This window comes from Streptomyces wedmorensis, from assembly GCF_000716445.1.
Taxonomy (GTDB): Bacteria; Actinomycetota; Actinomycetes; order Streptomycetales; family Streptomycetaceae; genus Streptomyces; species Streptomyces wedmorensis.
This window is the reverse complement of record NZ_JNWK01000017.1, coordinates 1-114,740: the sequence shown is the minus strand read 5'-3', so window position 1 is coordinate 114,740 and position 114,740 is coordinate 1. Positions and strand designations below refer to the sequence as shown.

93 protein-coding genes, 1 tRNA gene, 3 pseudogenes and 1 riboswitch (1 of these 98 running past the window's edge) are annotated in these 114,740 nt (G+C 71.8%); of the genes and pseudogenes, 50 read left to right on the top strand and 47 right to left on the bottom strand.

Features of this window, described 5'->3' with window-relative positions:
• From OO54_RS16040 to OO54_RS16020, 5 genes are all read left to right on the top strand, one after another.
• Nucleotides 1-363: the 3' portion of a YdcF family protein gene (locus OO54_RS16040; protein ID WP_033203707.1), read on the top strand. Its footprint begins 318 nt before the window's first position; the window shows 363 of its 681 coding nt (coding positions 319-681); the start codon falls outside the window, past its left edge; its stop codon occupies nt 361-363.
• A 140-nt stretch (nt 364-503) separates the two neighbouring features.
• Nucleotides 504-842, top strand: coding sequence for a hypothetical protein (locus OO54_RS16035; protein ID WP_051786986.1), 339 nt, complete (start codon nt 504-506; stop codon nt 840-842).
• Between the two features lie 2,170 nt (nt 843-3,012).
• On the top strand, nt 3,013-3,237 hold the full coding sequence (locus OO54_RS16025) for a cold-shock protein (RefSeq protein WP_033203862.1): 225 nt from the start codon (nt 3,013-3,015) through the stop codon (nt 3,235-3,237).
• Nucleotides 3,238-3,316: 79 nt separating this feature from the next.
• A tRNA-OTHER gene (locus OO54_RS45875) sits at nt 3,317-3,386 on the top strand.
• A 360-nt stretch (nt 3,387-3,746) separates the two neighbouring features.
• Nucleotides 3,747-5,846: a restriction endonuclease gene (locus OO54_RS16020; protein ID WP_200146797.1), complete on the top strand. Its 2,100-nt coding sequence runs from the start codon at nt 3,747-3,749 to the stop codon at nt 5,844-5,846.
• A 58-nt stretch (nt 5,847-5,904) separates the two neighbouring features.
• On the opposite strand, the gene OO54_RS16015 is transcribed toward OO54_RS16020, so the two are convergent.
• Nucleotides 5,905-7,293 carry an NAD(P)/FAD-dependent oxidoreductase gene (locus tag OO54_RS16015; RefSeq protein ID WP_033203704.1) on the bottom strand — a complete coding sequence of 463 codons (1,389 nt, stop codon included), beginning with the start codon at nt 7,291-7,293 and terminating at the stop codon, nt 5,905-5,907.
• Nucleotides 7,294-7,446: 153 nt separating this feature from the next.
• Between OO54_RS16015 and OO54_RS16010 the strand changes: the two genes are divergently transcribed.
• The 4 genes from OO54_RS16010 to OO54_RS15995 all read left to right on the top strand — a co-directional run bounded on the left by OO54_RS16010 (nt 7,447) and on the right by OO54_RS15995 (nt 10,147).
• Nucleotides 7,447-8,172: a DsbA family protein gene (locus tag OO54_RS16010; protein ID WP_033203703.1), complete on the top strand. Its 726-nt coding sequence runs from the start codon at nt 7,447-7,449 to the stop codon at nt 8,170-8,172.
• A 210-nt stretch (nt 8,173-8,382) separates the two neighbouring features.
• Nucleotides 8,383-9,303, top strand: a complete 921-nt coding sequence (locus tag OO54_RS16005; RefSeq protein WP_063738291.1) for an aminoglycoside phosphotransferase family protein — start codon at nt 8,383-8,385, stop codon at nt 9,301-9,303.
• Between the two features lie 19 nt (nt 9,304-9,322).
• Complete coding sequence (locus OO54_RS16000; protein ID WP_017242450.1) at nt 9,323-9,802, top strand: GNAT family N-acetyltransferase; 480 nt, start codon at nt 9,323-9,325, stop codon at nt 9,800-9,802.
• A 9-nt stretch (nt 9,803-9,811) separates the two neighbouring features.
• Nucleotides 9,812-10,147 carry a hypothetical protein gene (locus OO54_RS15995; protein WP_017242451.1) on the top strand — a complete coding sequence of 112 codons (336 nt, stop codon included), beginning with the start codon at nt 9,812-9,814 and terminating at the stop codon, nt 10,145-10,147.
• Nucleotides 10,148-10,251: 104 nt separating this feature from the next.
• Here the strand turns inward: OO54_RS15995 and OO54_RS15990 are convergent, their stop codons facing one another.
• Nucleotides 10,252-11,256, bottom strand: coding sequence for a zinc-binding dehydrogenase (locus OO54_RS15990; protein WP_033203702.1), 1,005 nt, complete (start codon nt 11,254-11,256; stop codon nt 10,252-10,254).
• 61 nt (nt 11,257-11,317) lie between these two features.
• On the bottom strand, nt 11,318-12,535 hold the full coding sequence (locus OO54_RS15985) for a phytoene desaturase family protein (RefSeq protein WP_033203701.1): 1,218 nt from the start codon (nt 12,533-12,535) through the stop codon (nt 11,318-11,320).
• A gap of 98 nt (nt 12,536-12,633) precedes the next feature.
• Here OO54_RS15985 and OO54_RS15980 point away from each other — a divergent pair, with 98 nt between their 5' ends.
• On the top strand, nt 12,634-13,302 hold the full coding sequence (locus OO54_RS15980) for a pentapeptide repeat-containing protein (RefSeq protein ID WP_033203699.1): 669 nt from the start codon (nt 12,634-12,636) through the stop codon (nt 13,300-13,302).
• Between the two features lie 454 nt (nt 13,303-13,756).
• Here OO54_RS15980 and OO54_RS15975 read toward each other — a convergent pair whose 3' ends face one another.
• From OO54_RS15975 to OO54_RS15960, 4 genes and pseudogenes are all read right to left on the bottom strand, one after another.
• Entirely contained in the window at nt 13,757-14,257 is a 501-nt protein-coding gene (locus OO54_RS15975) for a hypothetical protein (RefSeq protein WP_033203697.1), read from the bottom strand.
• Nucleotides 14,258-14,733: 476 nt separating this feature from the next.
• Nucleotides 14,734-15,966: an FAD-dependent monooxygenase gene (locus OO54_RS15970; protein ID WP_033203688.1), complete on the bottom strand. Its 1,233-nt coding sequence runs from the start codon at nt 15,964-15,966 to the stop codon at nt 14,734-14,736.
• A 93-nt stretch (nt 15,967-16,059) separates the two neighbouring features.
• Nucleotides 16,060-16,590: pseudogene (locus OO54_RS15965) on the bottom strand (LuxR C-terminal-related transcriptional regulator); the annotation flags it as partial.
• Nucleotides 16,539-17,633 (bottom strand): sensor histidine kinase, encoded by a 1,095-nt coding sequence (locus tag OO54_RS15960; protein ID WP_425348020.1) that lies wholly within the window; start codon nt 17,631-17,633, stop codon nt 16,539-16,541. The gene OO54_RS15960 and the pseudogene OO54_RS15965, both read right to left, overlap by 52 nt.
• A gap of 100 nt (nt 17,634-17,733) precedes the next feature.
• Between OO54_RS15960 and OO54_RS15955 the strand changes: the two genes are divergently transcribed.
• The gene (locus OO54_RS15955) at nt 17,734-17,967 is read left to right on the top strand and encodes a heme-binding protein (protein ID WP_033203687.1); all 234 of its coding nucleotides are present in this window, start codon (nt 17,734-17,736) and stop codon (nt 17,965-17,967) included.
• A gap of 307 nt (nt 17,968-18,274) precedes the next feature.
• Nucleotides 18,275-19,705: a M1 family metallopeptidase gene (locus OO54_RS15950; protein ID WP_033203685.1), complete on the top strand. Its 1,431-nt coding sequence runs from the start codon at nt 18,275-18,277 to the stop codon at nt 19,703-19,705.
• 147 nt (nt 19,706-19,852) lie between these two features.
• Here OO54_RS15950 and OO54_RS15945 read toward each other — a convergent pair whose 3' ends face one another.
• The gene (locus OO54_RS15945; protein WP_033203684.1) at nt 19,853-20,383 is read right to left on the bottom strand and encodes a GNAT family N-acetyltransferase; all 531 of its coding nucleotides are present in this window, start codon (nt 20,381-20,383) and stop codon (nt 19,853-19,855) included.
• A gap of 60 nt (nt 20,384-20,443) precedes the next feature.
• Entirely contained in the window at nt 20,444-21,019 is a 576-nt protein-coding gene (locus tag OO54_RS15940) for a TerD family protein (protein WP_017238251.1), read from the bottom strand.
• 139 nt (nt 21,020-21,158) lie between these two features.
• On the opposite strand from OO54_RS15940, the gene arfB reads away from it, so the two are divergent.
• Nucleotides 21,159-21,596, top strand: coding sequence for an alternative ribosome rescue aminoacyl-tRNA hydrolase ArfB (arfB, locus tag OO54_RS15935; protein ID WP_017238250.1), 438 nt, complete (start codon nt 21,159-21,161; stop codon nt 21,594-21,596).
• A 49-nt stretch (nt 21,597-21,645) separates the two neighbouring features.
• Here arfB and OO54_RS15930 read toward each other — a convergent pair whose 3' ends face one another.
• Nucleotides 21,646-22,212, bottom strand: a complete 567-nt coding sequence (locus tag OO54_RS15930; RefSeq protein ID WP_033203683.1) for a flavin reductase family protein — start codon at nt 22,210-22,212, stop codon at nt 21,646-21,648.
• Nucleotides 22,213-22,529: 317 nt separating this feature from the next.
• Between OO54_RS15930 and cdgB the strand changes: the two genes are divergently transcribed.
• Nucleotides 22,530-24,242 (top strand): diguanylate cyclase CdgB, encoded by a 1,713-nt coding sequence (gene cdgB, locus OO54_RS15925; RefSeq protein WP_033203681.1) that lies wholly within the window; start codon nt 22,530-22,532, stop codon nt 24,240-24,242.
• 73 nt (nt 24,243-24,315) lie between these two features.
• Nucleotides 24,316-25,293 (top strand): CBM35 domain-containing protein, encoded by a 978-nt coding sequence (locus tag OO54_RS15920; protein ID WP_033203853.1) that lies wholly within the window; start codon nt 24,316-24,318, stop codon nt 25,291-25,293.
• Between the two features lie 22 nt (nt 25,294-25,315).
• Here OO54_RS15920 and OO54_RS15915 read toward each other — a convergent pair whose 3' ends face one another.
• The 3 genes from OO54_RS15915 to OO54_RS15905 all read right to left on the bottom strand — a co-directional run bounded on the left by OO54_RS15915 (nt 25,316) and on the right by OO54_RS15905 (nt 28,485).
• The gene (locus OO54_RS15915) at nt 25,316-26,236 is read right to left on the bottom strand and encodes a 1-phosphofructokinase family hexose kinase (protein ID WP_033203851.1); all 921 of its coding nucleotides are present in this window, start codon (nt 26,234-26,236) and stop codon (nt 25,316-25,318) included.
• A 144-nt stretch (nt 26,237-26,380) separates the two neighbouring features.
• Nucleotides 26,381-27,535 carry an N-acetylglucosamine-6-phosphate deacetylase gene (nagA, locus tag OO54_RS15910; RefSeq protein ID WP_033203680.1) on the bottom strand — a complete coding sequence of 385 codons (1,155 nt, stop codon included), beginning with the start codon at nt 27,533-27,535 and terminating at the stop codon, nt 26,381-26,383.
• Entirely contained in the window at nt 27,535-28,485 is a 951-nt protein-coding gene (locus tag OO54_RS15905; RefSeq protein WP_033203679.1) for an ROK family protein, read from the bottom strand. Before OO54_RS15905 ends, nagA begins: the two co-directional genes overlap by 1 nt.
• A 200-nt stretch (nt 28,486-28,685) precedes the next feature.
• Here OO54_RS15905 and OO54_RS15900 point away from each other — a divergent pair, with 200 nt between their 5' ends.
• Nucleotides 28,686-29,969: an extracellular solute-binding protein gene (locus tag OO54_RS15900; protein WP_033203678.1), complete on the top strand. Its 1,284-nt coding sequence runs from the start codon at nt 28,686-28,688 to the stop codon at nt 29,967-29,969.
• Nucleotides 29,970-30,042: 73 nt separating this feature from the next.
• On the opposite strand, the pseudogene OO54_RS41560 reads toward OO54_RS15900, so the two are convergent.
• Nucleotides 30,043-31,258 (bottom strand): annotated as a pseudogene (locus tag OO54_RS41560) (RNA-guided endonuclease InsQ/TnpB family protein); the annotation flags it as partial.
• Nucleotides 31,259-31,275: 17 nt separating this feature from the next.
• On the opposite strand from OO54_RS41560, the gene OO54_RS15890 reads away from it, so the two are divergent.
• The 4 genes from OO54_RS15890 to otsB all read left to right on the top strand — a co-directional run bounded on the left by OO54_RS15890 (nt 31,276) and on the right by otsB (nt 33,715).
• Nucleotides 31,276-31,431 carry a FitA-like ribbon-helix-helix domain-containing protein gene (locus OO54_RS15890; RefSeq protein WP_051786977.1) on the top strand — a complete coding sequence of 52 codons (156 nt, stop codon included), beginning with the start codon at nt 31,276-31,278 and terminating at the stop codon, nt 31,429-31,431.
• Entirely contained in the window at nt 31,428-31,715 is a 288-nt protein-coding gene (locus tag OO54_RS15885) for a DUF3263 domain-containing protein (RefSeq protein WP_033203677.1), read from the top strand. Before OO54_RS15890 ends, OO54_RS15885 begins: the two co-directional genes overlap by 4 nt.
• Nucleotides 31,716-31,901: 186 nt before the next feature.
• Nucleotides 31,902-32,807 carry a Vgb family protein gene (locus OO54_RS15880; protein WP_033203676.1) on the top strand — a complete coding sequence of 302 codons (906 nt, stop codon included), beginning with the start codon at nt 31,902-31,904 and terminating at the stop codon, nt 32,805-32,807.
• 65 nt (nt 32,808-32,872) lie between these two features.
• Nucleotides 32,873-33,715: a trehalose-phosphatase gene (otsB, locus tag OO54_RS15875; protein ID WP_033203668.1), complete on the top strand. Its 843-nt coding sequence runs from the start codon at nt 32,873-32,875 to the stop codon at nt 33,713-33,715.
• 77 nt (nt 33,716-33,792) lie between these two features.
• Here otsB and OO54_RS15870 read toward each other — a convergent pair whose 3' ends face one another.
• The 4 genes from OO54_RS15870 to OO54_RS15855 form a co-directional block, all read right to left on the bottom strand.
• Nucleotides 33,793-36,099 (bottom strand): immune inhibitor A domain-containing protein, encoded by a 2,307-nt coding sequence (locus OO54_RS15870; protein ID WP_033203664.1) that lies wholly within the window; start codon nt 36,097-36,099, stop codon nt 33,793-33,795.
• Nucleotides 36,100-36,302: 203 nt separating this feature from the next.
• Nucleotides 36,303-37,661 carry an alpha,alpha-trehalose-phosphate synthase (UDP-forming) gene (locus OO54_RS15865; protein ID WP_078905214.1) on the bottom strand — a complete coding sequence of 453 codons (1,359 nt, stop codon included), beginning with the start codon at nt 37,659-37,661 and terminating at the stop codon, nt 36,303-36,305.
• 191 nt (nt 37,662-37,852) lie between these two features.
• Nucleotides 37,853-39,685 carry a DUF7927 domain-containing protein gene (locus OO54_RS15860; protein WP_033203661.1) on the bottom strand — a complete coding sequence of 611 codons (1,833 nt, stop codon included), beginning with the start codon at nt 39,683-39,685 and terminating at the stop codon, nt 37,853-37,855.
• Nucleotides 39,686-39,794: 109 nt separating this feature from the next.
• Entirely contained in the window at nt 39,795-40,763 is a 969-nt protein-coding gene (locus tag OO54_RS15855) for a glucosyl-3-phosphoglycerate synthase (protein WP_033203659.1), read from the bottom strand.
• A 148-nt stretch (nt 40,764-40,911) separates the two neighbouring features.
• A riboswitch (SAM riboswitch) is annotated at nt 40,912-41,056 on the top strand.
• Here OO54_RS15855 and thrC point away from each other — a divergent pair.
• The 5 genes from thrC (at nt 41,050) to OO54_RS15830 (ending at nt 45,842) form a co-directional block, all read left to right on the top strand.
• Nucleotides 41,050-42,357, top strand: coding sequence for a threonine synthase (thrC, locus tag OO54_RS15850; protein WP_078905213.1), 1,308 nt, complete (start codon nt 41,050-41,052; stop codon nt 42,355-42,357). It overlaps the preceding riboswitch by 7 nt.
• Before the next feature lie 41 nt (nt 42,358-42,398).
• Nucleotides 42,399-42,677 (top strand): MoaD/ThiS family protein, encoded by a 279-nt coding sequence (locus tag OO54_RS15845; protein WP_015035244.1) that lies wholly within the window; start codon nt 42,399-42,401, stop codon nt 42,675-42,677.
• A 395-nt stretch (nt 42,678-43,072) separates the two neighbouring features.
• Nucleotides 43,073-43,276 (top strand): cold-shock protein, encoded by a 204-nt coding sequence (locus OO54_RS15840; protein ID WP_015035246.1) that lies wholly within the window; start codon nt 43,073-43,075, stop codon nt 43,274-43,276.
• 319 nt (nt 43,277-43,595) lie between these two features.
• Nucleotides 43,596-45,224, top strand: a complete 1,629-nt coding sequence (groL, locus tag OO54_RS15835; RefSeq protein WP_017238234.1) for a chaperonin GroEL — start codon at nt 43,596-43,598, stop codon at nt 45,222-45,224.
• 147 nt (nt 45,225-45,371) lie between these two features.
• Nucleotides 45,372-45,842: an SRPBCC domain-containing protein gene (locus OO54_RS15830; RefSeq protein ID WP_017238233.1), complete on the top strand. Its 471-nt coding sequence runs from the start codon at nt 45,372-45,374 to the stop codon at nt 45,840-45,842.
• A gap of 16 nt (nt 45,843-45,858) precedes the next feature.
• On the opposite strand, the gene OO54_RS15825 is transcribed toward OO54_RS15830, so the two are convergent.
• Both OO54_RS15825 and OO54_RS15820 read right to left on the bottom strand, forming a co-directional pair.
• Entirely contained in the window at nt 45,859-46,815 is a 957-nt protein-coding gene (locus OO54_RS15825) for a helix-turn-helix domain-containing protein (RefSeq protein WP_033203657.1), read from the bottom strand.
• A 10-nt stretch (nt 46,816-46,825) separates the two neighbouring features.
• Nucleotides 46,826-47,563, bottom strand: a complete 738-nt coding sequence (locus OO54_RS15820) for an SAM-dependent methyltransferase (protein WP_033203651.1) — start codon at nt 47,561-47,563, stop codon at nt 46,826-46,828.
• A 254-nt stretch (nt 47,564-47,817) separates the two neighbouring features.
• On the opposite strand from OO54_RS15820, the gene OO54_RS15815 reads away from it, so the two are divergent.
• Both OO54_RS15815 and OO54_RS15810 read left to right on the top strand, forming a co-directional pair.
• Nucleotides 47,818-49,269: an FG-GAP-like repeat-containing protein gene (locus OO54_RS15815; protein WP_063738289.1), complete on the top strand. Its 1,452-nt coding sequence runs from the start codon at nt 47,818-47,820 to the stop codon at nt 49,267-49,269.
• A 386-nt stretch (nt 49,270-49,655) separates the two neighbouring features.
• Nucleotides 49,656-50,939 (top strand): KamA family radical SAM protein, encoded by a 1,284-nt coding sequence (locus OO54_RS15810; protein ID WP_033203650.1) that lies wholly within the window; start codon nt 49,656-49,658, stop codon nt 50,937-50,939.
• Nucleotides 50,940-50,962: 23 nt separating this feature from the next.
• Here the strand turns inward: OO54_RS15810 and OO54_RS41555 are convergent.
• A pseudogene (locus OO54_RS41555) lies at nt 50,963-51,905 on the bottom strand (aldo/keto reductase).
• Nucleotides 51,906-52,071: 166 nt separating this feature from the next.
• On the opposite strand from OO54_RS41555, the gene OO54_RS15800 reads away from it, so the two are divergent.
• Nucleotides 52,072-53,568 carry an alpha/beta hydrolase gene (locus OO54_RS15800; protein WP_033203846.1) on the top strand — a complete coding sequence of 499 codons (1,497 nt, stop codon included), beginning with the start codon at nt 52,072-52,074 and terminating at the stop codon, nt 53,566-53,568.
• 74 nt (nt 53,569-53,642) lie between these two features.
• Here the strand turns inward: OO54_RS15800 and OO54_RS15795 are convergent, their stop codons facing one another.
• Nucleotides 53,643-56,846 carry an FG-GAP-like repeat-containing protein gene (locus OO54_RS15795; protein ID WP_033203649.1) on the bottom strand — a complete coding sequence of 1,068 codons (3,204 nt, stop codon included), beginning with the start codon at nt 56,844-56,846 and terminating at the stop codon, nt 53,643-53,645.
• A 494-nt stretch (nt 56,847-57,340) separates the two neighbouring features.
• Between OO54_RS15795 and OO54_RS15790 the strand changes: the two genes are divergently transcribed.
• Both OO54_RS15790 and OO54_RS45870 read left to right on the top strand, forming a co-directional pair.
• Complete coding sequence (locus OO54_RS15790; RefSeq protein ID WP_234439459.1) at nt 57,341-65,254, top strand: ricin-type beta-trefoil lectin domain protein; 7,914 nt, start codon at nt 57,341-57,343, stop codon at nt 65,252-65,254.
• 126 nt (nt 65,255-65,380) lie between these two features.
• A complete protein-coding gene (locus OO54_RS45870; RefSeq protein ID WP_157856486.1) occupies nt 65,381-66,160 on the top strand; it encodes a hypothetical protein in 780 nt (259 codons plus the stop codon).
• Nucleotides 66,161-66,228: 68 nt separating this feature from the next.
• On the opposite strand, the gene OO54_RS15785 is transcribed toward OO54_RS45870, so the two are convergent.
• The 3 genes from OO54_RS15785 to OO54_RS15775 form a co-directional block, all read right to left on the bottom strand.
• A complete protein-coding gene (locus OO54_RS15785) occupies nt 66,229-67,725 on the bottom strand; it encodes a PTS transporter subunit EIIC (RefSeq protein WP_033203648.1) in 1,497 nt (498 codons plus the stop codon).
• 53 nt (nt 67,726-67,778) lie between these two features.
• Nucleotides 67,779-68,717: an N-acetylmuramic acid 6-phosphate etherase gene (gene murQ, locus OO54_RS15780; RefSeq protein WP_033203647.1), complete on the bottom strand. Its 939-nt coding sequence runs from the start codon at nt 68,715-68,717 to the stop codon at nt 67,779-67,781.
• A gap of 73 nt (nt 68,718-68,790) precedes the next feature.
• Entirely contained in the window at nt 68,791-69,717 is a 927-nt protein-coding gene (locus OO54_RS15775) for a MurR/RpiR family transcriptional regulator (RefSeq protein ID WP_033203645.1), read from the bottom strand.
• Nucleotides 69,718-69,830: 113 nt separating this feature from the next.
• Here OO54_RS15775 and OO54_RS15770 point away from each other — a divergent pair, with 113 nt between their 5' ends.
• Nucleotides 69,831-70,187 carry a hypothetical protein gene (locus tag OO54_RS15770; RefSeq protein WP_033203644.1) on the top strand — a complete coding sequence of 119 codons (357 nt, stop codon included), beginning with the start codon at nt 69,831-69,833 and terminating at the stop codon, nt 70,185-70,187.
• Between the two features lie 22 nt (nt 70,188-70,209).
• The gene (locus tag OO54_RS15765; RefSeq protein WP_033203642.1) at nt 70,210-70,482 is read left to right on the top strand and encodes a DUF4031 domain-containing protein; all 273 of its coding nucleotides are present in this window, start codon (nt 70,210-70,212) and stop codon (nt 70,480-70,482) included.
• Between the two features lie 10 nt (nt 70,483-70,492).
• Here the strand turns inward: OO54_RS15765 and OO54_RS45865 are convergent, their stop codons facing one another.
• Complete coding sequence (locus tag OO54_RS45865; RefSeq protein WP_033203637.1) at nt 70,493-70,708, bottom strand: hypothetical protein; 216 nt, start codon at nt 70,706-70,708, stop codon at nt 70,493-70,495.
• A complete protein-coding gene (locus OO54_RS15755) occupies nt 70,708-71,094 on the bottom strand; it encodes a hypothetical protein (protein WP_033203636.1) in 387 nt (128 codons plus the stop codon). Before OO54_RS15755 ends, OO54_RS45865 begins: the two co-directional genes overlap by 1 nt.
• 149 nt (nt 71,095-71,243) lie before the next feature.
• Between OO54_RS15755 and OO54_RS15750 the strand changes: the two genes are divergently transcribed.
• The gene (locus OO54_RS15750) at nt 71,244-71,513 is read left to right on the top strand and encodes a GntR family transcriptional regulator (RefSeq protein ID WP_209440896.1); all 270 of its coding nucleotides are present in this window, start codon (nt 71,244-71,246) and stop codon (nt 71,511-71,513) included.
• A gap of 71 nt (nt 71,514-71,584) precedes the next feature.
• On the opposite strand, the gene cpt is transcribed toward OO54_RS15750, so the two are convergent.
• The 3 genes from cpt to OO54_RS15735 are packed head-to-tail and all read right to left on the bottom strand — an operon-like array spanning nt 71,585 to nt 73,699.
• Nucleotides 71,585-72,106 (bottom strand): chloramphenicol phosphotransferase CPT, encoded by a 522-nt coding sequence (gene cpt / locus OO54_RS15745; RefSeq protein WP_033203632.1) that lies wholly within the window; start codon nt 72,104-72,106, stop codon nt 71,585-71,587.
• A 55-nt stretch (nt 72,107-72,161) separates the two neighbouring features.
• On the bottom strand, nt 72,162-72,467 hold the full coding sequence (locus OO54_RS15740; protein ID WP_033203630.1) for a putative quinol monooxygenase: 306 nt from the start codon (nt 72,465-72,467) through the stop codon (nt 72,162-72,164).
• Between the two features lie 29 nt (nt 72,468-72,496).
• Nucleotides 72,497-73,699, bottom strand: coding sequence for a Cmx/CmrA family chloramphenicol efflux MFS transporter (locus OO54_RS15735; RefSeq protein WP_033203842.1), 1,203 nt, complete (start codon nt 73,697-73,699; stop codon nt 72,497-72,499).
• A 411-nt stretch (nt 73,700-74,110) separates the two neighbouring features.
• On the opposite strand from OO54_RS15735, the gene OO54_RS15730 reads away from it, so the two are divergent.
• Complete coding sequence (locus OO54_RS15730) at nt 74,111-81,484, top strand: hypothetical protein (protein ID WP_234439457.1); 7,374 nt, start codon at nt 74,111-74,113, stop codon at nt 81,482-81,484.
• A gap of 82 nt (nt 81,485-81,566) precedes the next feature.
• Nucleotides 81,567-81,956 carry a hypothetical protein gene (locus OO54_RS15725; protein ID WP_033203628.1) on the top strand — a complete coding sequence of 130 codons (390 nt, stop codon included), beginning with the start codon at nt 81,567-81,569 and terminating at the stop codon, nt 81,954-81,956.
• 79 nt (nt 81,957-82,035) lie between these two features.
• Here OO54_RS15725 and OO54_RS15720 read toward each other — a convergent pair whose 3' ends face one another.
• Both OO54_RS15720 and OO54_RS15715 read right to left on the bottom strand, forming a co-directional pair.
• Nucleotides 82,036-82,764: a hypothetical protein gene (locus tag OO54_RS15720; RefSeq protein ID WP_033203627.1), complete on the bottom strand. Its 729-nt coding sequence runs from the start codon at nt 82,762-82,764 to the stop codon at nt 82,036-82,038.
• A 92-nt stretch (nt 82,765-82,856) separates the two neighbouring features.
• The gene (locus OO54_RS15715; protein ID WP_033203626.1) at nt 82,857-83,534 is read right to left on the bottom strand and encodes an HD domain-containing protein; all 678 of its coding nucleotides are present in this window, start codon (nt 83,532-83,534) and stop codon (nt 82,857-82,859) included.
• 176 nt (nt 83,535-83,710) lie between these two features.
• On the opposite strand from OO54_RS15715, the gene OO54_RS15710 reads away from it, so the two are divergent.
• Both OO54_RS15710 and OO54_RS45060 read left to right on the top strand, forming a co-directional pair.
• Nucleotides 83,711-85,144, top strand: a complete 1,434-nt coding sequence (locus tag OO54_RS15710; RefSeq protein ID WP_033203624.1) for an MFS transporter — start codon at nt 83,711-83,713, stop codon at nt 85,142-85,144.
• A gap of 366 nt (nt 85,145-85,510) precedes the next feature.
• A complete protein-coding gene (locus OO54_RS45060) occupies nt 85,511-86,020 on the top strand; it encodes a hypothetical protein (protein WP_033203622.1) in 510 nt (169 codons plus the stop codon).
• A gap of 98 nt (nt 86,021-86,118) precedes the next feature.
• On the opposite strand, the gene fxsT is transcribed toward OO54_RS45060, so the two are convergent.
• From fxsT to OO54_RS45055, 3 genes are all read right to left on the bottom strand, one after another.
• Entirely contained in the window at nt 86,119-89,049 is a 2,931-nt protein-coding gene (fxsT, locus tag OO54_RS15700; RefSeq protein WP_078905211.1) for an FxSxx-COOH system tetratricopeptide repeat protein, read from the bottom strand.
• Between the two features lies 1 nt (nt 89,050).
• The gene (locus OO54_RS47400) at nt 89,051-89,626 is read right to left on the bottom strand and encodes a trypco2 family protein (protein ID WP_234439456.1); all 576 of its coding nucleotides are present in this window, start codon (nt 89,624-89,626) and stop codon (nt 89,051-89,053) included.
• A gap of 112 nt (nt 89,627-89,738) precedes the next feature.
• Nucleotides 89,739-90,488, bottom strand: a complete 750-nt coding sequence (locus OO54_RS45055; RefSeq protein WP_051786976.1) for a DUF4232 domain-containing protein — start codon at nt 90,486-90,488, stop codon at nt 89,739-89,741.
• 1,762 nt (nt 90,489-92,250) lie between these two features.
• Between OO54_RS45055 and OO54_RS15685 the strand changes: the two genes are divergently transcribed.
• Nucleotides 92,251-93,150, top strand: coding sequence for a GNAT family N-acetyltransferase (locus OO54_RS15685; protein ID WP_033203621.1), 900 nt, complete (start codon nt 92,251-92,253; stop codon nt 93,148-93,150).
• Nucleotides 93,151-93,227: 77 nt separating this feature from the next.
• Here the strand turns inward: OO54_RS15685 and OO54_RS15680 are convergent, their stop codons facing one another.
• Nucleotides 93,228-93,851, bottom strand: a complete 624-nt coding sequence (locus OO54_RS15680) for a LysE/ArgO family amino acid transporter (RefSeq protein ID WP_033203619.1) — start codon at nt 93,849-93,851, stop codon at nt 93,228-93,230.
• Between the two features lie 69 nt (nt 93,852-93,920).
• Here OO54_RS15680 and OO54_RS15675 point away from each other — a divergent pair, with 69 nt between their 5' ends.
• Nucleotides 93,921-94,856: a LysR family transcriptional regulator ArgP gene (locus OO54_RS15675; RefSeq protein ID WP_033203617.1), complete on the top strand. Its 936-nt coding sequence runs from the start codon at nt 93,921-93,923 to the stop codon at nt 94,854-94,856.
• A 241-nt stretch (nt 94,857-95,097) separates the two neighbouring features.
• Here OO54_RS15675 and OO54_RS15670 read toward each other — a convergent pair whose 3' ends face one another.
• The 3 genes from OO54_RS15670 to OO54_RS15660 are packed head-to-tail and all read right to left on the bottom strand — an operon-like array spanning nt 95,098 to nt 97,809.
• Complete coding sequence (locus tag OO54_RS15670; RefSeq protein WP_033203615.1) at nt 95,098-95,763, bottom strand: response regulator transcription factor; 666 nt, start codon at nt 95,761-95,763, stop codon at nt 95,098-95,100.
• A complete protein-coding gene (locus tag OO54_RS15665; protein ID WP_051786975.1) occupies nt 95,760-97,034 on the bottom strand; it encodes a sensor histidine kinase in 1,275 nt (424 codons plus the stop codon). The genes OO54_RS15670 and OO54_RS15665 overlap by 4 nt, the downstream gene beginning before the upstream one ends.
• Nucleotides 97,035-97,041: 7 nt before the next feature.
• A complete protein-coding gene (locus OO54_RS15660) occupies nt 97,042-97,809 on the bottom strand; it encodes a DUF998 domain-containing protein (RefSeq protein WP_033203612.1) in 768 nt (255 codons plus the stop codon).
• A gap of 247 nt (nt 97,810-98,056) precedes the next feature.
• Between OO54_RS15660 and OO54_RS15655 the strand changes: the two genes are divergently transcribed.
• Genes OO54_RS15655 through OO54_RS15645 form a run of 3 tightly spaced genes read left to right on the top strand, consistent with a single transcriptional unit; the run spans nt 98,057 to nt 99,323 of the window.
• Entirely contained in the window at nt 98,057-98,359 is a 303-nt protein-coding gene (locus OO54_RS15655) for a hypothetical protein (protein WP_033203611.1), read from the top strand.
• Between the two features lie 44 nt (nt 98,360-98,403).
• Nucleotides 98,404-98,712 carry a DUF2087 domain-containing protein gene (locus OO54_RS15650; protein WP_033203609.1) on the top strand — a complete coding sequence of 103 codons (309 nt, stop codon included), beginning with the start codon at nt 98,404-98,406 and terminating at the stop codon, nt 98,710-98,712.
• A complete protein-coding gene (locus tag OO54_RS15645; RefSeq protein WP_033203607.1) occupies nt 98,712-99,323 on the top strand; it encodes a LysE family transporter in 612 nt (203 codons plus the stop codon). The genes OO54_RS15650 and OO54_RS15645 overlap by 1 nt, the downstream gene beginning before the upstream one ends.
• Nucleotides 99,324-99,358: 35 nt before the next feature.
• On the opposite strand, the gene OO54_RS15640 is transcribed toward OO54_RS15645, so the two are convergent.
• Nucleotides 99,359-99,730: a peptidoglycan-binding domain-containing protein gene (locus OO54_RS15640; protein WP_033203606.1), complete on the bottom strand. Its 372-nt coding sequence runs from the start codon at nt 99,728-99,730 to the stop codon at nt 99,359-99,361.
• Nucleotides 99,731-99,919: 189 nt separating this feature from the next.
• On the opposite strand from OO54_RS15640, the gene OO54_RS15635 reads away from it, so the two are divergent.
• A complete protein-coding gene (locus OO54_RS15635) occupies nt 99,920-101,284 on the top strand; it encodes an amino acid permease (RefSeq protein WP_033203605.1) in 1,365 nt (454 codons plus the stop codon).
• Here the strand turns inward: OO54_RS15635 and OO54_RS15630 are convergent.
• A complete protein-coding gene (locus OO54_RS15630; protein WP_033203602.1) occupies nt 101,238-101,915 on the bottom strand; it encodes a TetR/AcrR family transcriptional regulator in 678 nt (225 codons plus the stop codon). The genes OO54_RS15635 and OO54_RS15630 overlap by 47 nt on opposite strands.
• A 149-nt stretch (nt 101,916-102,064) precedes the next feature.
• Entirely contained in the window at nt 102,065-103,291 is a 1,227-nt protein-coding gene (locus OO54_RS15625) for an MFS transporter (RefSeq protein ID WP_033203600.1), read from the bottom strand.
• Nucleotides 103,292-103,524: 233 nt separating this feature from the next.
• Here OO54_RS15625 and OO54_RS15620 point away from each other — a divergent pair, with 233 nt between their 5' ends.
• A complete protein-coding gene (locus tag OO54_RS15620; RefSeq protein ID WP_033203833.1) occupies nt 103,525-104,103 on the top strand; it encodes an NADPH-dependent FMN reductase in 579 nt (192 codons plus the stop codon).
• On the top strand, nt 104,100-104,888 hold the full coding sequence (locus tag OO54_RS15615; RefSeq protein ID WP_033203598.1) for an MBL fold metallo-hydrolase: 789 nt from the start codon (nt 104,100-104,102) through the stop codon (nt 104,886-104,888). The genes OO54_RS15620 and OO54_RS15615 overlap by 4 nt, the downstream gene beginning before the upstream one ends.
• Nucleotides 104,889-104,924: 36 nt before the next feature.
• Here OO54_RS15615 and OO54_RS15610 read toward each other — a convergent pair whose 3' ends face one another.
• Nucleotides 104,925-105,227: a hypothetical protein gene (locus OO54_RS15610; protein WP_033203597.1), complete on the bottom strand. Its 303-nt coding sequence runs from the start codon at nt 105,225-105,227 to the stop codon at nt 104,925-104,927.
• Nucleotides 105,228-105,406: 179 nt separating this feature from the next.
• Here OO54_RS15610 and OO54_RS15605 point away from each other — a divergent pair, with 179 nt between their 5' ends.
• Nucleotides 105,407-106,051 carry a dihydrofolate reductase family protein gene (locus tag OO54_RS15605; protein ID WP_033203592.1) on the top strand — a complete coding sequence of 215 codons (645 nt, stop codon included), beginning with the start codon at nt 105,407-105,409 and terminating at the stop codon, nt 106,049-106,051.
• 83 nt (nt 106,052-106,134) lie between these two features.
• On the opposite strand, the gene OO54_RS15600 is transcribed toward OO54_RS15605, so the two are convergent.
• From OO54_RS15600 to OO54_RS15585, 4 genes are all read right to left on the bottom strand, one after another.
• The gene (locus tag OO54_RS15600; protein ID WP_033203590.1) at nt 106,135-107,214 is read right to left on the bottom strand and encodes a hypothetical protein; all 1,080 of its coding nucleotides are present in this window, start codon (nt 107,212-107,214) and stop codon (nt 106,135-106,137) included.
• A 275-nt stretch (nt 107,215-107,489) separates the two neighbouring features.
• Complete coding sequence (locus tag OO54_RS15595) at nt 107,490-107,771, bottom strand: metal-sensitive transcriptional regulator (RefSeq protein WP_051786974.1); 282 nt, start codon at nt 107,769-107,771, stop codon at nt 107,490-107,492.
• 82 nt (nt 107,772-107,853) lie between these two features.
• The gene (locus OO54_RS15590) at nt 107,854-110,121 is read right to left on the bottom strand and encodes a heavy metal translocating P-type ATPase (RefSeq protein ID WP_033203586.1); all 2,268 of its coding nucleotides are present in this window, start codon (nt 110,119-110,121) and stop codon (nt 107,854-107,856) included.
• A gap of 273 nt (nt 110,122-110,394) precedes the next feature.
• Nucleotides 110,395-110,679 carry a heavy-metal-associated domain-containing protein gene (locus tag OO54_RS15585; RefSeq protein WP_033203584.1) on the bottom strand — a complete coding sequence of 95 codons (285 nt, stop codon included), beginning with the start codon at nt 110,677-110,679 and terminating at the stop codon, nt 110,395-110,397.
• Nucleotides 110,680-110,871: 192 nt separating this feature from the next.
• Between OO54_RS15585 and OO54_RS15580 the strand changes: the two genes are divergently transcribed.
• The 4 genes from OO54_RS15580 to OO54_RS15565 all read left to right on the top strand — a co-directional run bounded on the left by OO54_RS15580 (nt 110,872) and on the right by OO54_RS15565 (nt 114,659).
• Nucleotides 110,872-111,846, top strand: coding sequence for a hypothetical protein (locus OO54_RS15580; RefSeq protein WP_033203582.1), 975 nt, complete (start codon nt 110,872-110,874; stop codon nt 111,844-111,846).
• 88 nt (nt 111,847-111,934) lie between these two features.
• Nucleotides 111,935-112,546: an IS607 family transposase gene (locus tag OO54_RS15575; RefSeq protein WP_033203831.1), complete on the top strand. Its 612-nt coding sequence runs from the start codon at nt 111,935-111,937 to the stop codon at nt 112,544-112,546.
• Nucleotides 112,543-113,973, top strand: a complete 1,431-nt coding sequence (locus OO54_RS15570) for a zinc ribbon domain-containing protein (protein WP_033203580.1) — start codon at nt 112,543-112,545, stop codon at nt 113,971-113,973. Before OO54_RS15575 ends, OO54_RS15570 begins: the two co-directional genes overlap by 4 nt.
• A complete protein-coding gene (locus OO54_RS15565; protein ID WP_033203829.1) occupies nt 113,970-114,659 on the top strand; it encodes a copper homeostasis protein CutC in 690 nt (229 codons plus the stop codon). The genes OO54_RS15570 and OO54_RS15565 overlap by 4 nt, the downstream gene beginning before the upstream one ends.
• Nucleotides 114,660-114,740: the final 81 nt, after the last annotated feature.

Genomic DNA, 114,740 nt, shown 5'->3' with positions numbered 1-114,740 from the left:
TCCCGGGACCTCCTGGACGAGGCTGGCATCACCGTGTCCTCCATCCTGCTGATCAGCAAGCCATACGAGGAACGACGGTCGTACGCCACGGCACGGAAGCTGTGGCCGGACGTCGAGATCGTCAGCGCCTCAAGCCCGATGACCCTCCAGGACTACGTCGACTCCATCGGAGACGCTCGCTTGGTCATCGACATGCTCGTAGGAGCCCTGCAGCGGCTGCTGGTATACCCGGAGCAGGGATTCATGATCAGCCAGCAGGTGCCCGCCGATGTGCTCGACGCGTACGACCGTCTGGCCCAGGGCGGATACATAAGCCGCTTGCTGCGAGATGACGAGGGCGAGGTCCTCAAGCCCACCATCTAGGAGCTGTGCGGTCCATCATGGCTGTCTGGCGGCCCGGACAGGCCCGTGCCGTGTGCAACTCTGTCTCGTGACCTGACCTGCGACAGTCGGCAGCCGCACGAACTTGCCCGCCCGGCCGGAGCACCATGCATAGTGTGCGCATGGATCGATTCGTGGGTCAGGCGAGCCTGGAATGGTGGGCCAATCACGCGACGTGCCTTGAGAAGTACGCCATCGACGTCACCAACACCTTCCACACGGCCAGCATGTGGCAGGCAACCGGTCGGCATGCTCATGTCCTCGACACGGCCCAGCGGGAGGGCTGGGACTTCTTGATGGAGATGGACCCCTACTTCTCCGTTGTGTTTCCCGGCGAGGACAACAGCGGGATCTTCGTGAGAGTCCTCGAGGCAGAGGATGGAGCTCTCACGCTCATGGAGGTGCCGAAGGGCGGATGGTCCGATGAACAACACCCTGACCTCCCTGAGCTCAACCCTTAGCTGAAGCAGTTGTTACAAGTTTCTCTACCTCATCAAGGGCGCTTCCGCCGCCCAAGGCGGCGTCGCGCGCCCGTCGCCCCGGGCCTGCGCTCCTGTCTACGCCCCGCTCCAGCCCGGGCCGCCGGCCGCGCGCCTGTGGCTAAAGGCTTGATGGGGTGAACTCGGGCTGATCTGTCGGCTGACTGCCAGAACGGATGCCTCCGGCGGGGGCGCTCAGGCTCCGGGATGACCGGGGCCAGTCGTGCGGCTGCGGGCCGGTTGTGGTTCGGGTGGGGTGCTGTCATCCCGTCTGCCGTCGACCCAGGCAAGCCGAGCAGACACGGGTCCTGGCGCCCAGGTCGTTCGTACAGTGGCGCGCTCCACCTGGACGCCAGGACCCGCGCCCGCTCCACGGTGTGTGGGTCGACGGCAGACGGGATGACAGCAGGGCACGCTGTGGCTGACGCCGGTCAGCCCACTAGTGTTCGTTCGCCGTACATGCATGGGGGACGGGGAGCGCAGATGGGCAGTAGGCGACGGGTGGATGATCAGGTAGCAGCCGCCTACCTGACCTATTGGGCTGTCCTCGAAATCCGGAGCATGGCCAGGCGCCGCAAAGCGCTGAATACGTGGCCTGACGATGACTACGTCGCCTGCATCGCCTGGCTTTCCGATCTCGTACACAACATCTCAGGTGGCGTGAGCCCCACCCGACGATGGCCTCCGTGGCGCAAACACAAGCGCCCCATGTACTGGACTTGGAACGTGGCAGGACCGGCCGGACGGGAATGGATCTTGACCACTCTGGAGAAGGCGGGCATGGACTGGACTCCCCCAGCTCTCAAAATGCTTCCCGACCACGGCTCCGACGCGTGATCCGAGTCGCCACTGAGCGAAGGCGTACGACCTGAGACCTCCGTGCCACAACCGTGCCAGATCACGCGGGGAACCGCAGGGAATCACGGCGGCCGGCGGGAACGCCGAGCACACCGCAACGAGGTCACGTTCTCGCAGGTCAGCGAGGGGATCGGGCCGGCGCTCTCCTAAAGCGGTGGTTTCCTAGCAACTAGCGGCAGGGGCCAGCTGGCGCCGGCGACCAGTGCGCTGCCGTCCTCGGTGAGGAAGAGCAGGGTGAATCGCGTGCGATCCTCAGGATCGATCAGCACTGACCGCACAGGCCGGTCGTACTCGCTGATGAGCTGCACTGCTCGTTCCAGCCCAAGAGGTTCGAACCCACGCATCCGCATACGCTGAAGTCGGCGACTGAAGACTCCGGCATGCGCACCAGTGGGCTGTACCCGCTCTTCCACCGAGTAAGGGGCGCCGCGGCGGAGGGCTGCCAGAGCTATTACGGACGCCTCGTCATCGCCGATCAACAGCGATTCCAACACATGCCGTTCCATGATCCCCCCCCGTTTGGATCGTGCGGTACAGCAGCCGGGTACCGCAACCCTAGTGACCATCCCCGCACGGTAGCGTCCTTATGAGCCCGTCCAGGGGCCGGTATGACCTCCGCTGACCGATCCCGCTAGAGCTACGGATCAGAAGGCGCGCCCAACCGACCCCGACCATGCGAGAGGCGGTGCGCGGCCGGCGCTGGCAGGTGATCCCCTGGCCATCGACGAAGCCCGACCGTCGGTTAGGTCCCGGACGAGTCTCCGGGCCGCCCCCAGACAGGCCGGGGATGCAACCATTCTCTTCAGAGCTGGAACCCCCGGAAGCCGACCGCGCGCTTGAGACCATAGAGGCCGGCACTGACAACGGCCCCGCCAGTGATGAGCCGTTGAGCGGTGAGTGTCTAACTGCGTGACAACGCCGACGAACAGCGGCGGACGAGCGCGAACGTCTCCGGACCATCAGCGCAGGTGAGCGGCGCACCAGCCCAAGGCAGGGCCCGACCCCAAGTTGCTTCGGGACGAAGAGGTCCTCACTCAATGTCTCAACGTCACGCTTCCGCCGGCACGGCTTGCTCTGGTCGACGACATGGCGGCGTGGCTGAGGCCGGTGGGGGCGCGGCGAGGCATACGCGTGCGTGATCGGTCGGCGCACCCGCCGTCGTGGCTGACTGCCGCCGGCTGAGGATCAGACACTCCCGGCACAGGTCAGCACAGCAACCGCTACCAAGGAACCTAAGCTTCCAAGCTGAGGTACCAAGTGCGTCGGCGCATACGAAACCCGTAGCATGCCGCCCATGGTGACTGCGACTGTCCGCGAGTGGAACGACGAGGAAGGGTGGGGTGTGCTCGACTCCCCCGAGACCCCCGGGGGTTGCTTCGGCCACTACTCCGACATCCAGGCGCCCGGCTTCCGCACTCTGTCGCCCGGACAACAGGTGGACCTCAAGTGGGAGGCTCCGGGCTTCAAACAGGACGGATACGACTACCGCGCGGTCAGCATTGCGCCTCGGCGTGCCTGACATCCACAGCTGACATCAACAACGCTGGACGGGCGCATACGCCAGTGCCCCTGTCCAGCCGTCGCGTCCGTCGACATCAGCCGTCGGAGCAGGCTCCGATCGAACTTGTAAAGCGGGGGTCGTCGGTTCGAACCCGACAGGGGGCTCCAGGACGAAGGGCCGGTGCGGGGGTGTATCCCCGGCGCCGGCCCTTTCGCTCAGTCGCTGTCCAGGGCGGGGCGTGTGCCGCTGTCCAGTGCGGGGACGGGGGCGACTTACGGACGGGGCGTGAGTCTTCGTGCTCGGTTTCCGTACGGGGTGTAGGGGTCACCTACGACGAGGCCGGGAACCACTCGCCGTCGAGCGAGAGCCGTGCTGTGACGCTGCCGCGCGGCTGACGCGGGTCCCCGGCCGGGGCACGGGGGCGGAGGCAGTCCGGCGTTCCCGTGCCTGGGCCCGCCGCGGTCCATGACACTTGGGTGTCACGGGGGTGTACCGGTGGCGTGGGTCGTGTGTGGGAGGGGTGTCTGATGAGTCGGCGTTCCGGTGGGCTGATCGGGGTATGGGCCGAGCAGCAGCGGGTGGCGCAGAGGCAGCGGGAGGGGCAGCACCAGGCGGTGCTACGGCAGCAGCGGGACGCCGAGCGGACGCAGCGGTCGTACGAGCGGGACGTCGCCCGCATGCAGCGGGAGCAGCGGGCCGCCTATCGACAGCAGCGGGACGCCGACGCGCTACGGCGGACGCAGGAGCTCGATCAGAGGGTGGCTCTGCTCGAGTCGCTGCTCGCGGCGGGCTGTCGGGAGCCCGCCTTCAGCGTGGAGTCGCTGCGGCGTGAGGAGGACGTCGAGCCGTTCGCGCCCGGGCCGTTGGGGGAGCCCGTCGCCATGCCGGACCAGCGGTTCTACCAGCCGCAGGGGGCCTGGACGGCGTCAGGCCGTGCCCAGGCCGAGCGGGACGCGCGGGCCAGGTTCGAGCAGGACTGGTACGCGGCGCAGGCCGCCGAGGCGCGGCGGGTGGAGCAGCTGGCGGCGTACCGGAGCGCGTACGACGACTGGGCGGCCGCCCGCCGTGCCGAGATACGTGCGCACAACGGTGGGGTCGACGGGACCGTCGAGGCCTTGCGGGGCGGGGAGGCCGACACCGTCGTCGAGTACTTCACCGCCGTGCTCTTCGCGTCGACTGCTTGGCCCGAGGGGTTCCCCCGGGAGGTGTCGGCCGCTTACGACCGGTCCGGGCGCGGGCTCGTCCTCGACTGGGACCTGCCCGGGTACGAGGTCGTTCCCGAGGCCAAGGGCGTCAAGTACCTGCCGAGCACCGACCAGGAGAAGGAGGTCCCGCGGCCGGTGACGCAGCGGCGGGCGTTGTACCGGGGCGTGCTGGCGCAGAGCGTGCTGCTCGCGGTGCGGGAGCTGTTCGCGTCGGACCGGTTCGGTGCGCTCGACCAGGTGGCGCTGAACGGGTACGTCGGCGGGGTCGATCCCGCCACCGGGCTCGCCTCGCGCGTGTGCGTGGCGTCGGTCGTGGTGGAGCGGTCGGTGTTCGACCGGCTGAACCTGGAGCTGGTGGGGGCCGTCGAGTGCCTGACCGGTGCTCTGGCCGGGCGGCTTTCGGCCAAGCCGGAGGAACGGGTGCCGGTGGCACCGCTGTTGGCACCCGACCAGGTGGGTTCCGATGTCGTGGTGCAGGGGGACGGGGAGGAGCCCGATCTGCTCGCCATGGATCCGATCGCCTTCGAGGGGCTGGTGGCCGAGCTGTTCCGGGCGCGGGGGCTCCAGGCCGTGACCACGCAGCGGTCGGGTGACGGCGGGGTCGACGTCAGGGCACTCGATCCCGATCCGATCAGCGGCGGGTCGATCGTGGTGCAGGTCAAGCGCTACCGGAACACGGTGCCGCCGAGCGCGGTGCGGGATCTCTTCGGGACCGTGCAGGACGCCGGGGCCAACAAGGGGGTCCTCGTGACCACTTCGAAGTTCGGGCCCGGGTCGTACACCTTCGCCAACGGCAAGCCGCTGACGCTGATATCCGGGACCGAGCTGGTGGATCTGCTGCACCAGCATGGTCTTCGGGGGCGGCTGGGAGGGCCGGGCGGACCGGGCGGGTCCGCCCCGGAGGCGGTGCACGCGTCCGCTCCCGCCGAAGCCGCCGAGGACTTCAACCTGCTCGGGATGGTGTGGTCGGGGTCCGCCGCCCTGGACGTCTGCGCGTTGGTCTGTGCCGGGAACCGGGTCCTCGGCGACGAGTGGTTCGTCTTCTTCAACAACCCGGCGACGCCGGACGGTTCGGTGGCCATGGTGGCGGCTGCGCCCGGTGACCGCGCGGCCGTTCGGGTCGGCTTCGACGCGCTTCCCGCGCGGGCGGACCGCCTGGTCCTGGTGGCGGCCGTGGACCCGGAGGTGAACCCCGACGCCGACCTGGGCGGGTTCACGGAGGCCGGGATCCGGCTGCGGGACGACTCGGGTGTCGAGCTCGACAGGCTGGAGGTCTCGGACGGGCGGCCGGGGGAGACGGCGCTCGTCCTCGGCTCGTTCCGGCGGAGGGTCGGCGGCGACTGGGACTTCGTTCTCGGCGGGAAGGGGTACCGGGGCGGCCTGGAGGAGCTTGTGGGGGACTTCGGTATCGAGGTGGAGTAGGACCCAGGTGGGGGCCGGTGCGTCCGGGTGGGGGCGCGCGCCCCCACCCGGACGCCGCTCAGCGGCCGCTCAGGCGGTTGGCCAGGGTGGCGATGCGGTCCGTGGTGGCGGTGTGGGTGGTGGACTCGCGGTGGTCGGCGGCGCGGAAGGCGGCGTACATGGTGTGGACGCCGAGCCAGCGGAGGGGTTCGGGTTCCCACTTGCGGACCTTGTGGTCGACCCAGGGGAGGGTGGTGAGGTCGGTGGGGCCGGATTGGCCGGAGTCCTGCTGGACGAGGTCGCGGAGGGTGCGGGCGGCGAGGTTGGCGGTGGCGACGCCGGAGCCGACGTAGCCGCCGGCCCAGCCGAGGCCGGTGGAGCGGTCGAGGGTGACGGTGGCGCACCAGTCGCGGGGGACGCCGAGGACGCCGGACCAGGCGTGGTCGATCCGTAGACCCGCGAGTTGCGGGAAGAAGCGGACGAGGATGTCGCGGAGGGCGTCGATGGTCTGCGGCTGGGTGCGGCCGTCGTTGTCGGTCTTGGAGCCGTAGCGGTACGGGACGCCCCTGCCGCCGAGGGCGATGCGGCCGTCGGCGGTGCGCTGGGCGTACATGTAGGCGTGGGCCATGTCGCCGAGGGCCTCGGCGCCCGCCCAGCCGATGGAGTCCCACTGGGCGTCGGTGAGGGGCTCGGTGGCGATCATCGAGGAGTTCATCGGGAGCCAGGTGCGGCGCTGGCCGGCGAGGGAGGCGGTGAAGCCCTCGGTGCAGCGCAGGACGTAGGGCGCGCGGACGGTGCCGTACGGGGTGACGGCGTGCTTCGGCTTGATCTCGGTGACGGGGGTCGACTCGTGGATCGTGACGCCGAGCGCCTCGACGGCGGCCGCGAGTCCGGTGACCAGCTTCACCGGGTGGAGGCGGGCGCCGTGCGGGGTCCAGGAGGAGCCGACGGCGCCGGTGACGCGGATGCGGTCGGCGGTCTCGCGGGCGCCGTAGAGCTCGCGGTCGGTCTCGCCGAAGGCGGTCTCGGCGGCGTGGAAGGCCTTGAGGCGGCCGAGCTGGGCGGGGGAGAGGGCGACTTCGAGGACGCCGCCGCGGTGCTGGTCGGCGTCGATCTTCTCGGTCTCGCAGACGTCGAGGACCTCGGTGACGGTGGCGTTCATGGCCTGCTGGAGGCGGACGGCCGCCTCGTGTCCGTGCAGCCGGGCGTAGCGGTCGCGGCCGGCGATGCCGTTGTAGAGCCAGCCGCCGTTGCGGCCGGAGGCCCCGTAGCCGCAGAACTTGGCCTCCAGGACGGTGATGTTGAGGAAGGGGATGGCCTTCTTGAGGTAGTAGGCGGTCCACAGGCCCGTGTACCCGCCGCCGACGACGCAGACGTCGGCGGTGGTGTCGCCGGGGAGCGGTTCGCGGGGCGCGGGGGCGCCCTCCTGCGCGTACCAGAACGAAATGCCGCCGTTGGTGGTGCTCATGTCTATCCCTCTTCCGGGTGCGTGGGCGGGACGTTACCCGGGGCCTTGGTCCTCTGGATACGGGTCCTTCGGCGGCGGTTCCGGGGTGGTGCCCGGCCTGGGTTCGAGGGTGCCGACTCGGTGCGGATTTCGTTGTTCCGGAAGGACTCCACCATGCCCGTACGCAGGTCCCGGCGCGCTGTCGCCGCCCTGGTCGTCGCCGGTTCCATCGGCCTTGCCGCGGTGGGGTGTTCGGGCGGCGGCGAGCCGTCCGCGTCCGCCGCGGCGGCGGTGACCGTGGCGCCCGCCGAGCACACGGACGTCCTCTCGGCGCTTCCGGCGACCGTCGAGGGTACGAAGATCGTCGTCGGCGAGCCGAAGGCCCCGCACACCGTCACCGTGTACGTGGACCTCCGGTGTGGTTACTGCGCGAAGTTCGAGGCGAGCGCCGGGACCGTCCTCGCCGACGAGGCCGCGGCGGGCAGGGTGCGCGTCGAGTACGTCGTCGCCTCCTTCCTCGACGCCCGCACCGGCGGCACGGCCTCGGCCCGGGCGGCGAACGCCCTACGGGCCGCGGCCGACGCGGGAACCGGCGGATTCGCCGCGTACCAGGCGGCGCTGTTCGCCTCGCAGCCGGCCGGCGAGACGAACGACGGCTACTCCGTCGACCACCTGCTGCGGATCGCGGACCAGGTGGACGGGCTGCGGGGGACGGCCTTCGACCGGGCCGTTCGGGACGACACCCACCGGGCCTGGGTCGCCGCCTCGGAGAAGGCGTTCGAGGAGTCGGGGGTCGGCGGCACGCCCACCGTCCTCGTGGACGGCGCGCCCCTGCCGGGAGGCGACGCGCTCTACGACGCGGCGGAATTCTCGAGGGCGCTGCGCGACGCCGGTGTCTAGGGTCGGGATGTGACCGATCGCGTGGAGGACATGGCGGACGTGGCGGATGTGGCGGGCATGGCGGACGTGGCGGATGTGGCGGATGTGGCGGACGTGGAGGCCAGGCGGGGGCCCGAGGTCGTGCCGGGGGCCGGGGGTGTTCGTGGACCCGAGGCAGCGCCGGGGTCTGGAGACAGGCCAGGGACCGGGGGTGTTCGTGTACCTGATGCCGTGCCGGGGGCTGATGGTGTTCGCGTACGCCGGGCCATTCGTGTGCCCGATGAGCTCGTGCGGTCGCAGACGAAGTACAACGGTGAGGCGGGGCGGGCGTTCGTCGCCGGGCTGCCGGAGAGGGCCGAGGAGTTCCTGGACCGGTGGGGGCTGCGGGTGACGGGGCCTTCGATGTACGGGATGGCGTCGCTGGTGCTGCCGGTCCTGCGGGACGCGGACGGGGCGCGGGCGGCGCTGAAGATGCAGCTCCTGGACGAGGAGACGGAGGGGGAGCCCGTCGGCCTGAGGGCGTGGGACGGGGCCGGGGCGGTGCGGCTGCTCGACCATGACGGCGCGACCGGGACGATGCTCCTGGAGAGGCTCGACGAGGCGCGGCCGCTGTCCGCGGTCGAGGACGCCGACGAGGCGCTGGGGATCGTCGCGGGCCTGCTGGCCCGGCTGGTTGCCGTGCCCGCCCCTGAGGGGTTGCGGAGGCTCGGGGACATCGCGGCCGGGATGGCGGCCGAGGTGCCGGAGGCCGTGGCGAGGCTCGGCGCCGACGACGCGGCGGTGCTGCGGGACTGCGCGGCGGCCGTACGGGAGGTGGTCGGCGAACCGGGGGACCGGCTGCTCCACTGGGACCTGCACTTCGGGAACGTCCTGGCGGGCGAGCGGGAACCCTGGCTGGCGATCGACCCCAAGCCGCTCGCCGGGGACCCCGGCTTCGAGCTGCTCCCGGCGCTGATGGACCGCTTCGATCCGGAGCGGCTCCTGTGGCGGTTCGACCTGCTCGCGGAGGTCGTCGGCGACCGGCGGCGCGCGGCGGCCTGGACGCTGGGGCGGGTCCTGCAGAACGGGCTGTGGGACGTCGAGGACGGCGAACCGGGGCTCGACGAGGAGCAGGTGGAGCTGGCCCGGATGCTGCTGGCCAGGAGGACGTGATCGGGGGCAGGCTGGCCCCATGATCCGTACAGCCACGCCTGCAGACGTCCCTGTCATCTACGCCATGGTCCGCGACCTCGCGGAGTACGAGAAGGCACTCCACGAGGTCCACGCGACCGTGGACCAGCTTCACGAGGCCCTTTTCGGCGAGCACCCGGCGGCCTTCGCGCACATCGCGGAGACCGACTCGGGCGAGGTCGCCGGCTTCGCGCTCTGGTTCCTCAACTTCTCGACGTGGCGCGGTGTCCACGGCATCTACCTGGAGGACCTGTACGTCCGTCCGGAGGCCCGGGGCGGCGGCCACGGGAAGGCGCTGCTGCGCGAACTGGCCCGCATCTGCGTCGACCGCGGCTACGGACGCCTGGAGTGGTCGGTGCTCGACTGGAACAAGCCGTCGATCGACTTCTACGAGTCCCTCGGCGCCCGCCCGCAGGACGAGTGGACGATCTACCGCCTGACGGACGGGGCGCTGGCGGAGCTCGGTGGGGCGGGGGTGTAGGAAGAGGGCATGGATACGGACATCGAGCAGCGCTTCCAGCGGATCACGGCCTTCATCGAGGCGCGGTTGACTCCGCTCTTCGACCCGGCGAACGGCAGTGACCACGGTTTCGGCATGGACGACACCTCCCGGGCCCTGCGCGCCACCCGCTACACCGTGCAGGCCGCGGCGGCCGTCAACGGCCTCGTGGAGAAGCGGGCGACGGCGCCTGAGCTCCGGCAGGTCGTCGACCAGGCCCTGGAGCAGAACTGGGACGTGCTGCGGTCGGTCGCCCGGATGTGGGAGGACCACCCGGACTTCCTGAAGGAGTTCAAGGCGCACTCCTGGGACGTCGTCGGGGTCTGACCGACCGCTCCCCGGTGGTCCTCGTGTCCTTTAGGGGATCGGGACCTCCCGGTGGTCCTCGTGTCCCTTACGGGATCGGGACCTCCCGGTGGTCCTCGTGTCCCCTACGGGACCAGGACCACCTTGCCCGTCGTGCCCCGGTTCTCCAGGGCGCGGTGGGCGCCCGCCGCGTCCGCGAGGGGGAAGCGGTGGACGGCGGGGCGGAGGGTGCCGGTGGACGCGGCGTCGAGGGCGGCGAGTTCGAGGCCGCGGACGTCGCCGCCGGCCTTCTGGATCATGACGGGGCCGAGGACGGACTCCGAGGTGATGCCCCGGGAGGCGAGCTCCTCGGCGGTGTAGGTGAGCGGTTCGCCGTCGTGGAGGCCGGCGCCGGACCAGCCGAAGACGATGTGCTGCCCGCCCTTGCCGAGCAGGTCGACGGCGGTGCGGCCGGTCTCGCCGCCGACCGAGTCGAAGACGACGGTGGCGGACTTGCCCAGGGGTTCGAGGTACGCCCGGACCTCGTCCGGCCATTCGGGCCGCGTGTAGTCGACGGCCAGGTCGGCGCCGTTCTCCCGGACGAGCGCGACCTTCGCGGGGCCGCCGGCGAGGCCGATGACGGTGGCGCCGGCGTTCTTGGCGTACTGGACGAGCAGGGTGCCGATGCCGCCGGCGGCGGCGGGCACGACCGCGACCGAGTCCGGGCCGAGCTCCGTGAACTGCAGGATGCCGAGCGTCGTGCGGCCGGTGCCGATCATGGCGACGGCCTCCGCCTCGCCGAGGTGGTCGGGCAGGGCGTGGAGGCGGGCGGCGTCGGTGACGGCGAGTTCGGCGTAGCCGCCGGGGTTCATGCCGAGGTGGGCGACGACCCGGTTGCCCAACCAGGACGGGTCGGTGCCCTCGCCGACGGCGTCGACGGTGCCGGCGACCTCGCGGCCGGGGATCGTGGGGAGCGCGGTGGGAGTCGGGAACGGCCCCTGCGCGCCCTCGCGGAGCGCGGTGTCCAGGAGGTGCACACCGGCCGCCGCCACCCGGATGCGGACCTGGCCGGCGCCCGGCACGGGGTCGGGCGTCTGCTCGTAGGTGAGGTTCTCCGCGGGGCCGAAAGCGTGGAGGCGGATGGCGTGCATGGCGAGTCCCCTGTGTCGTCGTACGGGCGCGTGAGCGGCTTGACGGGTACAGCCTCCGACCTCAAGCGTGCTTGAGGTCAAGACGGTCGCGGGAGGTGGGGGAGCCAGGGCGGCCCGAGTGGTCCGAGTGGCCGCGGTGGTCGGCGCGGAGGGCGAGGGACACGGCCTCGACCGCGCTCGTGAACGACACCTCGGAGAGCACGCCGGGCGCGGCCACCTGGTCGCCGACCAGGTACACGCCGTCGCCGCGGTCGACGGCCGGACGGTCGCGCCAGGTGGTGCCGGGGAGGTCGACGGCACCGGTGCGGCCCTGGGATACGGACTCGCGTCGCCACACCGTCCGTTCGCGCCAGCCGGGGAAGCCGAGGTCGAGGAGGCGCTCGGCGTGGGCGACGCCGTCGGCCTTGGAGGAGCCGGGGCCGATGGGCAGTTGGGCCTGGATCAGCTGCTGACCGGCCGGGGCGAGCGAAGGGTCCTGCGCCGTGAACCGTTCGACCCAGCCCGGCGCGTCCAGGTCGGAGACGACGAACGGGTCGCCCTTCCGGGTCCGCAGCGCCAGGTCGAGCAGGACCGTACGGCCGCTCTCCCAAGTCAGGGACGGGTCGCCGAGCAGACGGGCGGCGGCGGGCAGAGCGGTCGCGACGATCACGGGCCCGTCGTCGGCGGGCAGGGCGTCGACCCGGGACGAGGTCTCGATCCGTACGCCCATCTCCCACGCGCGCGCGGCCATCCGGTCGACCAGCTCGCCCCAGCCGCCCCGGACGTAGTGCGCCTCGGGCGGCAGGGACGCGGCGCGGTGCAGGCGTTCCTGCACGAAGCGGGCGGACAACGCGCCCGGGTCGTGGTGGAACAGCGCCACCGCGCTGTACGCGGCGGCGACGCCGGCGGTCCTGGCCCCCGCGAGGCCGGTCACCCAGGTGCGGAAGTCGACGTCGACGGGCGCCTGTTCGGCGGTACGCAGCGCCTGGCGCAGCAGACCCGGCGGGGGTACGCGCCGCAGCACGCCGCCGCGGTGGAAGCGGAACCGGAGGCCCTCGACCGCCGGCAGCTTCGCGAGCGGGCCGAGAAGCCCGCGCTGCTTCAACCAGGTCCAGTGCGGACCGCCGGCGTACAGCGCGTGCGGACCCTCGTTCGTGCGGTACGGGCCCTCGGCGGTACGGGCCCGGCCGCCGAGAGTCCGGTGAGCCTCGTGCACGGTCACCTTCGTGCCCGCCTCGGCGGCGGTGATGGCCGCGGTCAGTCCGGCGAAACCGCCGCCGACGATCGTGAGCTTCCGCATGTCCGTCTCCCTCGTCTGGATCTCGTACGGGGGACGAGCGGCCGGTCCCCGTTCGTGACATCCGGGGCGCTGTCAGTGGCGTACCTCACCATGAGGGCATGGCGACGACACGCAAGAAGCAGGTGGCGGCGGCGCGACGGCCGGAGGTACGCCTCCCCCCGCTCGATGCGTACGCCGGCACCCTCGAGCCCGACGGCGACTACGACGGCCTCGACCTCACCGGGCTCGACCTCACCGGCCAGTCCGGCGAAGGCGCCCGCTTCCTCGACTGCGCGCTCCGCGACTGCCGGCTCGACGAAGCGCGCCTCGCGAACGCGCGGTTCCTCGACTCCCGGCTCACCGGCGTGCGCGGCGTCGGCACCGACCTCTCCCACACACAGTTCCGCGACGTCGAACTCGTGGACGCGCGGCTCGGCGGCGCGCAGCTGCACGGCGCCGTGCTGGAAAGAGTCGTCATCCGGGGCGGCAAGAGCGACTACCTCAACCTCCGGGCCGCCCGACTCAAAGACGTCGTCTTCGAGAGCGTCGTGCTCAGCGAGCCGGACTTCGGCGGGGCGTCACTCGAACGCGTCGAATTCGTCGACTGCGTGCTGACGGGGGTCGACTTCACGTCGGTACGGCTCAAGGACGTCGACCTGCGCGGGGTCTCCCGCCTCGACATCGCGCGGGGCGTGGCCTCGCTGGGCGGGGCGGTCGTCTCCTCGGCGCAGCTCATCGACCTCGCGCCCCTCCTCGCCACCCACCTCGGCCTCCACGTCACCCCCTGACCCTCCCGCCCGGGGCTGCGCCCCGCCCCGTATGGGGCGGAACGGGTGGGCACAACGGACGGCGCCCCTTGCCGGGCCCAGGCTTCCGCGCCTGAACCCGCACGGACAGTGCGGTGCGCAACGGGTGCGGGTCCAGGCACAAGGGGCGGAGGCGCCGCCGAGGGCGCCGTCCCGTGTGCCCACCCGTCCCGCCCCAGCGGGACGATTGCCCACACGGCAGCGGGCGTAGGCCCACACGGGGCGGAGGGCGGAGGCCCGCACAGCAGTGGGCGCGGAGGCCCGCACGGGGGTGCGGTGGGCGCAGGCCACGCAGCGTGGCAGCCCGCGCGGCGGCGGCGCGCAGGCCCACACAGCAGTGGGCGAAGGCCGCACGGGGGTGCGGCGGAGGTCCGCACGGGGGTGGGCGGAGGTCCGGCACGGGGTGGGGCCGGGGCCCACGGGGTGCAGGGGCGGGTCAGGGGAGGCGGGGGAAGCGGGATTGGAGGGACCAGATGGCGGGGTTGTCGCCGAGGCCTTCGTGCATGTCGGTGAGGTCGGCGATCAGGTCGTGCAGGAAGTCGCGCGCCTCGCGCCGCAGCTCCGCGTGGTTGAAGGTGACCGGCGGCTCGTCGCCGGGCATCCAGTCGGCTTCGACGTCCACCCAGCCGAAGCGGCGTTCGAAGAGCATCCGGTCCGAGGATTCGGTGAAGTCGAGCTCGGCGTACTGCGGCTGCGAGGCGCGGCTGCCGCGGGGGTCCTGGTCGAGTTGTTCGACGATGTCGCACAGTGCCCAGGCGAAGTCGAGGACCGGCACCCATCCCCAGGCTGTGGACACCTCGCGGTCCGCCTCGGTGTCGGCGAGGTAGACGTCCCCGCAGAAGAGGTCGTGCCGCAGCGAGTGGACGTCCGCGCGGCGGTAGTCGGTCTGCGGCGGGTCGGGGAAGCGACGCGAGAGGGAGTAGCCGATGTCGAGCACGGACCGATGGTGTCACGGCCCGGCCTGCCTCCCGCACGCGAGGACGCGCAGGGCCCTCTCGGGCCCAGGTCTCACAGCCGGCTACCGGGCCCGCCCCTTGGCGGCACCGGGCAAACGGTTCCCGCCGCCCGACGGGACCGGGCATCGGCACCTGCTCTCGGCGGCATCGGGCACGGACCGCCCGCCCCGGTGGCACCGCCCCCCGGGCAGCACCGCCCCGGGCTGCACCGCGCGACGGCCCGCACCGCCCACGGCCGCACCGTCCCCGGGCTGCACCGCGCGACGGCCGCACCGTCCCCGGGCTGCACCGCGCGACGGCCCGCACCGTCCCCGGGCAACCGCCGCACCGCCCACGGCCGCACCGCCCACGGGCTGCACCGCCCCCGGGCTGCACCGCGCGACGGCCCGCACCGTCCCCGGGTAACCGCCGCACCTCGCGACCGCCGCACCGCAACCGCGCCGCCCCCGTCGTGGCGTCAGTGGCGGGAGTGGGTGGCGCGGGCGAGGTGGGGGCCGAGCCAGCGCTTGAGGCGGCGGAGGGGTTGGAGGTGGTCGGCGGCGCGGTCGAGGCGGTAGTAGAGCTGTGGGGGGATGTGGGGGAGGAGGGGGGAGTGGCGTTGACCGAGGAGGGCGAACATGTGGGCCGGGGGGAGGTTCATGTAGCGGGGGAGGTTCTCGTACCACTGGGCGCTGTAGCGGGCGGCGCTCTGGGCGGAGACGAGTTCGGCGCGGCGGCGCTTGCCGTATGTGGTGAGGGCGGCGTCCAGGTCGGTGTGGTCGCGGAGGGCGTCGGCGAGGGCGAGGGCGTCTTCGAGGGCGAGGGTGGTGCCCGCGCCGATCGAGTAGTGGGTGGTGTGGGCGGCGTCGCCGAGGAGGACGAGGTTGCCGTGGTGCCAGGCGCGGTTGGTGAGGGTGCGGAAGGTGAGCCACTGGGCGGCGGCGTCGGCCCGGTCGCGGCCGATCAGTTCGTGCCCGTCGAGGAGGTCGTGGAAGAGCTTCTCCAGGAGGTTGAGGCTGTCGGCCTCGCCGCGCGTGTCCAGGCCGAGGCCGGTCCAGGTCTCGGGGGAGCACTCGACGACACAGGTGGAGCGTTCGCCGCTGAACCCGTAGGCGTAGCACCAGATCCAGCCGTGCTCGGTCTCCTTGAAGGCAAAGCTGAAGGAGTCGAAGACCTTGGTGGTGCCGAGCCAGATGTAGTGGTTGCGGCCGTGGGCGACCGTGGGCCCGAAGCGGTCGGCGTGTGCTTTGCGGAGGACGCTGTTGACACCGTCGGCGGCCACGACGAGGTCCGCGTCGGCGAGTTCGGGCGCGTCGGGGCCGGTGATGTCGTGCTCGAACTCCACCCGGACGCCGAGCTCCCGCGCACGGTCGGCGAGCAGCCCGAGCATCCGGCGCCGTCCGATGCCGAAGCCGGCGTCGCCGCGGTGGACGGTCCGCTGGTCGCGGACGATCGCTACGCCGTCGGTCCAGGTCACGGACGCCTCGGCGACCGCGTCGGCGGACTCGGGGTCGCCCGCGCGGAGTTTGTCGAGGAGCCCGGCCCAGTAGGTGACGCCCCAGCCGTACGTGGAGCCCTCGGGGTTCCGTTCGTACACGGCGATGTCGTGGGACGGGTCCTGCCGCTTCAGCAGGATCGAGAGGTAGAGGCCGGCGGGGCCACCGCCGACGATCGCGAGCTTCACGTGCGCTCCCACGGAGAACCGATGCATGACACCGTGCGGTCAGGCAGTAGCGCACAGTAGCAGCGGCTGCCTGTCGGGGGACGTCATGCAAGGGGAAGACACTCCCTGGGGGTCTTTCCCCTAGGGCAGCAGGCGGCGTTCCTTCGCGACCGCCACGGCGCCCGCGCGGGTGTCGACGCCGAGCTTGGCGTAGATGCGGCCGAGGTGGGTCTTCACGGTTGCCTCGCTGATGAAGAGGGCGCGGGCGATCTCGCGGTTGCCGAGGCCGCGGCCGAGCTGGCCGAGGATGTCGCGTTCCCGGTCGGTGAGGCTGGGTCCCGCGGCGCCGCGCATCACGTCCATGACGCGGCTGGCGACGGGCGGGGAGAGGGCGGTGCGGCCCTGGGCGGCGGAGTGGATGGCGGCGAAGAGCTCCTCGGGCCGTTCGGCCTTCAGGAGGTAGCCGGTCGCGCCGGCCTCGATGGCGCGGGTGATGTCGGCGTCCGTGTCGTACGTGGTGAGGACGAGGACGTGGACGCCGGTGGGGGCGATCCGGCGGGTCGCCTCGACGCCGTCGATGCCCGCGCCGAGCTGGAGGTCCATGAGGACGACGTCCGGCTTCAGCTTGGCCGCCATGGCGACGGCCTCCTCGCCGCTGCCCGCCTCGCCGACACGCCGCCGGGGGTGTCGGCGGGGTCGAAGCCGTGGCCGTCGTCGGCGATGTCGAGGACGACCTGGTCGTCGAGGTAGGTGAGGGTGAGGGCGGCGGATTCGGCGTCGGCGTGTTCGCGGATGTTGGCGAGGGCGCCCTGCGCGATGCGCAGCAGCGCCGACTGCACCCGTTCGGGCAGCGGCACCGCGGTCCCGTCGATCCGGAAGTCGGCCGACTCGCGGGTGGCGAGGCCGCGCAGCGCCTCTTCGAGGCCGCCGCCTTCGGCGAGGTCGGCGGGGGCCAGGTCGTGGACGAACCGGCGGGCCTCGGCGAGGTTCCGCTCGGCGATGGACTCGGCGGTACGGACGTGGCGGCGGGCGGTCGACGGATCGCTGTCCCAGGTCCGGTCGGCGGCCTGGAGGAGCATCTGCTGGCTGGACAGGCCTTGGGCGAGGGTGTCGTGGATCTCCATCGACAGCCGCTGGCGCTCCGCGAGCGTCCCCTCGCGCCGTTCGATGGCGGCCAGTTCGCGCCGGGTGCGGATGAGGTCGTTGATGAGGGCCCGCTGTCGGGCGGCCTGCCGGTCGGAGTACACGAACACGCCGGTCGCGATGGCGGCGACGGCCGGCGGGGCGACGATCAGGTTGGGGTCCCAGCCGCCGTGCGCGAGCTGCACCTGGGCGAAGACCACGAACGCGGTGAGCAGGGTGACGAGGCCGAGGGCGGCGCGCGCCGGGAGGGTCCGCAGGCCCGTGTAGAAGAGCGGGACGGCGCACCAGGCGAAGCTGGGGGCGAGGACGACGAGGACGATCCAGACGGCGACGACCGTGCCCAGCCAGGCGAGCCTGCGGGGGGCCGCCCGCGTGCCGACGACGGGGCCGAGGAGGTACAGGGAGGCGAGCGCGCCGGAGAGGGCGACGATCCAGGGGCTGCGGTCCTCCCAGGGGTGGCGCAGCAGGAAGCGGGCCAGCGAGGCGCCGAGGAGGAGGAAGAAGGCGATGTGCATGACCCGTGCCAGCCATCGGGTGTCCGGGTCCTGCTCCTGTTCCTTCGGCCGTGTCACCCTCGCACCTCCTTGCGCCCCTGACCTGGGGTTATCTCTCCATCGTGGCCCGCGGGGACCACAGGGGCATCAACCGATCGGCTGACCCGGCCGTCCTCCAGTGTGCGCGAGGAGGGCAGCCGGTACGCGGACCGGCGGGACCGGGTACCGGCCACAGGATGGATTCCAGAGCGAACGAACACCTTCCCCGCAGCGCCTCACCCTCTTCCTCGGCGGCGGCGCCCCCGTCACCGCCAAGGGCGCCCCCATCGCCGGCATCGGCGTCGCCGGCGCCCCCTCCGGCGACCTCGACGAGAAGTTCGCCCAGGCCGGCGTCGCCTCCCTCGCCAAGTAGGCGCCCCGCCGTCAGAGGACACCCCGCACCCGCGGGGTGTCCTCTGACGGCCCCGCTCGGCTCGGCGAGTGCGCAGTGCGCAGTGCGCAGTGCGCAGTGCGCGGTGCGCGGTGCGCGGTGCATCGGCCGAGCCGGGCCGTGACAGCCCCCCGGCGTTCCCGCGTTCCCGCGTTCCCGCGTTCCCGCGTTCCCGCGTTCCCGCGTTCCCGCGTTCCCGCGTTCCCGCGTTCCCGCGTTCCCGCGTGTCCGCGTGTCCGCGGTCCGGTCCGTATGCGCCCGGTTCGGGAGGGTTGCTTAGGATCGGTACGTGACCCAGCGCAACCGGACCGGAGCCGCCGCCGCCCTCGTCGCCCTCGCGCTGCTCGCGGGCGGATGCACGGGGGCCACCGGCGGGGTCCGTGGCACCCCCGGGGCCGCCGGGCTGCGCGACCCGTACTTCCCGAAGCTGGGCAACGGCGGCTACGACGTGGGCCGTTACGCCCTGTCCCTGGCCTACGACCCCGGCACCGGGCGGATCGACGGCACCGCCGAGATCACCGCCCGCGCCACCCAGGACCTCAGCGCCTTCAACCTCGACCTCGCCGGCCTCACGGTGAGCGGCGCGACCGTCGACGGAGCCCGCGCCGCGTACAACCGCGCCGGTGACGAGCTGACGCTGCGGCCCCACGACGAGATCCCGAAGGGCGCGGAGTTCCGGGCCACCATCAGGTACGCGGGCGTGCCCGAGCCGATCACCGACGCGGACGGCTCGGCGGAGGGCTGGCTGCGCACCGCCGGCGGGGCAGTCGCGGTCGGCGAGCCGGAGGGCTCCAAGACCTGGTTCCCCGGCAACCACCACCCTTCCGACAAGGCCGCGTACGACATCACGCTCACCGTTCCGGCGGGCCTCGAAGCGTTCTCCAACGGGGTGAGGACCGAGCGCCGTACGGCCGCCGACGGCCGCGTCACCACCGTGTGGCACACGCCGGAGCCGATGGCGAGCTACCTGGCGACGGTCGCGATCGGCCGCTACGAGACGGGGACGGCGACCGCCGCCGGGCGCGCGGCCGACGCCGGTTCCGGTACGGACGCCGGTTCCGTGCCCGTGCTGACCGCCGTCGAGGCGTCCGTCACGGCGGACACGGCGGCGTTGCGGGCCGAGATCCCGGTGATCCTCGAACGGCAGGCGGATCGGTTCGGGCCGTACCCCTTCTCCGCCGCCGGCGCGATCGTCGTGAAGGACGGGCCGCTCGGCTACGCCCTGGAGACGCAGACGCGGCCCGTCTTCCCCGCCGCGTCGTTCGACCGGACGACCCTCGTCCACGAGCTGGCCCACCAGTGGTACGGGAACTCGGTCACCCCCGCGACCTGGCGGGACCTGTGGCTGAACGAGGGCTTCGCCACGTACGCCGAATGGCTGTACACGGAGGAGTACGAGGACGTCCCCGCCCGGACCCACTTCGAGCGGGCCTTCGCCCAGGACGCCAACTGGGCCTTCCCGCCGGCCGCACCGCCCGGCCCCGGCAACCTCTTCGACCCGCCCGTCTACCAGCGTGGCGCGATGGTCCTGCACAAGCTGCGCGAGACCGTCGGCGACCCCGTCTTCGACGAGATCCTGCGCGGCTGGCCCGCGAAGTACCGGCACGCCAACGCCTCCACGGGCGACTTCACGGCCTACGCGGAGAGCGTGGCGGGGAAGGACCTCGACGGCCTGTGGGACGTCTGGCTGTACGGCGACGGGAAGCCGGACCGCCCTTAGCGACGGGAAGCCGGACCGCCCTTAGCGACGGGAAGCCGGACCGCCCTTAGCGACGGGAAGCCGGACCGGCCTCGGCGACGGGGAGACCGGACCGGCCTCGGCGACGGGAAGCCGGACCGCCCTTAGCGACGGGAAGCCGGACCGGCTCTAGATCCGGGCCAGGGGCTTTCGCAGGACGACGCACGGGCGGCCGTGGGCGAGGTCCGGGCGGCGGGCGGTCTCCTCGTAACCGAGGGAGGTCCAGAAGGCGAGGGCCTTCGGGTTGTTCTCCAGGACGGCGAGCCGCAGGCCGGTGCGGCCGGCCGTGCGGAAGCGGTCCTCGACGTACGCGGCGAGCCGGCGGCCGTGGCCCGTGCGGTGCTCGTCCGCGTGGACCATGAGGAGCCCCAGCCACGGATCGGGGTCGGCCGGGTCGGGGTGGCGGCCGAGCGTCACGGCGACGGCCACGAGCCGGCCCTCGGAACGGGCGAGCAGCACCTCGGCGGTGGGCTCGGCGAGGTCGTCGGCGAGTGCGGCCGCGACCTGCTCGGGCCGGATGTCGGACGGATCCGGGAAGTCACCGCTGAGCTGCTGGAACTCCGCGTTCGACGCGTACAGCGCGGTGAGTTCGGTGAGCAGCGCGCCGGGGAGGGCGGCGCCGTCCTCCAGGGCCTTGGGGGCGAGGGCTTCGACGATCACGCGGACAGGGTAGAGCCCCGGCCGGGAAACCCGGCCGGGGCTCTACCGGCGCGCGACGGATCAGAGGTTGACGCCGAAGTCGCGGGCGATGCCCTCGAGGCCGGACGCGTAGCCCTGGCCGACGGCGCGGAACTTCCACTCGGCGCCGTTGCGGTAGAGCTCGCCGAAGACCATGGCGGTCTCGACGGCCGCGTCCTCGGAGAGGTCGTAGCGGGCGAGCTCGGCTCCGCCGGCCTGGTTGACGATGCGGATGTACGCGTTGCGCACCTGGCCGAAGTTCTGCGAGCGGTTGACCGCGTCGTAGATGGAGACCGGGAAGACGATCTTGTCGACGTTCGGCGGGAGGGCCGCGAGGTTGACGTTGATCTGCTCGTCGTCGCCGCCGCCCTCGCCGGTGCGGTTGTCACCGGTGTGGACGATGGTCTGGTCCGGCGTCGACTTGTTGTTGAAGAAGACGAAGTGGGCGTCGGAGGCGACCTTGCCGGCGGCGTCCACGCCGATCGCCGAGGCGTCGAGGTCGAAGTCGGTGCCGGTGGTGGTGCGGACGTCCCAGCCGAGGCCCACGGTGACGGCGGCGAGGCCCGGGGCCTCCTTGGTCAGGGAGACGTTGCCGCCCTTGGACAGGCTCACAGCCATGGAAAGTCCCTTTCATCGTGATGTCGTCGCCTGGAGAAACGCGTGTGCGGCTCCGGCGGTTCCCGCCCGGTCTTCCGCAGGGTTTCCCGTGGGATCCGTGGCGAAAACAGGATGACTCCCATGGCCCCCTCCGGGGAACATGGAAGGCATGTCCGGTCCGTATCCCATCCGCGGCTCCGTCTCGCTTCCCGAGGCCGAGCTCCAGTGGCGTTTCTCGCGGTCGTCGGGGCCGGGCGGGCAGCACGTCAACACCAGCGACTCGCAGGTGGAGCTCCGCTTCGACCTCGCGGCCACCGAGGCGCTCCCCGAGGTGTGGAAGGCGCGCGCCCTGGAGCGCCTCGCGTCCCGCCTCGTCAACGGCGTCGTGTCGGTGCGCGCGTCGGAGCACCGCTCCCAGTGGCGCAACCGCGAGACGGCGGCGGTGCGACTCGCCGCGCTCCTCGCCGAGGCGACGGCCCCGCCGCCGAAGCCCCGCAGGCCGACGAAGATCCCGCGCGGGATCAACGAGCGGCGGCTGCGCGAGAAGAAGCAGCGCTCGGAGACGAAGAAGACCCGTCAGTCCCGAGACTGGAGCTGAGCGCCCGCCGCTCCCGTGACGGGAGCTGAGCGCCGGTCGAGCGCCGTGTTCAGGACAGGTGGCGGTACTTGCCCTGGAAGTACGTGAGCGGGCCGATGCTCGAGGCGGACGGCAGGGCGGCGGTCAGGACGCGGCCCACGACGAGGGTGTGGTCGCCGGCGACGACGCGGCTCTCGGTGCGGCACTCCAGGGTGGCCAGCGCGCCGCCCATCAGGGGGGCGCCGCTCTCCTCGCCGCGGGTGTGGGGGAGGTCGGCGAAGAGGAGCCGGTCGCTGACGCGGTTCTTCATGGCGAAGCGGCCGGCGACGTGCCGCTGGTCCTCGGCGAGCATCGAGACCGCCCAGACGGGGACGTCGGTGAGCAGGTCGTCCATGCGGGAGTCGTTGCGGAGGCTGACCAGGACGAGGGGCGGGTCGAGGGATACCGACATGAAGGCGGTGGCCGTCATGCCGACGTCCTCGCCGCGCGGGCCGTCGTCGGGGTCGTGCGCGGTCACCAGGACCACGCCCGACGCGAGGCGGGACATGGCCGCCCGGAACTCGTCGTTGCTCACCCCCTCAGCATGCGGGATGGCCAGGTCGGAGACGGGGGGCGGGGCGGGGGTCTTCTGCAGCACACCAGCACGCTAATCCGGCGCCCGAGCCGCGCGCATCGGCCCCGGGGACCAGTCCGCCACCCCCGCCGGTCCTAGGTCCTGTCCGAAAGTCCCGCCCGGCCCGCCGGGCGGAGGGGGCCCTTCCGCCCTATGGCGCGAGGCCTCGGGAGGAAAGGTGCGACCCGCCATGAGCTGCTGTGACTTGAGTCACAGAGGGCAGTATTTGCTGACCCTGTGTACCGGGTGCGCAGCTCGCTGTGATTCAGTGGCAGTGACAGTGCAACACGTAGCCGATGAGAACCCTGGAGTTGCTGTCGAGGTCTCGGGGAGAGCGAGCGATGGAGACCGAGTCGGAGCCGTACGTCCGTCTCTCGACCCTGCGGCAGCTGCATCAGGTCGTGGCGGACCTCAACACTGCCCGCAGCCTGGCGGACACCCTGCAGACCGTCGCCGACGGCGTCGTCGCGGGTCTCAACTACGAGCTGGCCTGCGTCAACCTCGTCCGTCCCGACGGTGACCTGGTCGTCGCCGCGTTCGCCGGAAGCTCCGCCGCCGAGGCCCTGATCACCGGCCGGGTCGGCCCCCGCGAGTCCTGGGAGCGGCGTCTCTCCATGGGCGTCGCCTGGGGCGACCTGAGGTTCATCCCGCACACCGAGGGATGGGTGCTGATGGAGGACGACGTCCCCCAGTGGCACACCGACGGCCCGGCGCCCCGCTTCGAGGACGAGTGGCACCCGCACGACCGGCTCTACGCCCCGATGTACGCCTCCGGCTCCGGCCGCGAGCTCCTCGGCGTCATATCCGTCGACCGCCCGCGCAACGGCCGGCACCCGGGCCCCTGGGGCCAGGAGGCGCTCCAGATGTACGCCTCCCAGTCGGCCATCGCCATCAGCAACGCGCGCCTCCGCTCCAACATGCAGCGCGCCCTGGTCCGCCTGGAGCGCGAGCAGCAGGCCCTGCGGGCCAGCGAGGAGTCCTTCCGGCAGGCCTTCGAGTACGCGCCCTCCGGCATGGCCATCGCCGAGATGGGCGGCGACCAGCACGGCCGGCTGCTCCGCACCAACGACGCCCTGTGCCGGCTCCTCGGCCGCCCCGCCTCCGTGATGCGGCGCTACTCCTTCGCCGACCTCGTCCACCCCGAGGACATCGGGACCCTGCTCAGGACCTCCGCCGAGGGCGGCCGGGCCGAGCTGCGGCTCGGGCGGCGCGACGGCACGTACGTCTGGGTCTCCCTCCGCAACTCGGTCGTCGCCGACACCGCCGACGGCCCCCGCTTCCTCCTCACCCACGTCGAGGACATCGAGGAGCGCAAGCGGCACGAGCTCCAGCTCGCCCACCGGGCCTCGCACGACGCCCTCACCGGCCTGCCCAACAGCGCCGAGCTGCGCTCCCGTCTCTCGGCCCGCATCTGCGAGCGCCCGTCGGCGCCGGGGGACGAGGCCGCGTACGGCACCTACGACTCCGCGCGCGACGGCGGCTACGCGACCGGGCACGAGTCCTCGTACGACACCTCCTACGACTCCGGCTACGAGCCGCAGCCGTACGAGCACGAGCACGAGCACGGCTTCGGCTTCGAGCCGGCGGGCGGCGCCGGGCCGTACGACCACCACGTCCACGCGGTCGCCCCGACGGGCGGGGAGGTCGACGACGGCACCAAGGGGCTCGCGGTCCTCTTCTGCGACCTGGATGGCTTCAAGTCGATCAACGACCGGTTCGGTCACCACACTGGCGACGCCGTCCTCATCGAGGTCGCCCGCCGGCTCACCACCGGTGTGCGGGACGGCGACACCGTGGCCCGGCTCGGCGGTGACGAGTTCGTCGTCCTCGCCGACGGCCTCGGCTCCGCGGACGCCGCCGACCTGGCCGTACGCCTCCGCAACGCGATCATCCCGCCGATCCGGGTGGACGGGCGGGCGGTCCGGGTGGGGGCGAGTTTCGGCATCGGTTGGGCCGAGTGCGGGATGACCGTAGAAGAGGTCCTGAACTCCGCCGACCAGCGGATGTACGTGGAGAAACGCTCCCGCGCGAAGGTCCACCGACGGGCGGGCTGAGTCGCGCGCTCGTCCGTTCGGGGTAGGCTCGGCCGGTCGGCGACGGCTGGCGAGCATGGAGAGGATGACCCGGATGGCTGCCGGTAACGACGGCGCGAACAAGCCCGAGGACGACGATCCGTTCGGCTACCTGTACGCGGACGGCCAGGCAGCGGGCGCCCAGCCCCCGCAAGGCGGTGGCTACGGCTACCCCGGCCCCGCCCCCGCCCAGCCCGGCGTGCCCCGAACCTCGTACAACCAGGTCAGAACGGTCGGCGAGCGCCAGTACGGCCAGCACCAGCAGCAGCCGTACGTGCCGCAGCAGCAGGCCCCGTACGGCCAGCCGCAGGCGCAGTACGCCGCGCCGGAGACCTACGGCGGCGGCCACGGTGGTCCCGGCGGCCCGCAGACCCGTCAGACGCCGATCCCGCCCCAGCGCGGCGGCGGCTCCGGCGGCGGCCCCAACACCCGCGGCATCCTCATCGGCGCCGTCGCGGTCGTCGCGGTCGTCGTGATCGGCATCACCGCGGCCGTGATCTCCAACTCGGGCGACAAGGACAAGGACGACAAGGCCGGCGGGGGCACCCCCACGACCGCGCCCTCCCAGGCCTCCGAGACGCCCAGCTCCGAGCCGAGCACCGACAAGACCCCGGAGGAGCTCCCCAAGCAGGACGCGGCGACGCTGAAGCTGGGTGGTTCGGCCGGCACGGAGACCGTCGTCAAGGGCGCCGAGGGCGCGGGCGGCGTGTACGTGTCGGGCTTCAACCAGGTCGGCGCCTCGGTGACCTGGAAGGCGAACATGCCGTCGGACGGCAAGTACCGCCTGACCGTGCGCTACGCGATCCCGGCGGTGGACGCCAACGCCACGCTGACGGTCAACGGCACGCCGAACTCGAACCCGCTCGGCCTGAAGAACTTCGTCCACTCCTCGGACCCGAACCTGGAGAAGAACTGGCAGACCACCTGGGCGCCGGTCACCCTCCAGAAGGGCGAGAACGAGATCAAGATCTCGTGCGAGCAGGGCAACCAGTGCAACGTGCTGCTCGACTGGCTGGAAGTCACCCCGGGCTGAGGCCGGTAACGGAGGCGGCCCCTCAGGGGGCCTCTTCCGTCACCTTCACGCGCGGCAGGAGTTCCTCGTAGGCCGCCGTGTCGAACTCGCCGGCCACCGGGGAGAGGACCGTGGCCGCGGAGAGGGCGACGGCCCGGGCCAGGCGGTCGGGCCAGGGGAGGCCTTCGACGAGGCCGGCGAGGAGGCCTGCGACGGCGGAGTCGCCGGCTCCCGTCGGGTTGCCGCGTACGGGGGCCGGCGGGGCGGCGCGCCACAGGCCGTCGGGGGTGGCGGCGAGGAGGCCTTCGGGGCCGAGTGAGGAGATCACGGCGTGGGCGCCCCGGCGGCGCGCGTCGTGGGTGGCCCGGCGGGGTTCGCGGGAGCCGGTGAGGTGCGCGAGTTCGTCGGCGTTGGGCTTGACCAGGTCGGGGCGGGCGGCGATGCCCCGCCGCAGCGGTTCCCCGCTGGTGTCGAGGAGCACGGGCACGGCGGCCGCGCGGGCGAGCCGGACGAGTTCCGCGTACGCCCCCACGTGGATGCCCGGCGGGAGGCTGCCGCAGAGCGCCACCGCCCTTGCTCCGTGGAGGAGTTCGGCGAAGCGGCTGCGGAAGGCCGTCCACTCGGCGGCGGTGACGGCCGGTCCCGGCTCGTTGAGCTGCGTGGTGTCGCCGGTCGCGGTGTCGACGACCGCGACGGTGCGCCGGGTGGTCCCCGCGGTCTCCACGAGTTCGTCCCGTACGGACGTCGGCGCGAGCAGCTCCCGCAGCGTGGCGCCGGTGGCGCCGCCCGCGAAGCCGGTGGCCACCGTCTCGTGGCCGAGCGCGGCGAGCACCCGCGCCACGTTGAGGCCCTTGCCGCCGGGGCGTTCGATGACCTGGGTGACCCGGTGGGAGGCGTGCGGGGTGAGGGCGGGGACCCGGTAGGTCAGGTCCAGTGCCGTGTTGAGGGTGACCGTCAGGATCACCTGTCCCACCCCCGTACTCCGTACTCCTCGCTCCGCGCCCCGTGGGGAGGCTGGGGAACGACCGCTTCGACGGGCACTGATCATGCCAAACGAAAGACGATCGGCCCAGACCCCGGACCGACCGCCTTCGCGCATGACTCCTGATCAGGCCGCTGCGGCCGCCGTCGGGTCGACGATCCACTCGCCCTTGCGCATGACGCCCTTGAGGCCGAACTCGGCGTCGAGGACGACGATGTCGGCGTCCTTGCCGGGCTCCAGGGAGCCGACGCGGTCGTACGCGCCGAGGAGGCGGGCGGGGTTGGCGGAGAGGGCCTGGACGACGGACTCGACGGGGAGGCGGTCGATGGTGACGGCGCGCTTGAAGGCGCGGTCCAGGGTGAGGGTGGAGCCGGCGATGGAGCCGCCCTCGACGAGGCGGGCGACGCTGTCCTTCACCTCGACGGCCAGGGAGCCGAGCATGTAGCTGCCGTCGCCGAAGCCGGCCGCGTCCATGGCGTCGGTGATGAAGGCGACGCGATCGGCCCCGGCGTGGTGGAAGGCGAGTTCCAGGGCGGCGGGGTGCAGGTGGGTGCCGTCGTTGATGAGCTCGACGGTGATCCGCTCGTCCTCCAGGAGCGCGGCGATCGGGCCGGGCGTGCGGTGGCCGAGGGCGGGCATCGCGTTGAAGAGGTGGGTGGCGACGGTGGCGCCCGCGTCGATGGCGGCGACCGTCTGCTCGTACGTGGCGTCGGTGTGGCCGATGGCGGCGATCACGCCGTGCTCGGTGAGGAGGCGTACGGAGTCGAGGCCGCCGGGCAGCTCGGTCGCGAGCGTGACCATCCTGGCCTGGCCGCGGCCGGCGTCGATGAGCTTGCGGACGTCGGCCGGGTCGGGGTCGCGGAGCAGCGTCTCGTCGTGGGCGCCCTTGCGGCAGGGGGAGATGAACGGGCCCTCGAAGTGGAGGCCGGCGATGTCGCCCTGCTCGGCGAGTTCCGAGAGCAGGCCGGCGCGCTGGGTCAGGAAGTCCATCTCGCCGGTGACGAAGGAGGCGACGACGGTGGTCGTGCCGTGCAGGCGGTGGGTGTGGACGCCCTTGAGGACGTCGTCGACCGTGCCGGAGGTGAAGGAGGCGCCGCCGCCGCCGTGGTTGTGCATGTCGACGAAGCCGGGGACGAGCCAGTGGCCGGTCAGGTCGATGCTCGGAGCACCCTCGGGCGCGCTGCCCGCGATGCGGCCGCCGTCGACGATCACGCGTCCGTTCTCGACGATCCCGGTGGGCAGCACGACGTGTGCGCCGGCGAGAACCTTGTGATCGGCCATCAGGCGGAAACCTCCGAGTCGGTGGGGGGCTGGTCGGCGAGCAGGTCCCAGGCGAGGAGGCCCGCGCCCAGGCATCCGGCGGTGTCCCCGAGGGCCGCCGGGACGATGGCGGGCAGCTTCTGGAACGTGACTCGCTCCTCCACCGCGGCCCGAAGTGGTGTGAACAAGGTTTCCCCGGCCTCGGCCAGCCCGCCACCGATGATGAGCGTGCGGGGGTCCAGCAGGGTGAGCGCGGTGACGAGGCCGTCGGCGAGGGCGTCGACGGCGTCCTGCCACACCCGTGCGGCGGCGGCGTCGCCGGATTCGACGGCCTTGGCGCAGTCGGCGGCGTCGGCGTCCGGGTCGCCGCTGGCGGCGGCCCATGCCTGGGAGACGGCGGAGGCGGAGGCGTACCGCTCCAGGCAGCCGCGCTGGCCGCAGCCGCAGTCGGTGCCGCCGGGGCGGACGACGATGTGGCCGATCTCGCCGGCGTAGCCGTGGGCGCCGGCCTCGATGCGGTCGCCGATGCCGATGGCGCCGGCGATGCCGGTGCCGAGGGGGACGAAGAGGAAGCGGTCGGCGCCGTTGCCCGCGCCGATGCGGCCTTCGGCGAGGCCGCCGGTGCGCACGTCGTGGCCGAGGGCGACGGGGATGCCGTCGAGCCGGCGGCTGAGGAGTTCGCGCATGGGAACGTCGCGCCAGCCGAGGTTGGCGGCGTAGACGGCGATGCCGTTCTCGGCGTCGACGATTCCGGGGACGGCGACTCCGGCGGCCGCGGCGGGCTCGCCGTACTGTTCCTCGCCGAGTGCGCGGAGCTCTTCGGCGAAGCCGAGGATGGTCTCCACCACGGCCTCGGGGCCGCGGCGGCGCCCGGTGGCGCGGCGGGCCTCGTGGAGCAGGGTGCCGTCCGCCCCGACGAGGGCGGCCTTCATGCCGGTGCCGCCCACATCCAGGGCGATGACGTGTCTCACGGGGACAGTCTGTCGCGCGAGCACCCAAAAGGTCTAGTCCACTGCCGAGGATTGTTGCGTACGGATACAAATTCGAGGGCCGAGCCGAGTTGCGGAAGTGATACCCAAGTGGTGTAGACCTCATGTCCGGTCCCGCGAGAGACTTGCGGCCCTGCGAAGAGCGAACACTTTGCTCCGCGCAGCTCAACGACGAGCAAAAGGTGGATGAAGCCGTGGAGCGGCGACGATTTCTTGGACTGACCGCGGCCGCCGCCGCCCTCGGACTGACCGCCACGGTCGCCGGGTGCGGCTCCCTCGGAGGCGACTCCGGCGACGTGACCCTCCGGCTGGTCGCCGCCGAGTACGACCTGACCGGTGGCGACTCCACCAAGAAGTACTGGACCGACCTCGTCGCCGCCTTCGAGGCGCAGCACCCCGGCGTCAAGATCGAGATCCAGGTCGAGTCCTGGGACGACGTCGACCGCAAGGTCGCCGAGATGGTCGCGGCCGGCAACGCCCCCGACATCGCCCAGATCGGCGCCTACGCCGACTACGCCGACGCCGGCAAGCTCTACGCCGCCGACGAGATCCTCTCCATACCCGTCCAGGCCAACTTCCTCGCCCCGCTCGTCGCCGCCGGCGAGTCCAAGCGCACCCAGTACGGCCTGCCCTTCGTGGCCTCCACCCGGCCCCTCTTCTACAACGAGGAACTCTTCGACCAAGCCGGGCTCAAGGCCCCCAAGACCTGGGCCGAGCTGGCCGCCGCCGCCGAGAAGCTGAAGGACGACGGCGTCCCCACCCCCTTCGCGCTGCCCCTCGGCCCCGAGGAGGCCCAGGCCGAGACCCTGATGTGGCTGCTCAGCGGAGGCGGCGGCTGGACCGACGCCACCGACCACTACGTCGTCGACTCCGACGCCAACGTCCGCACCTTCGAGTGGCTCCGGACGAACCTCGTCGGCAAGGGCCTCACCGGCCCCGTCGCCCCCGGCAAGCTCAACCGCAAGGCCGCCTTCGCCGCCTTCGCGCGCGGCGAGGTCGGCATGCTCAACGGCCACCCCTCGCTCGTCAAGGAGGCCGCCAAGAAGGGCGTCAAGGTCGGGCAGGTCCCCCTCCCCGGCGCCGACGGCACGCCCAAGTCCTCCATGGGCGTCGCCGACTGGATCATGGGCTTCAAGCAGAACGGTCACCGCAAGGAGATCGGCGACTTCCTCAACTTCGTCTTCAGCGACGAGAACGTCCTGAAGTTCGCCGGGGACAACGACCTCCTTCCGGTCACCGTCAGCGCCTCCACCCGCATGGAGACCGACCCCGAGTACGCCAACCTCCGCGAGTTCCTCAAGGGCCTCCCCAACGCCCAGCTCCCGCCGGTCGGCAAGACCTCCTGGGCCAAGGTCAGCGAGAACGTCAAGCAGAACATCGGCAAGGCCGTCGCCCCCGGCGCCAAGCCCGCCGAGGTCCTCGCCGCCATCGGCCGAGCGGCGACGGCGGCGGAGGCGGCCGAGTAATAGGTTGTTCGTTTGACCGCTCCCCCTCCTGAAGGAGGGGGATTCCTGGCTCACTTCGCCTGCGGACCGGCGGTCCGGCAGGTCTTACGAGATCAACACCAGCCGGGTACGAGACCAGCCCGGACGAGCATCACGCGGGCGGAGTTCTTGTCCCTCGGTCGGGAGACTCCGCACGCGGTGCACGTGTAAGTGCGTTCGGACAGGGGCAGTGCGTGCTTGGCTCTCGCTCCGCAGTCCGCGCAGTCCATCGTGGTGTGGGCGGGGTGCACCAGGTGCACCAGGTGCACCCCACGCCCGTGCTTGCGGCCCATCTCGGTCAGGGCCTTCTTCGTCGCGGAGATAGCCGCGTCGGCGGCCTTGCGGGTCATGGTCGACTTCGCGAGGAACTTCGGGCGGAAATCCTCCACCGCGAGCTGGTCGAAGTCGCGGACGACTTTCTTGGCCCACTTGCGGCCGGTGTCCTGACGCTGACGGGCGACCTTCTTGTGCAACTTCGCCGTCTGGCGCTTCGCGTCGCGGTATCCCTTGGAGGCGGCCTCGCCTCGCTTCGGCTTACGTCGAGCCATCATCCGCTGATACCGGGCGAGACGTTGCGCGGCGTTCTTCCCGTGCTGGGTGTGAGGGAGATCGTGTGCGTCGCTGGTGGTGGTGGCGGTTTCCTTCACGCCCCAGTCAATGCCGATCGCCGCGCCCGTGGCGAGAAGTGATTCGACCTCGGTGGCGACGACGAACGACGCGTACCAATGCCCAAGGCCATCGCGGTGGACGCGCACGCTGGACGGATCGGAAGGCAGCGCACGCGACCACACCACGGTGACGACGATGCCGCCCGCGAGGTGCAGACGGCCGTCCTTCAATCGGAAGCCGCGCCGGGTGTACTCAAGCGTTGGCGCGCTCTCGCGCTTCTTCTTGTACTTCGGCATCCCCGCCCGCTGTCGCAGAGGAAGCCGCGCCTTGATGTCCTTGAGCGCTTTGGCGCGGGACTTTCCGAAGTCTCGGATCAACTGCTGTTGCGGAACGCAGGCGCCATCGCGAAGCCACTCGTTCCCGGCCCGCGCCTCGGTCAGCATTTTCGCGAGCTGAACCGGGCCGCACGTCGGCTTGTCCGCGTCTTCGGGCAACGCCTGGTTGTTCTGGTGAGTCTGCTTGGACTTGGCGACGGATTCGTTCCAGATCCACCGGCACCGCGACCACTCCGCCTCCAGGGCGGCCCTCGCGCTGGACGACACGCGGAGGCGATAGGCGAAACGGGCGTGCCCGGCCGCTCCCGCTTCCCTTAATGTCGTCATGATGTCAAAGTAGCATCATGGTCCGTTTTGCGCTGCGCATTCCCGAAGATCTCCACGCCCGTCTTGTCGCGCAGGCGGCTGCGGACCGCAGGTCGATCAACGCTGAGATCCTGTACTTGCTGGAGGGCGCGTTGCCCGCTCCGGTGGCAGACGACGAGAAGGAGTCCGGATGACCACCGACGACGCCTGGGAACCGGCTGACGACGTTGCTTCCTCTGGTGATGGAGACGAGAGCGCGCTCGGGGAGCGCGAGCAGGCGCTTCTCGCGCTCGAGCGTCGGTCCTGGCCCGGCCCCGGGGCGAAGGAGCGGGCCGTCCGGGAGCGGCTGGGTCTCTCCCCGACGCGCTACTACCAGCTGCTCAACGCACTCCTCGACGACCCGCGTGCCCTCGCCCACGACCCGGTGACGGTCAACCGGCTGCGCCGGGTCCGGGAGGAGAAGCAGAGGCGGCGGTAGGGCCGGCGCCGGAAGCGGTGCCGGTGGCCCGGAGGGCGGGCGCTGTGGGCAGGGGGCCTGTCCGGTGCTGCGATCGGACGATTCGGCGCCCGCCGGGCGGCGTGGCGCGGGGCGGGTTCGCGGGCGGCGGCGGGGCGCGGGGTTGAGTGGATCGGTCCCCCTCGCTCCCCTCCTCAAGGAGCCGTCGTGACCACGACCGACCGCAGACTTCCCGCAGGCACCGTCCTGCTCTCCGACTCGTCCACCTTCGGCTGCCAGGGCGGGGTGCACTTCTTCGACCCGGCCACGGGCCTGCGGGGATTCTTCGCCATGGGCGGCGACCTCGTGGGGGCCACCGGAATCGCGCTCGAAGCCGACGGCAACGTCCTGGTGACCAAGGACCGGCACCATCCCGGCGGTGGCACGCTGCTGCGACTCTTCCGGGTGGACGGGTCGACGAAGCAGACGGTGGTGTCGTCCGAGGGGAGCCTCGTGAGCCCGATCGCCGTCGCCGTCGAGGGCGACGGCAACATCCTCGTGGCCGATCTCTTCTCCAAGGGCATGGGCGCCGTCATCCGGATCGACCCCGTCACCGGGGAGCAGACCGTCCTGTCGGTGGGCGAGTCCAGGACCGACCCCCTGCGCCCCTGCGGGCTGTGCGTGGAGGCCGACGGCAGCATCGTGATCGTCGAACAGGCCGGCCCCGTCCCCGAACCTCCCGCGCCGCAGGTGGTCCGGATCGACCCGGTCAGCGGCGCGCGCACGGTGATCTCGTCCGGCGGCAGTCTCCGCAGCCCCGTGGACGTGGTGATCGACCACCACGGGAACATCGTGGTCGTGGACGCCAACGCGTTCGAGGGCTTCGCCGGCGGGGTGATCAAGGTGGACCCGGTGAGCGGGCGGCAGACCACCGTGACCTCCGGCGGCAGTTTCGACACCCCCGCCGCGATCGCCGTCGAGGCCGACGGCACCCTGCTGGTCACCGACAACAAGGCACTGACCAGGGAGCCCACCGTGTTCCGGGTGGACCCCGCCACCGGCGACCAGCGCGTGCTCATCATGGGCCCGCCCTTCACGTCCCTCAGCGGCGTCAGGGTCGTCCCCGCCGGCTGAGGTCCGGGCCGAGGGTGACCCAGGCCCCACTGACGGGACGGCCGGACGTCGGTAGGGTCGGAAGCATGGTCAGTAGCCTCCCGCACCCGGCCACGCCCGCAGGCCGCGACGGTCTGGCCGCGCTGCTCGCGCGGCCGGAGAAGGCCGTCGTGGCGCTCGACTTCGACGGGACCCTCGCCGAGATCGTCGCCGACCCCGAACAGGCCCGCGCGCACCCCGGCGCGGTGGCGGCGCTCGCGGCGCTCGCCCCCGAGGTCGCGTCCGTCGCCGTCGTGACGGGCCGGCCGGCCGGGGTCGCCGTCCGCTACGGCGGCTTCGCCGGTGTGCCGGGTCTGGAGCGGCTCGTCGTGCTCGGCCACTACGGCGCGGAGCGCTGGGACGCCGTCACCGGGACGGTGCAGGCCGCCGCTCCGCACCCGGGCGTCGCCTCCGTGCGCGCCGAGCTGCCCGGGTTCCTGGACCGGGCCGGTGCGTGGCCGGGCGTCTGGATCGAGGAGAAGGGCCGGGCGGTCGCGGTGCACACCCGCCGCGCCCTCGACCCGGAGGGCGCCTTCGAGGCGCTCAAGGGGCCGCTCGGCGAGCTCGCCGCCCACCACGGTCTCGTCCTGGAGCCCGGCCGCATGGTCCTGGAGCTGCGGCCACCCGGCATGGACAAGGGCGTCGCCCTGGCCGAGTACGTACGGGAGGTGGGAGCCGGGTCGGTGCTGTACGCGGGCGACGACCTGGGCGACCTGCCCGCCTTCGCCGCCGTCGAGCGGCTGCGGTCCGACGGCACTCCCGGTCTCCTCGTCTGCAGCGGCTCCGCCGAGGTCACGGAGCTGGCCGAGCGCGCCGACCTGTCGGTGCAGGGCCCGCCGGGTGTGGTCGCGTTCCTGACGGAACTGGCGGGGGCGGTGCGGGAGGCCTGAGGGCCCCGGAAGACGGCGGGGGCGGTACGGGAGGCCCGAAGGCCTTCCCGTACCGCCCCCGCCGGGTGGTTCGGCGATCAGTGCGCGGCCGGGTTGGTCACGCTGATCGTCAGGTCGTCGCCGGCGTCACCGGTGACCGTGACGCGCACGCCGTGGCCGGCGACCTTCACGCTGGCCTGGGGGGCCGTGGTGTCGTAGTACGCGTTGGGGTCGGTGTCGTCGAAGACCGGGATGCCCGGGACGGAGGGGGCGCAGGCCGCCTGCGTCTCGACGGTCTTGTTGCCGCCCTTGCCCACCAGGACCTCCTTGTGGAGGCAGGTCGCGTCGGTGGCCTCCAGGCCGAAGGTCGCGTCGAAGGGCTGGCGCCGGTTGCTGGGCGCGGTCCCGTCGGCGTACTTGAAGGGCGCCGGGCGGGCGTCGACGGCCATCGCCGAGCCGCCACCGGGGTGGTTGCTGACGTTGTTGTCGTCGAAGGACCGGTCGACGTACCAGACGAGCAGGCCGTTCTGGTAGCGGAAGTACTCGACCCAGTCCGGGGCGGTGACGCCCTTGCTGAACTGGTACGGGCCCTCGGCGAGGAGCGCGTCGGAGCCGACGTACTCGCGGTTCTCCAGGAGGTAGTACCGCGGGGAGGTGGCCGTCTCGGTGCCGGTGGAGATCTTCCAGCGGCCCTGTGCGGTCCAGCCGTTCGCGCCGTTCTCGACGTCGTCCGTCGCCAGGGTCGTGCCGCCCGAGGTCAGCGTGACGTCGTCGAGGAACGCGCCGGCGAAGTGCACGCCGCCGTCGCTCTGGTAGCGGAAGCGGAACAGCGACGGCTTGCCGGCGGAGTCGTATGTGTACCGCAGCGTCGTCCACCTGCCGGACGAGGAGCCGGAGACGGGGTCGCCGGCGCGGGCCCAGGTGGCGCCGCCGTCGAGGGAGTACTCGGCGAAGAGGTAGTCGAAGTCCGCCTCGATCTCGTACCAGGCGCTCGCCTTGACGGTCACGCGCGGGGCGGCCGGCACGGAGCGGGTGAGGGACTGGTTGAGGCCGTCGGCCGAGCCGGTCCACCAGGCGTGCGTGCCCGAGGCGGGCGTCGCGTACGTGGTGCTGCTCGTCTTGTCCGGGAGCGCGACGCGGACCGCCTGGTCCTTGCCGGTGACCTGGAGTTGCGCCGGGTTCAGGGTGTACGTGCCGTCGGCGCCGAGCGGGGCGTCGCTGTAGTCCAGCCAGCCGAGGAAGAGCTTCTCCTCGGCGCCCATGAGGCCCGGGTGGGTGCCGATGCCGGCGTCGGCGGCGGCGCCGTGGCTCAGCCAGGAGCCGGAGCTCATCAGGGTCCAGAAGGCGGTGGAGTTCTCGCCGCCGTCGGTGTCGTAGTAGTCCGGCAGGCCGAGGTCGTGGCCGAACTCGTGGCAGAAGACGCCGAGTCCGCCGTTCTCGCCCTCGGTGGTGTAGTCGCCGAGCCAGTACTTGGACTGGCCGATGCGCGCGCCGCCGCCCTTGTTCTGGGTGCCGGCGACGTCCGGTCCGGTGAGGCCGTAGTCGTCGCCGTTCACGAACCAGCGGTGCGACCAGATGGCGTCCTCGCCCTGCGCGCCGCCGCCGGCGTCCTCGCCCATTCCGGCGTGCACGGCCTGGAAGTGGTCGATGTAGCCGTCGGCCTCGTCGAAGTTCCCGTCGTGGTCCCAGTCGTTGCGGTCCCAGACGTCGAACTGCGCGAGGTACGCGTCGATCTCGGCCGGCGACTTGCCGGCGGCGATCTGCGCGTTCCACCACGCGTCGCCGGTGTCCTGGATGAAGGCCCACGAGCCGCCGGTGTCCTCGACGGCGTTGTCGCCGTAGCTGGAGGCGTTGCCGGGGACCTTGACCCAGTTCTCGACGGTGTTGGTCACCGAGTACCGGCCGCCCGACAGCTTCTCGTAGTACGTCTTCATCGACTCGCCGGGGCCGTTGAAGAGGTTCTCGTAGTACGGCTTCGAGAAGTCGGCGGTCCAGGCGTTGGAGTTGTCCGTGGCCCGGTCCGGTCGGGGGATCTGGTTGTGCAGCGGGCCGGGGACGGTGCCGAGCTTGCCGGAGCCCTGGTCGCCGAACTCGGAGAGGATCGTGAAGATCTTCTCCTGGCGCTGGGCGGTCGTGGTCAGGGTCTCCACGAACTTGCCGTCGGCGACCTCGACGACGCCCTTGGCGTTCGCCTTCGCCTTGCCCTTGGCGATCAGGTCGATCGCCTTCTCTCGCAGCTCGCTGCGCTGCTTCGTGAGCGGTCCGGGGCGGTTGTCCGAGCGGTGTGCCTTGGCGCCCGCCGGTGTTCCCTCCCTGGCCTCCTGCGCGGCGGCGGGGGTGAGCCCCGCGGCGAGGAGTGCGGTGAGCGCGGACCCGAGGGTCATGCCCACGACAATCTTCTTCACGTCTCTTGCGATCCTTCCGCTTGCCTCATGTGCTTCATGGGGAAAAACGGATCGCCTGGGGGAACGATCGCCGCAGAGTCTGACACGAGATGACCCCTCAGGGGAGAGGTCGTACCGATTATCGGAGGAGAAGATTCACCGCCCCCGCGAGAACGTCACCGCCGGCCTCCGGGACCCCGGTCGTCGGCGGCACGCCGGGAGCGTCAACTCCTGAGCGCCTCCAGCTGGTTCAGGAACCAGCGCTGGGGAGGGAGGGCGGTGGCGGTGGCGGCGAGGCGCTTGGTGCGGTCGGCGCGGTCGGCGGGCGGCATGGAGAGGGCGGTGTGGAGGGCCTCGGCGGTCTGGGAGACGTCGAAGGGGTTGACGGTGAGGGCGTCGTCCTTGAGCTCGTCGTACGCGCCGGCGCCGGTCGACAGGACGAGCGCGCAGCCGGATTCGGAGACGACCGGTATCTCCTTGGCGACGAGGTTCATGCCGTCGCGGACGGGGTTGACGAGGGCCACGTCGGCGAGCCGGTAGGCGGCGAGGGAGCGCGGGAAGTCGTCCTGGACGGAGACGAGGACCGGCTGCCAGCCGGGGGTGCCGAACTCGGCGTTGATCTCCTCGGCGAGGTCGGAGACGGCGGTGGTGTAGGCGCGGTAGACGGCGAGGTCCTGGCGGGAGGGGTAGGCCGAGGCGAGGTGGACGACGCGGTCGTGCCATTCCGGGCGGGTGGTGAGGAGCTCGCGGTAGGCGAGGAGGCCGCGCAGGATGTTCTTGGAGAGTTCGGTGCGGTCGACGCGGACGATGGTCCTGCGGTCGCCCACCTCGTCACGGAGCAGGGCCAGCTTCTCGTCGACCTCCGGGCGGTGGGCGAGGGCGCGGAGCTCGTCGGCGTCGACGCCGAGCGGGTACACCTCGACCCGTGAGCGGCCGGGGCCGGCGGGGGCCGCGCACTCGGTGAACGCCGACGCCCACGCCCGGGTGTGGAAGCCCAGCTGGTCCGCGCCGAGCATGCCCGCCAGGAGTTCCTCGCGGATGTCGTCCGGGAGCATCCGCAGGTAGGCGGGGGAGGCCCAGGGGGTGTGGGTGAAGTGGGCGATGCGGAGGTCGGGGCGGAGGGCCCGCAGCTGCCCGGGGACGAGGGCGAGGTGGTAGTCCTGGACGAGGACCGCCGCGCCGTGGTCGGCCTCGGCGGCCAGGGCCTCGGCGAAGGCGCGGTTGTAGGCGCGGTACGACTCCCACCGGCGACGGAACCCGGCGTCGAAGACGGGTTCGCTGGGGACGTCGTAGAGGTGGTGGTGGAGGAACCAGAGCACCGAGTTCGCGATGCCGTTGTACGCGTCGGCGTACACCTCGGGGGCGATCTCCAGCATGCGGACGCCGGGCTCGCCGATCCCGCGCCGGACGGCCTCGCGGTCGCCCTCGCCGAGCGCCGCGCACACCCACAGGCTCTCCTGGGCGGACACGGCGCTCAGGCCCGAGACCAGGCCGCCGCCGCCCCGGCGGGCGTCGAGTGAGCCGTCGTCGCCGAGGACGTACGAGACCGGGCCCCGGTTGGATGCCACGAGCACAGTAGCCATGTGGCGAACCTAGCCCGTCCCGTAAACGCTCAAACGTACGTATACGAGACAGGCCGATTCGGCCACGGGGAGTCACCGCAGGTCAGTGGCGTGGGCAGGGGTGTTCTCGCCTGTCGGACGGCCGGTGTGGCGGTCGGTGTGGCGGCCCGGTGCGGACGGTGGTGCGACCGGCCGCACCGGCGGCCGCCCCATCAGTCGCGGCGGCCGCGCATCGCCGCCTTCGCGACCAGGCCGGTCGCCGCGAGGGCCACGGCGAGGGCGCCGAGCAGCCAGAGGCGTTCGCCGTCGCCGCCGGTCTCCGCCATGGAGCCGGCGGAGCCGGCCTGCGGGCCGTGGGCCGGGGGAGCGGGGGAGGAGGGCGGGGCCGGGACCGTCGTGGACGGGCCGGGGGCGGACGGCTCGTCGGACTCGACCGGCGGCTGCGGCGCCGTCGGGCCCGGCGAGGGGGCCGTCGGGTCCGGCGAGGGCTCCGTCGGCTTCGGGGACGCGGTCGGCTTCGGGAGGTCGAGGACCGGGGTCACGGCGCAGGCCGGGTCCTCGCTGCCGTCCCCGCAGTTGGAGCGGGGGGTCTCGACCTCGACCGCGTTGCGCAGCCTGCCGTCGCCGGTGGGCGGGTTCTTGATCTTCACCGAGTAGGTGACGGTCGCCGTCCGGCCGGCCGGGATGGTCCCCGCGTACCCGATCCTGGGCTTCTCGTACGAGACCGTGCCGAGGTCCGTGCGGACGTCGCCGTTGTAGTCGGCGTCGTCGAGGTTGCCCGTGAGGTCGTCGCCGAACCTGGCGTTCGGGTAGTCCAGCGGGCTGACGTTCTTGGCGGTGATCGTGTACGTGAGGGTGTCGCCGGGCTTGACCTTGGCGGGGCTCGCCGTCTTGGTGATCTCCAGGTCGGGGACCGGTACGGAGAAGGCGAGGCCGGACGGCACGTAGGTGTCGCCGCTGGTGGAGAAGGTCAGGTCGGCCGAGGTCGCGCCGGGCGGGACGGCGCCCGCGGGGACGTCGAAGGCCTTGGCGTCGATGCTGAGGTTGTTGGCCGACTTGGGGGAGACGGCGCCGTCGTCCTCGCTGATGAAGAAGTTGTCGGTGTTGCCGGTGTGCGCCTCGGTGACGTTCTTGCCGTCGACGCGGAACTTGTCGCCCGGGGTGTTCCAGTCGCCCTCGTACGCGGTGACGCTCGCCCGCACCTTGCCGGGGCCGCGGTGGAAGCCGTCGACGGTGACGGTGGTGGCGGGCGAGGTGGAGCGCTGGAGGACGTGGCCGCCGTAGACGTACACGTTCCGGCGCTCGGGGGCGTGGACCGGGTCGGGGGCGGGGAACCGGTGGACGACGGTGAGGGACCAGCCGGCGACGCAGCCCTTGCCCTCCGGCGCCCAGAGGTTGCCGACCGAGATCCGCGCGTCCGTGCCCGAGGTGCCCGCGAAGGCGGCGGTGACGTCCGACTCGCCCGTGTAGTAGTGCGGGCCGCTGGTGTCGGCGGGGTCCACGACCATGCTGTCGATCGAGACCGGCGTGGCGGCCCCCGCGCCGACCTTGATCACGGGGGCGGTCGTCGCCGGGTCGCCGGGCGAGGGGACGACGTCCGTGCCGGAGATGTCGCAGCGCTTGAGCCGCGCGCCGCTCGGGCCCTTGTACGTGCCGTCGTTGCCGCCCCAGAACAGCCGGGCGTACGCGACCTCCGCGCCGGCCGGGACGACGACGTGGCCGGTGCTGGAGCCGTGGGCGGGCGCGGGGCCGGGCGCCAGGCCGGCCGCGTCGACGCGCCGCATCACGAAGGTGTTGTTGTTGTCGGCGCCCTGACCGCTCGTCGCCGTCGCGCAGCGGGCGGCCAGGTCGGCGGGGGCGGTGGGGCAGCCCATGACCGTGTTGCCGAGGGTGGTGAAGTCGCCGTACAGCGACTCGTCGTACCGCTTGCCGAAGGGCTCGACCACGTCCGCGGCGGCCGGACCGGCCGCCGCGGACGCGAGCGAACCCGCCGTGAGACCGATGGCCGCCAGCACTCTGCCCAGGTGATGTCGTCTGAAGCGCATAAAAGGGCAATGTAGGCAAAACCGATCATCGTGCGGCGTTACGCCACGCGGTCGGATCTTCCGGCGGCGCGCGTACTCCCCGGCCGCCGTGCCGTGGCGCCCCTGGACCTCAGGCCACCCGGCGCCGCGCGTACTCCGCGATCTCGGTCATCGGGGGGCGTTCCTCCGTGTCCACCGCGTGCGTGCGCGGCTCGAAGCCCTTCTCGCCCCGCTCGAACTGGGTCAGCCGGGGCCGCACGAGATGGCCCCGGGAGAGCCGGAGCTGCGCGGTCCGGTAGATCGCGGCCGCCATCCGGCCGAGCGCCTGCCCGTCCTGGTGCCGGTGCTTGCGCACGCCGACGTCCACCTGGGCGAGGGCGTCGAGGCCCACCGTGTGCAGCGCGTCGACCAGCAGCCCCAGTTCCACTCCGTAACCGACGGGGAACGGGAGGCGTTCGAGCAGGGAGCGGCGCGCCGCGTACTCGCCGCCGAGGGGCTGGACGAAGCCGGCCAGCTGAGGCCAGTGGAGGTTGAGGAGCGGGCGCGCCACGAGCTCCGTGACCCGGCCCCCCTGGCCAGGGGTCTTGCCGGAGGCGAGCCCATCGAGTTCGGTGCCGAACGGGCGGTCGTACATCGCCTTCACGAAGTCCACGTCCGGATCGGTGAGCAGGGGCCCCACGATGCCGGTGACGAAGTCCGCGGAGAAGTCCCGCAGGTCCGCGTCGATGAAGCACACGACGTCCCCGCTCGTCACCATCAGTGACCGCCACAGGACCTCGCCCTTGCCGGGGACGGCGGGTATCCGGGGCAGGATCGCGTCGCGCGCGACCACCCGCGCCCCGGCCGCCGCCGCGACCTCCGCCGTGCGGTCCGTGGAGCCCGAGTCGATCACCACGAGCTCGTCGACCAGCGGCACCGCCTCCGACATCAGCTCGCGTCGGATCACGGAGACGATGTCCCCGACCGTCGCCTCCTCGTTCAGCGCGGGCAGCACGACGCTGACCCTCGTGTTGCGCTTGGCGGCGAGGATTCGCTCCAGCGGCCGGTCCGCCACGGACCAGGACCGCCGGTCCAGCCAGCGCTCCACCTCTTCCAGCACGTGATCTCCATCTCGCGTTACGGACGGCCCGTCCAAGCATCCGGGCCTTCGGTTACAGTCTTGAACAACGCGGATCCCCGGTGCACGTCGGGGTGCCGACCGCGTCGGAGTGCAGGAACGAAGTCCAGCGCACTTCACAATCGAATACCGCTCATCCAGAGGGGCAGAGGGAAACGGCCCGTTGAAGCCCCGGCAACCCTCCAGTCGGTTACTCGTCCTCCAGCGAGGTCCCCGGCTAGGGAAGGTGCCAAATCCGTCTCATGGCGAAAAATTCGTCATGGGAAAGATGAGGAGAAAGGGCCTCGCCTCCATGGCTGTACAGACCGCCGCTTCCACCACCGTCGACCTCGGTCCCGCGTCCGGGCTTTCCTGTCGCGAATGTGGTGAAGTCTTCCCGCTCGGTCCGATCTTCGCCTGCGAACTCTGTTTCGGACCTCTCGAAGTCGCGTACGACCTTCCCACCGGCGACCCCGAGGCGCTGCGCAAGCGGATCGAGGCCGGCCCCGCCAACATCTGGCGCTACGCCCCGCTGCTGCCCGTCCCGGCCGACGTCGCCGAGAAGCCGAACCTGAACCCGGGCTGGACCAAGCTCGTCCAGGCCGACAACCTCGCCCGCGAGCTCGGTGTCGCCCCCGGCAAGCTGTTCGTCAAGGACGACTCCGGCAACCCGACCCACTCCTTCAAGGACCGGGTCGTCGCGCAGGCCCTCGAAGCCGCCCGCGCCTTCGGCTTCACCACCCTGTCCTGCTCGTCCACCGGCAACCTGGCCGGCGCCGTCGGCGCCGCCGCCGCCCGCGCCGGCTTCCGCTCCTGCGTCTTCATCCCGCACGACCTGGAGCAGGGCAAGGTCGTCATGGCCGGTGTCTACGGCGGTGACCTGGTCGCCATCGAGGGCAACTACGACGACGTCAACCGCTTCTGCTCGGAGCTCATCGGCGACCCGCTCGGCGAGGGCTGGGGCTTCGTGAACGTCAACCTCCGCCCGTACTACGGCGAGGGCTCCAAGACGCTCGCGTACGAGATCTGCGAGCAGCTCGGCTGGGTCATCCCCGACCAGCTCGTCATCCCGATCGCCTCCGGCTCCCAGCTCACGAAGATCGACAAGGGTCTCCAGGAGCTCATCAAGCTGGGCCTCGTCGAGGACAAGCCGTACAAGATCTTCGGTGCCCAGGCCGAGGGCTGCTCCCCGGTCTCCGCCGCCTTCAAGGCCGGCCACGACGTCGTCCGCCCGCAGAAGCCGAACACGATCGCCAAGTCGCTCGCCATCGGCAACCCGGCCGACGGCCCGTACGTCCTCGACATCGCCCGCCGCACCGGCGGTGCCGTGGAGGACGTGAACGACGAGCAGGTCGTGGACGCGATCAAGCTGCTCGCGCAGACCGAGGGCATCTTCGCCGAGACCGCGGGCGGTGTGACCGTCGGTGTGACGAAGAAGCTCGTCGAGGCGGGGCTGATCGACCCGAACCTCACTACTGTCGTCCTCAACACCGGCGACGGCCTCAAGACCCTGGACGCGGTGGCCGACACCTCCGGTGCGACCGTCACCATCCGCCCGAGCCTGGACGCGTTCCGCGACGCCGGCCTGGCGCTCTGACACCGCACGCTTCCCCCGGTCCTCCGAAAGGTTACGCAGACATGGCCGTGAACGTCCGCATCCCCACCATCCTCCGCACCTACACGGGTGGTCGGTCCGAGGTCCAGGCCGAGGGCGCGACCCTCGCCGAGGTCATCGCCGACCTGGAGAAGAACCACACGGGCATCGCCGCCCGCGTCCTGGACGACCAGGGCAAGCTGCGCCGCTTCGTCAACGTCTACGTGAACGACGACGACGTGCGCTTCGAGCAGGGTCTGGAGACGGCCACCCCGGCCGGCGCAGGCGTCTCGATCATCCCGGCCGTCGCCGGCGGCTGCTGACGCCTATCGCGTCCCGTCTTTCTCGAATTGCCCCTTCCGCGCCTATAAGCGGAAGGGGCAATTCTGCATGGTTGAGCGGGGTAGAGTTGGGGAAGTCCCCTCCGCTGCTCATGCCGGACGCATATGAGAAAGCGTCCCCGCGCGACAAGAAGTAGCCAAAGTGCCCGTGCGTTGTGCGCGTTCTGCGCCTTTTGCCGGGCCCGACTTGCCCCGTCATCCAGGGGATTCTCCCCAATTCCCCTTTCCGTCGTGCCGAGATTTCTCGCTCGAATGACCTGTTGCAGAGGGCAGTTGGGCAGATACATTCAGCGGCGGTCGACGCGTTCCGGCGCAGGGTCTGACCCGGGTCCGCGAAGTGCGGTCCCGCGCAAGGGCCAGTAATAGGGGAGTTAGGCATGGCTCAGGGCACCGTCAAGTGGTTCAACGCGGAGAAGGGCTACGGCTTCATCGCGGTCGACGGTGGTGCGGATGTTTTCGTCCACTACAGCGCGATCCAGATGGATGGCTACCGCAGCCTCGAAGAGGGACAGCGAGTCGAGTTCGAGATCTCGCAGGGCCAGAAGGGTCCGCAGGCGGACATGGTCAAGCTCGCCGTCTGAGCGCGGCGCGATCGGCCACCGACGCAACGCCGTCGAGGGGTCCGCATCCCTGAGGGGATGCGGACCCCTCGCGCGTTCCCGCACGCCCCCGTGCGCCCCACGCGCCACGTCCCGATCGCCGAGAGTCGCTTGCACTCTCCTATGCCGAGTGCTAATCATTGGCGTTAGCACTCGGAAGGTGAGAGTGCTTACGAGGATCGGGCAGACGAGGTCCGCGGCCAGGTGGGGCAAGGAACCACAGGGCACGCAGGCCGTCCGTCGCGGGCGTCGGCGCGGTCCTGGAGCGTTATCCACCCCATGTCCGGGAGGACCACTTCACATGGCCAAGATCATCGCGTTCGACGAGGAGGCCCGGCGCGGTCTCGAGCGCGGCATGAACCAGCTCGCTGACGCCGTCAAGGTCACCCTCGGCCCCAAGGGCCGCAACGTCGTCCTCGAGAAGAAGTGGGGCGCCCCCACGATCACCAACGATGGTGTCTCCATCGCCAAGGAGATCGAACTCGAGGACCCGTACGAGAAGATCGGCGCCGAGCTGGTCAAGGAAGTCGCCAAGAAGACGGACGACGTCGCCGGCGACGGTACGACCACCGCCACCGTCCTCGCCCAGGCGCTCGTCCGCGAGGGTCTGCGCAACGTGGCCGCCGGTGCCAACCCGATGGCCCTCAAGCGCGGTATCGAGAAGGCCGTCGAGGCCGTCTCCGGCGCCCTGCTCGAGCAGGCGAAGGATGTCGAGACCAAGGAGCAGATCGCTTCCACGGCCTCCATCTCCGCCGCCGACACCCAGATCGGCGAGCTCATCGCCGAGGCGATGGACAAGGTCGGCAAGGAAGGCGTCATCACCGTCGAGGAGTCCCAGACCTTCGGTCTGGAGCTGGAGCTCACCGAGGGCATGCGCTTCGACAAGGGCTACATCTCGGCGTACTTCGCCACCGACATGGAGCGCATGGAGTCGTCCCTCGACGACCCGTACCTCCTCATCGTCAACTCCAAGATCTCCTCGGTGAAGGACCTGCTCCCGCTCCTGGAGAAGGTCATGCAGTCGGGCAAGCCGCTGCTGATCATCGCCGAGGACGTCGAGGGCGAGGCCCTGTCGACCCTGGTCGTCAACAAGATCCGCGGCACCTTCAAGTCCGTCGCGGTCAAGGCCCCGGGCTTCGGCGACCGTCGCAAGGCCATGCTGAACGACATCGCCATCCTCACCGGCGGCACGGTCATCTCCGAGGAGGTCGGCCTCAAGCTGGAGAACGCGGGCCTCGACCTGCTGGGCCGCGCCCGCAAGGTCGTCATCACCAAGGACGAGACCACCATCGTCGACGGTGCCGGTGACAGCGAGCAGGTCGCCGGTCGCGTGAACCAGATCCGCGCCGAGATCGAGAACTCCGACTCGGACTACGACCGCGAGAAGCTCCAGGAGCGCCTCGCGAAGCTGGCCGGCGGCGTGGCCGTCATCAAGGCCGGTGCCGCGACCGAGGTCGAGCTCAAGGAGCGCAAGCACCGCATCGAGGACGCCGTTCGCAACGCGAAGGCGGCCGTCGAGGAGGGCATCGTCGCCGGCGGTGGCGTCGCCCTGCTCCAGGCGTCGAGCGTCTTCGAGAAGCTCGAGGCGGACCTGTCGGGCGACGAGGCCACCGGTGCCAACATCGTCAAGCTGGCGCTCGAGGCCCCGCTGAAGCAGATCGCCGTCAACGCCGGCCTCGAGGGTGGCGTCGTCGCGGAGAAGGTCCGCAACCTGCCCGTCGGCCACGGCCTGAACGCCGCGACCAACGAGTACGTCGACCTCATCGCCGAGGGCATCATCGACCCGGCGAAGGTCACGCGCTCCGCGCTGCAGAACGCCGCGTCGATCGCCGCGCTGTTCCTCACCACCGAGGCCGTCATCGCCGACAAGCCGGAGAAGGCGTCCGCGCCGGCCGGCGGCGGCATGCCGGGCGGTGACATGGACTTCTGATCCTCCGGGATCGGCGGTTCATCGCTGAACGCGACCGAGGGCGGCACCCCCACCAGGGGGTGCCGCCCTCGGGCGTTCGGCGGATGCTGGAAGGGGCGGTCACGGTGGAGGGCCGCCGCGCGGGGCCGTACGGAAGGGGTCGCGACCATGGTCACCCTGCTGACGACACCGGCCGATCGCGAGCTGGTCATCACGCGTACCTTCGACGCCCCGCCGGCGCGGGTCTGGGAGGCCTGGACGGTCCCCGAGCACGTGCGGGAGTGGTACGGGGCGGCCGTCCTGACGACGACGGTCGTGGACATCGACCTGCGGCCCGGCGGCGCCTGGCGGTGGGGGCAGACCGCGCCGGACGGGCAGGAGATCGTCTTCTCCGGCACGTACGAGGACGTCGTCCCGGTCGAGCGGCTGGACTACACGGAGGTCTTCGAGCAGATGCCGGACGCCGAGCCGGTCCGGGTGAACCTCGCCTTCGACGCGACCCCCGACGGCGGTACGGCTCTGACCAGCACGTCCTTCTGGCCGTCGAACGACATCAGGGACCAGGCGCTGGAAGCGGGCATGGAGGCGGGGGTGCGGGAGCAGTACGACCGGCTCGCCGAGTACCTGGCGTCGATGTGAGCCCCGCCGCCCGGGTTCAGGCGGCCGCGCGGTGGCTGCGGAAGGTGCGGCGGTAGACGTCCGGGGGGACGCCGAGGGCGTTGTGGAAGTGGCGGCGGAGGGTGGCCGCGGTGCCCATCCCGGTGCGGGAGGCGATGAGTTCCACGCTGTCGTCGGTGGTCTCCAGGAGTGCCTGGGCCCGGTGGATGCGCTGGGTGTGCAGCCAGCGCAGCGGGGTGGTGCCCGTGGTCGCGGTGAAGCGGCGGGTCAGGTTGCGGGTGCTCATGTTCACCCGGCGGGCCAGGTCGGGGACGGTCAGCGGCTCGTGCAGCCGGGCGCTCGCCCAGTCGAGGAGGTCGGCGAACGCGTGGCCCGTGTCGGCGACGGTCGGCGCGGCGACGTACTGGGCCTGACCGCCCGCGCGGCGGGCCGGCACCAGCAGCCGGCGGGCCAGCTCGGCCGCGACGGCGGCGCCGTGGTCGGCGGTGACGAGGTGCAGGCACAGGTCCATGCCGGCGGCCTTCCCGGCCGAGGTCAGCACGTTCCCGTCCTCGACGTAGAGGATGTCCGGGTCGACCTCGACCCGGGGGTAGCGGGCCGCGAGGTCGTCGGTGTGCGCCCAGTGCGTGGTGGCGCGGCGGCCGTCGAGGACCCCGGCCGCCGCCAGGACGAACGCCCCGGTGCACAGGGAGACGAGCCGGGCGCCCCGGTCGTGCGCCGCGCGTACGGCGGCGAGGAGTTCGGCCGGCGGCCCGGCGTCGACGTCCGTGCAGGCCGGGACGATGACGGTGTCCGCCCCCGCCAGGACGTCGAGCCCGTGCGGGGTGTCGATGCGGAGCCAGCCGCTGTTGAGCCGGTCCGCGCCCGGCGGGGCGCAGACCGTGAACTCGTACCATCCGTCGGTGATTTCGCGATCCACGCCGAACACCTCGCAGGCCGCAGCGGCCTCGAACAGCATGGCTCCGTCGTAGACCGCGAGGGCCACAGATGTCATGCCGGTGAGTCTACGCAGGGCGCCGGAAGAGGCCAGTCCAGAGGAACGACTCGCCGAACAGCGGGGATTCGGCCGGCTCGTCGTTCATCCGGCGCAGCTCGACCTCGGTCAGGTCGGCGAAGACCGCGCGCAGCGAGTCGTCCGTGTACGCGAGGCCGCCCTCCAGCTTCCCGCGCCGGTAGAACTCGGCGTCCGGCAGTTCCGAGCCCATCCCGCCCTCTCCCGCCGCGAACGTCGTCAGCGCGAAGTGGCCGCCGGGCGCCAGGACCCGGTCCAGGAAGGCGAGATAGCCGACGCGGCGGTGCGGCGGCAGGTGGTGGAAGCAGCCGGAGTCGTACACGAGGTCGTACGGCCCTTCGAGCGCGGCCGTGAACACGTCCTCGCACCGGAACCGGACGCTGTCCTCGACCCCGGCCTCGCGGGCGCGTTCCTCCGCCCACGCGACGGCCGTCGGGGACAGGTCCACCGCGTCCACCTCGTAGCCGAGGGACGCGAGGTACAGCGCGTTCCTGCCCGGGCCGCACCCGAGGTCCAGCGCCTTGCCGCCGGCCGGCAGCAGCCCCCGCTCGACGTGCCCCACCAGACTCTCGTCCGGCTTCTCGACGAAGAACGGCACCGCCTTCCCCCGGTCCTCGTAGAACCCGTCCCACCACTCCGCCCCGCCCTCCGTCCAGCGGTCCGCCGCGGGTGCGAACAGCCCGTCGAGCAGGGTCATGACGTCATCGATCGTGCGGATGTTCCGGTCCATGTGGATCTCCCCTCCGAGTCCCTCAAGGATAGAGGTGGAAATGGTAAAAGCCCAGGTCAGGTGGGGTGTATGGAGGTGCTGCGCGGGCCCTGGGGGGCGTCTCGTCCGCCGGGCGGGGCCACCCGGCGAGGCCGGTGTCCCGGGCCCTCGGGGGCGGCCTCCAGGGCCGGGGAGGGGCCTTTCCGGGGCGGGCGGGGGTGGGTTTCCCGACGGGATCGGGGGTGGCCTCGGGTGGCTTCCGTGCGGGGTCGGGGGTGGCCTCGGGTGGGGCTGAGGGCGGCCTCCGCGCCGGCTTCCGTGGGGGCGGTGGCCTGTACGACCGGTCCACCAAGCGCTTCCTTCGCCTCGGCTCGGAGCAGGTGCTGCTCGGCGACGGCTACCTCGTCTCCCGCTCGGACAGCACCGGCCTGACCCTGGTCGACCTGCACGACGGCCTTCCGACCAGCGGGAACGTGGCCGACCTGCCGCAGCGGGTCGTGGCCACCGCGGCCGACCTCGGCGACGGCACCGTCCGCCGCTCCGGCTGGACCGTCGACCGCTTCGGCGGGCACGTCGCCTACACCGGCGTCGACCGCCGGGTGCGGGTCGTCCCGTCCGGTGTGCCGGCCTCGGCGATCACGGCCGTCGACGCCGACGTGCCGACGTCCGTCGACGTCAAGTCGACTGTTTGGAAGCCGCGTTGGTGGACGTCCAAGCCCGCCGCCTCCTGGTCCCTGGCGCTCCGGCACAAGGCGACCGGCAAGGTGGTCCGGACCCTGACCGGCGGTGAGGCGCGCGGCCTCGTCGCCGCCGCGTGGGACGGAAAGGACACGGCGGGGGCGCCCGCCCCGAACGGCGCCTACACGTGGACGCTGACCGCGAAGGCCGCGGACGGTGTCGGTGCGGACCTGTCGGTGTCCGGAGCGCTCTCCGTGTCCGGTGGCACCGCCGTCGCCGTGTACCGCGACCTCGCCGGGGACGACGGCATCGGTGATCTGCTGGTGATGGACACGACGGGCCTGGTGTCGATGTACCGGGGGACCGGTACGGGCGCGCTGTCGGCGCGGATCGCGGGGACGGGGGCGAAGTTCCCGACGACGTCGGTGTTCGTGCCGACGGGCGACCTGAACGGCGACCGGTGCGTCGACGTCTACGCCCGGGTGGGCGACCAGCTGCGGGCGTACCGCCCCGGCTGCGGGAAGGTGGTCTCGGCGTCGTCGCCGTACACGGTGGTGGGTTCGGGATGGGGCGCGTACGACGTCCTGACGTCCCCGGGTGACGTGAACGGTGACGGGTACGTCGACCTGATCGCACGGCAGGCGTCCACCGGCGACGTGTACTTCTACGCGGGCACGGCCGGCCACGGGATGAAGCCCCGGGTGCGGATCGCCGCCGACTGGAAGCTGTACAAGAAGCTGGTCGGCGCCGGCGACCTCAACGGCGACGGGCGGGGCGACCTCCTCGGCATCGACGCGGCCGGCGTGCTGTGGCGGTACTACGGCACGGCGACCGGCGGTCTGTCGCCGCGGGTGAAGCTCGGCACGGGCTGGGGCGCCTACACCTCCCTGGTCGGCGTCGGCGACCTGTCGGGCGACGGCCGCGCGGACCTGGTGGCGCGGGACTCCGCCGGGAAGCTGTGGCGGTACGCGGGCGCGGGGAACGGGCTGTACGGCGGGCGGGTGCTGATCGGCACCGGCGGCTGGAACGGCTTCAAGGGTCTCTTCTGACACGTGCGCACTCCGAGGGCCCGGCCGTCACGGCCGGGCCCTCGGGCGTTCGCGGCATGCGCCCCGCGGGGCCACGGAGGAAAGGCGTCAATCTGGAGGACGCCCCGCCTTCGTGCTCCGGCCGGATGTGGCCGGGTGTGAAGGGGACGTAACCGTACGGACCGGTCGTCCCCGGCGTGCGGAGGTGTCCGGCACTGTCCGGCTCTGTCCGGTAGGTGACGGAAGGGATTGGCCGGACTGGCGGGTTGTCCGGGGAACCGGGGGCCGCTAGCGGTATTGGCGGTTCCGGCCGTGCTGCCCATCATCGTGCGGGGTGCGACGGACCGCGGGCCCCGGGGGGAGGGAGCAGCCGTGCGGATGACGGACGTTCTGGTGGTGGGCGACAGGTGACGTCGTTCACGGGGCAGCGCCTGGCGGGGCTCATCGCCGAGCGGACCGGACAGCCGTCCCTCGGGCATGACGCGGCGGTCGTCGGGCGCGTGCTGCCGTTCAAGGTGAGCGCGCACGTGGCCGACGAGCTCGTCGACTGGTCGAGGGCGCCCGACGATCCGCTGTACCGGCTGGTGATGCCGCACCGGGACATGCTGGCGCCCGCGGACTTCGCCGCGGTGGAGGCGGCGCTGCGGAGCGGGGACAGGGTGCGGCTGCGGCTGGTCGTCGACGGGCTGAGGGAACGGCTCAACCCGCATCCCGGCGGTCAGCTGCACCTGAACGTGCCGGAGGGCGGGTGGGGGCTCCAGCACAAGTACCCGGAGACGCTGCTCGTCTTTCCCCGGCAGGGGCAGACCTGCCACGGATACTGCGCTTACTGCTTCCGCTGGCCGCAGTTCACCGGGGACCCGGCCCGCAGGCAGGCCGTGGACGGGCCCGGCGCGATGACCGGGCATCTGGCGCGCCATCCGGAGGTCACCGACGTCCTGCTCACCGGCGGCGACCCGCTCGTCATGCGGACCGAGCTGCTCGACGCGTACGTCGCACCGCTCCTGGACCTGCCGCAGGTCCGCACCGTCCGCATCGGGACCAAGGCGGTGTCGTTCCAGCCCGAACGCTTCCTCACCGCCCCCGACGCCGACGACCTGCTCCGCCTCTTCGAGCGCGTCGTCGCCTCCGGCCGGCACCTCGCCCTGATGCTGCACGTCTCCCACCCGCGGGAACTCCATCCCGAGCCGGCCCGCCGCGCCCTGCGCCGGCTCCGTGGGACCGGCGCGGTCCTGCGCACCCAGGCGCCCGTCGTCCGGCACGTCAACGACGACGCCGGGGTCTGGGCGGCCATGTGGCAGGAGCAGGTCGAACTGGGCCTCGTGCCGTACTACATGTTCGTGGAGCGCGACACGGGCCCGCGCCGCTACTTCGGGCTGCCGCTCGCCCGCGCCCTGGCCGTCCACGCCGACGCGACCCGCCGGGTCTCGGGCCTCGCGCGCACCGCGCGCGGCCCGGTCATGTCCACCGAGCTCGGCAAGCTCGTCCTCGACGGCATCGCCCACCTCCCCGAAGGCCCCGCGTTCACCCTCCGCGCCCTCCAGGCCCGCGACCCCGCCCTCGTCGGGACCCTCGCCCACGCCCGCCTCGACCCGGCGGCCCAGTGGTGGGACGAACTCGTCCCGTACGGGCCCCGGGACCAGGCCCTCATCCCCGGCAAGCCGCTGACCCTGGAGGGTGTGGTGGGCTGACGCGCGGGGCCCCGGGCGGGGTCTCAGCCGAGGCCGGCCTTCGGCCCCTGGACGGTGGGGGCCTGGTGGGCGCGGTGCAGGCGGGTCAGGTCCTCGGGGGTGAGGCGGAGGGCGCCGGCGGCGACGTTGGCGGCGAGGTGGGCGGGGTCGCCGGTGCCGGGGATGGCGAGGAGGTGGGGGCCCTGGTGGAGGGTCCAGGCGATGCGGACCTGGGCGGGGCTCGCACCGTGGGACTCGGCGACGGCGAGGACGTCGGCGTGTTCCGCCGCGGTGGCTCCCGTCTCACGGCCGGCGGCGGCTATCGCGTAGAAGGGGACGAACGCGACCCCCTGCTCGCCGCAGTGCCGGACGAACTCCTCGTACTCGGGGCGGACCCCGATCCCGTACATGTTCTGCACGCAGACGACCGGGGCGATCGCCCGCGCCTCGGCGAGCTGGTCCGGCGTGACGTTGGACAGGCCGAGGTGGCGGATGAGGCCCGCCCGGCGCAGTTCGGCGAGGGCGCCGAAGCGTTCGGCGATCGAATCGGTGCCGACGATACGGAGGTTGACGACGTCGAGCCGGTCCCGGCCGAGCTGCCGCAGGTTCTCCTCGACCTGCGCGCGCAGTGCCGCGGGCGTGCGGGCGTGGTCGCTCCAGGCGCCGGCGGCGTCGCGGGCGGGGCCGACCTTGGTGGCGATGACGAGGTCGTCGGGGTACGGCCCCCCCGAGGGCGCTGTTGATCAGTTCGTTCGCGGAGCGCAGCGGGGAGAAGTAGAAGGCCGCCGTGTCGATGTGGTTCACGCCGAGGGCGACGGCCTTGCGCAGGACGGCGATCGCCCGGTCGCGGTCCATCGGGACGGCGTTCTCTACGAGCGCCTCGCCGCGCTGCGGCAGCCGCATGGCGCCGAAGCCGATCCGGTTGACGGGAAGGTCGCCGCCGAGGAGCCAGGTTCCGGAGGCGGTCGCGCGTGGTGCGGTTTCCATGGAAGGTCCACCTTGCGGTTCGAGGGAAACGATCATTGTGCGGAAAGGGCGGGGCCACCGCACCGGAGTTTCACGAAGTCGACTGTGAAAGTGGGGGGTTGACCCCACCTCCGACCCGCCTGTCTGCCGGATGGGAGCCGCCGGCGCGGTCCGCGAGGCTGTGCGCATGACGACGAACCGTGGACGCAAGGCCCTGATGCTCGCCCTCTCCGTCACCGCCGTGGCCGGTGTCGCCCTCGCCGGGGGCGGGGTCACGCCCGCCGTCGCGGCGAGCGGGCTCGAATGGGGGGACTGCGCCCCGGCGGTGAAGCCGCTGCCCGGACAGCAGTGCGCGATGCTCTCCGTACCCCTGGACTACGCCCGCCCCGACGGCGAGCAGATCCGGCTCGCCGTGGCGCGGTTGCGCAGCGACCGGCCGGAAGCCCGGCGCGGGACGCTGATGGTGATTCCCGGCGGCCCGGGGAGTTCCGGGGTGCAGCGGCTCGGGCAGAAGGGGGCGGCCCTGGCGAAGGAGATGGGCGGGGCGTACGACCTGGTGGCCTTCGACCCGCGGGGCGTCGGAGGCTCGGCGAAGGCCCGGTGCGGGTTCGCCGAGGACGACCGGCGGCTGGTGACCATGCGGTCCTGGCCCGCGGCGGACGGCGGCATCGGCGAGAACGTGGACCGGTCGCGCCGGATGGCGGAGGCGTGCGAGCGCAACGGCGGCGCGATGCTGCGCGGCCTGACGACCGCCAACCAGGCGCGGGACCTGGACCGGCTGCGGCAGGCGCTCGGCGAGCGGAAGCTGTCGGCGTGGAGCGTGTCGTACGGGACGTACGTGGCCGCGGTGTACGCGCAGAAGTTCCCCGGCCGCACCGACCGCTGGGTCCTCGACAGCAGCGCCGACCCCGACCCGAAGCGCGTCGCCCAGGGCTGGCTGGCCGACATGGCCCGGGGCGCCGAGGACCGCTTCCCCGACTTCGCCGCCTGGGCCTCGGACCCGGCACGGCCGAAGGAACTCCGCCTCGCCGAACACTCGCAGGACGTAAGGCCGTTGTTCCTCGACCTCGCCGCCCGGCTCGACCGGGCGCCGCGCCCGTCGACGACCGCCGGTGTCCCGCTGACCGGCACGGTCCTGCGTCAGGCCCTCCAGCAGGCGCTGTACTCCGACACCGCCTTCGAGCCCTTCGCCCGCCTGATGTCCCAGGCCCTCGACCCGGCGGGCGTGCCCGTCCTGCCGCCGGAGCTGACCGGGCCGATGCCCGACGAGGCGGCGACGGTGAGCGTCGGCGTGATCTGCAACGACGTGGACTGGCCCCGTTCCGTCCCCGCGTACGAGCGGGCCGTCGCCGCGGACCGGGTCCGCCACCCGCTGACGGCCGGGATGCCCTCCAACGTCACCCCGTGCGCCTTCTGGAAGGGCGGCGCGGTGGAGAAGCCGACCCGCATCACCGACCGCGGCCCGTCCAACGTCCTCATGATCCAGAGTCTTCGCGACCCCGCCACCCCCCACTCGTCCGGACTGAGGATGCGCGAGGCCTTCGGCGACCGCGCCCGCCTCGTCTCCGTCGACAAGGGCGGCCACGCCGTCTACCTCGGCAGCGGCAACGCCTGCGGCGACCGTGCGGTGACCCGCTTCCTGACGGAGGGGGTGCGGCCGGCGGAGGACGTGCTCTGCCGCTGAGTTCTCCGCGGGCGGATACGGGGAAGGGCCCGGCCGACTGGTGTCGGCCGGGCCCTTCCCCGTACTGCCTTCGGCTACGTGAAGGCCCTGACGCTCCTCCAGTCGATGGAGAGCACCGTCTTCAACGCCGCCCTGGTGTTGGCCGTCGTCGGGTAGTAGAGCTTCATGTTGCCGGTCGCCCCGTCCCGGGTCCACAGGTCCGGGACGCCGTTGCTGTCGCCGTCCAGGGCCCTGCTCACGTCGGGGATGCCGATGACGGCCGAGACGTTCGTCTGCGTCCAGCCCGTGCCGTACGAGACGTCGCCCTGCCGCGAGGCGGCGGACGTCATCAGGGAGGCGAGGCTGACGCTGCCGGCGACGCTGCCCGGCTTGCCGTGGCGGATGTACATGACGCCGGTGTTCACGTCCCGGAACAGCAGGTCGGGAGTGTTGTCCAGGTCGATGTCGGCGAGGTTGACGACGTCGCGGCTGGTCCAGGTCTCGCCGGTCATCTGGGTGGCCGTCTGGAACTGGGCTCCCGTGTAGCCGGAGAGGACCCAGAAGTTCGCACCCGCGCGGACGAAGACGTCGGGCAGCTTGTCGCCGGTGATGTCGCCGACCGCCTTCATCTGCGTCCAGGTCGACGGCGCCGGGGCGTTCGACGGCAGCTGGACGGAGATCCGGTCCTCGACGTTGAACGTGCCGTAGCCGTCGCCGGGGTAGATCCAGAAGGTGCCGTCCGGCGCGACGGAGAACAGGTCGGTGTAGCCGTCGCCCGGGTAGGTGTCGGCGTACTTGCTGATCAGCGCGGTCTTGCCGGTGCCGGCGTCGTACCAGTAGCCGGGCGGCGGTTCCTCGGCCCTGAGGATGTTCGGGTCTTCGGCGTCGGGCTTGAGGACGTAGGAGCCGCGCATGCCGCTGTACAGGTCGCCGCCCTCGATGCCGGACAGGGACTGGAGGCTGCCGGCGGAGTTGATGATCAGGAGGTCGACGAAGTCGTCGCCGCCGACGTCACCCGGGCCGTCCGCCTTGTCGCGGGGCCGGACGTAGAAGGCGTAGTCCGTGCGGCCGCTGACGTTGCCCACCGCGTCGAGCGAGAAGACCTGCATTCCGTTCGGGCCGGCGTGCGGGGGCCTCAGGTTGTTCACCGTCGCGACGCCGTTGACCGCGGTGACGTCGGTGCTACCGACGCCCTCGAAGTTGTAGCGGAACTTCGCGGCTCCGACGGAGCTGAACTTGATCGTGCCGGTGCCGCCGAACTTCACCTCGGACCAGGTCTGGCCGTCGGGAGTGATCTCGGGGAAGTCGTTGCTCTCGACGTCGGGCGCGGGGGGCGCGGTGGTGTCGATGGTGAGGCGGCAGGGCTGGTCGCCCAGGGGGAACCAGCTGGACTGGCCCGGCGGTGTGAACGTGTCCTCGGCCTGCACCACCCAGGTGTAGGTGGCGCCGTTCGTCAGACCGTTGACGTTCACGGTGGCGGTGCCGGCGGAGTTGGGGGTCCCCACGTAGTCGACCGCGGTGCCGCCGACCTTCGTGACGCGGAAGCGGAGCAGCTTCAGGTTGAGGTCGTCGTCCTTCGCGTTGGCCGTGAGGGTGATGTTGGTCGACGCGATGGTCTTGGTGCCCGGGGCGATCACGCACGCTCCGCCGGGCGTGCTGTAGCCGCCGGTGGGTTCCTTGGGCTTGCGGTTGTAGTCCGCCTGGAACTCGGCGGACGAGGCCTGGAACTTGCGCCAGGTGTGGGCGTCGCCCTCGCTCGTGGCGCGCAGACCGAAGGTGATGTTTCCCCAGTTGTTGGTGGCGGCCTTCTGCGCGGCGGCCTTCACGTTCTCGTAGTCGAACATCTCGTACGCGTCGCCGCAGTTCAAGACCTTCGGGTCGTAGCCGTGGGCGAAGCTCTTGTTCTGCAGCCACGTGGCCCAGCTCGGCTGCGCGTTCCACGTGGTGCCGGTGGAGATCCCGCCGGTCAGGTAGAGCTGGAACTCGCGTGCGCTGCACGACCACGAGTGGTTGTTGAGCACCTTGAACGAGGCGTCGTAGACCGTGGCGCCCGTGATGGTCTTGAAGTCCATCTGCCAGAACGAGCGGGCCAGACCACCGGTGTCGGTCTCGTAGCCCACGCGGGCGTCCGAGGTGCCGGAGCTGAAGTTGGTGCCGTCGTAGAAGCTGCTGTTCGGGTACGGCCGGTAGGCGGTCGTCCAGTGCTCCCTGGGGGTCTTCATCGTCGGGTCGACGAAGACGGGGAAGCGGACGTCCTTGTCGGTGAACAGCCCTGTGGCGGCCGCGCCCAGCTCCAGGCGCGCGTCGCCGGTGCCCTCGCCCCGCAACGCGACGGGTACGGGGGCGTGCTTGGCACCGGGCTCGATGCCGCTCAGGCCGGAGAGCTTCAGGACGTCGGCGGAGGTGGCCGTCGAGGTACGGGGTGTGGCCTCGGGGCCGGGGAGCTCGGGGTCGCGGCCGCTGGAGTCCCAGGCGAACGGGGTGGGGATCGAGCCGACGTCCTTGCCGGCCTTGTCCAGGATCCGTACGCGGCTGCCCTTGTCCTCGTACCGGAAGACGGCCGTGTCCGAACGCAGGCCGTACGTCACGGTCTTGAGCGCCTGCTGCTGCGCTGCCTCGCGGGTCTTGACGATGAGCAGCTGGGCGAAGCCACCCTCCTCGCGGGCGAGCACGAGCAGGTCGACGCCGGGCAGGACCTCGGGGTAGAGGGCGCGGGGGCCGTCGAGGACCGGCTCGGGCAGGGTGCCGGGCCAGGTGTACGCGACGGTGTGGCCTTCGACGTCCATCTCGGCCAGCACGGTGTCGCCGGGGCGCGTGGCCCGGGCGAAGGACCGGTCGGCGCGGGACGCGTCGGCGCTGCCGCTGGAGAACCGCACGGGAAGGGCGGCGTTCACCGGCCGGATGCCGAGCCCGCGGGGCGCGTCCTTCGTCCGGACCAGCTTGTTGTCGATGGGCGCCCACTGGCCCTTGGCGTTCTTCGCGCGCTTGGGGAGGGCGCTGATCCGGGTGCGCATCAGCCCGTTCGGCAGGGCCCAGGTCAGTTCGGTGGCCGTGGTCGCCGTCTCGACGAGCACGGGCTTTCCGGTCCGACGGGCCTGCTCCACCGCGGCCTCCGTGTCGCGCGGACCGGTGGAGGCCTGCTTCGCGTCGACCGGGCGGGCGGGCTGCGCTGTTGGTGGGCCGTCAGGTTGCCACCAGGGCAGCAGGGCGGCGGTGAGGGCGGCCAGTACGAGGCCGAGGGTGCAGGCCAGCCTGGTGCGCGTGCGCACGAAGGGGCTGAGCAGGCGGGGCGCGGTCACGGCGGTCTACTCCCGTGGGGACCAAGCGGAATGGGGGACAGCACAGACAGCCCCGGACGGCGGACCGCGGGGCACAGGCGCGCAAACGATCACACGGCCTTCACAGCCTGTCCATTCGTGAAGGTTTTATTGAGTCGTGACCTGGAGGTGGGGGTCCCATGACCGTGCGGGCACTAAGGCGCCACCTGGGGCTTTCGCGCGACCTGTAAGAGCGGGTATCTGGCAAATCGGATGATCCACCTGAAAGGTCGTCGGCTTCATCTTTCGGGGCGTCATATCCCGTGGTCGACATCACAGTCGGCGAACGGAACCGATCGTGAACGGCCTTGAGAGCTGCGGTGTTCATGACGGATGGTGCACACGCGTGCGCCCGTCACGGGCGTGCGCTCTTTGGTGTTTCCGCACCTCATCCGTTGTCTGGGTTGCCTCAGTGGGAGTCGCCGCGTATGCGTGCTTCAGGTCCGCTGTCATGGCTGGGGCGGGGACGCCTAGCCATGACGGAATCACAACGACGGCGTCGGCGGCTCGGCCGCACGGCGACCGTCCTACTGCTGTCCTCGACGTTGTCGGTGACGACCCTGGGCGCCGAGGCGTGGGCCGCGCCGGGTCCCGGCATGAGCCGTACCGAGGACACGGCGCAGATCAAGCTGCCCGACCTGCCCGAGGACGTGCCGCTCGATCCCGACCTGGCGGCCGTCAAGGAACTGAGCATCTCCGAAGAGGTGCCGGTCAAGCCCTACGTGCCGGCCAACGTGACGCCCTGGCAGGAAGGTTCCGGCACCGCTGACCCCAGCACGGTGCAGCCCGGGCAGTCGGTCGCGGTCACCAACGGCCTGCCCATCGCCCTCGGCGTCCCCCAGGGCACCGAGCCGTCGGCGCTGGCGGGCGAGTGGAAGGTCGACCTGGCCGCGCCCGCCGCCTCCGAGGAGGCGGGCGTCTCCGGTCTGATCATGCAGATCACCCCGCCGGCCACCGTCGACCCGAACGCCCAGGTCGTCCTCGACGTCGACACCAGCAGCTTCAAGGACCTCTACGGCGCCCAGGCCGGCGAGCGCTTCGGCGTCGTGCTGCTGCCCGACTGCGTCCTGACCTCGCCCACGTCCGGCGACTGCTCCGGCGGCACCGAGACCATGACGGGCAAGGACGACACGGAGTCGTTCGAGCGGCTCCGCAGCTCGGTGAAGGTGGTGCCGGCCAAGGCCGCGGCCACCAGGAACACCGGCGCGAAGAACCTGCCGAACCGGACGATCGTCTCCGGCACCGTGCCCGTCGCCAAGCTGCTGGCCGACGAGCCCGCCCCGCTGGCCACCGGCTCGTCCGTGCACACCGCCGCCTTCGTCGCGGAGACCGCCCCGGACCCCAAGACCCTCGGCGTGCTCGACACCGGCGCCTCCAGCGCCAGCGACTTCGGCGCGTCGCCGCTGCTGTCGTCCGGCTCGTGGTCGGCGGGTTCGTCCAGCGGCGCCTTCACCTACGGCTACCAGGTGCAGGTCCCCGAGGTCGCCGGCGGCCTGATGCCGAAGGTGAACCTGGCGTACTCGTCGCAGTCGGTCGACGGCCGCACCTCGGCGACGAACAACCAGGCCTCCTGGATCGGCGACGGCTGGGACTACAACGCGGGCTCCATCACCCGCACCTACGCCAACTGCCGCCAGGACGCCAAGAAGCCCGGGTCGAACAACCCCACGCACGGCACCGGCGACCTCTGCTACGGCTCCGAGAACGCCACCCTCTCCCTCGGCGGCTCGACCACCGAGCTGGTGTGGGACAAGAACAAGGGCCCGATCGGCTCCGACGGCAAGCCCGTCGGCCAGTGGTTCACCGCGAACGGCGACGGCTCGAAGGTCGAGCGCCTCAAAGAACCCTCGAACGACCCGCGTCCCGGCATGAAGGACGCGGACGGTGAGTACTGGGTCGTCACGACCAAGGACGGCACGAAGTACTACTTCGGCCGGAACAAGCTTCCCGGCTGGTCCGACAACGGCACTCTCGCCGACGACCCGTACACGAACTCCGTGCTCGCCGTCCCGGTATACGGCAACCACGAGGACGAGCCCTGCTACAAGGCGGGCGACTGGCCCAACTCGTTCTGCAACCAGGCCTGGCGCTGGAACCTCGACTACGTCGAGAACATCCACGGCAACGCCATGTCGCTGTGGTGGACCCGCGACAACAACTACTACGCCCGCAACTTCAACTGGAACCAGCCGGTCGAGTACCACCGGGACGGCTACCTGTCCCGCATCGACTACGGCCAGCGCAAGGACACCGTCTTCTCGGCCACCGCACCCGCCAGCGTCGCGTTCGACGTCGAGGAGCGCTGCTACACGGTCGAATCGATCGCCTGCACCGAGGCCAACTTCACCTCCAAGCAGCCGGGCAACTACCGGGGCTGGTACGACACCCCCGCCGACCTGCGCTGCGCCTCCGGCAAGCCGTGCTGGAACGCCGGCCCCACCTTCTGGTCCCGCAAGCGCCTCGACAAGATCACCACGTCGGCGCAGCGGCTCTCCTCCACCACCGCCCGCCAGGCGGTGGACGAGTACCGGCTGGCGCAGAAGTTCCCGACCACCGAGACCGGCGTGAACACCGCGCTGTGGCTGGACTCGGTCACCCGCACGGGCTTCGGGCGCAACGGCGCAGGCGACGCGAGCGTGAAGCTCAACGCCGTGCGGTTCCTGCCCAACAGGGAGGACATGCCCAACCGCGTCAAGGACGACTCGAGCCCCGGCTTCTCCCGCCAGCGGATCAGCCGGGTCATCAACGAGTACGGCGGCGAGACCGTCGTCACCTACAAGAAGCCCACCGGCGCCTGCGCCACCGGCACCGGACTGCCCGGCAAGGACGACACGGCGGGACTGAAGACCAACAACCGCTTCTGCTACCCCTCGTTCTGGAACCCCGACCCGAGCGTCGAGGACATCGACTGGTTCCACAAGTACGCCGTGGACAGCGTCGAAGAGCTCCCCAACATCCCCGGCTCGTACCCGACACTGACGTCCTACGAGTACAAGGACCCGCGCTGGAAGCTGGCCGAGGCGGAGTTCACCAAGAAGTCCACCCGCACCTACTCCCAGTTCGCCGGCGTCGCGCAGACCACCACGATCACCGGCGCCGACGACCCCAGCAGCGGCAGCAAGCGATCCAAGTCCGTCACCCGGTTCTTCCAGGGCATGGGTGCCGGCACGCTCGTCACGGACATCACCGGCGTCGGCAGGAACGTCACCGAGCCCACGGACCCGTCCGTGATCGCCAAGGACGAGGAACCCTTCGCCGGCCGCATCGCCGAAGAGCTCACCTACGCGAACGCCGACGACGCGGACACGGACTGGCTGACCCGCAGCGTCACCGTGCCCGAGGCCGAGGAACTCGCCAGGCGCAACCGCGACGACGGCCTGAGCCCGCTGCGCTCCTGGCGCGTCACCGAGCCGAGGACCACCTCGTACACCAAGTCCTCCGGCACCGGTGACGACAAGAACCCCGAGCGCAAGGTCGAGACCCTCACGCAGTACGACGAGAACGGCCTGCCCACGCAGGTCGAGTTCCTCGGCGACACCGCGAAGCCGGGTGACGAGTCCTGCACCAGGTCCACCTATCTGGACCGGGCCGACAAGAACCTCATCGGTCTCACCAAGGAGGTCCTCACCTCCCCGACCCGCTGTGCCGACGCCACCTTCGGTGACCTGAAGACGCTCAGCGGCGCCACGCGCACGGCGTACGACCACCAGGGCTACGGCGCGGCGCTCACCGCCGCCACCCTCGGCGAGGCCACCCAGACGTGGTCGCTCAACGGCGAGGGCACCGGCTTCCAGAACGACGGAACCACCGACTTCGACGAGATCGGCCGCGTCACCTCGCGCACCGACCCCGACCTGAAGACCTCCACGATCACCTACACCCCCGACAAGGGACAGGTCTTCACGGTCACCGAGCGGAACTCGGCGGGCCACGAGCAGATCCAGGAACTGGAGCCGGGCCGGTCCGTCGCCGTCAAGACCACGGACCTCAACGGGCGCGTCAGCCAGGCGGAGTACGACCCGCTCGGCCGTCTCGTCAAGGCCTGGGGCCCCGGCCGCACGCCATCGCCGACGGCCGTGCCCGACTTCCGGGCCGTCTACACGATCCCCGAGTTCCTCCCGGCGGACCCGACGCGCCTGCCGCCCTACGTGACCACGTACACGCGGGGTGACGAAGGCCGGATCGACACCTCCGTCACGATCTACGACGCCCTCGGCCGCGAACGCCAGACGCAGGAACAGGCCGTCGGCCGCGGCTGGCTGATCACCGACACCCTCTACAACCGCTCCAGCGAGGTCTGGCGCACCAGGAACGCCTACCTGACTCACGAGGCCATGCCCGGTGAGCTGTTCACGCCGGAAGCCGACACGGCCGTCCCGAACGTCACCGAGTACACCTACGACGGCCTCGGCCGCGTGGTGCAGGAGATGCCGTTCCTCAAGTACGAGACCCCCGGGTCCGAGGGCGCCACCTCGCAGCCGTTCCCGTCGCGGGCCACCCGCTACGAGTACGGCGCCGACTGGTCCACGGTCATCAACCCGCAGGGCTCGCCGTCCTACCGGATCTACACCGACGCCCTCGGCCGCAGCTCCCGCGTCGACACGTTCACCGACGCGGCCCGCACGGCGTTCACGTCCATGCGGTACGAGTACGACGCCCGCGGGCAGCTGGCGAAGGCCACCTCGTCGGCCGACCCCACGCACCCGTGGTCCTGGACGTACGACCACCGTGGCCGGCTGGACTCCTCCACCGACCCGGACGCCGGCACGACGAGCACGAAGTACGACCACCGTGACCGTCCGGAGACCGTCACCACCCAACGCGGCACCGTCTGGAACTCCTACGACGACCTGTCGCGGCCCAAGCAGCAGCGGCTCACCGACGGCTCCGGCGCAGTCCTGGCCGACTTCACGTACGACTCCGTCCCCGGCGGCAAGGGCCTCCCGGCTTCGGTGACCCGCTACACCGACGGTCTCGCGTACACGCAGAAGATCAACGGCTACGACAAGGACTACCAGCCGACTTCGACCACTCTGAGCCTTCCGCAGTCGATCGCCGACACCTGGGGTCTGCAGAGCTCGTACACGTACGGCTACCAGTACTCCGACACCGGCCGGCTCGACTCGGCCACCCTCCCCGCCGTCGGCGCCCTCGCCGCCGAGAAGCTCGTCGTCCGCTACAACAAGGACGGCCTGCCCCTCTCCATATCCGGCAAGGACTGGTACGGCGCCGAGACCGTCTACTCGCCGTACGGCCAGGTCATGCGTTCCACGCTCGGCGCCCAGCCGTACCGCGTGTGGACGCAGAACACCTTCGATGAGGCCAGCGGCGAACTCCAGGAACAGCAGGTCTACCGCGAGCAGACCGGCGACACCTCTCTCGTCGGCGGCATCCTCGTCTCCAAGCGCTCTTACGCCTACGACCCGGCCGGCAACGTCACCGGGATCCAGGAGCACTCCACGGGCATCGACGAGCGGCAGTGCTTCTCGTACGACCCGCTGGGCCAGCTGACGAAGGCCTGGACCGACAAGAACACCACGTGCTCCACCGGCCCGACGAACACCGACGGGTCGATCAACGCCACACCCGGCACCGGCAAGACCCTCGGCTCCGGCTACTGGCAGGAGTACGAGTACGACCTCCTCGGCAACCGCAAGAAGCTGACCGAGAAGGACTTCACCGGCGACACCACGAAGGACGCCGTCACCACCTACGCCTACGGCAAGGCGGACGGCTCCCAGCCGCACACCCTGACCAAGGTGTCGAAGGCGTACAAGACGCCTGCCGGCGCGGCGGTGAAGGCCGAGACCGAGCGTCTCTACGAGCTCACCGGTGAGACCAAGACCATCACCGACCCCATGACCGGCGACAGCCAGTCGCTGAGCTGGACGTACGACGGCCAGGTCGACCGCATCACCGGCCAGGGCACCGGAGGCAAGACCCCGTATCTGGGGCTCGCGGACAAGTGTCTCGACCTCAAGTCAGGCTTGGCGGCCGCAGGCCAGCCGCTCCAGTTGTACGGCTGCAACGACACAGCGGCGCAGAAGCTTCGTTTCACCCCCGGACCGAATCAGGCCGACCCGAATCTGGGCTCGCTGGCGGTGTACGACACCTGGTGTCTCCAGCCGGCGGCGAACGCGGTGGGTTCTGCGGTGCAGATCCAACCTTGCTCCGGTACCGCGGCGCAGCAGCTGAAGCGGAACGCCGCAGGGCAGCTGACACATGTCGTGTCGGGCCTGTGCGTCGCGGTCAAGGACGCGGCCACCGCGAGCGGTACGGCGATCGTGCTGGCGACCTGCAACGGTACCGCCGCGGCTCAGCAATGGGCTCCGCAGAACGACACCCGTCACATCTACGGCCCCGGCGGCAGCCGACTCCTCACCATCAAGGGCAAGCAGGCCACCCTGCACCTGGGCGAGGCCGAGGTAACGGTCCAGAAGGGCGGTGCGCTGATCAACACCCAGCGCACGTACTCCGCTCCGGGCGGCGCGGTCATGCGCTTCGCCTACGGCTCCGCCGCCTCCTGGCTGGTCGCCATCACGATGGACCACCAAGGCACCCCCTATGCCGAGGTCGAGCTCAACGGCGATCAGTCGGTCCGCATCCGCAAGCAGGACCCCTTCGGCAACCAGCGCGCCGCGGCGACCACCAGCATCGGCATGCAGACCCACAAGGGATTCCTCGGCGCCACCAACGACGACGCCTCCGGCTTCACCCCCCTCGGCGCACGCCTCTACGACCCCGTCGTCGGACGCTTCCTGTCCGCCGACCCCATCGTCGACCTCACCGACCCCCAACAGTCCAACGGCTACGCCTACGCCCACAACAACCCGGTCACCCACTCGGACCCGACCGGACTGGCCATCTCCCTCACCGCCTCGGAGAAGGCCGCCGCCCTCGCCGGCGCCGGCCTCAGCGCCGCCGAAGTCGCCCAGGCCCAGGCCACCATGGGCAAGTCCCTGAGCTCCGTGATCCTCTCGATCGCCTGGGAGACCCTCAAGGACTTCATCGGCATCAACGACGCCATGGCCTGCTTCGGCGGCGACATGTGGTCGTGCGGCAGCCTCATCATCGACGCCATCCCCTGGGGCAAGATCGGCAAGATCCCGTCCGTCCTCCGGGCCATCGACCGCACGATCGACGCGATCCAGGCCTTCAAGGCCGCCAAGAAGGCCGCCGAGATCGTCCTCAAGGCCGCCAAGGCCGCCGAGGCCGCAGCCCTCAAGGCCAAGAAGGCGGCGATCGAACGGGCCAAGAAGGCCGCCCAGGCGGCCAAGAAGAAAGCCGCCGACCAAGCCAAGAAAATCAGCGACGCAGCCGTCCAGAAGACAAAGAAAACCGGCAACCCCGTCCAGAAGCAGGCCCAGGCCAAGGCAGCCCCGAAGGCCTCGTCCGCTGGCGGCTCCGGCAAGGGCGGCGGCAAGTCCGGCGGCTCCGGCAAGGTCAGCACCACCAAGGCCGGCGGCTCCAACGGCGGCTCGTCGCGCAGCAACGGCGGGTCGAGCGGCGGTTCCTGCTCCACCGCGGACAACAGCTTCGTCCCGGGCACCAAGGTCCTGATGGCCGACGGCTCCACCAAGCCGATCGAACAGGTCAAGGCCGGCGACAAGGTCCTCGCCACCGACCCCAAGACCGGCGAGACCCGCGTCGAGACGGTCACCGCGGAGATCAAGGGCCAGGGCGTCAAGCACCTCGTCAAGGTCACCATTGACACCGACGGCCCGTCCGGCTCGAAGACGGCCCAGCTCACCGCGACCGACGGCCACCCCTTCTGGGTCCCCGCCCTCTCCCGCTGGATCGACGCCACCGACCTCACCTCAGGCCAGTGGCTCCAGACCGGCACCGGCACCCACGTCCAGATCACCTCGATCGAACGCTGGACCGCCCAGTCGGCCACGGTCCACAACCTGACCGTCAGCGACCTGCACACGTACTACGTGCTGGCGGCGGTCACGCCGGTCCTGGTCCACAACTGCAATGAGCCGCAGGCTGCCCGGGCGAGTGAAATCAACGAATCCGAACCGGGGCAGGCGAACTTCGACATTCACACGACCGCCGTCCTGGACGTTGACATCCCGGGAGCCGGTGTGACGAGGCTCGTGGCAGGAAATGGTGATGGCGGGTTGACCCCGGCACAGATCACTGCCCTCGCAGATGATGAGTTCCATGTAACCCCGGACCTTGTACCTGGCAATCTGCATGCCGAGCAGCGGGTTATCTTGGGTGCCATGCTACTCAGCGGTAGGCCTATCCAGGGTGGAGCTTCGCGAAATATCTGCCGCGCGATATGCGGTGTCCTGATATTCGCGAGCGGAGGAGCACCTTTCGGGGAAGTTCGCCCCGGTAACGGGCAAACGACTCATCGTGTCCGCAGCATGCGCTGGCCATGATCAGGTCTTGTGATTAGGTAAACGGCCCGCCAGGTGATCTGGCGGGCCGTTTCTGTTGTTGACTGTTCGATTTAAATGCAGTATTGAGGACGTATAGAGATTTCATTGACCGGAAAGGACTGGCTCATGGGTGAAGCCTCCGACCGTGGCAGCGCTGGCGCGCTTGCTCGTGTCCGCACCGGAGACATCGTGTCTCTCAGCTGCCCTCCCCGAGAGGCTGTGGTCTCGGATCTTTCCTCTCGGTACGTATCGGTTCGATGGCCGTGGAACGAAATTGATCCGGATTCGCTGATGCAGTGGAACGGGTTGCGTTCCATCCCGCGCACTCCGGATGTTCCCGACTGGCATAATGAGCCGTTCCGGGTGACGTCGCCAAATGATTCATTCGACCGGCACAGCGTTTGCGAAGTCGGCATTCCTGGTATGCTTGCCTACGTCGTTCATGTGGCCAAATTTTCGGATCCTCTGGATGTCGGCTGGCTTCCCCGGCCTCACGTCTACGTATCTCTCGTTGCTCACGGTGTGCGAATCCCGCCTTCTGCTGAGGAAATCGGCTTCACTCTCGACCCGGACGGGGATGAGCCCATCCAGTCGGAACTCGTTTACCGTCCCTATGAGTTCTTGTGGGACGGTGATGAAGTGGCCGACCGCGAGGGTCGAATGTGGACGTACTCGGCGCCGTGGAACTGGGTAGCGTTCGACAGCGGATCAGGCGGATTCCCCGTGTGGCCGCTGCAATTGATCTGTCGTGACGGGGAGCAGGCTCCTGAGGCGGCTGAGGCCGTTGCTCGCGCGACGAGTTTCGGAGCCCATGGCGATGAGGTTGCGCGCTGGCTGGAGCGCGCTGGGATTGCTGATGCGCCGCAACTGCCGCCATCCGCATTCAGCGAGGACCTGCCGCACTGAGACTTCCGGTAAGCCCGAGGCCCCTCCGTGTACACGGAGGGGCCTCGGGGGTTTCACCCTTGACGGGATCAGACCTTCGCCGGTTCCGGTTCCGGGCTGGTCGGGGCCGGTGCGGGGGCGCCGTCGCCGGCCGTGACCGTGGTCTCCAGGGCCTCCGTCTCCACGTTGAACTCCTCCAGGAGCTCCTGGCTGAAGCCCCAGAAGTACGTGGCGACGAAGCCGACCAGGTAGCCGACCAGCAGGCCGCCGGCGTAGATGGTGATCGTCTCGCCGAGGCTGTGGTTGCCGTTGAGGAGGGGGAAGAGGGCCCAGCCGGAGGGGCCGATGGCGGTGGAGCCGACGGTGGTGCCGAGCATGGAGAAGAGGCCGATGAAGCCGCCGCCGAAGGCGCCGCCGACGCAGGCCGTGACGAAGGGGCGGCCGAGGGGGAGGGAGACGCCGTAGATGAGGGGTTCGCCGACGCCGAGGAAGCCGGCGGGGAGGGCGGACTTGATGGTGCGGCGGAGGGAGCCGTTGCGGGGGAGCTTGAGGTAGACGGCCATGGCGGCGCCGACCTGGCCCGCGCCCGCCATCGCGAGGATGGGGAGGAGGACGGTGTAGCCCTGCTGCTCGATGAGGGTGGTGTGGATGGGGATGAGGGCCTGGTGGAGGCCGAGCATGACGAGGGGGAGGAACAGGCCGCCGAGGAGGAGGCCCGCGCCGGCGCCCGCGTTCGCGAGGAGCCAGTTGGCGAAGTCGCCGATGGCCTGGGAGATCTCGCCGGCCACGAACATCAGGCCGAAGATGGTGACCAGGCCGGAGATCAGGACCGTCAGGGTCGGGGTGACCAGGACGTCGAGGGACTCCGGCACCCAGCGGCGGCACCACTTCTCGACGTACACCGCGAGGACGGCCGCGCCGAGCGCGCCGAGGACGCCGCCCTGGCCGGGGGAGAGCGTCTGGCCGAAGGCGTCGATCTTGGCGACGCCGGGGAACACGATGATCGCCGCGACCGCGCCGCCGAGGATCGCCGTACCGCCGAACTCCTTCGCCGTGTTGTAGCCGACGAAGACCGCGATGAGCGCCATGAAGCCGCTCGCGATGGCGGCGAGGGCGGGGGTGACGCCCGGCAGCCAACCGAGGTTGATCAGCAGGCCGTTGAGGCCGGCGATGATGCCGCAGCCGATGAGGGCGGGGATCAGCGGGACGAAGATGTTCGCGATCCGGCGGAGGAAGAGCTTGAACGGGGTGGCGTTCTTCGCCTTCTGGGCCGCCTTGAGGGCCGCGCCCCGGTCCGCGAGTTCTTCCGCGGTGTGCTGGGGGGCCGTCTCGGCCACCAGCGCCTCGAACTCCGGCGTCACGCGGGCGACCGTGCCCGGGCCGAGGACGATCTGGTACGTGTCGTCCTCCACCACGCCCATCACGGACGGCAGGGCCTTGAGGGCCTCGTCCTGGACGAGCGAGCGGTCCCGCAGGCCCAGCCGGAGGCGGGTCATGCAGTGGGCCACGGTGCTGATGTTCTCGGCGCCGCCGACGAGGGGGAGGATCGCGGCGGCGATGGCGCGGTTCTTGTCGTCTGTGCTCATGGTGCGGTGGGCCTTGCTGTGAGGGGGCCTTGCTGTGTGTGGGGGATACGCGGTTACGCGGTGGGCTCGGTCGCGTGCAGCGCCGCGCGCAGGTGGCCTCGGGAGTCCGTGAGGCGGCGGGCGGCCGTGGGGGCGTCGATGTCGGCGAGGAGCATGAGGATCGCGTTCTTCACCTCGCCGTCGGCGGCGGTGAGGGCCGTCTCGATCTGCTCGTCCGGCGCGCCGGTGGCCAGGGCGACGATGCGCCGGGAGCGGGCCTGGAGCTTCTCGTTGGAGGCGCGGACGTCGACCATGAGGTTTCCGTAGGTCTTGCCGAGGCGGATCATGGTGATCGTCGAGATCATGTTGAGGACGAGCTTCTGGGCGGTGCCGGCCTTGAGGCGGGTGGAGCCGGTGAGGAGTTCGGGGCCGGGGACGACTTCGATGCCGTGTTCGGCGGCGGCGGCGAGGGCGCTGTCCGCGTTGCAGGAGAGGCCGATGGTGAGCGCGCCGAGGGTACGGGCGTGTTCGACGGCGCCGATGGCGTACGGGGTGCGGCCGGAGGCGGAGATGCCGACGACGGTGTCGTCGGCGGTGAGGCCGAGATCGGTGAGGTCCTGGACGGCGAGTTCCTTGGAGTCCTCGGCGCCTTCGACGGCCTTGACCATGGCGGAGGGGCCGCCCGCGATGAGGCCGACGACCTGGGCGGGGTCGGTGTTGAAGGTGGGCGGGCATTCGCTGGCGTCGAGGACGCCGAGGCGGCCGGCCGTGCCCGCGCCCATGTAGATCAGTCGTCCCCCGCGGGCCATGCGTGCGGCGGTGGCGTCGATCGCGGCGGCGATGGCGGGGAGCTGGCGGGCGACGGCGGCGGGGACGGTCTGGTCCTCGCCGTTCATGGTGCGGGCGATGTCCAGGGTGGGGAGCCGGTCGATCTCGGCGAGTTCGGGCCGGAACGCCTCGGTGGTGAGGGTGGCGAGCTGGGCGCGGAGTTCGGAGTACGCGGATGCGGACATGCGGGGCTCTTTCGGTGCGTGGACGTCGTCGGCGGCGTTGGCGTCGACGTGTGACGCTCGGCTGACGGGGGCTTCAGCGGGTCCTGGGGGAATGGCGGTGGGCGAGGGCTTCGTACGAGGCGGCGAGGGCAGGGGCCGCCGTCTCGTACGTGCGCTGGGTGACGCAGGTGAACAGGCAGTCCACGACCAGGAGTTGGCTGGTGCGGGATGACATGGCCGCGGGGCGCAGTTCGCTCTCGCGGGCGGTGGAGGTGGTGAGGACGTGGTCGGCGTACTGGGTGACGGGCCCGTCCGGGCGGCCGGTGATCGCGACGGTCGTCGCGCCGTGGTCGAAGGCCACTCGGAGGGGTTCTATGACGTCGCCGGTGGAGCCGGAGTGGGTGATGGCGATGGCGACGTCGCCGGAGCGGAGCTGGACGGCGTTGGTGACGGCGAGGTGCGGGTCGCTGTGGGCGTGTGCGATGAGGCCGATGCGGAGGAGTTTCTGCGCGAGGTCCTGGGCGACGAGGCCGGAGGCGCCGACGCCGTAGATGTCGACGCGGCGGGCGGTGGAGAGGGCGGCGACGGCGGCGCCGAGCTGGACGGTGTCGAGTCCGGCGGCGGTGTCGGCGAGGGTCTGCTGTTCGTCGTGGGCGAGCTTGGCGACGACGTCGGCGATCGGGTCGTCGACGGCGATGTCGGCGGTGACGGCGGGCGCGCGGCCGGACTGCTGCTGGGCGGCGAGGCCGGCGAGGGCGAGGCGCAGGTCGCGGTAGCCGGGGTAGCCGAGGAGGCGGGCGGTGCGGACGACGGTCGCCTCGCTGGTGCCGGTGAGTTCGGCGAGGCCGGTGACCGTGAGGGCGGCGCAGCCGGCCGGGTCGCCGGCGACGGCTTCGGCGACCCGCTGCATGGAGCGGGTCATGGAGGGGGCGAGGGTGCGCACCTTGGCGGCGAGCGCGGCGGGGGCGGGGGGCGAGGCGGGCGCGTCGCTGGTGAAACTTTCCTTCACGTCATTGGTCACATCTGAAAGATACTTTCGGCCGGGTGGCCCGACAAGACCCCTTCGGTCCCGCAGGGGTCCCGGAAACGGACGGGACCTTCGTCCTTTCCGGCACTCCGGGTGACAATGAGTGCATGGACGACATCGACCCCGTGGAGCAGGCGCTGCACGCCGCCCGCGCGCTGGTACTGGCCGACCTGGCGGCCCGGAAGGTGGCCGCCGCCGAGGTCGTGTCGATGGTGGAGGACTCGGTGACCCACCGCCGCTGGTGGGTCGAGCAGTGGCCCGAGGGCCTCACGTACGTCGCCGGTCTCGTCGCGCAGGACGTCCAGGACGCGCTCCTCGAACACTACGGACGCTGGCCCCTCTGTCCCGTCTGTTCCTCCGGCGACCCCCACGCCCTCGACGTCGAACCCGAGCTCGGCCCCGACCCGCACTGGGTCTGCGGCAAGCAGGGCGTCGTCGTCGCGCCGGTGGGGGCCCTGAAGTGAACCGCACGACGGAGGCCGCCGCGTGACCCTCTACATCGACCCGCCGACGTGGCCGGGCCATGGCCGCATGTGGTCCCACCTCGTCAGCGACGTCTCCTTCGACGAGCTCCACGCCTTCGCCGCGTCCATCGGCGCCCCTCCCCGCGCCTTCGAGCGCGACCACTACGACATCCCCTCCGACCGCTACGCGGACGCGGTGGCGGGGGGCGCGATCGAGGTCGGCTCCAAGGAGCTCCTGCGCCGCCTCACCGAGGCAGGCCTGCGCCGGCCGAAGGGACGGCCGGCGCAGGGGTAGACCTGCCGCGCTACGACGCCTGACCGCCGCCTCCTTGGAGGAGGTCAAGCACATCGGGCATCGGCGGGAAGTGCGGCGCGCACTCCGGGCACGCGTACACGTTGAACCCGGGCCCGGAGTTCTGGTGCACCTCGGAGACGAGCACGGGCGCGTCCGTGACGACGGCGCAGCGCACGCACATGCGGACGGGCTTTCGCGGCGGCCCGCCAGGGGTCGGCTCGCTCATCACGCCACCCCCGCCGCGTGCACGTCCCGGGTGTCCAGGTCGATGCCGAAGTCCGCCGCCAGTACGAGGCTGACGCACCGCCACCGCTGGCGTGCGCGCTCCTCTTGGCGCTCGCACGCGATCAGGTAGGGGCGGATGAGGGCCGTGTCCTCCCCGGCGAACGTCTCGGCGAGGCCGTACGGGGGCCTGGGATGTGTCGTGCTCCCCTGGGGGGAACCGATCCGCTCGCGCGGCGACTGCCGGGCGGGGGTGGTAGTGGGGCGGGACTCTTCCACCCCTCGGGCGTAGGCCGGGAAGGGGGGTGGCGTGCCTGCCCGACGCTGCCCGCAACCGGGCGCGAGTACGCCCAGCAGCCACGCGAGCAGCGCGGCGATAAGGTCTTGCATGTCCGAAGCTCCATTCTTCGGTCAGCCCCTGGGGAGCGGCCCTTGCCCGGCCGCCCTGGGGGCGCTTCTGTGTCCGGCGTCACTGTATCCGCAGTTATCCACGGTTATCTACGGATGCGCGGAAAGCTGTGGTCACCCACGCTGGCTTCATGGATCTTGATCGCACCCGCCCCCTGTGGAGGCAGATCGCCGCGGAGATCATCCGGCGCATCGAGGGCGGGACCTACCCTCCGGGGAGCCGTGTACCGTCCACGCTGGAGATCGCCCAGGAGTTCGGCGTGGTGAACGCGACGGCGGCGAAGGCCATGCGGCACGTACGGGAGCAAGGGTGGACGCGGGGCGAAGTCGGCCTGGGCACGTTCGTCGCCGACCCGCTGCCGTCCGCCGTTACCTCCACGGGTGACAAGTCCGCCGATTGATGGGACGTCCACGCGGCCTGACTCTCCGCACCGCCTGACGCCCCGCGTCCCGGCGGCGCCGGGACGCCCGGTCAGCCGAGGCGGGCCGCGATGGTGTGGGCGCAGGCCAGGGATTCGGTGTGGGTGGTGTCGATCTCGAGGTCGTAGTGGACGCCTTCGTGGACGACGAGGGCCTGCTGGGCGGCCATGCCGGGGGTGCGGTCGCCGCGGGCGATCTCGCGGCCGGCGGCGGTGGCGGGGTCGCAGCGGACGCCGACCCAGAGGACGGGGAGGTCGCCGAGGACGGTGCGCCAGCGCTGCTGGGAGGCGGCGCCGCCGAGGAAGACGTCGTCGATGACGATCCTGGCGCCGGCCCGGGCCATCGTGGCGATGCCTTCCGCCCAGGCGGCCTCCAGCTGCCGGAAGTCTTCGCCGACGGTGACGCCGCCGTCGTCGCCGAAGACGATCCCGCCCTCCGAGGACCACATCTTCTTGGGCAGGGCGTCGACGAAGGAATCGCATCCGAACGTCATCCAGGGGTCGGGCAGTACGGACTGCAGGCACCGCACGATGCCGGACTTCCCCGAGCTGGAGGCGCCGTTGAGGATGATCATTCGCGTCGTCACGGTGTCACCGTACGGAACCCCCGGGCGGGTCCGCAGCGGGTTTTCAGTCGGCCCGTACGAGCACCGTCTCCTGCGGTGGGCCGCTGAGCAGCTCCGGTCCGGCGGCCATCGCCGCCGCCAGGTGGGGGCTGCGGAGGTGGGCGTCGAAGGCGGCGCGGTCGGTCCACTCCTCGACGACGATCCAGGAACCGGGCTCCAGCGGGTCCTCGTACGGGCGGTACGAGAGGCACCCGGGTTCGGCGAGGGCCGGGGCGACGAGTGAGAGGGCCTGGCGGCGGACGGCGGCCTCCTGGCCCGGTGCGGCCCGGAGTCGTGCGATGACGGTGACGGCGGTGCTGCTGGTGGTCACGGATTCCCCCCGTGGGCGCGTACGCGATGTCAGCGGGACGATACGGCCTTCTGCTTCGCCGGGGTGCCGGAAGCCACCAGGCGGGACGGCGACTTGTGGAGCTTGAGCGCGAGGGCGGCCGTCGCGAGGCCGAGGGTGGTCATCGCGGCGCCGGCCCAGGCGGTGGAGGCGAAGCCGAGGCCTGCGTCGATGACGGTGCCGCCGAGCCAGGGGCCGCCGGTGTTGCCGAGGTTGAAGGCGGCGGTGGTGGTGGCGCCGGCGAGGGTGGGGGCGGCGCCGGCGACGTTGAACATGCGGGCGTTGAGGGCCGGGGCCGTGTAGAAGGTCGACACGCCGAGGAGGAACGTCAGCACGACCGTGGCGGCCGGGCTGGAGGCGAGGACGGCCAGGGCCACGAGGAAGACGGTGGAGGCGGCGATGCCGCTGAGCAGCACGCCGAAGAGGTGGGCGTCGGCGACGCGGCCGCCGATCGTCGTGCCGACGACGGCGCCGATGCCGAAGAGCGCGAGGACGGCCGACACCCAGCTCTCGTCGAGTCCGGAGACGTCGGTGAGGAGCGGGGCGAGGTAGGAGAAGGCGCAGAAGACGCCGCCGGCGGCGAGGGCGGTGACGGCGACCGAGAGGACGACCTGGCGGTCGCGGTAGATGGTCACCTCGCGCTTGAGGCGGGGCTTCGTCTCGGGCGGCGGGATGTGCGGGATGCGGGTCACCACGCCGACGAGCGCGATCGCGGAGGCCGCGCCGACCGCCCAGAACGCCGAGCGCCAGCCGAGGTGCTCGCCGAGGAAAGCGCCCGCGGGGACGCCGAGGACGTTGGCGATGGACAGGCCGCCGATCATGACGGCCATGGCCCGGGCCCGCGCGCCGACCGGCACCATCGCGATGGCGACGGCCGCGCCGACCGCCCAGAACCCGGCGCAGGCCAGCGCGCTCACGATCCGGGAGGCGAAGAGCACGGCGTAGTTCGGCGCGAGGGCGCCCGCGACCTGGCCGAGGCCGAAGACGGTGATGAGGGTGACCAGGGTGGTCTTGCGGGGGAGCCGGAGCGTGGCGACGGCGAGCAGGGGCGCGCCGACGACCATGCCGATCGCGAAGGCGGATATGAGGAGTCCGGCGCTCGGGATGGAGACGCCCATGTCCTCCGCGATCGGCGGCAGGAGTCCGGACAGCATGAATTCGCTCGTGCCGAGCGCGAAGACCGAGAGCCCGAGGATGTGGACGGCCAGTGGCATGCGGCCGGTGGGTGGGGTGTCGGTGGCGGGTGGGGTGGGCTCGGCGGAGGGAGAGGGCATGACATGTGTCAACCCTCGATTTGTTCCTGTCATTCCGTGGTGACGGGAATGTCTTGGGATGCGAGACGGAGAACGTCCGACCTGCGTTCTTTACGCCGGGTAACAAGATGATCAATTGCGGGGTTGCTTTGTCCGGTACTGAGGGCCCGCGCGTACTTGGTCCAGAATATTTGATCTTCACTGGCGGGGGCGGGCGTGGCATCGTCGCGGCGTAAGCGGCAGTGCCGGTTCATGGGGAGAGCCGAGTGCCGGCACGTGCCGTGAGCAGGGGGGATGCCGCCCGACGGCAAGTCGCCCTCTGTCATGCCCCTGTCGAAGCACTGCCTCGCGATCGAGAGATTGTCAGGCGACATGTCCATGTTCAGAGACGTCGGCAGACGCCGGCGTCGCATGCGGGACGCCCTCACCAGGGCCACCAGTGCCACCGCGCTGGTCACCGCGTCGGCCGTACTCACCGGCCTCGTCCAGGCACCGCCCGCCGCCGCCGAGACGGCCCCCGAGACGGACACCGGCTACTCCCGCAACAGCGTCGGCGAGGACCGGCGGCTCGACCGCTGCCTCGCCGGCGTCGCGCTGCACGTCGGCGGCCCCCTCATGAAGGCCAAGGCCGTCGAGGGGCTCACCGGCACCGAGGAGCAGCTCCGCGAGGCCATCGGCGACCGCGGCTGGATCGGCTACGGCCCCCTGGGCGTGGCCTCCGACGCCGACAAGGACGCGAGGGACGTCCTGTTCGCCGCGCAGACGGCGCGTACCACCGCGCTCGACGAGGCCAACAAGCCCTACCGCGAGTCGGCGTGGGCCAGCGACCAGATGGAGTGGCACGCACCGAGCTTCGCCTACGAGATCACCCGCCACGCCGTCACCGCCCAGACCGAGCTGGCCTGGCGCCTCGGCAAGGACGAGCACAGCAAGGCCGGCCCCGAGGCCGTCGCCCGCGCCCGCGCCGTCATGGAGGAGAACCGCGGCAAGGACGACTGGCACGACTGGGCCGCCAACAGCATGCTGCGGGACAGCGAGGTCTCCTGGGACTACTTCGGCGGTACGACCTCCAGCGACATCGCCGCCTACCTGAGGCGCGGCGGCTTCGCCTTCGAGGCCCCCGCCAAGGACTCCGCCGCCTACCGCGTCGAGGTCGAGGACCTCAAGCAGGCCTGGGCCGGCTGTGACTGGCAGAACCCGGTCGACCCGCGACGCCAGCTCAACGAGCCCGTCATGAACGCGATGGTCGAGTGGGAGCAGGAGTACGCCGGCCAGGCCACCCAGCGCGCCACGATCGTCAAGGCCGAGGTCGAGGCCTCGGTGGCGGCCCACCAGGCCACCGACCTGATGATCCAGACCATCGAGCAGGCCTGGTTCGCCGACCAGGTCCTGACCTGGCGCAAGTACTGGGCGGACAAGCTCGCCCAGGACCCGAACACCATCCTGGACAAGCCCGACCAGGCCTTCTACGACAAGGGCACGGCCGACCTGGCGGAGGCCAGGACCAAGGCCGCCGCCCTCGTCACCTCCGCCAAGGCGCAGGCCGCCAAGGCGGCGGCCGCCGCGCAGACGGCCGCCACCGCGCAGCAGGAGGCCTGGGGCGTCGCCGACGCGACCGGCGTCCCGCGCGGCCGTGGCCTGATGTACGCGCAGCAGTCGGTCCAGGTCGCCCGCGCTTCCGCCGCCGTCACCGCGGCCGCCGCCAAGGCCGCCGAGACCGCGCTGAACGCCGCCAACGCGACGATCGCCACCAGCGACACGCTGCTCGCCAAGGCGAAGACCGAGTCGGCCGCGATCGACACCGAGTTCCGCCGCGTCGCCGCCCAGGAGGCCGCCGCCCAGGCGAAGGCCGCCGCCGACAGCGCCGAGGCCAACGCCACGGCCGCCGCCGAGAGCGCCGCCACCGCCAAGGCCGCCCGTACGACGGCCGAGGACAAGCGCGACAAGGCGAAGGCCGCCGCCGGCACCGCGGCCGCCGAGCGTGCCAAGGCCCAGACGGAGCAGGCCACCGCCGTCGCCTCCCGCGCCAAGGCCGCCGCCGAGCGCGCCAAGGCCGTGACCGCCGAGCAGCGCGCCGCCACCCAGCGGACGGCGGCGACCACCGCCGACACGGCCGCCGGTACCGCCACCACCGACGCCAAGGCCAAGCGGACGCTCGCCGACGCTAAGGCCAAGGCGGCGCAGACCGCCCGCGAGAAGGCGATCCAGGCGCTCCGGGCCAAGCAGGCCACCGCCGCCCGCGCCGCCGCCCTCGAAGCCGCGGCCACCGCCGCCGAGGGCACCGCGGCCGCCGCCGAGACCCGTACGGCCGCGACCGCGGCTCGTACGGCCGCCGACGAGGCCGCCACGGCCGCCACCGCCGCGCAGACCGCCGCGGACCAGGCGACCGCCGCCGCCGTCACGGCCCGCTCCGCCGCCACCACGGCGGAAGGCGCCGCCGAGCGCGCCAAGGCGAGCGCCGGCGCCGCCTGGTCGGCGTACAACACCTCCCTCGGCGAGGCGTCCACCGCGCACGCCGCCGCGGCCGTCGCCCTCGACGCGTCGCAGGACGCGGCGATCCGCGCCGACAACGCCGCCACCGCGTCGGAGAACGCCACCGGGCTCGCCAAGAAGGCCGAGCAGGAGTCCATCGCCGCCGGGACCGGGGCAGCCGAGGCCGTGAAGTCGGCGGGGGCGGCCGCAGGCCGCGCCTACGCCGCCGGTCAGGCCGCGCTCGCCGCCCGCGACAGCGCCACGGCCGCGGGCAGCGCCGCCGGTGACGCCATCTCGTACGGCGCGCCGTACCGGGAGAAGGACAGCGCGGCCGCGTTCGCCGTGCTGATCGGCCAGTCGTCCAAGACGGTCGCCGAGCAGCAGGCCGCCGCCGCCGAGGCCAAGGCCGCGCAGGCCGCGCAGGCCGCCGAGTCCGCGCAGCAGACCGCCGCTCAGGCGACCGGCGACGCGAAGCTCGCCGCCGAGGCCGCCGCCGCGGCGGCCGTGGACTCAGTCCGCGCCGCCGAGGCCGTGACCCGCGCCCAGGCGTCCGCGGCCGAGGCCGCCGACGCGCGGACGGGTGCGAAGACCGCCTCCGACGCCGCCGCCGGCCACGCCGAACAGGCCGGCGACGACGCCGCGTCCGCCCGCCTCACCGCGAGCGAGGCGAGCAGCGCCGCCACCGAGGCCGACCGAGAGGCCACCGACGCCGAGAAGCACGCGGCCGAGGCGAACGAGAAGGCCGGCCGGTCCGCCGAAGCGGCCAAGGACGCCGCGGAGAAGGCGGCCAAGGCCGAACAGGACGCCAAGGACGCCGAGACCAAGGCCGGCGACGCGACGGGCGACAGCACCGCCGCCGAGGAGGCCGCGAGGAAGGCCGAAGAGGAGCAGCGCGAGAAGAACGAGGCCGCCCACAAGGGCGCGCTCGCCGAGGGCACCACGCCCATCAAGGGCGGCGCGTCCAACTGGCCGGTCCTGGGCGAGCGGGAGGAGGAGATCCTCCTCGACGCCTGTGGCCAGACCTGTGTCGACGACTACCGCGAGGGCATCGCGGCCGTCTCCGTCGACGTCGTCGAGTGGGCGACCGCGAACGGCGGCCGGATCCTCTTCGAGCAGCTCGACCCCGCCAAGGTGAAGGCCTGCCTGGCCGGCTCGGACGTCGACGACTGCCTGTGGGCGCTGGTCGACGTCCCGTCGTCGGCCGTGATCGTGGGCCGTATCCCGGCGCTCGCCACGGCGATCGAGAAGGTCTCCGACGGCATGCGGACGATCTTCCGCGACGCCGACGACGCCCTGCGCCGGCTCAACGAGCTCACCGCCGTCATCAGCGACGTCCGCTCCACCCCGCGCCTCAACCGGTGCCTCGCCGGAGTCGCCCTGCACGCGGGCGGAGCCAAGACGAAGGCCCTGGCCATCCAGGGGCTGACCGGCGGCAACGCCGAGCTCGAAGCCGTCATCGGCGAGCGCGGCTGGATCGGCTTCATGCCCCTGGGTCAGGCCAACGACCAGGACCGCCAGGCGGGTTACGCCTACCTGGACGCCTTCGCGGCCCAGAAGGCGATCCTGGAGGACGCCAACAAGCCGTACGCGATGAGCTCGTTCGACGACGGGATCACGCTGCACGCACCGGAGTTCGGCGCCGACATCAGCGCCTACACCGCCGCCACCCAGGCGAAGCTGGCCGACCGCATCGGCTGGGACGCGCACACCAACGCGAGCCCCGAAGCCGTCGCCAAGGCCCGGCAGATCACCGAGCAGAACCGCGGCAAGGACAGCTGGAACGACTTCGCGGCGGACTTCATGCTGCGGGACTCCAACGTCCACAACACCCGGTACTTCGGCGGCACCACGGCCTCCGACATCGCCACCTACCTGCGGTACGGCGGCTTCCCGGCCGGCAAGATCGCCGAGGGCACGCCCGAGTTCCGCGTCGAGGTCGAGAGCCTCAAGCAGTCCTGGGCCACCTGCAACCACGCCGACCCGGTCGACCCGCGCAACTCCCTGAGCGAGGCCGTCTCCCAGGCCTCCGCCGAATGGGAGGCGGAGTACGCCGGCCAGGCCGCGCCCCGCGCCGTCATCATGCAGGCCGAGGCCGACGCCGCCGCAGCGACCCGGGCCGCCACCGCCGCCATGATCGAGGCCATCGGCCAGGCGTGGCGCGCGGACCAGGCCCTGCGCTGGCAGAAGTACTGGCACGACAAGCTGGAGGCCGACCCGGACCACATCCTCAAGCCGAAGCAGGCCCTCTTCGACCAGGCGAAGGCGGACCTCGCCAACGCCCGAGGCAAGGTCCAGGCACTGGTCGCCACGGCCAAGGCCCAGGCCACCGCCGCCAACGCCGCCGCCCAGCGCGCGGTGACCGGACAGCAGCAGGCCTGGACGATCGCGGACGCCGCCGAGGTGCCGCGCGGTCGTGGCCTGATGTACGCCCAGCAGTCCGTCCAGGTCGCGCGCGCTTCGGGTGCCGCCGCGACGGCCGCCTCCAAGGCGACCGAGACGGCCCTCAACGCCGCGAACGCCACCGTGTCGACGTCGGAGGCGCTCCTCGCCCTCGCGAAGACCGAGGCGCACGCGGTCAACACCGAGTTCCGCCGTATCGCCGCGCAGGAGGCCGCTGCCCAGGCGAAGGCCGCCGCGGACAGCGCCGACGCCTACGCGGCCTCGGCCGCGGCGAACGCGGAGACCGCGAAGAAGGCCAAGGAGAAGGCCCTCGCGGAGGAGCAGGACGCGAAGAAGGCGGCCGCCGACGCGCAGGCGTCGCGCGCGGTCGCCGAGCTTGAGCGTGCGAACGCGGCGGCCTACCGGGCCACCGCCGAGCGCGAGCGGGACAAGGCGGCCGGCTACGAGGCCGACGCCGTCGCCCAGGGCCGTATCGCGAGCGACGCCCGTGCCTCGGCCGAGGTGGCCGGAGCCACCGCGTCGGCTCGTCGCGGTGACGCCGAGCAGGCGGAGCGCGACGCGGTCGCGGCCCGCGACAAGGCCCTTGAGGCCGAGCAGCGTCGGGACTCGCTGAACGCGAAGGCGGCGGCCCTGGAGGCCCACGCCATCGCCCAGGACGGTACGGACGCCGCCGACGCGGCCCGCACCGCTGCCACCGACGCCCGTTCCGCCGCGAACGAGGCGACGACGGCGGCGACCAGTGCCCGCGCGGCGGCGAACGCGGCCACGGCCGCTGCCACCAGCGCCCGCGAGGCGGCCACCAAGGCGCAGGGCTCCGCGTCCCGCGCCAAGGCGGCGGCCGACAGCGCCTGGGCGTCGTACTGGATCGCGGCCGGTTCCGCAGCCGCTGCCCACGCGGCGGCGGCCGAGGCGATCGACGCGTCGGAGGCGGCCGCGGCCGACGCGAAGGGTGCCAAGGAAGAGTCCGCGAAGGCATCCGCCGCTGCCAAGGTCGCCAAGACCGAGGCGGCCGCGGCTCGTTCGGAAGCGGCGCAGACCGCTGCCTGGGCCGCGACGACCGCGGGCAAGGCGCTCGCGGCCGTGCAGTCCTCGCTGGCCGCCCGTGACTCGGCCGCCGCGGTGAACAAGCCGGCGAACGAGGCGATCTCGCTCGGCGGTCCGTTCCAGGAGGTCGACAGTTCCGCGGCGTTCGCGGTGCTGACCGGCCAGCAGTCGCTGACGATCGCGCAGCAGCAGGCCGCGGCGGCCGCCGCCACGGCCAACCAGGCCGAAGGGTTCTCCGCCGAGGCGAAGGCCCTGGCCGAACAGGCCGCCGCCGACATGAAGCTGGCGGCCCAGGCCTCGGCGTCGGCAGCGGCCGACGCGTCCCGCGCCGCCAAGGCGTACCAGCGGGCCCAGGCCTCGGCCGCGCAGGCGGCGAAGGACGCCAAGGAGGCCCAGGCTGCGGCGGGTCGTGCCGATGCCTGGGCGATGGCGGCCGGCGAGGACGCGGTGATGGCGTCGTCGGCGGCCTCGGACGCGCAGGCGGACGCCAACGCGGCGGACGCCGCCGCCACCGAGGCGGAGAAGGACGCCGCTTCGGCCCGTGCCGCGGCCACCAAGGCCGAGGAGGACGCCGCGAGCGCCCGTGCCACCGCCACCCAGGCGGAGGCGGACGCGACGGCGGCCGAGACGGCCGCGGCCAACGCCAGGAGCGCGGCGGAGGAGGCCCAGGCCGCCGCCGACCGCACCGAGACGGCCGGCAACAACGAGCAGATCCAGCAGGGCGTCACCACCGGAATCGGTGGGGTCTGGGCGGTCCTCGACCACATCGAGTACATCGGCGAGCCGCAGAACGTCGTCAAGGAGAACTGCAACCCGATCATCCACATCGGGGACTGCAAGATCACGGCGACCGTCACCTACAAGTCGCACGTCGACCTGTTCATGTGTCTGGCGGCGCCGGGGACCTACAGCGGCAGCTGCCCGGACGCGGACACGACCTACCTCGGCCCCGACGTGTCGGAGGAGCCCACGACCGAGCGGCTCACCACCGTCCTGACGATGACCCAGTTCAACTCGGGCATCGATCCGATCGACGTCCTGCTCGGCGACTTCATCGGCTGTGCCAAGCTGATCACGCCGGGTATCTCGGGCGGAAGCTGGGGTGACTGCGCCTGGGCGGCGGGCTGGTTCGTCGCCGGCGCCCTGTTCAGGTCGGCCAAGGCCGCGGTGACCGCGATGGACGCCGCGCTCAAGACCGGCATCGGTTTCACCGACGCCTGGCTGGCGCTCCGCTCCATCGGTCTGACCGAGGCAGCGGTGCAGGGCATGGTCGGCCGTGTCGTCCGCAAGCTCAACGAGGCCTGCGAGAAGGTCGACACGGCGACCTTCAAGGTCGCGTCCTTCTCCGCCGCCAGTTCCGGCAGCGGTGGCGGAACCGGCCCCGGCTGCTGGGTCGGCGGCCTGAACGGGCCCGGATTCTGGGCTGCGGAGAACGAGGGCATGGAGGCCGCCGCGGCCGCGTACCAGTTGCGGGTCACCGGTGGTGTGCCGGCGGGCTTCGTCTACAAGCTCAAGATGAAGTACCCGGTGGCGGGCCGTTCGGGCGAGTACGTGAAGCTCGACGGCTACCAGAACGGCAAGCTGATCGACGCGAAGTTCTGGAGCGACAGCGGTGTCATCGACTCCGCGACCGGCAAGTTCAAGTTCTTTGTCACCGCGCCGATCAAGGAGGCCAAGGCCCAGGTCGCCGGAGCGAAGTCGGCGGTCGACGACACGTACACGCCCATCGTGTACTACGTGAGTTCCCCGGAGGCGGCCACCGCATTCCGGCACATGGTCGCCGACACCCCCGAACTCGCGGGGAAGATCGACGTCATCTACATGCCCTAGCATTTCCCGTCGGCGGGGCCTTCCCCGGAAGGCCCCGCCCCGAATCCCGGAAGCAACGAAGTAATTCAATGAGGATCCAGCAATGAGCCGCACGCTTTTCGTGCTCCGCTATCGGGGCGGTGAACCCGAGCCGCTCGACATGCAGCTCGTCAGGGAGGTCCTGGAGCCGTACGTCGTCACCGCGGGCGCCGACCTCGCCGACGGGGTCCTGATCAGGACCGCCGACGGATTCGAGGTCGACGTGGACGTCAACGAGGTCTGCGTCTCCGTCAGCCGCTACCCGGCCGGACAGTTCTTCGACGTCCTCGCGACGCTGGTCGACCGCCTCGGCGCCACCGTTCTCTCCTCGGACCGGCCGGTGGTCATCCGCTCGGAGCGGGACCGGGCCGAGCTGTCCGAGGACATCCGCGAGGGTGCCGTCGTCGTCGCCACGACGGCGCCGGCCCTCGAGGGCCACTTCACCGGCTCCTGACCGGGAGCCGCCTGCGAAGAAGGGGGCCTCCCCGGTGCCACACGCACCGGGGGAGGCCCCCTTTTCTCGTCGGGCTCGGTCAGCCCCTCGCGTCCGAGATCTTCTTCAGCTGGGCCTCGACCACCGGCTCCGGGATCGCCGCCATGTCCGGGTCCAGCATGTTCACGCCGTAGAACGCGGCGACGACGCCCCCGCTGCGGACCACCGTGTACGTCATGGGCACCTTCTGCTTGCCGATGTCGCCGGTGATCCGGTAGGCGACGGTCTCGTCGGCACCCAGCCGGGGCGCGGGCAGGTTCTCGACCTTGCCGTAGGTGAGGCCGAGGGTCTTGAAGCCCTTGGGGCAGGTGGTGACCGCGGCGCGGAGCTCGGTCATGACGCGGGTGGCGTCGGCCTCCGAGTGCGAGGCGAGCCACATGGAGCCGACCGTGGCGTTGGTCGCGTCGGTGGGCTGGAGCGAGCGGTGGGCCGTACCGACCGACGGCAGGTGGGTGAACCCGCCGATCAGGCTGGCGAGCGGCTGGCACGCCTTCTTGTCGGCTTCCATCCCGCGCCCGGCCTCGACCTCCGACTTCGCGATCTTCTTGGCGTCGAACCCGGCCGCCTTTCCGGTGAGCGCCGCCTTTTCGAGCTGCTCCGCGTCGAGCGCGCCGATCCGCTTCGCCTCCGCCGAATTCTTGTCGTCGGCGCTCTGCGCGCTCGCCTTCGGCTTCTTGTCACCGGAATCCTTGGATTCACCGCTGCACGCGGACGTCAGGACGAGGGCCGGCAATACGGCGAAGATCGGGAGGGCCCTGCGCAGTTCCATGTTCTTTTTCCTGGCGTCTCTCGCTGGCGAAGAATGAGCAGAATGATCTTACCGGCGGTAGACGCTCTCTCCCATTACGTTTTGACGTCGACTCACTCCGCCCTTCCGGACATGTCCGTCAGCTCGGCGAGTTCGCGTTCCACGTTCTCCCGCGCCTGCACTTCCCAGGCCGCCGCGCCGTACGGGGTGCGGAAGAGGCGGGGGAGGGCGAGGAGCTGGCGGAGGACGGCCGCGCGTCCGTGGCGGAAGGCGTCGTCGGGGACGAAGGCGTACTCCTCGCGGACGGCCGCCACATACCCCCTGTACGTATCCGGGCGGGTGGCGAGGATCGCGAGGTCGGCGTCGCAGAGGGTCTCGCCGTTGAGGTCGCCGGGTGCGGGGTCGTGGCTGGTCGTCAGGCGTACGAGGCGGGCGACCTCGGCGACCTCGTGCGGGGTGAGTCCGGCCTCGGTGAGGGCCTTCTCGGTGAGGGTCGCCGAGCGTTCCTCGTTCTCGGAGCGGTCGGGCCGGTAGACGGCGTCGTGGAACCAGGCGGCGAGCCGTACGAGCTCCAACTCGCCGCCCTCGCCGCCCTGGTCGGCGAGTTCGTCGATGCGGTCGAGGACGGCGCGGAGGTGGTCGACCGTGTGGTACCGGCGCTGTGGCTCGGCCCAGCGGGCCAGGAGGTTCCGGCCGTACGGGGCGGGGTCGGGGCCCTCGTGGCCGGCGCGGGCGGCGAGCAGGGTGGCGGTCCAGCGCCGGAGGAGCGCGGGTTCCTGGTCTGCGGTCATGGGGGCATTCTGCCTGCCGAGCACCCCGGAAGGCGCGCTTCCGGGGCGCCCGCGACGGCGCTTCACTCTCACCCTTACATACCCCCCATGGGTATGCTACGGTGCTCCGCATAGATACCCCCTAGGGGTATACCCCGGCTTCGGTCGGGCGTCGACGCGAGCGAAGGGTCAGGGCAATGTCAACCGTCAATCCCCGGCGCTGGTGGGCACTTGTCGTGCTCGCGGCCGCCCAGTTCATGGTCATCATGGACACGTCGATCATCGGGGTCGCGCTCCCCGAGATGCAGAAGGACCTCGGCTTCACGCAGGGCGAGCTCCAGTGGGTCTTCAACGCCTACGTGATCGTCTTCGGCGGCCTGCTGCTCCTCGGCGGACGCCTCTCCGACCTCGTCGGCGCCCGCAGGATCTTCGTCACCGGCTGGGCCGTGATGATCGCCGGCTCGGTCCTCGCCGCCGCCGCGCAGACCGCCTGGGTCGAGATCGCGGGCCGCGCCGTCCAAGGCGTCGGCGGTGCGCTGATCGCACCCTCCGCCATGACCCTGCTGATGATGCTCTTCATGCACGACCCGAAGGAGCTCGGCAAGGCGATGGCGCTGTACGGCGCCGCCGCTCCCGCCGGCGGTACCGCGGGCGTCTTCCTCGGCGGCGTGTTCACCGAGTGGGCGACCTGGCAGTGGGTCTTCGTCATCTACGTCCCGATCGGCCTCGCGACCCTCGCCGCGACCAAGCTCCTCCCGAACGTCGAGTCCCGCCGCGGCTCCGTCGACGTCCTCGGCGCCGTCGCCGTCACCGCGGGTCTCGCGCTCGCGGTCTTCGCCGTGGTCCGTGCCCCCGAGGTCGGCTGGGGCGCCACCGCCACCGTCCTGGAGCTGGCCGGCGCCGTCGCCCTGCTCGTCCTCTTCCTCGTGATCCAGAAGTCGGTCCGCGAGCCGCTCATGCCGCTCGGCGTGTGGCGGGTCCCGCGCCTCGGCTCGGCCAACCTGGCGATGACGCTGCTCGGCGCGGCCTGGATCCCGATGTGGTACTTCCTCAACCTGTACCTCCAGCAGGTCCTGGGCTACGGCGCCTTCGCGTCCGGCGCCGCGCTGCTGCCGATGACCGTGCTCCTCATGATCTTCATGACGGCCGTCACCGCCCGGCTCATGGGCCGGTTCGGGGCGAAGCCGCTCATCGGCGCCGGTCTGCTCGTCCTCGCCGCCGGCCTGGTCTGGCTCGCCGCCGTCCCGCCCACCGGCACGTTCCTCGTCGACGTCCTGCCGGCCTCCCTCGTCGCCGCGCTCGGCATGTCCCTCGCGTACATCCCGGCGATGATCGCCGCGATGTCCGGCGCCCCGCAGGAGCAGGCCGGTCTCGCCTCCGGCATCGTCAACACCACCTACAACGTCGGCTCCGCGCTCGGCCTCGCCGCGCTCACCGCCGTCGCCATGTCGCAGGGCGCCGACCGGCTCGGCAACCTGCCCAGGCTGACCGACGGCTTCTCGGCCGCCTTCCTCGGCGCCGCGGTCCTCGCCGCCGTCGGCGGTGTCGTCACCCTCCTCGTCATGAAGGGCGACAAGACGGTCGCGGTCGAGGCCGCGCCCGCCCCGCAGGCCGAGAAGGTCTCCGCCTGACCCGCCCCGAAGGGGCCGCCCGACGTCCGTCCGTCGAGGACCAGGACGTCGGGCGGCCCCTTTTCCGTACCCCCGCCGGTCTCCCGGGAGGAAAGCCGTGGAACTGGACGCCCGTGCCGTGCACATCGCCAACGAGCTTTTGCGGAGCGGGAGTCGGCCGCTCTCCGGGCGGAGGCCGTGCACCCCGTGCCGGGTGCGGGTCCTGTTCGCGCCGGTGGGTCCTGCGGAGTGCGGACACCCGCCTGCGTCCTTGGGGGCGCCTGTGCGGGCCTTGCCCACCGCGTGTGGTTTCGACCAAGCGGACACCGCCACCTTCACCGCAATGTGGGGTGCGACGAATGCCGTTGCTCGAACACGCTGGACAGCGTGTTCGAGGAGCTTGCCGATCAGCTGCGGCAGTACGGGGTCGATACCGGTCATCAGGAGTTCGCTGCGCGAACGGCACGTGCCCTGGAGGCCGTTGTCGCGGATCTTCAGGCGCTGCCGCGCGAGGACTCGTTCCGGCGCTGCTGGTCCAATGAGCGGGCCACGGTCATCGACCTCTACCGGTACGTCAATGAGCGACTGGTCCGCAACCCGCAGGACAGTGCGGCCCGCCGGGCGCTGGTCGCGCTGTCGCTGGTCCACGGAGCCAACGACGGCGGACTGTCCCTGCTCGGTCCGGAGATCGCCGCTGACCCTGCGATCGTTGCGGACGCCGTCACGATCGCGGATTGGGTCTTCAAGGAGATCGGCTTCGATCTCACCCCTGAACTGCGTGAGGCGTGCTCGCATGCCGACCGGCAGGCTCTGGAGGCACTGGCTCGGACGGACAACGCAGGGGCGGCTCGCGCCGCCTTGCGCGTTCTCGGCGGAGGGACGATTCGTGACTGCTGACTGCTGACTGCTGACCGCTTCGCGATCTCGCCTCGCCTGTCCACTGCACTCGCGGACGCCGGACACCTCCGGGTTGCGTGACGGCGCTGCCCGTGGACTCAGCCGGGCGCGGAGCTGCCGGCGTCCCGGAGCCATTCCTGGAGGGCGGCGAGATTGGAGCGGGCCAGGTGGGTGCGAAGGTGATCGTGGCCGAGGGTTCGCTCCCGGTCGGCCAGCACGCGCCGCAAGAGGTCAAGAGCCTCATCGGTGCGTCCGGCTTGCAGGTAGGAGGCGGCGAGGTTGTGGCGTGCGGTGAGGGTGTCGGGGTGGTCGTGCCCCAGCACGCGCTCGCGGTCGGCCAGTACTTGCTCATCGATGGCGATGGCTTCGCTGGTGCGTCCGGCTTGTAGGTAGGAGGCGCCGAGACTGGAGCGTGTGGTGAGGGTGTCGGGGTGGTCGTGCCCCAGCACGCGTTCGCTGTCCGTGACCACCTGCTCTTCGATGGCGATGGCTTCGCTGGTGCGTCCGGCTTGTAGGTAGGAGACGCCGAGGTTGGCGCGGGTGTAGAGGGTGTCGGGGTGGTCGTGGCCCAGCACGCGCTCGCGGTCGGCCAGTACTTGCTCTTCGATGGCGATGGCTTCGCTCGTGCGTCCGGCTTGCCAATAGGAGGCGCCGAGGTTGGCGAGCGCGTTGAGGGTGCTGGGGTGGTCGTGGCCCAGCACGCGTTCGGTGTCGGTGCGTACCTGTTCCTCGATGGCGATGGCTTCGTCGGTGCGTCCGTCTTGATAGTAGGAAGCGGCGAGGCTCGCGCGGGCGTGGAGGGTGTCGGGGTGGTCGTGGCCCAGCACGCGCTCGCGGTCGGCCAGTACTTGCTCTTCGATGGCGATGGCTTCGCTCGTGCGGCCCGCCAGCCAGTAGGAGGCGGCGAGGCTGGCGCGCGCGTTGAGGGTGTGAGGGTCGTCCCCGCCCAGGATTCGCTCAGCGCTGTCGGCCTGGCGTAGCCAGTAGGCAGCAGCGGTGTCCCCCAGGCCTGCGTCGAGGAGGCTGTTGCCCGCGCGGTAGAGGACTGGATGGATGCCGCCGTGCCAGAGTCGGTCCTGAGCCTGATCTGCGAGGGCGTCGGTATTGGCGCGCAGTACCGCTGCCAGTTCCCGGTGGGATTGATCGACCTCGGGCCAGACATGGAGAAGCGCCTCCGCGACTGCGTCGACATGGCCGGTGAGGTCGGATTCCGCTGTGTTCTCACGGACGGCGCGAGCGGTCAGGGCGTGTACGCGGACCCCGCGGGGGTCGGCGCGGGTGTCGCATGTGATCAGGGCGTACCGGTGCAGGAGACGCAGTACCGAATGGGCCTGGTCCGCGGTGACGGGACTCGTGCCCGAGGCGCTGAGGTGGTCGAGGAGAGGCGGGGTCGTCCACAGGCTGTGGGGATGGCCGGCTGGGTCCAGGAGAGCGACCAGGCGGAGGACGTGGACGGCGAGGCCGGAGTCGTCGGCGGCTCGGGCGGCGTCGAGTGAGAGCAGGAGCGCCACTGTGATCTGCCGACCGTAGCCCTCGGTGTCGGCGGACTCGGGCAGGGCTTCGTCCAGCCGGGTGCGGCGGTCGGTGAAGCGCCGTATGTACGCCGTGCAGGTCAGGTCCTCGTTGATCATGTGTGCGGCGGCCAGGCCCAGGGCCAGCGGGAGGTGTCCCAACGCCTTGGCGAGGTCGGCGGCGCGGGCGTCGAGGAGGTGGCCCATTCCGTCGCCGTCCAGCCGCTCGCGGAGGTAGGCGTCGGCTTCGTCGGGGGAGTAGACGTCGATGTCGATGCGGGTCCGGCGGCCGCCGGTGAGACGGGCGTCGTTGAGGCGGGTGGTGGCAAGGACCCACCCCGTGCCGGTCCGGCTCGCGGGCCACCAGCTGCTCAGCTCGGTGGGGTGGGCGATGTCGTCGAGGACGACCAGCCAACGCCGTGATGTGGTCGCGAGCCATCGGAGGAGGGCTCGGGCGTCGGCCTCGGGGTCTTGGCCGGTGGCGCCGGGGAGCCGGAGGTAGGCGGCGGCCTGGGCGTACTGGGTGATGACCTGTTGCGTCTCGGTGGCGGAGGCCCACACCACGAGGTCGACGCCTTGGGCGAGGGCGTCGGTGGCGCAGGCGGCGGCGAGTTGGGTCTTGCCGAACCCGCCGCCGCCGGACAGGACTTGGGTCAGGACGACAGAGCTGCCGCCCGACCGTGCCGACTCGATGCGGTCGCGCAGGGTGCTGCGGGGCTGGAAGGCCGAGGCGAGGGCGGGTACGGGACCCACCTCCACGGGCCAGGCCACTCCGTCGCCGCCCAGGGGCACCCTGCCGCCGCTCTCGGCGGTCACGTCCTCCAGTACGGCCGTGGTGCCGGGGTGCCCGTGGCGGGCGACGAGGCGGGCGAAGCCGGGGAGGCTGAGGGCTTCGTGGACGGGGGCGGCGTGGAGGCGGCGCCAGTCCATGGTGCGGTTGTCCTCGACCGCGACGCCGACGATCCGTCCGTGGCAGAAGATCGCCGAGCCGGAGGCGCCGGCCCAGGGCCGCTCGTCGTGGCGGCCGTCCTCGTCGGACCCGACCGAGTATGCGGGTGCGGGCCAGACCGGACAGTCGAGCACCCATCCCGGCAAGGACGTGGAGACGACGGACAGTTCACCGTGCAGGTCCTCGAACTGCGCGTCGCTCCCCTCGTCCGCCGCGAACGCGGGAAGGCCCGCTCCCTTGAACGGGATGCGGGCCGTCCCGCCGGGCCGCCCCCATCGGACGGGTCCCTCGCCGGCCGCGACGGGCTCGTCGAGCCAGAGGAGTGCGATGTCCAGCGCGTCTTCGGGCGGGACGCCGGCCTGGGGGTCCGGCCAGCAGACTTCCGCCCGCCTTTCGACGAGCTCCCCGAAGTGGGGGTGTCCCACCCGTACCGCGACACGCCCGGCCCACCGGCCGTCGTCCCGTACGACGTGCAGGGCGGTCAGGACCAGCTGCGGGCCCACGAGGTAGCCGGAGCCGGAACCGTCCGGTTCGCCGGTGCGGACCCAGACCAGGCGCTGCGGGTCCACCTCAGTCCTCCCAGGGCCGCCGCCGGGCCTCCTCGCGGGAGGTATCGGAGTCGGAGCCGTCCGAGCCGCTGTTCGTGCCCCGGCCCGTGCCGTCCTGCGAGTTGCTCTCCGGCCCCCGGCCCGTGCCGTCCTGCGAGTTGCCCTCCGGCCGCTGGCCCGTGCCGCCCTCCGTGCCCTCGTTCGAGCCGTCCTCGGGCTCGTCCTCCGCCCTGCCGCCCGCCGCGCCGCTTGCCCCGCCGGCCCCGCCGGCAGGGTTCGGTCCGAGGCCGCCGTCTTGGCGACGGATCCTGGCGCGCGCGCCGCCCGTCGCTTCGTCGTGCACCTCAAGCGTGAGGGTGAGGGTCTGGCGGTGGGTGCTGCCGAGGCTGCCGCCGCCTTCGCCGCCGACCTTGGCGCCGAAGGCGCCGACGTCGACCTTGACCTTGCCGTTGCCGTCGCGGCGGAACTCGACTTCGAGGGTGAGTTCCGCTTGCTGGACTTCGAACTGGAATTGTTGGTGGGCCCCGTCGGCCTGGGCCGCGTACAGCTCCTGTCGCAGCTCTCGGAGTGCTTCGGCCAGCGAGATTCCGTTGCCCATGGGTCCCCTTCGTCAGGGGGCGGCCGGTGTGGACGCCCCACTCGGAAGTTTCTCCCAACCGCCGGGCCGGCCGCAGGTGTTCACGGACGGTGGGCGGCGGGGGTGGCGAGGGCTACTTGGACATGATGGCGCGGAGGGCGAAGCCGGAGGCGGTGGTCCAGTAGGTGACGAGCTGGCCGTCGTCGGCGTAGAGCTTGGCGACGGGCAGGGGGACGTCGATGGGGGAGCCGGCGTAGGTGTCGATCTTGGCGCCCTGGAGGGAGATGGTGATGCTGGTGGCCTCGTACTCGTCGCGGGCGCCGCCGGCGACGAGCAGGGCGGCGTAGCCCTCGTGGCCGGGATCGAGGATGACGGGCTTGCCCGGGTCGGGGTCGGTGTCCTTGATGACGGGGGTGTCGGCCTGGGAATCGGCGCCGATCCGTACGCGGGGGTAGCGGAAGAGGTTGCACTTCTTCTCGCTGACGTTCTGGACGGTGAGGAGCAGGTGCCTCGGCTGCTTGCTGTCCGGGGGCTCCAGTTCGGAGGAGACGGCGAGCTGTTCCTGCGTGCAGGTGGGGATGGCGGTGCGGCCGCCGCCGTTTCCGTTGCCGTCCTTCGTCGCCCCGGCCTTCGGCGGGGCGGTCTCGGTCGGCGTGCCCGCACTCGGCGAGGCGGTCCGGCTCGGGGGCGCCGACGTCGTGGCGCCCGGCGTCGACGGGCTCGTCGCGCTCGGCCCGCCCGAGCCCTTCCCCTGGTCCGAGCCGTCGTCCGACCCCTGGCAGGCCGTCGACGTCAGCAGCGCCGCGACGACGGCGGCCCCGGCGGCGTAGGGCCGCCATCCCCTGGAGTTCCCGCGCGTGGGCGGACTGACCGAAGTCCTCATGGTGTTTCCCCCGTGTTCGGCCGTACGCGGCCGTTTCTCTACTGGTCCTGGCGAGACTGGTCCTGGCGAGCAGAGTGTGCTCCACGCCCGCTCCCGAAAAGCCTGCGGAGCCCTTCTGTTACCGAGGAGGTACAGGGAGGAGGCCGTTCCGCCTGCACTCCCCGCACAACGTCTCCCCTTCGGCTCCCCGGAACAGCATCGGCTGCGTATGCGCCCCGCCCTCGCACTCCCGCGCCCCCTCCAGCCGCGCCGACAGACGCCGCCCGTCGGATGCACCCGCTCCGGCCGATCCCGCTGATCCGCCCGATCCGCCGGGTCCGCCGGGTCCAGCCGATCCGCCCGACCACGCCGTCGCGGCCGTCGCCGGCTCGGCCGAGGGCGCGGGCTCAGGCGCCAGGGTCCTCGGCGGCACCTCCCTCAGCAGGTACCGCACCAGCCCCCCGGGCCGGTGTACGGGCGTTCCCGCCCCCGGCATCCCCCGGAGCACATGCTCGTGCACCTCCCCCGACGTGTACCCGGCCTCCAGCCACCGCGCCGCCAGCCCCGCCAACTCGTCCCGCATGCCGGGCGGGATGGCCCTGAGGGCGGGGGAGAGGAGATGCAGTACGCCGACGAGCGCGCGGGCGGCCTCCAGACAGGGACTGTCGGGCGAGGGCGAGGGCGAGGGAGCGGGAGCGGGCTCGGCGTCGGGCAAGGGCGCGGGCTCGGAGTCGGGTGCGGGTGCGGGCTCGGAGTCGGGTGCGGGCTCGGAGTCGGGTGCGGGCGAAGGTACAGGCCCGGGCTCCGCCTCACGCCCGGGCTCCGCCTCACGCCCGGGCTCCGGCTCGGCCGTTGGCCCGGCCGACCCTCCACCCCTCGCCCCTCCCGGAAGGTAGGAGGTGTCTTCCCCCGGGTCTTTCTTCGGATGACCGCCGGTCGACGGGGTCGTCGGCTCACCGGCCGTCGGCTGACCGGCCGTCGGCTCACCGGCGACCGGATTCCCGCGACCCGGTACGACCTGCGGTGATACGCGTTCCGCCGAGGTCGGTGGCAGCGGCGTGCGGCCGAGTACCTTCGCGGCCTCGGCGGGGGTCAACGGGGTGTTGGAGACGAGTTGTTGGGTCACCCAATGGCCGCCGGCGCCCTGAACGCGTCGCTCGTGCACGAAGCCCTCTTCCTTCAACTGCCGCTTCGCACGTACGAACGCGCATGCCCCGATCCGGGCACGTTCGGCGGTTCGCGACAACGATTCGCGTGCGCCTTGGGGGAGGGAAAGCTGCCAGGTCAGGAGCCGTACGGCGTCGGAGCTCAGCCGGGGGTGCCGGATGATGTCGTGCGAGAACTGGGTGAAGGCGCGTGGGGGCGGGCTAAAGTGCCGGTAGATCACAGTGGACTCTTATTCCATGAGTGGTTCAGGCCCCCGCCGATGGTTCCGAGTCATCGCCGGGGGCCGTTTTGCGTGAACGTACCGGGCGAACCGTGTCCAGGCCGACACACCGGCACAAGACCCCCCGTACGAGTGATCAGGTCCTGTGCGGTGCGGCAGCCCGGCGACCGCTTGCAGTCCGCCTGCAGCCCGCGTGTGGCTTTCTTCGAGCGGGCGGATATTCGGAGGCGGACCGGCGGAAGATCGCGTAACGTGTGCCTTCACGCCCTGAGTTGACGGAAGGAGGCGAGTGCCGTGCAGTTCACGTTCATCCAGCGCTCCCTCTTCTCCTGTCCCGGCGCGGTTCGTCATTTCTGACCGGGAGCGCTCCAAGCAGCTTGTATCCCGGAGGAATCCATGACCGATCTGGTCATTCGCACGCTTTCCGCGAGCGACGCTCATCTCTTCGACGCACTCCCCGACCCGCTGGGCGCCCGTGAGGGTCATCGGCGTACCCGGTTCCGCCCCGAGTGGAAGCGCGTGGCGCTGCGCGACGGCGAGGTCGTCGCGCGGGGCGCGTGGTGGGGCGGGCCCGACGACTCGGAGCCCGTGAACATCAACTGGTTCGACGTGGCCGAGGGCGAGGAGGAGGCGGGGGCCGAACTCCTGCGCTCCGCTCCCTGGCGGGTCGAGCTGGAGATCAACCTGCCCGGCGGTTGGCGGGAGGAGCCCGAACTGCTCGCCGCCGGCGAGGCGCGCTTCGCCGCCGCGCGAGCCGCGGGGTACGAGCCCCTGGTGGAGCGCTTCCTGTACCGCTGGACCCCGGAGGGCGGTCTGCCCGAGCGACCGGGACGCCTGCGGTTCGGCGCCGAACCCGACGACGCCGTGTTCTTCGACGCGTTGCGCCGCATCCACTCCGTCACCCTGGACGCCCACGCGTTGAGGGCGATCGAGGAGGGCGGCCTCGACCGGGCCGCCCAGGAGGAGCTCGACTTCTTCCACTGGTGCCCCTCCCCTCGGGAGTGGTGGCAGGTCGCGCGCACGCCGGAGGGCGACCTGGCGGGCATCCACATCCCCGCCCACAACCCCTCCGGGCCGACCGTCGGCTTCATCGGGGTCGTCCCGGAGCAGCGCGGCCGCGGCTACGCCTACGACCTCCTCGCGGAGTGCACCCATTTCCTCGTCGAGCAGGGCGCGGAGTTCATCAGCGGAGCGACCGACCAGGGGAACTTCCCGATGGCGGCGAACTTCGCCAGGGCCGGCTTCCCCGTCGAACGAGAACGCATCAACTTCCACCCGACGGGCCACGCGGGCTAGGCGGTGTCTTGTCGATCAGGCCGGATCAGGGAGCGGCGCCGGGCGTCGCGGCCCCGGCCTGATCGGCAGGACACCCCTCAGACCCCGGCGAGCAGCATGCCGCCCATGGCGAGCATGGTCGCCGCGACGAGGCCGTCCAGGACGCGCCAGGCCTTCGGGCGGGAAAGGACGCCGCTGAGGAGGCGGGCGCCGAAGCCGAGGGCGAAGAACCAGGTGAGGCTGGCGAGGGCGGCGCCGATGCCGAAGGCCCAGCGGAGGTCGCCGCGGTCGGAGGCGAGCGAGCCGAGGAGGAGGACGGTGTCCAGGTAGACGTGGGGGTTCAGCCAGGTCATCGCCAGGGCGGTGAGGACGACCCGGCGGGCCGAGGCGGCGTCCGGGCCGGCCGCCGTCAGGGCGGCGGACGGGTCGGGACGCAGGACGCGGCGGGCGGCGAGGAAGCCGTAGGCGAGCAGGAACGCGCCGCCCGCCAGGCCCACCGCGGTCAGGGCGGCCGGCCACGCCGTGACGACCGCGCCCACGCCCGCCACGCCGAGCGCGATGAGCACCGCGTCCGACACCGCGCAGATCGCCACGACCGCGAGGACGGCGTGGCCGCGGGCGCCCTGGCGCAGGACGAAGGCGTTCTGGGCGCCGATGGCCACGATGAGGGAGAGTCCCGTGCCGAATCCGGCGAGGACGGCGGCGAGAAGGCTGCTGGTCATGACCTCGACCGTAGGATTCCCCGCCGGATGAGTACAGCTAAAGATTCTTAAGTACCCTTAGCCATACTTATGGATGAGCTTCCCCTGGACCAGGTCCGGACCCTGCTCGCGGTCGTCGACGAGGGCACCTTCGACGCCGCGGCCGCCGCCCTGCACGTGACCCCCTCCGCCGTCAGCCAGCGCGTCAAGGCCCTGGAGCAGCGCACGGGCCGGGTGCTGCTGATGCGCACCAAGCCGGTGCGTCCCACCGAGTCCGGCGAGGTGGTCGTACGGTTCGCCCGCCAGCTGGCGCGGCTGGAACGCGACGCCAGCGCCGAACTCGGCCTGGCCGCCGAACAGGGCCCGGTCCGGATCCCCGTCGCGGTCAACGCGGACTCCCTGGCCACCTGGTTCCTGCCCGCCCTCACCCGCGTCCCCCAGGACCCGCCGATCTGCTTCGAGCTCTACCGGGAGGACGAGTCCCACACCACGGCCCTGCTGCGCGAGGGCCAGGTGATGGCCGCCGTCACCTCGTCGCCCGACCCGGTGGCCGGCTGCACCGTACGACTGCTCGGCTTCGCCCGCTACCTGGCCGTGGCCTCGCCCGACTTCGCCGCCGCCCACCTCACGGGCTCCCTCCCGGACGACCTGTGCGACGCCCCCACCGTCGTCTTCGACCGCCGCGACCGCCTCCAGGACACCTTCGTACGCTCCCTCACCCGCGGCCGTTCCGACGCCTCCCGCATCCGCCACCTCGTCCCCACCTCCGACGGCTTCCGCGACGCCGTCGCCTTCGGCCTCGGCTGGGGCCTCGTACCCGAACCCCAGGCCACCCCCCTCCTGCGCTCCGGCCGGCTGGTCGAACTGGCACCCACGCGCCCCATGGACGTACCGCTGTACTGGCAGCAGTGGAAGCTCGACTCGCCCGCGCTCTCCACCGTCGCCGACGTCGTGGCGACGGCCGCCGCCGAGGCCCTGGCGGGCCGGAAGGACCAGCAGGCGGGCGAGGCCCGGCCGGAAGCCTGACGCCGGGCCCGTCGGACGCGCGCAGCGGTCAGGAGGACCGCCGCCCGGGCGCCGCCGACGTACTGATGATCCGCACCGCCCCTCGCGGCGTCAGACTCGCCCGCTCCTCCGGACTCGCCGTCCAGCACTGCCCCACCGCGGCCTCCCACAGATACCCGCTCGTACGCGATCTGACCTCTCCGGCGACGTCCCGGCCCCTGCCGCGTGGCGGGGGCCTTCGTCGTGCCGGAGCCCGGGGGTGTCAGCCGCCGACGCGGATCAGGCCGGTCTCGTAGGCGAGGATGACGAGTTGGGCGCGGTCGCGGACGCCGAGTTTGGCGATGGCGCGGGTGACGTGGGTCTTGGCGGTGAGGGGGCTGATGAAGAGGCGGGCGGCGATCTGGTCGTTGGAGAGGCCGGTGGCGATGAGGCGGGTGGCCTCCAGTTCGCGGGCGGTGAGGACGGAGAGGCGGTCGGCCGTGTCGGTGGGGGCGGCGGGACGGTGAGCGAACTGCTCGATCACGCGGCGGGTCGCGCCGGGTGAGAGCAGCGCGTCGCCGGCGGCCACGGAACGGACGGCCTGGCGGAGGTCGTCGGGTTCGGTCTCCTTGGTGAGGAAGCCGCTCGCACCGGCGCGGAGGGCCGAGAACACGTACTCGTCGGTCTCGAACGTCGTGAGGACGATGACCCGGCAGGCCGCGAGATCGGGATCCTCGGTGATGGTCCGGGTGGCGGTGAGGCCGTCGGTCCCCGGCATGCGGATGTCCATGAGCACGACGTCGGGGCGGAGGGCGCGGGCCGCGCGTACGGCCTCGTCGCCGGTGCCCGCCTCGCCGACGACCTCGATGTCCTCGGCGCGGGCCAGGAGGCTGCCGAATCCGGCCCGTACCAGTGCCTGGTCGTCGGCGAGGAGCACCTTGATCGTCATGGCCGGAAGCCTGGCACAGGGATGTGGGCCCGCACGAGCCATCCGCCGACCGGTTCGTGGTTCGTCTTCTCGTGCGTGTCGCGGGTTCCGGCGGAGAAGGTGCCGCCGAGGGTCCGTACCCGCTCGGCCATGCCGCGTATGCCGTGCCCGGCTGATGCCTCTGGTGTCCCTGGTGTCTCTGGTGCATCCGAGGGGACCGGAGCGACCGAGGTGACCCGTGCGACCCGTGCGACCGCGCGGCCGTCGTCGGTGACGCTCACCTCCACGTGACCGTCGCCGTACCGGATGGTGACGTCGGCCCGGGAGGCGTCCGCGTGGCGGGCGGTGTTGGTGAGGGCTTCCTGGACGACGCGGTGGACGGCGAGGGAGACCGGGGCGGGGAGGGCGGTGAGGTCGCCGGAGGTGGCGAGCCGGATGTCGAGACGCGGTGAACGCATGCGGTCGACGAGGGCGGCCACCTCGGGGGCGCCCGCTGCGGGGTGTTCCACCGGGTCCTCGCCCGGGGCGCGCAGGACGTGGACCAGGGCGCGGAGGTCGCGTACGGCCTCGGTCCTGACCTGCTGGGCGGTGGCGAGGGCGGTGCGGGCCTCGTGCGGGGAGTCGTCGAGGGCTTCGGCGGCGACCCGGAGGTGGAGTCCGACGACGGTGAGGGTGTGGCCGACGACGTCGTGGAGTTCGCGGGCGATGTCGAGGCGGGCCTCCGCGATGCGGCGGCCCGCCTCCAGGTCGCGTTCGCGGGCGGCGCGCAGCAGGCGCTCGTCGAGTTCGGCGCGCCAGCGGAGGCGGTTCCGGTAGGCGGTCGCGGCGGCGAGGAGCGCGGCCAGCCACAGCGCTTCGGCGCCGAGCGAGGCGAGGGCTTCGCGCCTGGTGGCACCGCCGGCCGTGGTCAGCCACGTGGCAGCGAAGGCCAGTTCCACCAGGCCGACCGCCACCGCCCAGGGGAGGCCCGGGCGGCCGGGCCGGTCGTCGGCGGCGAGGGTGGCGTACGCGACGGAGAGCGGCCACACCCACCCGGTGTCGGTCAGTCCGGACGTGTGGAACACGACGACGACCTGCACGCCGAGGAGCAGCACGGTGAGCGGCCACCGCCGCCGTCCCAGGAGGAGCAGCCCCAGCCACAGCGCCAGCGGCAGCGCCCCCGCTTCGTCGAGCCTGCCGCCGAACCGGGCGGTGCCCGCCAGGACGCCGACGGCGGTGACGATCGCGAGGGCGCCGTCGACGAACCGACCCGCGTGGGGGCCGGTGGGGAGGGCGGTGGCGGGTCGGTCCATGCGCCGATCATGCATGACGGTCCTGCCCCGCCTCGGCGCGAGCGGCCGGGTGGTTCACGGCGTCCGACGGGCCCACCGCGCCTGCCGTACCTGCCATGTCTGCCGTACCTGCCGTACCCGCCTTGCCCTCCCCGCCCACCGCCACCAGCGCGAGCGCGAGCCACGCCAAGTCGGCGGCGATGACGAGTCGTTCGGCGAGGCCGACGAGGGTCGGGGCGGAGCCGAGGCCGAGGGAGGGGCCGCCGTCCATCACGTCGATCAGGAAGACGGCGAGCACCGTCGTGGTCGTGATCGAGGCCCGGGTGAGGGCCTTCAGGGCGGTGCGCAGACCGGGTCTGTGGGCCGTCGGCATGCGGCGGCGGAGGAGGACGGCGGCCGTCGGGAGGGCGGCGAAGGCGAGGAACGCGGCGTTGCCGTGGACGAGTTCGGAGGGCGAGGGGCGGTGCCAGTGGCCGGGCGGGTCGGCCGGGAAGAGGCCCGCGACCAGGATGCCGAGCGTCCACACGACGAGCGCGGCCCGGCCCGCCCGGCCGGTCCCGGGGCCGAGCCGTGCCGCGAGGACGGCGGAGGCGGCGCCGACGGCCAGCAGCGCCGCCGGGAGCAGCCCGCCGGCCGTGCCGTGCACGTACCGGCTGAGCGTCTCGCTCACCAGGTCGTACTCCGGGTTGAGCATCTCCACCGCGACCATCGCCAGGGCCCCGACGCCGATCAGGGCGAGCGGGGCCCGTACTCCCGCGGCTGTCCTCGCCGGTCGGGCCGTTCTCGTCATCGCCATGCCGTCCTCCTCCTCGGTGTGCGGTTCGTTGCGGTGCTCCAGAACCTACGGAGGGACGGGGGACGCCCTCGACCTCCCGACGGGGACATCCGGACCTGCACCGTTCGGTGTCGTCGGCCGGGCCGTCTGCACCGTTCGGTGTACGCGGCGGGTCGGTCTCGCTCGTTCGGGGGCTGCCGTCGTGCGGGGGTGGGGGGTGGCTGGTGTGCTGGTCGGGATCCCTCCCCGGACGTACAGGAGCACGCGCATGGAGATGAAGAAGGGCGTCGTCGTCACCGTGGAGATTCCCGGTGGGACGCAGGAGCAGTACGAGAGGACGACGCGGCTGATCCAGGGGGCGGAGTGGTTTCCGCCGGAGGGGCTCATCGCGCACTCGTCGGGGCCGGACGGGGCCGGGGGGTGGCGGATCGTGGACTTCTTCGACACGGAGGACCACTTCCTGTCGTTCGTGGAGAAGGCGAGGCCGTTCTTCCAGGAGACCGGGATGCCGCCGGTCATGCCGAAGATCCAGGAGGCGGTGAACGTGATGGTGCGGCCCGAGCCGAAGTGAAAATGCTTTGCGGGGCGGGGGCGTCGGGAGTCACCCTCTCGGGCATGACCAGTCATCCTTCCCGCCCCGTCGCGGACCTGTTCTCCGCCGACGGGCGCCTCAAGGCGATTCCGCGCAGGCCCGCACGCCGCGAGGCGCTGCTCGCGCACCTCGCCGAGACCCTGTTCGAGGCGGACCGGACATACCGTGAGCCCGGGGTCAACGAGGCCCTGAGCACGGTGCACGAGGACTTCTCGGCCCTGCGCCGGTACATGGTGATCGGCGGGTTCCTGGCCCGCACGAAGGACGGGGCGGACTACCGCCGACAGCAGCGGCCCGGCTCCCCCGGAGGTGCGATCCCCGCCGTCGTGTGATGGGCGGGGCGGTCGTGGCCGGGCTGTTGGCCGGCTACGGCATCGCGATCCCGGTCGGCGCCGTCGGCGCCCACCTGGTGGCGGTCGCGGCGCGTTCCCCGTGGCGTACGGGTGCGGGCGCGGCGCTCGGCATCGCCGCGGCGGACGGGCTGTACGCCCTGCTCGCGGTGCTCGGCGGGGCGGCCCTGGTGCCGGTCATCGCTCCGGTGGCGACCCCGCTGCGGTGGGTCTCGGCCGTGGTGCTCGTGATCCTGGCCGTCCGCTCCGTCCGGGCGGCGGTCCGCACGCATCGCTCAGGCCCTGAGGCGGCGGAGGCCCCGCCGCCGGCTCCTCGGCGCGCTTTCCTCACCTTTCTGGGGATCACGGTGCTCAACCCCATGACGGTGGTCTACTTCGCCGCCCTCATCCTCGGCGGACACTCGACGACGGGCGCGGCCGAGGCGACGGCCTTCGTCGTCGCGGCCTTCGCGGCCTCGGCGAGCTGGCAACTCCTCCTCGCCATGGGCGGCACGCTCCTCGGCCACCTCGTCACGGGCCCCCGGGGCCGTCTGACGACGAACCTTGCCTCGGGGGCCCTGATCGCGGCGCTGGCGGTGGGGCTCGTGGTGTGACCCCCCCGGACTGGGTAAGGAGCTCCGGTGAGAACCTAGTTGCTGGGGATGTAGTAGTCGCAGCCGGTGCCGTTGCCCCAGTTGGTCGCGTTGAGGAGTGCGGTGCCCGTCTCCGGCCCCACGATTCCGTCCGCACTCAGGCGCTTCCACTTCTGGAAGGCCCTGATCGCGCCGTCGGTGTCCGGGCCGAAGAGGCCGTCCTCGGCAATCGGGTGGTAACCGGTCTGCCACCACACGTCGTTGAAGAGGTCCTGGAAGCACCCCACCCCTTCCCGGGTGTTCGGCTGCCCGTAGCCGATCCACTCTGCCCAGGGGTGGGCCTGCGCGGGGGCGGCCCACGCGCCCAGGGCGAGAGCGGCGCTCGCCGCGACGAATGCGAGTCGGGCCATCGGTGTCTTGAACTTCACGTGCGAATCCTCGATTCCTGAAGGGTGCCGGCGTGGCCGACCGCCCCACACCCCCGTACCGGGGCGACCGCCCTCAGCCTTCCGCTTCCCTCCAACAACCCACCAACAGAAGATCAACGATCTCAAGGCCCGGAACGGCTTGCCTGGGGGCGGGAGTACGCGTCAGGCTCCTGCGCTGATCGTCCGGAGGTGGTCCGGGCGGCGGCGGAGTCAGGGGGAATCGTGACGGGGCGGGTACTGGGGTCGGGGCTGCGGCAGCGGCATCTGGCGATGATCGCGCTGGGCGGGGCGATCGGGGCCGGACTGTTCGTGGGGTCGGGGTTCGGGATCGCGGCGGCGGGACCGGGGATTCTGGTGGCGTACGCGCTGGCCGGGGTGCTGACGGTGCTGGTGATGCGGATGCTGGGCGAGATGTCGGCGGCGCGGCCGGTGACGGGATCGTTCGCGGAGCACGCGCGGCAGGCGTTCGGATCCTGGGCGGGGCTGCTGGCCGGGTGGATGTACTGGGCGCTGCTCGTGGTGAGCGTGGCGGCGGAGGCCGTCGGGGCCGCGCACATCGTGGGCGGCTGGGTGCCGGGGGTGCCCGGCTGGGCGTGGGTGGCCGTCTTCATGACCGTGTTCACCGTCAGCAACCTGGCCGGGGTGCGGAACTTCGGCGAGCTGGAATTCTGGTTCGCGGGCCTGAAGATCGCCGCCATCGGAGGCTTCCTCGTGCTCGGCGCGGTCGTGGTCGCGGGCCTGTTCCCCGGTCATCCGTCACCCGGCTTCGCCCACCTCACCGGCGACGGCGGCTTCCTGCCCCACGGATGGCACGGCGTGGCCGTCGGCATGGTCGCGGCCGTGTTCGCCTTCGGCGGCCTGGAGACCGTGACGATCGCGGCGGCGGAGTCCGACGACCCGGTCCGCGCCGTGCGCACCGGCGTGCGGTCCGTCATGTGGCGCGTGTCCGTCTGCTACCTGGGCTCGATGGCGGTCATCGTCACCCTCGTCCCGTGGAACGCGCCCGGCGTCGCCGACGGCCCGTACGCCGCCGTGATGGACCGCATCGGCGTCCCCGGCGCGGCCGACCTCATGAAGGCCGTCGTGCTCGTGGCCCTCCTGTCGGCGATGAACGCCAACATCTACGGTTCCTCGCGCATGCTGTACGCCCTGGTCGGACGCGGCGACGCACCCCGCGCCCTGGGCCGGCTGCGCGACGGCGTGCCCTACGCGGCCGTCCTCGCCTCCGCCGCCTTCGGCTTCGCCTCGGTCGTCCTCAGCCTGCTCTGGCCGCGTACGGTCTTCCCGTTCCTGCTCAACTCCATCGGCGCCGCGATCCTGCTCGTCTGGGCCCTGATCGCCGCGTCGCACCTGCGGCTGCGCGGCCCTTCCGTACGGGCCTGCCTCGCCCTCGCGGGCATCGGCGCGGTGCTGCTCTTCATGCTCGGCGACGCGGCCAGCCGCACCCAGCTCCTGACCACCGGCGGCTGGGCCGCCGCCCTGCTGGCCTGGGCGTGGATCCGGGGGCTCAGGAGCGCGCGTACCGGGCCAGGAACAGATCCACTCCCGAGCTGATCACCCGCGTCAGCTCGGCGTCGTCGATCTCGGCGTCGGGCGAGAAGGTACGGACGAGCTGCGGCACGCCCAGTGTCGCCGCCACCAACTGCTGCACGGCCAGCGCCGGATCCGGCGCGTCGAGCGTCCCGCGCGCGTTCAGCTCGGTGAAGGCCTCGACGAGCGGACCGTTGTTCATGTCGTAGCTCACCCGGTACCAGAGCTGCCCCAGCTGCGGGAAACGGTCTATCTCGCCGATCACCAGCCGCCGCAGCGACATGATGTCCGGCCGCAGCAGGATCCGGGCCCAGTCGGTCGTCAGCCTGATCAGCGCCGCCCGCAGGTCCGGCGCCTCCGCGATGGTGGAGTTGGACGGCTCCAGATCCGCGTACGTCTTCGGCAGCACCCCGCCGATCACCGCCAGGAACAGCCGCTCCTTGCTGCCGAAGTGCTTGTAGATCGTCGCCTTCGAGACGCCCGAACCCCGGGTGATCGCGTCCATCGACGCCGCCGAGTAGCCCTCGGCGAGGAACTCGGCGAGCGCCGCGTCGATGATCGCCTGCCGCTTGCGCGACGCCGCGTCCGCGGGGTCCGGGATGATCGGGATGCCGTACTCGTCGATGGCGTCCTGGGTCTCGGCTCCGGCTCCCATGGGATGTCCTTACGCGGGGTGACGACGGGGGGTGAAGGGGAACCGTCAGTATATGAACTGAACGGTTTGGTCTGCAAAGGCCGATGAGGGCTGTGGGTCGTGGGCTGGGGGCCGGGGGCCGGGGGCTGTGGGCCGGGGGCCGGGGCTCCTCACGTGGCCAAGGCCGCCAGCGCCGGGCCCGCCGCCACTCCCGTCAGGAACGCCAGGTTGAAGAGGCTGATCGCGAGGCCGTGACGGGCCGGCGGCAGGCCGCCGGTCGCGGCGCCCGTGAGAAGGCCCTGGCCCCCCGCGGTGACGAGGGCGCTCATCCCCGAGCCGACGAGGACGACCGCCGGCCACGGCGCGGCGAGCGCGAGGACCAGGGCGCCCAGCGAACCGATCCCCAGCACGACACGGACCCGCCGCGCCCCCAGTACCAGCGCCGACCGGATCAGCAGCCACGACAGCAGCGCCCCGGCGAGCGCCGCCAACGACGCGACCGCGCCCGTCTGTACGGAACTCCAGCCCGTGAGGGCGGCGACGCGGCGCGGAGCCGCGTACAGCAGACCGAAGTTGACCGTGGAGACGGCGAGCATGAGGCCGGCGGCGCTGCGGAAGCGGCGGTTGCGGAGGATGTCGAGGGGGAGGGCCGGAGGGCGAGTGGACGGGGGAGCGGGAGCGCCCGTGGGAGCAGCGGTGGGGGTGCCGGTGGGAGCGCCCGTGGGGGTGCCGGTGGGGGTGCCGGTGGGGGTGCCGCTCGTGGCGTGAGGTGAGGAGCGGCGTGGGGCGGGGCGTGGGATGTACCTCGGTTCCTGTCCCCGATCCGCCAGGCGGAGGGCCGGGGGGAGGGCGAGGAGGCTGAGGAGGGGGAGGACCAGGGCGGCGCGCCAGTCGAGGGCGCCGGCGACGGCCGCGCCGGCGAAGAGGCCGACGGTGCCGCCGGCCGCGCTGCCGATGGCGACGAGCCCGGGGGTGCGGCCGGTGGAGTCCCGGCCGGCGAGCTGGAACGCGGCGACGTTCAGGCCGGCCGCGCCCGCCGCCTCCAGGGCGCGCCCGGCGACCACCAGGGGCAGGGTGGGGGCGAGGAGGACGAGTGCGGCGCCGAGGACGACGAGGACGGCGGCGGCCCGTATGACGCCCGCGGGCCCGTGCCGCCGGCCGGCCGTGGCCGACAGGAGCGGGGTGCCGGCCGCCATGCCGAGCCCGTACGCCGTCATCAGCCAGGCCGCCGACGCCGGGGAGACGGCCAGTTCGCGGGCGGCCTCCGGCAGGGCGAGGCTCGGACCGGACACGCCCATCGCCGCGGGCGCGGCGAGCGCCGCGAGCAGTAGTCCGGTGCGGGTGCCGCCGCGTGGGCCGGCGGCGCGTACGGGCGTCGGCGTCGACACGGTGCTCATGCCGGTATCCGTCCCGTCAGGACGTCCCTCGTGCGGAGGGGGCGGGTGACGCGGGCGACGGCCCGCCCGGTGGCGGGGTCGATCACGAAGGAAGCCATGCCTCGAATGAACTACACCATTCAGTTCACTGTCAAGACTGAACTGTTCGGTTGACAGACTGAACCGACCTGTTTAGTTTCTTGGTCGTCGAGTCCGGCGCCCGCCGCGGCTCACCCGACGAACTGGGGGTTCCCATGTCCGCGTCCTCGATCCTCGCCATCTCCGGCTCGCTCCGCGCCGACTCGCACAACACGCAACTGCTCCGCGCCGCACAGAAGTTCAACCCGGGCGGCATGGACATCGAGATCTACGACGGCCTGCGCGACATCCCGCCGTACGACCTCGACCTCGACACCCCCGACCTGCGGCCGGCCGCCGTCCAGGAGCTCCGCCGCCGCGTCGCCGAGGCGGACGGCCTGCTCATCGCGACCCCGGAGTTCAACTACTCCATCCCCGGCGTCCTCAAGAACGCCCTCGACTGGCTGAGCACCGACTGGACCCGGACCGAAGGCCTCCCCATGCGCCTCAAGCCCACCGCGATCCTCGGCGCCGGGCCGGGCGCCTTCGGCACCGTCCGCGCCCAGCTCGCCCTCCGTCAGATCCTCGTCTGCACGGACAACGACGTCGTCGTGAAGCCCGAGGTCCACGTCTTCCGCTCCCACGAACGCTTCGACGCCGACGGCAACCTCACCGACGAGGACACCATCACGCTCCTCCAGGACCTCCTGACCGCCCTCCGCTCCAAGACCGAAGGGGCGGCGACCCGCGCATGACACCCTCCGCGCCCGCGACCGTGACGTACGTCGGGACCGCGACGGTCCTCCTCCGCCTCGGCGGCCTCACCGTCCTCACCGACCCCGCCTTCGACGAGGCCCCGGCCGACTATCCGGGGGCGCGCCCGCTCCACCGCACCACCGGCCCGGCGCTCGCCGCCGACCGGCTGCCGCCCGTGGACCTGGTCCTGCTCTCGCACGACCAGCACGCCGACAACCTCGACCACACCGGCCGCGAGGTGCTCGCCCGGGCGGCGACGGTCCTCACCACCCCCGAGGCGGCCGAACGCCTGGTCGACGACGGCCTGACGAAGGGCCGGATCGAGGGCCTCGCGCCCTGGGAGAGCCGTGAGGTCACCGCCGGCGGGACCACGGTCACCGTCACCGCGACCCCGGCCCGCCACGGACCGGAAGGAACCGAGCACGTCACCGGCCCCGTCACCGGCTTCGTCGTCGAGTACGACGGAGGGACCCTCTACGTCTCCGGCGACACCGTCCGCCACGACGCCCTGACCGAGATCGGCGCCCGCTTCGCCATCGACACCGCCTTCCTCCACCTCGGCGACGCCCACTTCCCCACCACCGGCGACCGCGCCTTCTCGATGAGCGCCCACGAAGGCGCCGCCCTCGCCCGCACCCTCGGCGCCCGAACCGTCATCCCCCTCCACTTCGACTCCTGGCACCACCTGGGCGAAGACCCCGCCCGCATCCCCGAGGCCTTCGACACCCCCGACCTCGCGGGGCGCCTCCGCCTCCTCCCGCCGGGCGTAGCCGAAACGCTCTGAGCCGTACGGCCGTACGCGCTCGGGCAGCCGTCCGTCTCAGGGGGTACGGCGGGAAGCGGCCGCGAGGGCGAGGGTGCCGGTGAGGGCCAGGGCGGTGCCGGCGGCGAGGACGCCGCGGTGGGATCGCCAGGAGAGGACGGACAGGGCCGACCGGGCGGAGAGCAGGGAGCAGACGCTCGCCCAGGAGCCGACGGAGCCGATCGACATGGCGGAGCCGACCGAGCCGACGGACATGAACGAGCCGACCGAGCCGATGGAGAGGGTCGAGCCGACCGAGCCCACGGACAGGAACGAGTCCCGGGACCACAGGGACAGGGGCGAGGTGCGCTGAGTGGCCATGCGGCGATCGTAGGCAGAGCCCGGGCGCCCGGCGAGTGGGCGCGGCGGGGCCGGGGGGACCGATGAGTCCGGCGGGTTCGGGGAGTCGTCCCCGGAGAGTCGCCGCGGGGAGCCGGGGTCGTCGCGGTATCACCGTGGTCGCGGTCTCGCCGTCGTCGTGGTCCAGGAGGAGGACGTACGTGGAGCAGTTGCTGAGGGTCATGAACTTCAACGTGTCGAGTGACGGGTACGGGGCGGGGGTGGGGCAGAGCCTGGAGAGGCCGTTCGGGCATGCGGAGCCGGGGGAGATGTTCTCGTGGGCGGGGGCGACGGCGAGCTGGCCGATGCGGACGGATCCCGGGGGCAGCAGGGGGCTCGACGACTACTTCACGCGGGACTTCGCGCGGAACATCGGCGCGGAGATCATGGGCCGGAACAAGTTCGGGCCGCAGCGCGGTCCCTGGCTCGACCACGACTGGAAGGGCTGGTGGGGTGAGGAACCGCCGTTCCGGACGCCGGTGTTCGTCATGACCCACCACCCGCGGCCGTCGTTCACGCTGTCGGACACGACGTTCCACTTCGTGGACGAGGAGCCGGTCAAGGTCCTCGCGATGGCCCGCGAGGCGGCGCAGGGCAAGGACGTCCGGCTGGGTGGCGGGGCGACGGTCATCCGGGAGTTCCTCGACGCGGACCTGGTGGACACGCTGCACGTGGCGGTGTCCCCGGTGGAGCTGGGCGCCGGGACGCGGCTGTGGGAGTCACCGGACGAGCTGCTCGACCGTTTCGAGCACGAGGCGGTGGTCAGCCCGAGGGGCGGCGTGACGCACCACCTGTTCTGGCGGTGACCGGCGGCCGGTCGGCTGCCGACCGGCCGTTCCCGGTCGCGCGCGTCACGTCCGGGGGTGGGGTCGGGGGCGGGGGCGGGTGGTCAGTCGCGCCACCAGTCGAAGCGGCCGCGGTTGTCGTCGTCGGTGTCCTGCTGGTCGGTGGAGATCGTGAGGACGATGTCGCGGAGGGGGCCGGAGAGGTGGTCGGCGAGGGCGCGGCCGGCGAGGTCGAGGTCGTTGAGGAGCGGGGTGTACTCGGCGGCGATGGTGCTGCCGACGGAGCCGCTGGCGGCGAGGGCGTCGAGGTCGTAGAGGGCGCGGGCGAGGGCGGTCGTGGTGTCGCCGCGGATGGTCTCGGCGACCTTGATGAGGCCGTCGGCGGCGCGCTTGTGCTCGTCGTGGTCGACGAAGACGTTCCAGCTGCCCGCGTTCGTCCCGCCGACGGGGCCGGGCGCCGGACCGAAGGGCGAGCCGAAGGGCGAGCCTCCGGTCCCGGAGCCGATGCCGTCGGGGAGGTCGTTGCCGGAGCTGCCGCGGATGCCGTCGGGGAGGTCGTTGCCGGAGCTGCCGCGGATGCCGTCGGGGAGGTCGTCACCGGAGCTGCCGCGGACGCCGTCGCCCACGCCGCCGCCGATGCCGCGGCCGAGGAGGCCGGAGAGGGTGGCGGGGACGGTCTCGACGGCGACGACGTTCTCGGCGGCGCGGGCGCGTGAGGCGCCTTCGCGGGCTTCGGTGAGGGTCGTCGTCACGTTGGCCTCCAGGTCCTCCCTGGCGACGTCGATGTGGCGCTGGAGTTTCGCGTCGGGGGTGGCGGTGCCGACGTCGGGGTTCATCTCGCGGAGGTACGAGACGATGTCCTTGGCGCGGCCCTTGCCGATGGCGATGGTGTCGCCGCAGCCCAGGATCTCGGAGGCGATGTCCAGGGCGGCACCGGTCGTCCGGTCGAAGCAGGCGCGGACGCGGGCCCAGTGCGCTTCGAGGGCCTTCAGCGCCTGGCCGCGGCCGCTGGAGATCAGCCGCTCGACGGCCTTGGTCGCCTTGACGCCGTCCTTCTCCAGGGACTCCCGGTAGAGGTGGAGGTGTCGGTTGGCATCGGACGACCGGTCCTCGTTCGCCTCGATCCAGGGCAGGGCGTACTGGTCCATGAGTGCCCGGTCGCCGTCCATCGGTTCGATCGCCATGCGGTAACTCCCCCTGAGCATCCGGTCATTGGTCGAAAACCGTCTCATGGGGCAGGGGTGCCGACAAGGGCTGCACGGCGGGGTGGGAAGGGGGGAGCGTCAGCCGGTGCGGGCGAGGGCGACCGCCCCCGTACGAAGGTCTGCGGCCTCGGCCTGCCCGGCGGAGCCGGTGCTCCTCCGGCGGGTGCCCGGGCCGTGTCTCCGCCCGAGCGTCAGGCTGTCCGTCGAATGGCCTTCGCCCGGGGGCGGTTGACGGCCTGTGCCACTGTCGTCCGTCAGGTCCGGATCAGCCGGGCGATCGCCTTGGAGGCCTCGCCGACCTTCTCCTTCGCCTGGTCCCCGCCCCGGGCGATGGCCTCCGTGACGCAGCAGCTGAGGTGCTCGTCCAGGAGGGCCACCGCGCAGGACTGCAGGGCCGCGTTGACGGCGGAGACCTGGGTGAGGACGTCGATGCAGTAGACGTCCTCGTCGACCATCCGCTGCACCCCCCTGACCTGGCCCTCGATCCGGCGCAGGCGTCTGATGATCTCTTCCTTGTGCTGTCCGTAACCGGCCACGACGGGCTCCTCGGAAATTCGGCGGGGAGGGGCGGGTCCGCCGGTGGAATCACCGGCGGACCCGTCGATCGGTGGAGGTCCGTCAGCGGTCGGCGGCCTGGAAGCCCCGCAGGCGGAGGCTGTTGCCGACCACGAAGACCGAGGAGAAGGCCATGGCCGCGCCCGCGATCATCGGGTTGAGCAGTCCGGCCGCGGCGAGCGGCAGGGCCGCCACGTTGTAGGCGAAGGCCCAGAAGAGGTTCGAGCGGATCGTGCCGAGGGTCCTGCGGGACAGCCGGATCGCGTCGGCCGCGGCCCGCAGGTCTCCCCGTACGAGGGTCAGGTCGCCGGCCTCGATGGCGGCGTCCGTGCCGGTGCCCATCGCGAGTCCGAGGTCGGCCTGGGCGAGCGCGGCGGCGTCGTTCACGCCGTCGCCGACCATGGCGACCGAACGGCCCTCCGCCTGGAGGCGCTTGACGACGTCCACCTTGTCCTGCGGCATGACCTCGGCGATGACCTCGTCGATGCCGACCTCGGCGGCGACGGCCTCGGCGACCGCCTTGTTGTCACCGGTGAGCAGGATCGGGGTGAGGCCGAGGGCGCGCAGCCGCCCGATGGCCTCCGGGCTGGTCTCCTTGACCGCGTCGGCGACCTCGAGGACCGCGCGGGCCTCGCCGTCCCAGGCCACGGCGATCGCGGTCCTGCCGGCCTTCTCGGCCGTGTCCTTCGCGGCCTTCAGCTCCGCCGGCAGGGCCATGGCCCACTCTTCGAGCAGCTTCTCGCGGCCGACGAGGACGGCGTGGCCCTCGACGACGCCCTGGACGCCGAGACCGGGGATGTTGGCGAAGTCCTCGGGGGTGGGAAGGGTGCCGACCCTGGCGGCGGCGCCGGTGGCGACGGCCTGGGCGATCGGGTGCTCGGAGGAGTGCTCCAGGGCGCCCGCGAGCCGCAGGACGTCGGTCTCGTCGTCGCCTTCGGCGGTGTGGACCTTGATGAGGGTCATCCGGCCGGTGGTGACGGTGCCGGTCTTGTCGAGGACGATGGTGTCGACCTTGCGGGTGGTCTCCAGGACCTCCGGGCCCTTGATCAGGATGCCGAGCTGGGCGCCGCGGCCGGTGCCGACCATGAGGGCGGTCGGGGTGGCCAGGCCGAGGGCGCAGGGGCAGGCGATGATCAGGACGGCGACGGCGGCGGTGAAGGCCGCGGTCAGGCCCTGCCCGGTGCCGAGCCAGAAGCCCAGGGTGCCGAGCGCGAGCGCGATGACGACCGGCACGAAGACGGCGGAGATCCTGTCGGCGAGGCGCTGGGCGGCGGCCTTTCCGTTCTGCGCGTCCTCGACGAGCCTCGCCATCCGGGAGAGCTGGGTGTCGGCGCCCACGCGGGTGGCCTCGACGACCAGACGGCCGCCGGCGTTCAGGGTGGCGCCCGTGACCGAGTCGCCGACGGATACCTCGACCGGGACGGACTCGCCCGTGAGCATGGAGGCGTCGACGGCCGACGAACCCTCGACGACGGTGCCGTCGGTGGCGATCTTCTCGCCCGGGCGGACCAGGAAGCGGTCCCCGACCTGGAGTTCCGCGGTGGGTACGGTGACCTCGCGGCCGTCCCTGAGGACGGTCACCTCCTTCGTGCCCAGCTGCATCAGCGCCTTCAGGGCGGCGCCCGCCTTGCGCTTCGAGCGGGCCTCGAAGTACCGGCCGGCCAGGATGAAGGCGGTGACGCCGGCGGCGGCCTCCAGGTAGATGTTCCCGGCGCCGTCGGTACGGGCGATCGTGAACTCGAAGGGGTGCGTCATGCCGGGCGTGCCGGCGGTCCCGAAGAACAGCGCCCACAGCGACCACAGGAACGCGGCGATCGTGCCGACCGAGATCAGGGTGTCCATGGTGGCCGCGCCGTGCCTGGCGTTGGTCCAGGCGGCCTTGTGGAACGGCCAGGCGGCGTAGACGACGACCGGGGCGGCGAGGGTGAGGCTCAGCCACTGCCAGTACTCGAACTGGAAGGCCGGGACCATCGCCATCGCGATGGTCGGCACGGCGAGCGCGACGGCGGTGAACAGTCGCTGCCTGAGCGGCCGCAGCTCCTCGTCGGCCTTCTCCTCGTCGCTCGGGCCCTCGGGGGTTCCGGCGGCGGCCGGACGCTCCGGCTCGGGCTCCTTCGCGGTGTAGCCGGTGGCCTCGACGGTGGCGATCAGGGCGGCGACGTCGACGTCGGCGTCGAAGGTGACCTTCGCCTTCTCGGTGGCGTAGTTGACGGTGGCCTCGACCCCGTCCATGCGGTTGAGCTTCTTCTCGATGCGTGCCGCGCACGAGGCGCAGGTCATGCCGCCGATGGCGAGCTCGACCTGGGCGGTGCCCGGAGTGGTCGTGGTCATGAGCGTTGCTCCCTCTTCTTCGGGGCTCGGTTCACCTCCGGGGCGCTCGAGCCGGGCTCACAGGGCCGACCGTGCTCGCCCCCCTCGTTCCTCGGGAGGCTCCGCGCGCTCGACCCTGTTCCCCCGGCGCGCCCCTTCGGCTCACTCGCCGGTCCTGCGGGTGGCGCGGCTCTCGCGAGCTCGGGGCGGGGGCCGGGACCCGGGCGGAAGGGCGGGTCCCGGCGGCCGGGGTGGATCGGGTGGTACGGGGTGGCGTGCGTCGACCGGGACCGGTCAGGCGCGGCCGGTCAGCCCGTAGCCCGCGTCGTCGACGGCCGCGGTGATCGCGGCGTCGTCGGGTTCGCCGCCGGTGGTCACGGTCACCAGGCCGCCGGCGACGTCGACGTCCACGGAGATGACGCCGTCCAGCGCGCCGACGGACCTGGTGATCGCGGACTTGCAGTGGCCGCAGGTCATGCCCGAGACCGCGTAGACGGTCACGGTGCTCTCGGCGATCGCCACGGCGGTGGTGTCGGCGCTGGTGGAGCAGCTGTTGTCGGGGGTGCAGCAGGAGCCCATGGTGTCCTCCGTCGGTCAGGATCACTGGATACCCTTGGGGGGTATCTCGTCGTCGGTTCCATGTATACCCCCCCACGGTATCGGCCGCAAGGGTCGAACCGACTTGACTTGATACCCCCCAGGGGTATCGTGAAGTGCATCGAACGGCCATCAGGGCCTCGCAGGCCCCCGCTCACGCACGGGAGAGCAGCCATGAACACCGGAGTGAAGATCACCGCCTTTGCCGCCGCCCTCGCCGCGACCTTCGGAACCGCGTACGGCGTCGGCAAGGGAGTCGGGCCCGTCGAGGAGCCGAGGAAGGCCGAACACGGCGACCACGCCACCGCCCCCGCACCCTCGAAGACCCCCGCGGCCGACGGACACGCCGGCCACGACGAGGGCGCCACGACCGCCGCCCCCGCCGACCTCCCCGGCGGCCTCCAGGTCTCCCAGGACGGCTACACCCTCGCCCTGGACACGCCCACGCCCCCCGCGGGCCGCAGCGTCCTCAAGTTCTCGATCAAGGACGCGACCGGCCGGAATGTCACCGCCTTCACCACCGAACACGGCAAGGAGCTGCACTTCATCGTCGCCTCGCGCGACCTGAACACCTTCCGCCACCTCCACCCCGTCAAGGCCGCGGACGGCACCTGGTCCGTCGACGCGGACCTCCCCGCCGCCGGCGGCTACAAGGCCTTCGCCGACTTCAAGCCCGCCACGCCCGGCGCCAAGGGCATCACCCTCGGCGCCGACCTCGCCGTCCCGGGCGCCCACGCGCCGAAACCGCTCCCCGCCGTCGCCCCCACCGCGACCGTCGACGGCTACCAGGTCCGGCTCGGCGGCACCCTCGACCCCGGCGAAGCCGGCGAACTCCGGCTCACCGTCACCAAGGCCGGCAAGCCCGTCACCGACCTCCAGCCCTACCTCGGCGCGTACGGACACCTCGTCGCCCTCCGCGACGGCGACCTCGCCTACCTCCACGTGCACCCGAACGAGGGCGGCCCCGGCCCCGACGTCTCCTTCACGGCCACGGCGCCCAGCCCCGGCACGTACCGTCTCTTCCTGGACTTCCAGCACCAGGGCAAGGTCCGAACCGCCGCCTTCACCGTCACCACCGGCAGCGCGAAGGCGCCCGCTCCCGCGGCCGCCGAGCCCACGGACGGTGCGGCCGGGCACGCGCACGGCTAGTCTGGTCATTGGACTAGACCTATGTTCTGGGTGGTGGAGACGTAAGGCGTCATGAATTCTTGTGCAGAGTTGTGTATTGTTGCTCGTTGTGAGCAACAACTACCGCATCGGGGAGTTCGCCGAACGCATCGGCCGGTCGGCTGCGACCGTGCGCCGCTGGGAGCGCGAAGGGCGTATCACGTCCAAGCGGACCGCCAGCGGCCAGCGATACTTCGACGACGCCGATGTGCGAGCAGCTCTGAACGTGGCATCCGCCCGGCAGGAGCGGATCACCGTTGCGTACTGCCGGGTGTCGTCACCCGACCAGAAGGACGGTCTTCTGTCTCAGGTCGCCGCCCTGGAGCAGTTCTGCCTGGCGCGTGGCATTGCGGTGGACGAGTGGCTCCGGGAAATCGGCAGCGGCATGGATCTGTGCCGCGAGCAGCTACTCGACGTGATGGACCGCATCGAGGACGGGAAGATCGGGCACCTGCTGGTTGCTCACAAGGACCGGCTGGCACGCTTCGGCTACGAGTACCTGGAACACGTGGCCCATCGGCACGGCTGCGAGCTCACGGTCGTCAACATCGAATCCCTTTCGCCTCAGCAAGAGCTGGTCGACGACCTGCTGGCGGTCGTGCGCGCTTTCAGTCGCCGCGTGGACGGTCTGGGCGACGTCGAGAAGGTGCTGCGAAGCGAGTCGGGGGGTGCCCTCCGGTGAAGGTCACCCGCATCGCGTACAGCCGAGGCCTGAACGCGGGCAAGTGTGAGCAGCTCGAAGAGCAGGCCAGGCGTCTGGGATCGGTGCGGACCCGCGTGTGGCGTCAGTACGGTTCTCTGAACGGCGTCGGCAAGACCGACCGCATGATTCGCGACCAGTGGATGAAGGACGGCACCGCCCGCGGCTTCCGCGTTCCGGCGAACGCGTGGAAGGAGACCGTGCGGGACGCCTTCGCCGACATCAGGGCGAACCGCGAGGCTGCGAAGGTCCCCGTGCGGAAGGCGATCTCGCATCGCTTCGCAGACGAGGGACCCCGCAAGCGACAGCACGTCGCGCTCACATACGACCGCTGGACAGAGGATCCCTATCTGTCTCGGATGATGCGGTGCCACTGGCATCGAGGCAGTAGCGCCGTACGAAACCAGATCGTGGTGCGCTCCGACCAGTTCCGCACCTACACCCTGGTCGAGGGAGGGAACGTGTGGCTCTCCGTTCCGTCTCTGGTACAGCGGCGGACGATCGCCATACCGCTGAACACCACCGTCGCGCCGACCGGGACCCTGCGGCTGATCCTGCGCGACGGCCGGGTAGAAGTGCACTACGTCATCGACGGCCGACAGCCGAAGTCCTCCCGACGTCCTTGCGGCTCACGCGAGATAGGTGTGGACAAGGGGTACTCCGAGGTTCTCGTCGACTCGGACGGGCGGCATCACGGCGAAGCTCTTGGTGAACTGCTGCGTGCGGAGTCGGACTTCCTCAAGGCGAAGACCGCCCGTCGAGCCAGGATCCGTGCCATCGCCGAGCGAGCCCGCGAAGAGGGCGACGCCGCCAAGGCCGACAGTATCCACCGCAACAACCTCGGCACCGTCAAGCGGATCAGGCGCCGGCGTCGTTTCGAAGGGATCGCTCGATGTGTCACGTTCACGGCCGTCCATGCGGTCGTGGACAAGGCCGAGCATGTCGTAGCGGAAGACCTCCCCCGAAGCTTCCCGGCCCGGAAGAGGCTGGGCAAGGACGCCAACCGTCGCCTCGCCGCCTGGACCAAAGGTGTCACGGCCGAGGCGCTGGCGAACGTGTCGGAGCGCAGAGGTTCTGCGCTGACACTGGTCGATGCGGCCTACACCTCACAAGTCGCTCCCTGCTGCCGCATCCTCGGCAAGCGTCAAGGGGACCGACTTCACTGCACTCGGTGCGGGGCGGTGTGGCAGGCGGACCATGCGGCAGCGATCAACGTCCTGGAGAGGCACGGAGACCCCGACATCTCCCTGTTCACCCCTTTCACGCGGGTGAAGCAGATCATCCAGGAACGGGACGATCGCCGACGGACCAGACTGCCGGTCCAGGACTCCAGAACCACGGTGCGGAGAGCGAACCATCCGAACCGAACAGCACGCACACGGAACAGGAAGCAGGAATGGGCTCGATGAGCAACCGTGCAGTCCTTGAGGTGATCGCCCTCGACGAGGAGGACGCGGTCGCCGCCCAGACCGGCGGCGCCGACCGGCTCGAACTCGTCACCGACATGGCGGCGGACGGGCTCACACCGTCCACGGCGTCGTTCGCGGCGATCCGCGCCGCCGTGGACATCCCGCTGCGCGTGATGCTCCGCCTCACCGACGGCTTCGCCGCCGGAGACGTCGACGCCCTCGTCGGACGAGCCCAGGAACTGCGGGCCGCCGGCGCCGACGAATTCGTCCTCGGCTTCCTCACCCCCGACGGCGAACCCGACCTCGTCGCCGTCGAACGGCTCATCGCCGTCCTCGACGGCTGCCGCTGGACCTTCCACCGGGCCATCGACCGCGCCGCCGACCGCGACGGGCTCCGCAAGCGGCTCGCCGACCTCCCCGGCCTCGACACCTACCTCACCGCCGGCTCCCCCACCGGCGTCGACGACGGCCTCGCCACCCTCACGGCCGAAGCCGCCCGCACCCGCGAACCCGGCTACGAGCCCCAGATCCTCGTCGGCGGCGGCCTCCGCCTCGACCACCTCCCCACCCTCCGCGCCGCCGGCCTCACCGCCTTCCACATCGGCGGCGCCGCCCGCCCCCACGGATGGGCCGCCCCCGTCTCCCCCGACGCGGTCCACACCTGGCGCCAAGCCCTCGACGCGTAGCCCCCACCGACCCGGCCCCCGCCCTGGCCGCGCCCGCCGCCGCCCTGACTGCACCCGCCGGCCCGCGGGGGCCGCGCCCAC

Bases quoted from the DNA above. Each gene is read 5' to 3' on its own strand.
- OO54_RS15580 (WP_033203582.1), top strand. From the start codon at position 110,872: ATGAACACCGGAGTGAAGATCACCGCCTTTGCCGCCGCCCTCGCCGCG.
- OO54_RS15590 (WP_033203586.1), bottom strand. From the start codon at position 110,121: ATGACCACGACCACTCCGGGCACCGCCCAGGTCGAGCTCGCCATCGGC.
- OO54_RS15620 (WP_033203833.1), top strand. From the start codon at position 103,525: ATGTCCGCGTCCTCGATCCTCGCCATCTCCGGCTCGCTCCGCGCCGAC.
- groL (WP_017238234.1), top strand. From the start codon at position 43,596: ATGGCCAAGATCATCGCGTTCGACGAGGAGGCCCGGCGCGGTCTCGAG.
- OO54_RS45865 (WP_033203637.1), bottom strand. From the start codon at position 70,708: ATGAGCGAGCCGACCCCTGGCGGGCCGCCGCGAAAGCCCGTCCGCATG.
- OO54_RS15665 (WP_051786975.1), bottom strand. From the start codon at position 97,034: ATGGACCGACCCGCCACCGCCCTCCCCACCGGCCCCCACGCGGGTCGG.
- OO54_RS15750 (WP_209440896.1), top strand. From the start codon at position 71,244: ATGGATCTTGATCGCACCCGCCCCCTGTGGAGGCAGATCGCCGCGGAG.
- OO54_RS15890 (WP_051786977.1), top strand. From the start codon at position 31,276: ATGGTCCGTTTTGCGCTGCGCATTCCCGAAGATCTCCACGCCCGTCTT.
- OO54_RS16000 (WP_017242450.1), top strand. From the start codon at position 9,323: ATGATCCGTACAGCCACGCCTGCAGACGTCCCTGTCATCTACGCCATG.
- OO54_RS15720 (WP_033203627.1), bottom strand. From the start codon at position 82,764: ATGGAACTGCGCAGGGCCCTCCCGATCTTCGCCGTATTGCCGGCCCTC.
- OO54_RS15865 (WP_078905214.1), bottom strand. From the start codon at position 37,661: ATGGCTACTGTGCTCGTGGCATCCAACCGGGGCCCGGTCTCGTACGTC.
- OO54_RS15940 (WP_017238251.1), bottom strand. From the start codon at position 21,019: ATGGCTGTGAGCCTGTCCAAGGGCGGCAACGTCTCCCTGACCAAGGAG.
- OO54_RS15770 (WP_033203644.1), top strand. From the start codon at position 69,831: ATGGACGACATCGACCCCGTGGAGCAGGCGCTGCACGCCGCCCGCGCG.
- OO54_RS15735 (WP_033203842.1), bottom strand. From the start codon at position 73,699: ATGCCACTGGCCGTCCACATCCTCGGGCTCTCGGTCTTCGCGCTCGGC.
- OO54_RS15565 (WP_033203829.1), top strand. From the start codon at position 113,970: ATGAGCAACCGTGCAGTCCTTGAGGTGATCGCCCTCGACGAGGAGGAC.
- OO54_RS15860 (WP_033203661.1), bottom strand. From the start codon at position 39,685: ATGCGCTTCAGACGACATCACCTGGGCAGAGTGCTGGCGGCCATCGGT.
- OO54_RS15820 (WP_033203651.1), bottom strand. From the start codon at position 47,563: ATGGACCGGAACATCCGCACGATCGATGACGTCATGACCCTGCTCGAC.
- OO54_RS15980 (WP_033203699.1), top strand. From the start codon at position 12,634: ATGGCGACGACACGCAAGAAGCAGGTGGCGGCGGCGCGACGGCCGGAG.
- arfB (WP_017238250.1), top strand. From the start codon at position 21,159: ATGGAAGGCATGTCCGGTCCGTATCCCATCCGCGGCTCCGTCTCGCTT.
- OO54_RS15715 (WP_033203626.1), bottom strand. From the start codon at position 83,534: ATGACCGCAGACCAGGAACCCGCGCTCCTCCGGCGCTGGACCGCCACC.
- OO54_RS15610 (WP_033203597.1), bottom strand. From the start codon at position 105,227: ATGGCCACTCAGCGCACCTCGCCCCTGTCCCTGTGGTCCCGGGACTCG.
- nagA (WP_033203680.1), bottom strand. From the start codon at position 27,535: ATGGCCGATCACAAGGTTCTCGCCGGCGCACACGTCGTGCTGCCCACC.
- OO54_RS15710 (WP_033203624.1), top strand. From the start codon at position 83,711: ATGTCAACCGTCAATCCCCGGCGCTGGTGGGCACTTGTCGTGCTCGCG.
- OO54_RS15790 (WP_234439459.1), top strand. From the start codon at position 57,341: ATGACGGAATCACAACGACGGCGTCGGCGGCTCGGCCGCACGGCGACC.
- OO54_RS15625 (WP_033203600.1), bottom strand. From the start codon at position 103,291: ATGAGCACCGTGTCGACGCCGACGCCCGTACGCGCCGCCGGCCCACGC.
- OO54_RS45055 (WP_051786976.1), bottom strand. From the start codon at position 90,488: ATGAGGACTTCGGTCAGTCCGCCCACGCGCGGGAACTCCAGGGGATGG.
- OO54_RS16020 (WP_200146797.1), top strand. From the start codon at position 3,747: ATGAGTCGGCGTTCCGGTGGGCTGATCGGGGTATGGGCCGAGCAGCAG.
- otsB (WP_033203668.1), top strand. From the start codon at position 32,873: ATGGTCAGTAGCCTCCCGCACCCGGCCACGCCCGCAGGCCGCGACGGT.
- OO54_RS15920 (WP_033203853.1), top strand. From the start codon at position 24,316: ATGGCTGCCGGTAACGACGGCGCGAACAAGCCCGAGGACGACGATCCG.
- OO54_RS15615 (WP_033203598.1), top strand. From the start codon at position 104,100: ATGACACCCTCCGCGCCCGCGACCGTGACGTACGTCGGGACCGCGACG.
- OO54_RS15990 (WP_033203702.1), bottom strand. From the start codon at position 11,256: ATGCACGCCATCCGCCTCCACGCTTTCGGCCCCGCGGAGAACCTCACC.
- OO54_RS15840 (WP_015035246.1), top strand. From the start codon at position 43,073: ATGGCTCAGGGCACCGTCAAGTGGTTCAACGCGGAGAAGGGCTACGGC.
- OO54_RS15600 (WP_033203590.1), bottom strand. From the start codon at position 107,214: ATGGCGATCGAACCGATGGACGGCGACCGGGCACTCATGGACCAGTAC.
- cdgB (WP_033203681.1), top strand. From the start codon at position 22,530: ATGGAGACCGAGTCGGAGCCGTACGTCCGTCTCTCGACCCTGCGGCAG.
- OO54_RS15585 (WP_033203584.1), bottom strand. From the start codon at position 110,679: ATGGGCTCCTGCTGCACCCCCGACAACAGCTGCTCCACCAGCGCCGAC.
- OO54_RS15785 (WP_033203648.1), bottom strand. From the start codon at position 67,725: ATGAGCACAGACGACAAGAACCGCGCCATCGCCGCCGCGATCCTCCCC.
- OO54_RS45870 (WP_157856486.1), top strand. From the start codon at position 65,381: ATGGGTGAAGCCTCCGACCGTGGCAGCGCTGGCGCGCTTGCTCGTGTC.
- OO54_RS15885 (WP_033203677.1), top strand. From the start codon at position 31,428: ATGACCACCGACGACGCCTGGGAACCGGCTGACGACGTTGCTTCCTCT.
- OO54_RS15755 (WP_033203636.1), bottom strand. From the start codon at position 71,094: ATGCAAGACCTTATCGCCGCGCTGCTCGCGTGGCTGCTGGGCGTACTC.
- OO54_RS16015 (WP_033203704.1), bottom strand. From the start codon at position 7,293: ATGAGCACCACCAACGGCGGCATTTCGTTCTGGTACGCGCAGGAGGGC.
- OO54_RS15685 (WP_033203621.1), top strand. From the start codon at position 92,251: ATGACCGATCTGGTCATTCGCACGCTTTCCGCGAGCGACGCTCATCTC.
- OO54_RS15650 (WP_033203609.1), top strand. From the start codon at position 98,404: ATGACCAGTCATCCTTCCCGCCCCGTCGCGGACCTGTTCTCCGCCGAC.
- OO54_RS15725 (WP_033203628.1), top strand. From the start codon at position 81,567: ATGAGCCGCACGCTTTTCGTGCTCCGCTATCGGGGCGGTGAACCCGAG.
- OO54_RS15800 (WP_033203846.1), top strand. From the start codon at position 52,072: ATGACGACGAACCGTGGACGCAAGGCCCTGATGCTCGCCCTCTCCGTC.
- OO54_RS15670 (WP_033203615.1), bottom strand. From the start codon at position 95,763: ATGACGATCAAGGTGCTCCTCGCCGACGACCAGGCACTGGTACGGGCC.
- OO54_RS15730 (WP_234439457.1), top strand. From the start codon at position 74,111: ATGTCCATGTTCAGAGACGTCGGCAGACGCCGGCGTCGCATGCGGGAC.
- OO54_RS15655 (WP_033203611.1), top strand. From the start codon at position 98,057: ATGGAGATGAAGAAGGGCGTCGTCGTCACCGTGGAGATTCCCGGTGGG.
- OO54_RS15845 (WP_015035244.1), top strand. From the start codon at position 42,399: ATGGCCGTGAACGTCCGCATCCCCACCATCCTCCGCACCTACACGGGT.
- OO54_RS15995 (WP_017242451.1), top strand. From the start codon at position 9,812: ATGGATACGGACATCGAGCAGCGCTTCCAGCGGATCACGGCCTTCATC.
- OO54_RS16035 (WP_051786986.1), top strand. From the start codon at position 504: ATGGATCGATTCGTGGGTCAGGCGAGCCTGGAATGGTGGGCCAATCAC.
- OO54_RS15985 (WP_033203701.1), bottom strand. From the start codon at position 12,535: ATGCGGAAGCTCACGATCGTCGGCGGCGGTTTCGCCGGACTGACCGCG.
- OO54_RS16010 (WP_033203703.1), top strand. From the start codon at position 7,447: ATGCCCGTACGCAGGTCCCGGCGCGCTGTCGCCGCCCTGGTCGTCGCC.
- OO54_RS15830 (WP_017238233.1), top strand. From the start codon at position 45,372: ATGGTCACCCTGCTGACGACACCGGCCGATCGCGAGCTGGTCATCACG.
- OO54_RS47400 (WP_234439456.1), bottom strand. From the start codon at position 89,626: ATGGGCAACGGAATCTCGCTGGCCGAAGCACTCCGAGAGCTGCGACAG.
- cpt (WP_033203632.1), bottom strand. From the start codon at position 72,106: ATGATCATCCTCAACGGCGCCTCCAGCTCGGGGAAGTCCGGCATCGTG.
- OO54_RS16025 (WP_033203862.1), top strand. From the start codon at position 3,013: ATGGTGACTGCGACTGTCCGCGAGTGGAACGACGAGGAAGGGTGGGGT.
- OO54_RS15675 (WP_033203617.1), top strand. From the start codon at position 93,921: ATGGATGAGCTTCCCCTGGACCAGGTCCGGACCCTGCTCGCGGTCGTC.
- OO54_RS15680 (WP_033203619.1), bottom strand. From the start codon at position 93,851: ATGACCAGCAGCCTTCTCGCCGCCGTCCTCGCCGGATTCGGCACGGGA.
- OO54_RS15970 (WP_033203688.1), bottom strand. From the start codon at position 15,966: ATGCATCGGTTCTCCGTGGGAGCGCACGTGAAGCTCGCGATCGTCGGC.
- murQ (WP_033203647.1), bottom strand. From the start codon at position 68,717: ATGTCCGCATCCGCGTACTCCGAACTCCGCGCCCAGCTCGCCACCCTC.
- thrC (WP_078905213.1), top strand. From the start codon at position 41,050: ATGAGGAGAAAGGGCCTCGCCTCCATGGCTGTACAGACCGCCGCTTCC.
- OO54_RS15630 (WP_033203602.1), bottom strand. From the start codon at position 101,915: ATGGGAGCCGGAGCCGAGACCCAGGACGCCATCGACGAGTACGGCATC.
- OO54_RS15825 (WP_033203657.1), bottom strand. From the start codon at position 46,815: ATGACATCTGTGGCCCTCGCGGTCTACGACGGAGCCATGCTGTTCGAG.
- OO54_RS15660 (WP_033203612.1), bottom strand. From the start codon at position 97,809: ATGGCGATGACGAGAACGGCCCGACCGGCGAGGACAGCCGCGGGAGTA.
- OO54_RS15645 (WP_033203607.1), top strand. From the start codon at position 98,712: ATGGGCGGGGCGGTCGTGGCCGGGCTGTTGGCCGGCTACGGCATCGCG.